The 115,343-nt window shown below is 33.9% G+C and carries 101 protein-coding genes and 1 tRNA gene (2 of these 102 only partly in view); 34 read left to right on the top strand and 68 right to left on the bottom strand.

Features of this window, described 5'->3' with window-relative positions; genetic code table 11:
- From JS605_RS10995 to alaS, 4 genes are all read right to left on the bottom strand, one after another.
- On the bottom strand, positions 1-649 hold the 5' portion of the coding sequence (locus JS605_RS10995; protein ID WP_203257771.1) for an outer membrane protein assembly factor BamB family protein. 1,193 nt of this gene lie to the left of the window's left edge; the window shows 649 of its 1,842 coding nt (coding positions 1-649); it begins with the start codon at positions 647-649; the stop codon falls past the left edge of the window.
- A 62-nt stretch (positions 650-711) separates the two neighbouring features.
- Positions 712-1,257 carry a DUF6252 family protein gene (locus tag JS605_RS10990; RefSeq protein WP_203257770.1) on the bottom strand — a complete coding sequence of 182 codons (546 nt, stop codon included), beginning with the start codon at positions 1,255-1,257 and terminating at the stop codon, positions 712-714.
- A gap of 125 nt (positions 1,258-1,382) precedes the next feature.
- The gene (locus JS605_RS10985; RefSeq protein WP_203257769.1) at positions 1,383-2,348 is read right to left on the bottom strand and encodes a GSCFA domain-containing protein; all 966 of its coding nucleotides are present in this window, start codon (positions 2,346-2,348) and stop codon (positions 1,383-1,385) included.
- Positions 2,349-2,389: 41 nt separating this feature from the next.
- Positions 2,390-5,002: an alanine--tRNA ligase gene (gene alaS / locus JS605_RS10980; RefSeq protein WP_203257768.1), complete on the bottom strand. Its 2,613-nt coding sequence runs from the start codon at positions 5,000-5,002 to the stop codon at positions 2,390-2,392.
- A 220-nt stretch (positions 5,003-5,222) separates the two neighbouring features.
- Here alaS and JS605_RS10975 point away from each other — a divergent pair, with 220 nt between their 5' ends.
- From JS605_RS10975 to JS605_RS10955, 5 genes are all read left to right on the top strand, one after another.
- The gene (locus JS605_RS10975) at positions 5,223-6,194 is read left to right on the top strand and encodes a M23 family metallopeptidase (RefSeq protein ID WP_203257767.1); all 972 of its coding nucleotides are present in this window, start codon (positions 5,223-5,225) and stop codon (positions 6,192-6,194) included.
- Positions 6,194-6,523, top strand: a complete 330-nt coding sequence (locus JS605_RS10970; protein ID WP_203257766.1) for a MerR family transcriptional regulator — start codon at positions 6,194-6,196, stop codon at positions 6,521-6,523. Before JS605_RS10975 ends, JS605_RS10970 begins: the two co-directional genes overlap by 1 nt.
- 119 nt (positions 6,524-6,642) lie before the next feature.
- Positions 6,643-7,230, top strand: a complete 588-nt coding sequence (locus JS605_RS10965; protein WP_203257765.1) for a LemA family protein — start codon at positions 6,643-6,645, stop codon at positions 7,228-7,230.
- Positions 7,231-7,257: 27 nt separating this feature from the next.
- Positions 7,258-7,695 carry a TPM domain-containing protein gene (locus JS605_RS10960; protein WP_203257764.1) on the top strand — a complete coding sequence of 146 codons (438 nt, stop codon included), beginning with the start codon at positions 7,258-7,260 and terminating at the stop codon, positions 7,693-7,695.
- 7 nt (positions 7,696-7,702) lie between these two features.
- On the top strand, positions 7,703-8,563 hold the full coding sequence (locus tag JS605_RS10955; protein WP_203257763.1) for a TPM domain-containing protein: 861 nt from the start codon (positions 7,703-7,705) through the stop codon (positions 8,561-8,563).
- An 82-nt stretch (positions 8,564-8,645) separates the two neighbouring features.
- On the opposite strand, the gene JS605_RS10950 is transcribed toward JS605_RS10955, so the two are convergent.
- Both JS605_RS10950 and der read right to left on the bottom strand, forming a co-directional pair.
- Entirely contained in the window at positions 8,646-9,650 is a 1,005-nt protein-coding gene (locus tag JS605_RS10950; protein WP_203257762.1) for a sugar kinase, read from the bottom strand.
- A gap of 60 nt (positions 9,651-9,710) precedes the next feature.
- Complete coding sequence (gene der, locus JS605_RS10945) at positions 9,711-11,015, bottom strand: ribosome biogenesis GTPase Der (protein ID WP_203257761.1); 1,305 nt, start codon at positions 11,013-11,015, stop codon at positions 9,711-9,713.
- A gap of 76 nt (positions 11,016-11,091) precedes the next feature.
- Between der and JS605_RS10940 the strand changes: the two genes are divergently transcribed.
- Positions 11,092-11,598 (top strand): GTP-binding protein, encoded by a 507-nt coding sequence (locus tag JS605_RS10940; RefSeq protein ID WP_203257760.1) that lies wholly within the window; start codon positions 11,092-11,094, stop codon positions 11,596-11,598.
- 148 nt (positions 11,599-11,746) lie between these two features.
- Here the strand turns inward: JS605_RS10940 and JS605_RS10935 are convergent, their stop codons facing one another.
- The 4 genes from JS605_RS10935 to JS605_RS10920 form a co-directional block, all read right to left on the bottom strand.
- Positions 11,747-13,315 (bottom strand): choice-of-anchor I family protein, encoded by a 1,569-nt coding sequence (locus JS605_RS10935; RefSeq protein WP_239000325.1) that lies wholly within the window; start codon positions 13,313-13,315, stop codon positions 11,747-11,749.
- Between the two features lie 83 nt (positions 13,316-13,398).
- Positions 13,399-14,283 carry a GTPase Era gene (gene era / locus JS605_RS10930; protein WP_203257759.1) on the bottom strand — a complete coding sequence of 295 codons (885 nt, stop codon included), beginning with the start codon at positions 14,281-14,283 and terminating at the stop codon, positions 13,399-13,401.
- A 116-nt stretch (positions 14,284-14,399) separates the two neighbouring features.
- Positions 14,400-15,134: an FKBP-type peptidyl-prolyl cis-trans isomerase gene (locus JS605_RS10925; RefSeq protein ID WP_203257758.1), complete on the bottom strand. Its 735-nt coding sequence runs from the start codon at positions 15,132-15,134 to the stop codon at positions 14,400-14,402.
- A 118-nt stretch (positions 15,135-15,252) separates the two neighbouring features.
- Complete coding sequence (locus tag JS605_RS10920) at positions 15,253-18,135, bottom strand: DUF5060 domain-containing protein (RefSeq protein WP_203257757.1); 2,883 nt, start codon at positions 18,133-18,135, stop codon at positions 15,253-15,255.
- 68 nt (positions 18,136-18,203) lie between these two features.
- Here JS605_RS10920 and JS605_RS10915 point away from each other — a divergent pair, with 68 nt between their 5' ends.
- Positions 18,204-19,496: a Kelch repeat-containing protein gene (locus JS605_RS10915; protein WP_203257756.1), complete on the top strand. Its 1,293-nt coding sequence runs from the start codon at positions 18,204-18,206 to the stop codon at positions 19,494-19,496.
- Positions 19,497-19,533: 37 nt separating this feature from the next.
- On the opposite strand, the gene JS605_RS10910 is transcribed toward JS605_RS10915, so the two are convergent.
- From JS605_RS10910 to JS605_RS10880, 7 genes are all read right to left on the bottom strand, one after another.
- The gene (locus JS605_RS10910) at positions 19,534-20,955 is read right to left on the bottom strand and encodes a TolC family protein (protein WP_203257755.1); all 1,422 of its coding nucleotides are present in this window, start codon (positions 20,953-20,955) and stop codon (positions 19,534-19,536) included.
- Between the two features lie 11 nt (positions 20,956-20,966).
- Positions 20,967-21,644: an ABC transporter ATP-binding protein gene (locus tag JS605_RS10905; RefSeq protein ID WP_203257754.1), complete on the bottom strand. Its 678-nt coding sequence runs from the start codon at positions 21,642-21,644 to the stop codon at positions 20,967-20,969.
- Positions 21,645-21,824: 180 nt separating this feature from the next.
- Positions 21,825-24,236: an ABC transporter permease gene (locus tag JS605_RS10900; RefSeq protein ID WP_203257753.1), complete on the bottom strand. Its 2,412-nt coding sequence runs from the start codon at positions 24,234-24,236 to the stop codon at positions 21,825-21,827.
- Positions 24,237-24,271: 35 nt separating this feature from the next.
- Positions 24,272-26,698 (bottom strand): ABC transporter permease, encoded by a 2,427-nt coding sequence (locus tag JS605_RS10895; RefSeq protein ID WP_203257752.1) that lies wholly within the window; start codon positions 26,696-26,698, stop codon positions 24,272-24,274.
- A 25-nt stretch (positions 26,699-26,723) separates the two neighbouring features.
- Positions 26,724-29,126: an ABC transporter permease gene (locus JS605_RS10890; protein WP_203257751.1), complete on the bottom strand. Its 2,403-nt coding sequence runs from the start codon at positions 29,124-29,126 to the stop codon at positions 26,724-26,726.
- A gap of 150 nt (positions 29,127-29,276) precedes the next feature.
- A complete protein-coding gene (locus JS605_RS10885) occupies positions 29,277-29,954 on the bottom strand; it encodes an ABC transporter ATP-binding protein (RefSeq protein ID WP_130937466.1) in 678 nt (225 codons plus the stop codon).
- Between the two features lie 106 nt (positions 29,955-30,060).
- The gene (locus JS605_RS10880) at positions 30,061-31,311 is read right to left on the bottom strand and encodes an efflux RND transporter periplasmic adaptor subunit (protein WP_203257750.1); all 1,251 of its coding nucleotides are present in this window, start codon (positions 31,309-31,311) and stop codon (positions 30,061-30,063) included.
- 204 nt (positions 31,312-31,515) lie between these two features.
- On the opposite strand from JS605_RS10880, the gene JS605_RS10875 reads away from it, so the two are divergent.
- A complete protein-coding gene (locus JS605_RS10875; protein WP_203257749.1) occupies positions 31,516-32,868 on the top strand; it encodes a sigma-54-dependent transcriptional regulator in 1,353 nt (450 codons plus the stop codon).
- Positions 32,858-34,201: a sensor histidine kinase gene (locus JS605_RS10870; RefSeq protein WP_203257748.1), complete on the top strand. Its 1,344-nt coding sequence runs from the start codon at positions 32,858-32,860 to the stop codon at positions 34,199-34,201. The genes JS605_RS10875 and JS605_RS10870 overlap by 11 nt, the downstream gene beginning before the upstream one ends.
- Before the next feature lie 116 nt (positions 34,202-34,317).
- On the opposite strand, the gene JS605_RS10865 is transcribed toward JS605_RS10870, so the two are convergent.
- On the bottom strand, positions 34,318-37,977 hold the full coding sequence (locus tag JS605_RS10865) for a YobI family P-loop NTPase (protein ID WP_203257747.1): 3,660 nt from the start codon (positions 37,975-37,977) through the stop codon (positions 34,318-34,320).
- 171 nt (positions 37,978-38,148) lie between these two features.
- Here JS605_RS10865 and JS605_RS10860 point away from each other — a divergent pair, with 171 nt between their 5' ends.
- Both JS605_RS10860 and JS605_RS10855 read left to right on the top strand, forming a co-directional pair.
- Entirely contained in the window at positions 38,149-38,397 is a 249-nt protein-coding gene (locus tag JS605_RS10860) for a recombinase family protein (protein ID WP_203257746.1), read from the top strand.
- Positions 38,391-38,612 (top strand): hypothetical protein, encoded by a 222-nt coding sequence (locus tag JS605_RS10855; RefSeq protein ID WP_203257745.1) that lies wholly within the window; start codon positions 38,391-38,393, stop codon positions 38,610-38,612. The genes JS605_RS10860 and JS605_RS10855 overlap by 7 nt, the downstream gene beginning before the upstream one ends.
- On the opposite strand, the gene JS605_RS10850 is transcribed toward JS605_RS10855, so the two are convergent.
- From JS605_RS10850 to JS605_RS10825, 6 genes are all read right to left on the bottom strand, one after another.
- Complete coding sequence (locus tag JS605_RS10850; protein WP_203257744.1) at positions 38,596-39,387, bottom strand: nucleotidyl transferase AbiEii/AbiGii toxin family protein; 792 nt, start codon at positions 39,385-39,387, stop codon at positions 38,596-38,598. The two genes, JS605_RS10855 and JS605_RS10850, sit on opposite strands and share 17 nt — an antisense overlap.
- Positions 39,384-40,178 carry a type IV toxin-antitoxin system AbiEi family antitoxin domain-containing protein gene (locus JS605_RS10845; protein WP_203257743.1) on the bottom strand — a complete coding sequence of 265 codons (795 nt, stop codon included), beginning with the start codon at positions 40,176-40,178 and terminating at the stop codon, positions 39,384-39,386. The genes JS605_RS10850 and JS605_RS10845 overlap by 4 nt, the downstream gene beginning before the upstream one ends.
- Positions 40,179-40,452: 274 nt before the next feature.
- Positions 40,453-40,525 (bottom strand) — tRNA-Met (locus tag JS605_RS10840).
- A gap of 59 nt (positions 40,526-40,584) precedes the next feature.
- Positions 40,585-40,767 carry a CPXCG motif-containing cysteine-rich protein gene (locus JS605_RS10835; protein WP_203257742.1) on the bottom strand — a complete coding sequence of 61 codons (183 nt, stop codon included), beginning with the start codon at positions 40,765-40,767 and terminating at the stop codon, positions 40,585-40,587.
- 65 nt (positions 40,768-40,832) lie between these two features.
- Positions 40,833-41,654, bottom strand: a complete 822-nt coding sequence (locus tag JS605_RS10830; protein ID WP_203257741.1) for a leucine-rich repeat domain-containing protein — start codon at positions 41,652-41,654, stop codon at positions 40,833-40,835.
- A gap of 102 nt (positions 41,655-41,756) precedes the next feature.
- Positions 41,757-43,664 carry an ABC-F family ATP-binding cassette domain-containing protein gene (locus JS605_RS10825; RefSeq protein ID WP_203257740.1) on the bottom strand — a complete coding sequence of 636 codons (1,908 nt, stop codon included), beginning with the start codon at positions 43,662-43,664 and terminating at the stop codon, positions 41,757-41,759.
- A gap of 85 nt (positions 43,665-43,749) precedes the next feature.
- Between JS605_RS10825 and JS605_RS10820 the strand changes: the two genes are divergently transcribed.
- On the top strand, positions 43,750-44,148 hold the full coding sequence (locus JS605_RS10820) for a DUF983 domain-containing protein (RefSeq protein WP_203257739.1): 399 nt from the start codon (positions 43,750-43,752) through the stop codon (positions 44,146-44,148).
- Here the strand turns inward: JS605_RS10820 and JS605_RS10815 are convergent.
- From JS605_RS10815 to JS605_RS10755, 13 genes are all read right to left on the bottom strand, one after another.
- Positions 44,141-45,181 (bottom strand): NAD(P)/FAD-dependent oxidoreductase, encoded by a 1,041-nt coding sequence (locus JS605_RS10815; protein WP_203257738.1) that lies wholly within the window; start codon positions 45,179-45,181, stop codon positions 44,141-44,143. The genes JS605_RS10820 and JS605_RS10815 overlap by 8 nt on opposite strands.
- A gap of 98 nt (positions 45,182-45,279) precedes the next feature.
- Positions 45,280-46,170: a type IX secretion system ring subunit PorN/GldN gene (gene porN / locus JS605_RS10810; protein WP_203257737.1), complete on the bottom strand. Its 891-nt coding sequence runs from the start codon at positions 46,168-46,170 to the stop codon at positions 45,280-45,282.
- Positions 46,171-46,224: 54 nt separating this feature from the next.
- Positions 46,225-47,787 (bottom strand): type IX secretion system motor protein PorM/GldM, encoded by a 1,563-nt coding sequence (porM, locus tag JS605_RS10805; protein ID WP_203257736.1) that lies wholly within the window; start codon positions 47,785-47,787, stop codon positions 46,225-46,227.
- Between the two features lie 39 nt (positions 47,788-47,826).
- Entirely contained in the window at positions 47,827-48,456 is a 630-nt protein-coding gene (gene porL, locus JS605_RS10800; protein ID WP_203257735.1) for a type IX secretion system motor protein PorL/GldL, read from the bottom strand.
- 85 nt (positions 48,457-48,541) lie between these two features.
- A complete protein-coding gene (gene porK / locus JS605_RS10795) occupies positions 48,542-49,906 on the bottom strand; it encodes a T9SS ring complex lipoprotein PorK/GldK (protein ID WP_203257734.1) in 1,365 nt (454 codons plus the stop codon).
- A gap of 163 nt (positions 49,907-50,069) precedes the next feature.
- The gene (locus JS605_RS10790) at positions 50,070-51,236 is read right to left on the bottom strand and encodes a formimidoylglutamase (RefSeq protein WP_203257733.1); all 1,167 of its coding nucleotides are present in this window, start codon (positions 51,234-51,236) and stop codon (positions 50,070-50,072) included.
- A gap of 12 nt (positions 51,237-51,248) precedes the next feature.
- Positions 51,249-53,750, bottom strand: coding sequence for a type I DNA topoisomerase (gene topA, locus JS605_RS10785; protein WP_203257732.1), 2,502 nt, complete (start codon positions 53,748-53,750; stop codon positions 51,249-51,251).
- A 110-nt stretch (positions 53,751-53,860) separates the two neighbouring features.
- On the bottom strand, positions 53,861-54,781 hold the full coding sequence (locus JS605_RS10780; protein WP_203257731.1) for a lipid A-modifier LpxR family protein: 921 nt from the start codon (positions 54,779-54,781) through the stop codon (positions 53,861-53,863).
- Positions 54,782-54,907: 126 nt separating this feature from the next.
- On the bottom strand, positions 54,908-55,672 hold the full coding sequence (locus JS605_RS10775) for a hypothetical protein (protein ID WP_203257730.1): 765 nt from the start codon (positions 55,670-55,672) through the stop codon (positions 54,908-54,910).
- Between the two features lie 12 nt (positions 55,673-55,684).
- Entirely contained in the window at positions 55,685-56,461 is a 777-nt protein-coding gene (locus JS605_RS10770) for a hypothetical protein (protein ID WP_203257729.1), read from the bottom strand.
- Between the two features lie 92 nt (positions 56,462-56,553).
- On the bottom strand, positions 56,554-57,783 hold the full coding sequence (locus JS605_RS10765; RefSeq protein WP_203257728.1) for an LVIVD repeat-containing protein: 1,230 nt from the start codon (positions 57,781-57,783) through the stop codon (positions 56,554-56,556).
- Positions 57,784-57,819: 36 nt separating this feature from the next.
- Positions 57,820-58,254 carry a hypothetical protein gene (locus JS605_RS10760; protein ID WP_203257727.1) on the bottom strand — a complete coding sequence of 145 codons (435 nt, stop codon included), beginning with the start codon at positions 58,252-58,254 and terminating at the stop codon, positions 57,820-57,822.
- Between the two features lie 13 nt (positions 58,255-58,267).
- Positions 58,268-58,966, bottom strand: coding sequence for a hypothetical protein (locus JS605_RS10755; protein WP_203257726.1), 699 nt, complete (start codon positions 58,964-58,966; stop codon positions 58,268-58,270).
- 291 nt (positions 58,967-59,257) lie between these two features.
- Here JS605_RS10755 and miaB point away from each other — a divergent pair, with 291 nt between their 5' ends.
- The 8 genes from miaB to groL all read left to right on the top strand — a co-directional run bounded on the left by miaB (position 59,258) and on the right by groL (position 66,437).
- Positions 59,258-60,706: a tRNA (N6-isopentenyl adenosine(37)-C2)-methylthiotransferase MiaB gene (gene miaB / locus JS605_RS10750; protein WP_203257725.1), complete on the top strand. Its 1,449-nt coding sequence runs from the start codon at positions 59,258-59,260 to the stop codon at positions 60,704-60,706.
- 7 nt (positions 60,707-60,713) lie between these two features.
- Positions 60,714-61,055 (top strand): hypothetical protein, encoded by a 342-nt coding sequence (locus JS605_RS10745; protein WP_203257724.1) that lies wholly within the window; start codon positions 60,714-60,716, stop codon positions 61,053-61,055.
- Between the two features lies 1 nt (position 61,056).
- Positions 61,057-62,328 (top strand): sigma-54 interaction domain-containing protein, encoded by a 1,272-nt coding sequence (locus JS605_RS10740; RefSeq protein WP_203257723.1) that lies wholly within the window; start codon positions 61,057-61,059, stop codon positions 62,326-62,328.
- Between the two features lie 63 nt (positions 62,329-62,391).
- The gene (gene lptE, locus JS605_RS10735) at positions 62,392-62,898 is read left to right on the top strand and encodes an LPS assembly lipoprotein LptE (protein WP_203257722.1); all 507 of its coding nucleotides are present in this window, start codon (positions 62,392-62,394) and stop codon (positions 62,896-62,898) included.
- Positions 62,876-63,850: a hypothetical protein gene (locus JS605_RS10730; protein WP_239000324.1), complete on the top strand. Its 975-nt coding sequence runs from the start codon at positions 62,876-62,878 to the stop codon at positions 63,848-63,850. Before lptE ends, JS605_RS10730 begins: the two co-directional genes overlap by 23 nt.
- 6 nt (positions 63,851-63,856) lie before the next feature.
- On the top strand, positions 63,857-64,231 hold the full coding sequence (gene secG, locus JS605_RS10725) for a preprotein translocase subunit SecG (RefSeq protein ID WP_203257721.1): 375 nt from the start codon (positions 63,857-63,859) through the stop codon (positions 64,229-64,231).
- A gap of 178 nt (positions 64,232-64,409) precedes the next feature.
- Positions 64,410-64,685 carry a co-chaperone GroES gene (locus JS605_RS10720; RefSeq protein WP_203257720.1) on the top strand — a complete coding sequence of 92 codons (276 nt, stop codon included), beginning with the start codon at positions 64,410-64,412 and terminating at the stop codon, positions 64,683-64,685.
- Positions 64,686-64,805: 120 nt separating this feature from the next.
- On the top strand, positions 64,806-66,437 hold the full coding sequence (groL, locus tag JS605_RS10715; protein ID WP_203257719.1) for a chaperonin GroEL: 1,632 nt from the start codon (positions 64,806-64,808) through the stop codon (positions 66,435-66,437).
- A gap of 93 nt (positions 66,438-66,530) precedes the next feature.
- Here the strand turns inward: groL and JS605_RS10710 are convergent, their stop codons facing one another.
- The 8 genes from JS605_RS10710 to xrtF all read right to left on the bottom strand — a co-directional run bounded on the left by JS605_RS10710 (position 66,531) and on the right by xrtF (position 72,405).
- Complete coding sequence (locus JS605_RS10710) at positions 66,531-66,896, bottom strand: DUF2200 domain-containing protein (protein WP_203257718.1); 366 nt, start codon at positions 66,894-66,896, stop codon at positions 66,531-66,533.
- Between the two features lie 21 nt (positions 66,897-66,917).
- Positions 66,918-67,268 (bottom strand): ribose-5-phosphate isomerase, encoded by a 351-nt coding sequence (locus tag JS605_RS10705; protein ID WP_203257717.1) that lies wholly within the window; start codon positions 67,266-67,268, stop codon positions 66,918-66,920.
- Between the two features lie 21 nt (positions 67,269-67,289).
- The gene (locus JS605_RS10700) at positions 67,290-67,655 is read right to left on the bottom strand and encodes a heavy-metal-associated domain-containing protein (RefSeq protein WP_203257716.1); all 366 of its coding nucleotides are present in this window, start codon (positions 67,653-67,655) and stop codon (positions 67,290-67,292) included.
- A gap of 97 nt (positions 67,656-67,752) precedes the next feature.
- Positions 67,753-69,993: a TonB-dependent receptor gene (locus JS605_RS10695; protein WP_203257715.1), complete on the bottom strand. Its 2,241-nt coding sequence runs from the start codon at positions 69,991-69,993 to the stop codon at positions 67,753-67,755.
- Positions 69,994-70,716 (bottom strand): heavy-metal-associated domain-containing protein, encoded by a 723-nt coding sequence (locus JS605_RS10690; protein WP_203257714.1) that lies wholly within the window; start codon positions 70,714-70,716, stop codon positions 69,994-69,996. It lies immediately after the preceding gene.
- Between the two features lie 106 nt (positions 70,717-70,822).
- A complete protein-coding gene (locus JS605_RS10685; RefSeq protein ID WP_317194149.1) occupies positions 70,823-71,224 on the bottom strand; it encodes an HYC_CC_PP family protein in 402 nt (133 codons plus the stop codon).
- Between the two features lie 205 nt (positions 71,225-71,429).
- Positions 71,430-71,861: an exosortase F system-associated membrane protein gene (locus JS605_RS10680; RefSeq protein WP_203257713.1), complete on the bottom strand. Its 432-nt coding sequence runs from the start codon at positions 71,859-71,861 to the stop codon at positions 71,430-71,432.
- Positions 71,854-72,405, bottom strand: coding sequence for an exosortase family protein XrtF (xrtF, locus tag JS605_RS10675; protein WP_203257712.1), 552 nt, complete (start codon positions 72,403-72,405; stop codon positions 71,854-71,856). Before xrtF ends, JS605_RS10680 begins: the two co-directional genes overlap by 8 nt.
- Before the next feature lie 65 nt (positions 72,406-72,470).
- Between xrtF and JS605_RS10670 the strand changes: the two genes are divergently transcribed.
- The gene (locus JS605_RS10670; protein ID WP_203257711.1) at positions 72,471-72,929 is read left to right on the top strand and encodes a GAF domain-containing protein; all 459 of its coding nucleotides are present in this window, start codon (positions 72,471-72,473) and stop codon (positions 72,927-72,929) included.
- A gap of 241 nt (positions 72,930-73,170) precedes the next feature.
- Complete coding sequence (gene purH, locus JS605_RS10665; RefSeq protein ID WP_203257710.1) at positions 73,171-74,703, top strand: bifunctional phosphoribosylaminoimidazolecarboxamide formyltransferase/IMP cyclohydrolase; 1,533 nt, start codon at positions 73,171-73,173, stop codon at positions 74,701-74,703.
- 492 nt (positions 74,704-75,195) lie between these two features.
- On the opposite strand, the gene JS605_RS10660 is transcribed toward purH, so the two are convergent.
- The 4 genes from JS605_RS10660 to JS605_RS10645 form a co-directional block, all read right to left on the bottom strand.
- Positions 75,196-75,942, bottom strand: coding sequence for a LytR/AlgR family response regulator transcription factor (locus JS605_RS10660; RefSeq protein ID WP_203257709.1), 747 nt, complete (start codon positions 75,940-75,942; stop codon positions 75,196-75,198).
- The gene (locus tag JS605_RS10655) at positions 75,935-77,683 is read right to left on the bottom strand and encodes a tetratricopeptide repeat-containing sensor histidine kinase (protein ID WP_203257708.1); all 1,749 of its coding nucleotides are present in this window, start codon (positions 77,681-77,683) and stop codon (positions 75,935-75,937) included. The genes JS605_RS10660 and JS605_RS10655 overlap by 8 nt, the downstream gene beginning before the upstream one ends.
- 82 nt (positions 77,684-77,765) lie before the next feature.
- Complete coding sequence (locus tag JS605_RS10650) at positions 77,766-78,206, bottom strand: hypothetical protein (RefSeq protein WP_203257707.1); 441 nt, start codon at positions 78,204-78,206, stop codon at positions 77,766-77,768.
- Positions 78,207-78,374: 168 nt separating this feature from the next.
- Positions 78,375-81,959: a T9SS type A sorting domain-containing protein gene (locus tag JS605_RS10645; RefSeq protein ID WP_203257706.1), complete on the bottom strand. Its 3,585-nt coding sequence runs from the start codon at positions 81,957-81,959 to the stop codon at positions 78,375-78,377.
- Between the two features lie 268 nt (positions 81,960-82,227).
- Here JS605_RS10645 and JS605_RS10640 point away from each other — a divergent pair, with 268 nt between their 5' ends.
- The 7 genes from JS605_RS10640 to def all read left to right on the top strand — a co-directional run bounded on the left by JS605_RS10640 (position 82,228) and on the right by def (position 88,622).
- Positions 82,228-83,256, top strand: coding sequence for a rod shape-determining protein (locus JS605_RS10640; protein ID WP_130937587.1), 1,029 nt, complete (start codon positions 82,228-82,230; stop codon positions 83,254-83,256).
- A gap of 23 nt (positions 83,257-83,279) precedes the next feature.
- Positions 83,280-83,435: a hypothetical protein gene (locus JS605_RS10635; RefSeq protein WP_203257705.1), complete on the top strand. Its 156-nt coding sequence runs from the start codon at positions 83,280-83,282 to the stop codon at positions 83,433-83,435.
- An 11-nt stretch (positions 83,436-83,446) separates the two neighbouring features.
- Positions 83,447-84,262: a rod shape-determining protein MreC gene (gene mreC / locus JS605_RS10630; RefSeq protein WP_203257704.1), complete on the top strand. Its 816-nt coding sequence runs from the start codon at positions 83,447-83,449 to the stop codon at positions 84,260-84,262.
- 169 nt (positions 84,263-84,431) lie between these two features.
- Positions 84,432-84,758 (top strand): hypothetical protein, encoded by a 327-nt coding sequence (locus JS605_RS17680; RefSeq protein WP_317194148.1) that lies wholly within the window; start codon positions 84,432-84,434, stop codon positions 84,756-84,758.
- Positions 84,758-86,695 (top strand): penicillin-binding protein 2, encoded by a 1,938-nt coding sequence (gene mrdA, locus JS605_RS10620; RefSeq protein WP_203257702.1) that lies wholly within the window; start codon positions 84,758-84,760, stop codon positions 86,693-86,695. Before JS605_RS17680 ends, mrdA begins: the two co-directional genes overlap by 1 nt.
- Positions 86,695-87,972 carry a rod shape-determining protein RodA gene (gene rodA / locus JS605_RS10615; RefSeq protein WP_203257701.1) on the top strand — a complete coding sequence of 426 codons (1,278 nt, stop codon included), beginning with the start codon at positions 86,695-86,697 and terminating at the stop codon, positions 87,970-87,972. Before mrdA ends, rodA begins: the two co-directional genes overlap by 1 nt.
- A gap of 32 nt (positions 87,973-88,004) precedes the next feature.
- Positions 88,005-88,622 (top strand): peptide deformylase, encoded by a 618-nt coding sequence (def, locus tag JS605_RS10610; protein ID WP_203257700.1) that lies wholly within the window; start codon positions 88,005-88,007, stop codon positions 88,620-88,622.
- A 16-nt stretch (positions 88,623-88,638) separates the two neighbouring features.
- Here the strand turns inward: def and JS605_RS10605 are convergent, their stop codons facing one another.
- The 10 genes from JS605_RS10605 to JS605_RS10560 form a co-directional block, all read right to left on the bottom strand.
- On the bottom strand, positions 88,639-89,616 hold the full coding sequence (locus JS605_RS10605; RefSeq protein ID WP_203257699.1) for a polyprenyl synthetase family protein: 978 nt from the start codon (positions 89,614-89,616) through the stop codon (positions 88,639-88,641).
- Between the two features lie 23 nt (positions 89,617-89,639).
- Positions 89,640-90,680, bottom strand: a complete 1,041-nt coding sequence (rlmN, locus tag JS605_RS10600; protein ID WP_203257698.1) for a 23S rRNA (adenine(2503)-C(2))-methyltransferase RlmN — start codon at positions 90,678-90,680, stop codon at positions 89,640-89,642.
- A 172-nt stretch (positions 90,681-90,852) separates the two neighbouring features.
- Positions 90,853-91,902 carry a tRNA preQ1(34) S-adenosylmethionine ribosyltransferase-isomerase QueA gene (gene queA / locus JS605_RS10595; protein WP_203257697.1) on the bottom strand — a complete coding sequence of 350 codons (1,050 nt, stop codon included), beginning with the start codon at positions 91,900-91,902 and terminating at the stop codon, positions 90,853-90,855.
- An 80-nt stretch (positions 91,903-91,982) separates the two neighbouring features.
- The gene (locus tag JS605_RS10590; protein ID WP_203257696.1) at positions 91,983-93,200 is read right to left on the bottom strand and encodes a 3-phosphoshikimate 1-carboxyvinyltransferase; all 1,218 of its coding nucleotides are present in this window, start codon (positions 93,198-93,200) and stop codon (positions 91,983-91,985) included.
- A gap of 44 nt (positions 93,201-93,244) precedes the next feature.
- Complete coding sequence (locus tag JS605_RS10585; protein WP_203257695.1) at positions 93,245-93,571, bottom strand: nucleotide pyrophosphohydrolase; 327 nt, start codon at positions 93,569-93,571, stop codon at positions 93,245-93,247.
- Positions 93,571-95,493, bottom strand: a complete 1,923-nt coding sequence (locus JS605_RS10580; protein ID WP_203257694.1) for a DUF3857 domain-containing protein — start codon at positions 95,491-95,493, stop codon at positions 93,571-93,573. The genes JS605_RS10585 and JS605_RS10580 overlap by 1 nt, the downstream gene beginning before the upstream one ends.
- Positions 95,494-95,495: 2 nt before the next feature.
- Positions 95,496-97,409: a DUF3857 domain-containing protein gene (locus JS605_RS10575; protein WP_203257693.1), complete on the bottom strand. Its 1,914-nt coding sequence runs from the start codon at positions 97,407-97,409 to the stop codon at positions 95,496-95,498.
- 134 nt (positions 97,410-97,543) lie between these two features.
- Complete coding sequence (gene dtd, locus JS605_RS10570; RefSeq protein WP_203257692.1) at positions 97,544-97,996, bottom strand: D-aminoacyl-tRNA deacylase; 453 nt, start codon at positions 97,994-97,996, stop codon at positions 97,544-97,546.
- Entirely contained in the window at positions 97,993-98,943 is a 951-nt protein-coding gene (gene rsgA, locus JS605_RS10565; protein ID WP_203257691.1) for a ribosome small subunit-dependent GTPase A, read from the bottom strand. The genes dtd and rsgA overlap by 4 nt, the downstream gene beginning before the upstream one ends.
- A 44-nt stretch (positions 98,944-98,987) precedes the next feature.
- The gene (locus JS605_RS10560) at positions 98,988-99,620 is read right to left on the bottom strand and encodes a carboxypeptidase-like regulatory domain-containing protein (protein ID WP_203257690.1); all 633 of its coding nucleotides are present in this window, start codon (positions 99,618-99,620) and stop codon (positions 98,988-98,990) included.
- A gap of 191 nt (positions 99,621-99,811) precedes the next feature.
- Here JS605_RS10560 and JS605_RS10555 point away from each other — a divergent pair, with 191 nt between their 5' ends.
- Positions 99,812-100,258: a hypothetical protein gene (locus JS605_RS10555; protein ID WP_203257689.1), complete on the top strand. Its 447-nt coding sequence runs from the start codon at positions 99,812-99,814 to the stop codon at positions 100,256-100,258.
- 146 nt (positions 100,259-100,404) lie between these two features.
- Positions 100,405-100,929, top strand: coding sequence for a hypothetical protein (locus JS605_RS10550; protein ID WP_203257688.1), 525 nt, complete (start codon positions 100,405-100,407; stop codon positions 100,927-100,929).
- Positions 100,930-101,001: 72 nt separating this feature from the next.
- On the opposite strand, the gene JS605_RS10545 is transcribed toward JS605_RS10550, so the two are convergent.
- From JS605_RS10545 to JS605_RS10530, 4 genes are all read right to left on the bottom strand, one after another.
- On the bottom strand, positions 101,002-102,084 hold the full coding sequence (locus tag JS605_RS10545; RefSeq protein WP_203257687.1) for a bifunctional 3-deoxy-7-phosphoheptulonate synthase/chorismate mutase type II: 1,083 nt from the start codon (positions 102,082-102,084) through the stop codon (positions 101,002-101,004).
- A 160-nt stretch (positions 102,085-102,244) separates the two neighbouring features.
- Entirely contained in the window at positions 102,245-103,096 is an 852-nt protein-coding gene (locus JS605_RS10540; RefSeq protein WP_203257686.1) for a prephenate dehydrogenase, read from the bottom strand.
- Positions 103,097-103,197: 101 nt separating this feature from the next.
- Positions 103,198-104,343, bottom strand: coding sequence for a pyridoxal phosphate-dependent aminotransferase (locus JS605_RS10535; RefSeq protein WP_203257685.1), 1,146 nt, complete (start codon positions 104,341-104,343; stop codon positions 103,198-103,200).
- Positions 104,340-105,167, bottom strand: coding sequence for a prephenate dehydratase (locus JS605_RS10530; RefSeq protein WP_203257684.1), 828 nt, complete (start codon positions 105,165-105,167; stop codon positions 104,340-104,342). Before JS605_RS10530 ends, JS605_RS10535 begins: the two co-directional genes overlap by 4 nt.
- Before the next feature lie 282 nt (positions 105,168-105,449).
- Here JS605_RS10530 and gldA point away from each other — a divergent pair, with 282 nt between their 5' ends.
- The 3 genes from gldA to JS605_RS10515 all read left to right on the top strand — a co-directional run bounded on the left by gldA (position 105,450) and on the right by JS605_RS10515 (position 109,794).
- The gene (gldA, locus tag JS605_RS10525; protein WP_203257683.1) at positions 105,450-106,343 is read left to right on the top strand and encodes a gliding motility-associated ABC transporter ATP-binding subunit GldA; all 894 of its coding nucleotides are present in this window, start codon (positions 105,450-105,452) and stop codon (positions 106,341-106,343) included.
- 167 nt (positions 106,344-106,510) lie between these two features.
- A complete protein-coding gene (gene pta, locus JS605_RS10520) occupies positions 106,511-108,604 on the top strand; it encodes a phosphate acetyltransferase (RefSeq protein WP_203257682.1) in 2,094 nt (697 codons plus the stop codon).
- A 2-nt stretch (positions 108,605-108,606) separates the two neighbouring features.
- Complete coding sequence (locus tag JS605_RS10515; protein ID WP_203257681.1) at positions 108,607-109,794, top strand: acetate/propionate family kinase; 1,188 nt, start codon at positions 108,607-108,609, stop codon at positions 109,792-109,794.
- Here JS605_RS10515 and JS605_RS10510 read toward each other — a convergent pair.
- The 5 genes from JS605_RS10510 to metH form a co-directional block, all read right to left on the bottom strand.
- Positions 109,780-110,529 carry a head GIN domain-containing protein gene (locus JS605_RS10510; RefSeq protein WP_203257680.1) on the bottom strand — a complete coding sequence of 250 codons (750 nt, stop codon included), beginning with the start codon at positions 110,527-110,529 and terminating at the stop codon, positions 109,780-109,782. The genes JS605_RS10515 and JS605_RS10510 overlap by 15 nt on opposite strands.
- 3 nt (positions 110,530-110,532) lie before the next feature.
- On the bottom strand, positions 110,533-110,958 hold the full coding sequence (locus JS605_RS10505; RefSeq protein ID WP_203257679.1) for a VOC family protein: 426 nt from the start codon (positions 110,956-110,958) through the stop codon (positions 110,533-110,535).
- Positions 110,959-110,968: 10 nt separating this feature from the next.
- Positions 110,969-112,069 (bottom strand): acyloxyacyl hydrolase, encoded by a 1,101-nt coding sequence (locus JS605_RS10500; RefSeq protein ID WP_203257678.1) that lies wholly within the window; start codon positions 112,067-112,069, stop codon positions 110,969-110,971.
- A gap of 31 nt (positions 112,070-112,100) precedes the next feature.
- Positions 112,101-113,057: a methylenetetrahydrofolate reductase [NAD(P)H] gene (gene metF, locus JS605_RS10495; RefSeq protein ID WP_203257677.1), complete on the bottom strand. Its 957-nt coding sequence runs from the start codon at positions 113,055-113,057 to the stop codon at positions 112,101-112,103.
- 181 nt (positions 113,058-113,238) lie between these two features.
- Positions 113,239-115,343, bottom strand: the 3' portion of a protein-coding gene (gene metH / locus JS605_RS10490) for a methionine synthase (RefSeq protein WP_203257676.1). It continues 568 nt past the right edge of the window; the window shows 2,105 of its 2,673 coding nt (coding positions 569-2,673); the start codon falls outside the window, past its right edge; the stop codon is at positions 113,239-113,241.

The following is a 115,343-nucleotide window of genomic DNA, read 5'->3' as shown; positions in this document are numbered from 1 at the left end:
GAATAACATATGCTACATTTTTTAAGTCTACCACCCAGCTCTCTGCGCCAGTATTCATATCTATTCTGTAAACACCTTTGTAAGTTGGTAGTATGACGCCTCCATTAATAATACTTGGTTGCCCTGTTAATGAATTTGAGCCTTTGAGTTTAAAAAGTTTTACCTCATTACCAGTGCCCATATCATAAATACCCACAGCTTGTGTATATTTTTCTTTAGCAGTTCTTTGTCCAGAAACTATCAATTTATTTTCTGGCATTAACAATGTTGGTCTACCTGCAGCTTTCCAGCCATTAGCTTTTGTATCAAACAAGCGCTTCCCAGAAACTACATCAATAACGCTTTGCTTTGCAGATATACCTCCAAAACCTGCTTGTCCAACCATAACGTATGGTGTGTTCGGGACTATATAAATTTCTTCTTGCTTTACTTTCCCATAATCATCAAAATTAAATACCAATCCTTCCTGTCCCGGTTTAATTCCAGCCAAACCTTTACCATGCGTTATAAGCATAACTCCAGAGCTGGTTAATGTCATCTGATCAATTTTACCACCTAAATCATATGTAAAACTTGGTGTCTCAGCTTTTTGTGCGTTTAACATTAGCGTACCTGCCAATAGAAAAACAATTAATTTTAAATTTCTCATTGTTGATATATTTTGTTAGAAAATCACATCAGAATTTGTGATTTCTAATTATGACTTTATTGTTATGTAGTTTGCTTAGATAAATTGAACGATCCTTCTGTAATACTTTTTACAGATCCATCTCCATTAACATTTTTGCCAGAAAAATTGAATGATCCTTTGACATTTGAAGCTGTTTCCTCAGAAATAATAACCTCTCCTGCCTTAGTACTATCATAAGGCGCTTGCCAAAGTTCTGTTGTTGAAGCTGTGGGGTTAGATAGATTAACATCTGTTTCTGTATATGACGCTGTATTGGTAACAGCTGCATTAGCCCCTGTTAATTCATAAGTACCAGGCCCATCATAACCAAAAATAGTTATGGCAAATCCATTACCATCGCTATTTGTTGCTATAATGATTAAATTTTTTAAACCTCCTCCAGCGTTCGTTACTGTTGCTGAGGAAGAGATATCTAAAGACTGAAAATTGGTTCCATCTACTTTGGCTACTAGGGTTCCATTACCAGCAGCAATTGGGCCTCCATCACTATCGTCACTATTAGAACATGATGTGAGCATTAGTAATGAACTTACCATTACTAATAAAATGTGTTTTAAAGTTCTCATTGTTGATTTTTTTATTGGTTAATAACACAACAAAACTGCAACAATACAGAAAGGGAGTCAATACGATGAATTACGTATATTTTATGTACGACGTATGATTTTTGATTTAAAAACCACAGGAATTATTAGAATGTAATATGTGGGAATGCGCTATTAATCTGCTTTTTTTGAATTTCTAAATTTTGAAGAAATTTTTGGTGCGCTTCAGAATTGGGGTTGAATGGCTTGTGCTGTAATCCTTTTTGAATAGTATCAACCTGCTCCATAACTTTATAACTATCTTCTGAAACCCATACCTTTTTAAATGTTTCCCAAATATAATTGATGGCCGTTTGGTTTGGATGTATCATATCCTCAGTATAGAAACGATAGTCTCGTAACTCGTCCATCATGATTTCATAAGATGGAAAATAGAACGATTTATGATTTTTGATTGATGATTTTTGATTTAAAAAATGATGAATCCCAGCAATCAAATGCGATTTGCTCAGTGTGTTTTCAACAAACCCATCTTTTAGATGTCTTACAGGAGACACGGTAAAAATAATTGAAGCCTTTGGATTTATGCTTCGCAGTGATGATGTAATATTTTCTAAAGATTGATGCACGTCTTCAACTAACAATAATTCTTTTCCAAACTCTCTTTGAGGTACTTTGTGACAATTTGCTACAATGCTATTTGATTCTAAAAAACGATATACCCAAGCTGTACCTAATGCGATAATTACATGTGTTGTGTTTTGTATAGATTTCCCAAAACTCTTTAATTGAGAATTTAGTTTGGAAAGTAATTTGTCTTTAGATGTATCGCTCAACCCTGAATGTGCATCAAAACAATGCCAGCGCTCGTTGTGAAAAAAAATATCACTCTCAGAATATATTTTTTCGTTTACAGCTCTAAACAAAAGGGTTTCAATCGCCTTAGAATGAAATAAAACACCAAAAGGGTTTTGCGAATTTAGAAATTTAAAATACTCCAGTTTATTTCCAATGTTTTCTGAAAAACAAGAGCCTAACAATACAAGTTTGGAGTTGTAATCTATTAGATTATCAGACTGCTTGGATAGTGGTATTTTAGTTTGAAGGTTCATTATCTTCTATCAAAAAGGCGCCTTAGCGAGACTTTGCAAGATTAACTTATATAGTCTTTTGCTTTGCTGAGAGCCTCATCAATACCTGCAGGATTCTTACCACCTGCCGTGGCAAAGAATGGTTGTCCTCCACCGCCACCTTGTATGTATTTACCAAGTTCTCGTACCACTTGCCCTGCATTCAAATCTTTGTTAGCCACCAATTCTCTTGAAATGTAACAAGACAATAAGGCTTTTTCGTTATGCTCAGTCGCCAACAGCAAGAATAAATTATCAAACTGACTACCTAACTCGAATGCTACATCTTTTAAACCACCTGCATCTAAATCTAACTTTTTAGCTAAAAATTGTACACCATTTATATCCTCAAGTTCATTTTTAAGTTCTCCCTTAATACTTTTAGCCTTATCTTTTAATAATAGTTCAATTTGCTTTTTTAAACTCGCGTTTTCTTCTTGTAGATTTTGAAGTGCTTTAACAGGTTCTTTTGCATTATTAAGCAAATCTTTCATCTCAAAATATGTTCTATTATTTTCAAAATAAAAGTCTTTTACGGCATCACTTGTTATGGCTTCAATACGTCTAATCCCTGAAGCCACCGCACCTTCTGATACTATTTTAAAATGCCAGATATCTGCAGTGTTCTTTACATGTGTACCTCCACAAAGCTCTATAGATTTCCCAAAACGAATAGAACGCACTGTGTCTCCATACTTTTCACCAAATAAACTCATAGCACCATCTGCAATAGCATCCTCTTTTGGTACGTTACGTTTCTCTTCTAAAGGCAATTTCCCTTCTATTCTTCGGTTAACAAAATTTTCTACTTCACGTAACTCTTCAACCGTTAATTTTGAAAAATGCGAAAAATCAAAACGTAAATATTTAGAATGTACTGCACTTCCTTTTTGTTCTACATGTGTTCCTAAAATTTCACGTAATGCTTGATGTAACAAATGTGTCGCTGTATGGTTACATTCTGTTCTGTGCCTTTGTTTACTATCAACTACGGCTTTAAACGTTTCGTTTAAATGCTTTGGTAAATTTTTTGTAAAATGGATGATAACGTTGTTCTCCTTCTTTGTGTCTAAAATATAAACCACATCGCCGTGAGCATCTTCCAAATAGCCTTTATCGCCAACCTGTCCTCCCCCTTCTGGGTAAAATGGTGTTAAATTAAACACCAACTGGTACATATCACCTTCTTTCTTAGAAGACACCTTTCTGTAACGGGTTAACTTTACGTTAGCTTCTAGCGTATCATACCCTACAAATTCTTCTTGTGTATCATTAACCAAAACCGTCCAATCGTCTGTAGACATTTCGCTTGCGGCCCTAGAACGGTCTTTTTGTTTTTGTAATTCTTTTTCAAAGCCTTTCTCATCAAGCTTTAACCCTTTTTCAGAAAGAATTAATGCTGTTAAATCAATAGGAAACCCATACGTATCGTAAAGCTCAAAAGCTTTTTCTCCAGAGACGGTATCTCCCTTTGTTCCTTCTACAATTCCATCAAGCAATACTAAGCCTTGCTCTAACGTCCTTAAAAAAGATTGTTCTTCTTCCTTAATTACATTTTCAATCAATTGTTTTTGAGCTTTTAATTCTGGAAATGCTCCACCCATTTGTTTACTCAAAACATCTGTTAACCTGTAAATAAAAGGCTCTTTTTTATCTAAGAACGTAAAACCGTAGCGCACTGCACGTCGTAAAATTCTGCGAATTACATATCCAGCCCCGGTGTTACTTGGTAATTGACCATCTGCAATAGAAAATGCTACGGCCCTAACATGATCTGCTATAACGCGTATGGCAATGTCAACTTTATCATCTTTACCATATTTTTTGTTGGTAATGGTTTCTATTTCCCTAATTATAGGCGTAAACACATCAGTATCATAATTAGATTGTACACCTTGCAATACCATACACAAGCGTTCAAAGCCCATTCCCGTGTCAATATGTTTATTTGGTAAGGTTTCAAGCGAGCCATTGGCCTTTCGGTTATATTGCATAAAAACCAGATTCCATATCTCTACCACTTGTGGATGATCCATATTTACTAAATCCTTTCCAGATATTTTAGCTTTCTCTTCCGCAGAGCGAATATCTACATGAATCTCACTACAGGGACCACATGGACCTTGGTCTCCCATTTCCCAAAAGTTATCCTTCTTATCGCCTTTTAAAATGCGGTCTTCAGAAATGTGTGCTTTCCAAAAATCATATGCTTCTGCATCCATTTCCGTTCCATCTTTTGCATCGCCTTCAAAAACTGTAACGTAAAGTATATCTTTATCTATACCATAAACTTCAGTAAGCAATTCCCAAGCCCAGGCAATAGCTTCTTTCTTAAAATAATCGCCAAAGCTCCAATTACCCAACATTTCAAAAAGGGTATGATGATAGGTATCATAACCTACTTCTTCTAAATCGTTGTGCTTCCCAGAAACACGTAAACATTTTTGGGTATCGGCCAATCTATTGTTTTTTGGCTCGGCATTTCCTAAAAAATATTCCTTAAAAGGAGCCATTCCAGAGTTTACGAACATCAGGGAGGGATCGTCTTTTAAAACCATGGGGGCAGATGGGACGATACTGTGTTTTTTACCTTCAAAAAAACTTAAAAATTTAGACCTAACTTCTTGAGATTTCATCTATGTAATTGCGCTATTTCCAGTCAAATTATAGTATTTATAAAACAATTTTTATCTTTACTCGCCAACACAAATTTTAATTTTTGTGTTTATGAACCTATTTTTAGTAATTATCAATTTACATTAATAACAATACTTTAGTAGGTTTAGTCGTTTAGCTATAAAATTTAACAGGCTGTTATTCTCTTTAATTAGCTGCAAAAATAGCATAATTTAAGTAATGGGTAAGGTAAAATATTATTACGATCCAGAATCGCTTTCTTACAGGAAAATTGAGCGCAAAAAACGCAATACTTTTAAGTTTATCATGCTCTTTTTGTTGGCTGCTGCTCTTTTTGCTTTTCTATTTGTATTTATTGCTGGTCATTATTTTGAATCCCCTAAAGAAAAAGCTCTTAAACGTGAATTGACAAATATGCAATTGCAGTTTGATTTGCTGAATAAAAAAATGAGTGAAGCTGAAGCTGTTTTAGCTAATATCGAGGATAGGGATAATAATATTTATCGTGTTTATTTTGAGGCAAATCCTATTCCCGAAGAACAACGACATGCTGGTTTTGGCGGTATAAACCGTTATAGAAATTTAGAAGGTTATGATAATTCTTCGCTTATTATTGAAACCAGTAAAAGACTAGACATTTTGCAAAAACAAATTGTGGTACAGTCTAAATCCTTAGATGAAATTGCAGTGCTAGCCAAGGAAAAAGAAAAACTGTTAGCCGCCATTCCCGCAATACAACCTGTTAGTAACAAGGATTTAACTAGAATGGCTTCTGGGTATGGTATGCGCTCTGACCCATTTACCAAAGTGCGTAAGATGCATAAAGGCATGGATTTTACTGCTCCAAGAGGCACTCCTGTTTATGCGAGTGGCGATGGCACCGTAATTCGTGCGGACTCTGGCTCAAGTGGCTACGGCAAGCATATTAGGATAAATCATGGTTTTGGCTATGTAAGCCTGTATGCGCATTTATACAAATATAACGTGCGGAAAAACCAGAAGGTTAAACGAGGGGATCTTATAGGTTTTGTTGGTAGCACAGGACGTTCTCAAGCACCACATTTGCATTACGAAATTCGTAAAGATGGTGTTAACATTAATCCTATAAACTTTTATTACGGTAGTTTAACCGCTGAGGAATTTAACAAGCTCCTTGAGCATGCCTCGCTAGAAAATCAATCTTTAGACTAATGCATATAAATTTACCCGAAAAACGATATTACGGTATTGGCGAAGTAGCCAAGGCATTTGGGGTAAACACCTCTTTAATTCGATTTTGGGAAAAAGAGTTCGACATCCTTAAACCTAAAAAAAATGCCAAGGGTAATCGTAAATTTACACCAGAGGACATAAAAAATCTTAAGTTTATCTACCATTTGGTTAAAGAGCGAGGGTTTACTTTAGAGGGTGCAAAAATTCATTTAAAAGAAGAAAAAAAGCAAGCGTTAAGTAACTTTGAAATTGTAAGCAAGCTTGAAGATATCAAGGATCAGTTGATTAAAATTAAAAATCATCTTTAGCATATTGCCTCTGAAACGATCCAAATAAACTTTTCTTAGTTTTTATTAAATACTAAAGTAACTTTTCAATCAATTTTGAGTCTAACTAAAAAATAACTAACACTAATTATATTTTTATTATGAAAAAATGGATCTTACCCGTTGTAATTATCTTAATTTTTGCTTTACTAGGGATTAAAGCTTATAACTCCTTGATTGGACTAGATGAAAATGTAAATGAAGCTTGGGGAAAAGTAGAAAGCTCGTACCAAAGACGGGCTGATTTAATTGGCAATCTTGTTAAAACAGTTCAAGGTGCTGCAGACTTTGAAAGAGGTACTTTAAAAGATGTAATTGAAGCGAGGGCTAAAGCAACATCCATGAATATAGACCCTTCTAATTTAACACCAGAGCAAATTGCTAAATTCAGTGAAGTGCAAAGTGGTTTAGCTGGTGCTTTGAAGAGCCTTTTGGTTACCGTAGAACGTTACCCTGAACTTAAAGCAAACAAAAACTTTTTAGAGTTACAAGCTCAATTAGAAGGTACTGAAAACAGAATTAATGTAGTAAGAGATAGGTTTAATGAGGCTGTTAAACCTTACAATGAGACTATAAGATCTTTCCCAAACAACCTTTTTGCAGGGTTTATGGGGTTTGATAAAAAGGCTTATTTTGAATCAGAGGCTGGAGCCGATAAAGCACCAGATGTAAACTTTGATTTTAAGTAAAAAATTCAAATAGAAAATTTTTAGTTTATGTCCAAAATTGAAGCCTTTCTTACTGCTGATGAAGAACAAGATATTGTTGAAGCCATTAGACAGGCAGAATTAAATACTTCTGGAGAAATTCGTGTACATATAGAAAAAACATCCAAAGGCGATGCCTCGCATCGTGCTTTGGAGTTGTTTCATGTATTAAAAATGGACAATACCAAGCTTCAAAATGCCGTACTAATCTACGTCGCTGTTGAGGATAAAACCTTTGTAATTTACGGAGATAAAGGTATCAATGATGTTGTGAAACAGGGGTTTTGGGATAGTACCAAAGATATTATTCAATCTCATTTTAAAAAAGGAAACTTTAAGCAAGGCTTAATAGAGGGTATTTTAAAATCTGGTGAACAACTAAAAACCTACTTTCCATATATGGATGATGACACCAACGAATTGACCAACGAAATTTCTAAAGGATAGGGATTATATGCAGTATCCAGTATTCAGTTCTCAGTCTCAATCTCAGTTAAAACTCAAGACTATTGGTTTGTTTTTAGTTTTTATCCTTAGCTTTTTTTGCACAGCTTTTGGACAATATGAAATTCCAGAAAAACCAAAATTTCAAACGAGTATTTATGATTATTACAACCTTTTAAGTGCCTCGCAAAAAAGTAGTTTAGAAAAAAAGCTCATAAAATATGCTGACACCACCTCAACTCAAATTGTAATTGCCATTATAGCTTCTACTAAAGGAGAAAACATTAATTATCTGGGTGCCCAGTGGGGACAAAAATGGGGTATTGGTGGTAGTAAAGAAAAAGATAATGGGATTTTTATTCTACTCGCCAGAGACGATAGACGCATTGGTATAAACACAGGATACGGTGTAGAACATTTATTAACTGATGCTTTATCTAAACGTATCATTGAACGGGACATTATCCCTTATTTTAAACAAAACGATTATTACGGTGGACTAAATAGAGGAACCGATGCCATTTTTGAGGTCATGAATGGCGAGTATAAAGGGAAACGAAAATCTAATAACAGTAATGGATTTCCCATAGGCTTAATTTTTGTACTCTTCTTCATCTTTATCATTATTTTAATTTCTATCTCGAAGAATAAACGTGGTGGTGGTAACATCGGTGGACGCACAGGAGGTGTTGATGGCCGGGATATTCTAGAAGCCATCATTTTAAGCAACATGGGACGCGGCAATTACAGAAGAGGCTCATCTGGCTGGGGTGGCAGTTCTAGTGGCGGTGGTTGGTCTTCGGGCGGCGGCTTTGGTGGAGGCTTCGGCGGAGGTGGTTTTGGCGGTGGCGGTGCTTCTGGGGGTTGGTAGATTTTTAAATAAACTGTGCCTGACATTGTACCTAGATCCTGCTCTGCATACATTAAAACAAATTGGAAATAAAATTAACTGATTACCTGTTAAAGCGCCCTGAAATATCTCCATCCAATATGCGCGTGACTTCATCTATAGTAGCATAATTCACATCTCCAACATAAGTATGTTTTAAAGCACATGCTGCACTTGCAAATTGCATTGCCTTATAATCATCGAAATATTGTAATCCATAAATTAATCCTGCAGCAAAAGCATCTCCTGTACCTATTCTATCTACAATATGTGTAATATCAAAATCTTCTGTTTCTCTAAATTCTTCTTTATTCCACATTCTGGCTCTTATCTTATGCCACGAAGAATTAATTGATGTTCTTATCTTGTCGAATACTTTTTCTATTGATGTATATTTCGCAACAAGCAACTTACTTGCTTCTATAAACTCTTGGTTTGAATAACCAAAGTTGGTACCTAGCACTTCATTCATTTCGTTTATACCGCCGATAAATACAGTAGAATAGTTTAATAATTCCGAAAGTGCCTTTTTAGGTTCTAAGCCATAATTCCATAACCCACTACGATATGTTGGATCTGCCGAAACCGGAATACCTTTAGTTCTGGCTAATTTTAATCCTGCTTTTAATGTATCAAAACTCCCTTGGGTTAGAGCTGGGGTAATACCCGTCCAATGAAACCAACTTCCATTTTTTAAGGATTTTTGCCAATCTACCATATCTGGTTTAATTTCAGAAAAGGCAGAATGAGAGCGATTATAGGAAATAGAACTGGGCCTCATAACGGCTCCAACCTCTAGAAAATATACGCCCAGAGGTCTGTCGGTTCTAATAACAGCAGTAGTATCTAAATCAAATTTATTAAGATAAGCTATTGCGGTATCACCTATAAAATCTTTAGAGATGCAAGTGATATGTTTAACACTAGCACCAAAATTGGCAATGGATAAACCTACATTTACCTCAGTACCTCCAAAATAAAACTCTAAGGTATTGGCTTGAATAAATTTTTTGTTTCCAAACGGAGACAAGCGCATTAACACTTCTCCAAAAGTTATGATTTGGCCCATATTACAGGTTTATTATCTAAATATAAGTAATACGGCTAAAAGTAGTTTTATTTTGCTGAACTATTTTTTTCGCATGTAAACACTAATGGGCACACCATTAAACCCAAAATTCTCACGAAGTTTATTCTCTAAAAAGCGTTTGTAGGGATCCTTGACGTACTGTGGAAGGTTACAGAAAAATGCAAATTGCGGTTGCGGAGTTGGCAATTGCATAATGTACTTAATCTTTACAAATTTACCTTTATATGCTGGTGGTGGATAGTGTTCTATTATTGGCAGTAACACATCGTTGAGCTCACTCGTTTTAATTTTTTTAGAACGATTTTTATATACCTCCACTGCTGTTTCTATAGCTTTATAGATACGCTGCTTTGTTAACGCTGAAATAAAAACAATGGGCACATCTGTAAAAGGTTCCATTTGCTTTCTTATGGTTTTTTCGTATTCTTTTACAGATTTATGATCTTTCTCTACTAAGTCCCATTTGTTAACTAAAACTACAATGCCTTTTCTATTGCGTTCGGCCAACCAAAAAATGTTTTGCACCTGCCCATCAAAACCCCTATTTGCATCTAATACCAATAAGCAAACATCGGCATGTTCTATGGCTCGCACACTTCGCATTACGGAGTAAAACTCTAAATCTTCTTTTACTTTAGATTTGCGACGTATCCCAGCGGTATCTACCAAATTAAATTCAAAACCAAAACGATTATATTTAGTGTCTATAGAGTCTCTGGTTGTTCCCGCTATATCGGTAACGATATATCTATCTTCCCCTATTAGGGCATTTATAAATGATGACTTTCCTGCGTTTGGTCTCCCCACCACGGCAAAACGTGGTAATTCTTCTTCTACACGCTCTTCTTTTTCTGGTAAAGTTTCAACAAGTGCATCTAAAAGCTCTCCTGTACCGCTTCCATTTATACTCGCTACGGTGTAATAGTCGCCTAAGCCAAGTGCATAGAATTCTACGGCATCTTCAGCTCTCTTACCGTTATCTACTTTGTTAACCACCAAAAACACTGGTTTTTTTACCTTTCGTAATAAGCGTGCCACATCTTCATCCATTCCTGTAACACCTGTTTCTACATCCACCATAAAGATGATGGCATCTGCCTCATCTATTGCCAGTTCTACTTGCTTATCTATTTCGGCTTCAAAAATATCATCGCTACCAACTACATAACCACCAGTATCTATTAATGAAAACTCTCTACCATTCCAATCTGTCTTTCCGTAATGTCTATCTCTAGTTACACCACTTACGGCATCAACTATTGCTTCTCGTTTTTGAATTAAACGATTAAAAAAAGTTGATTTCCCAACATTAGGTCGTCCTACTATCGCAACTATATTTCCCATAGATATTTTATTGGGCACAAAGGTAGTATATAAAATTGAAGAAAAAATAGTAATTTACAAGTGCAAACCACTTTATATGCCAGCTAAAAACGATATTGTTTTAAGACCTCGATTTAAAAGAGAACTACAAGAAAACAATCAGTTTATTTTGGAGCGCTTCGAATATTTAAAATCTTCTCAAACCGCTTTTACGGTAACCCGAATTGACAACCATGTATTTATTAAATACCCTAAAAAGGATCAGCATTTTTGGTCCCCTCAACTACACTTGGAAATAGATGAGGTTGATGCCAACTCTTGCTTACTACATGGTTTATTTGGACCTAACCCTACCATTTGGACCTTATTTATGTTTTTACATTTTGTAGTAGCTTCTCTTTTTATTGCTTTTGCTATTTGGGCTTACACAAATTGGAATCTCGAAAAAGATTTCACGTTACAGGTTAGCTTAATGGTTATGATGATAATTATTTGGTTTGCTCTTTATTTCGCTGGCCGGATTGGAAGAGATTCTAGTAAACAAGAAATGTATGACCTATACACTTTCATGGAAACCGTGCTAAACGAAAAAAGCCTTAGTTGAAAGAGGATACAACCAAAGCTTTTAATAAACTAACTAACTCAAAGTTAACCAAACTAAATTTTGAGACGTACAAATATTAGTTTTTAAGATTACCTAAAAGTTACCTAATTAAGAAGTTATCATTAGGTTTTCTATTACAGGAGATACTTTATTTTGAATAGATATTTAATGTAGCATCATTAGGAAACTCATTAGAGACTACCAAAACTGTTTTTCCATTTGGACTATCTTCAGCATTTATGATTAACAAACCTTCTGGAGAGGTATTTCTAAGTCTTTGTACAAAAAACGGATTATAGATATCGTTAATATTATAAATAAGAACATCGCCACTTCTTTCCAAACCTATTACAGCAAATGTATTATCGCCTTCTGTAAAAGTTGTTACAGCTTCTGGCTCTGTGCCTTTGTCATCAGATCTGTTTTCAGGGTAATTTCCAAAATCATATAGACTCATTAGTGTAAACTCATTGCCAGAATCGAACAGTAATTTACCCTGAGTATCCCAAATTGAAAATGAACGCCCTCCGTAACCATATATTTGATCAATATCTCCATCACCATCGGTATCTCCATTGGCAGTAGTTACTTTTAAGCGTCCTAAATTTTCTTCTAGTTGAAGTGTTGCCGCATCTGGATAGGCTGTCGGATCTAAGGTTAGATCATCTCCCCGTTCTTCTTCAGAATACCCATCGTAATCTCTTGCGTCTCCTTCATTTGCGGTAATGATGTAGCCTGCCCCTCCAATTTCAAAATAGTCAATGGCATCTGGTTGATAAAAACTTAATACGGGCCAAAAATCAAGATTTCCAATAATGCCATCTTCATTACTTACATCAAAAGCTACTTCTGAAAAATCTTTTGTACCTAACGGATATATATCTGTAATGGTTTTAGTTTCAATATCCAACTTCGCAATTCCATTGTTTTCTTGTAAGGCGACAAAAGCCGTTTTAGAATCTGCTGAAACTGTAATATATTCTGGCTCTACATCTGTGCTTAAATCTGCTCCGGGGCCAAACACCCTAAATCCTTCTGCTTCCAGAGCAGCTTCCTTATCATTAAAAGCATCAAAATATACTTGTGTAGCTGTTTTGGTTTCTACATTAATTATAGTAATAGAACCTTTTGGGTCTACATCATAATCATCATTCGGTTCTCCTTCATTGGCTGATAGCACATATTTCCCATCTGGGGTAAATGTTACCATATCTGGTAATGCGCCAGCTGTAATGTTAGCATACGGTGTAGTTAAATTAGTTGTTTCAAAAATAACTACTTTACCATTATCAGTTGCTTCTTCTGCTTCAATAGCTATTGCTAAAAATCCATTTTTGCTGGCTACGGAATTTACATTACCTCCGTACTGGGTAACATCTATAGGCGTTTTTACTTCTGGACTATCAATATCTGAAATATCAGTAACCTCAACTTCTTTGGCTTCAGAATTTGTTGAAAAAATTGTTTTAGTTCCTGGATCGTATGCAGAAATCTCTGGAACTCCATCTCCAAAATTAATTTTAGCCTTTGTTGCAAAGTATGTTACATCCATTCCATCTTGGCCATCAGTACCGTCTTGGCCGTTAGCACCATCTTGACCATTGACTCCATCTTGACCATCTTGACCATCCATTCCATCTTCTGCACAGGAAGTGAAGGATAAAAAGGTGCCTAAAAGCACTATACTAAATACTTTAATTACGTTGTTATGTTTCATGATTTAAATTGATTAATTAATCAACAAATATGAAACTCGTTATTAAAACTAATGTTAAGGATTTTAAAAGTTACCGTTAGTATTTACTTGCTATTGTAACCAAAACGTTTCAGTTGGTTTTGATTGCTTCGCCAATTCTTGTTTACTTTTACGTATAATTCTAAATGAATCTGTTTACCGAAGAAAATTTCAAGATCTTTCCTAGCCTCTACCCCTACACGTTTTAAGGCACTTCCCTTATGCCCAATTATAATGCCTTTTTGGGTTTCGCGTTCCACCATAATTACAGACCTAACCCGAATAATGCTCTCCTCCTCAAAAAACTCTTCGGTTTCTATTTCTACGGCATAGGGTATTTCCTTTTTGTAATGAAGCAATATTTTCTCTCTTATTTTCTCATTAATAAAAAAACGCTCTGGCTTATCTGTTAATTGATCTTTAGGATAAAATGGAGGAGATTCTGGTAATACATCTAGAATACGATTAAAGACTTCTTTTACATTAAAACCTTCTAAAGCCGAAATTGGAAATATTTCTGCATTTGGTACTTTTTCAGCCCACAACTGTACTTGGCTCTCTAACTGCTCTTGATTTGAGATATCAATCTTATTTAATAAAAGTAATACGGGAATTTTGGAGTTAGTAATCTTTTTAAAAAATGCTTCATCTTTTAAATTTTGCTCTCCTATCTCAACCATGTAAATCAAGATATCTGCATCTTCGAAAGCCGACTTTACAAAGTCCATCATTGATGCTTGTAATTCGTAAGCTGGTTTAATAATTCCTGGCGTATCACTTAATACCACTTGAAAATCATCGCCATTTACAATGCCAAGAATCCTATGACGTGTTGTTTGTGCTTTTGATGTGATGATGGATAATTTCTCTCCCACAAAGGCATTCATCAATGTAGATTTCCCAACATTGGGATTACCAATAATATTTACAAAACCTGCTTTATGCGCCATTGTTTTAACTGTTTATTACAAATTTACAATCTAAAGTAATACAAGATATTCTATATAAAAAAACAGGAAGCAAATTTACTTCCTGTTTTTCATGTTATAATATGAGTATGTGTATCTTATTTTTCTAGAATCTCTATTAACTCTACTTCAAAAATTAATGCAGAGAATGGTTTAATTGCTCCTCCTGGTCTTGGGTTAGCTCCATAAGCTAATTCTTGAGGAATAAAAAACTTATATTTTGCACCTTCGCTCATCAATTGTAAACCTTCTATCCAACCTGGTATTACTTGAGTCACTCCAAATTCTGCAGGTTCTCCTCTATCAACAGAACTATCAAATACAGTTCCATCGATTAATGTCCCATGGTAATGTACTCTTACTCTATCAGAATCTGCTGGCTTCTCTCCACTTCCTTCTTTAAGCACTATATATTGTAAACCACTATCTGTAGTTAATACACCTTCATTAGCTACATTCTCTTTTAAGAACTTCTCCCCTGCCTCTTTATTGGCTGCATATTTCTTTTCAGTTTCTTTAGCAGCACGCTCTTGCTGTCTTTTCATGATTTTTTCGCGATTCTTTTCAAAATAAGACTGTATTAAGCCTTGCGCCATCGTCTTGTCTATAAGAACATCAGCAGAATCGAGAACATTTAAGTATCCCGCCATGAATAAATCATTATTAATACCTTCAAAACTAGATAAAACATTTTTTCCAACATCCATTCCTATGGCATAGCTTACAGAGTCTATTTCTGTTTTTAATGCATCTTTTGTTATTGCTCCTGGGTTGTTTTGACAGGAAGCAACACTTACAACAATTGCTAAAATTGATAATTTAATTAATCTCATAGTCTGTTCTTGTTTTTAATTGTCGCCAAATGTAACGAAATTAAGTACAGAAAAAAAAACTATTAACGTTCTATTTGGAAGATCGCTTTAGTTAAAAAATAGATTTTTACAATCTCATTTAAAGTGGTTTAAATTGGACATCTTTAGTTAAGATAAACTTATCTAACTCAAAACCGTCTTCTCTCATTGAAAACATTATTACATGATCTCCTGCTTCTTTTACGTCTAGATAAATCGTATTAGGTAAACCACAGTGGTTGTTTGGGACACGCTGTGCCGAAGACCACGCCCATGTATGTTTATCTTTACACAATTGAATTCTTTGTCCGCTTTCTGGCCAATGTCCATCCAACCCTACATGAACACCATTATCCTCTGACCCACTAGAAAAAGCTTTTACCCAAACATAATATCTTCCAGGCGTTTTAATATTTACTTTGTAGCCCACTATACCTCCAGTTCCCGGAATAGGATAAAAATTTTCTCCTCTAATCAGTTCTTCTTTATGTGTTATCCGAGTATCTGGTAACGCTTCTATGTAGGCCTTACCTGAGGCTTCTGCTGTATGATTGTCTATATTTAAGAATGGGGCATGCATTTCTTCATGTCTTACATACCATTTTCTGGGACTGTGATTGTTTGTATTAAGATGAAAATCTTCTGCCTCAATTTCAATGCTACCATTTGTTTCTTCTAAAGCATCCGCATTTTGTAAATCTTGATGGTTTAGTATTTTATTTTGCGATAAGGATATACTATTCCATCTTCCTCTAGACCACGCTGTACCTTCTTTTTCTGGTAGCTTTCCATTTGAATTTGCATTAGATGAAATTGTTAAAGTATCTCCCTTACTTAAATATAACACACCTAAATTAAGCTGTACTTTTTTAAAAGATTCTGATACTTGAGGGTTTTGTATCGTTTTTACTTTGATATTGTTCAACATAACGGCATAACTGGATTCTCCATCTTGTTCAGCCATGGCATCTAAGATTATATTATACATCCCTGTACTTCCAGTAAATACAATTTTTGCACTTGCAAACCCTTGCCTTTGATCTTCTTTTGAAGCTTTTATTGCCAACGCATTATTTTTCTTATCCTTGTAATACGTTACCTTATCTTCAACAATCTGAAAATCGGTTAACGCATTTAAAACCAGTGGCTGTTCTACAATCTTAGTCTTGGTAATTTCATTTGATACCTTCTTTATTAGAGCAACCCAATCGCCTTCTATACTTGGTGGTAAACCAACTGTAACCAATGCTCCTCCTTTAACAGATCTTATTTTACCTTTTCTTAGACCACCACCAACTCTTGGATTGTACCATCGCACCGAAAATTTACCAAAATCCTTTGTTAAATCTAATTGCAATTCTTCTGCTTTAGGTTGGTAAATAGCATACACCTCTCCTTTTTTTGCTAAAACAAAATCTGTATTACTTTGAGTTAAATCGTCTACAACCATCATATCTCTATATGGCAGATACATTTTAAAAAAATCTAAAGCATGTTTGGTTTGTTCCCAAAGCTTATCCCTAGAACGCCAATCTTCACACTTTAAATCGTTGTCAGAAAATTTGTAACCAAAGTACCATTCAACACCTGCTCCCCCTGCCATTAAATTGCCCCATAAAACATTGGTTCTCATATCATCATGATTTACATCATCAGCATCTGGTTTTGCACCTGTATGCGCTGGCCCTATTTCATCTAAAAATGCTATCCAAGGTTTGTTGAAATTTTTAGACGTTTCTATCCATTTTTTAGTGGTATAATGTACATCTTCAGGTTTTTTTATTTGCATGGATACGCCATCTATATACGGATATCCCAATAACGGATTTAATATATGATCTTGAGCATGCTCTGCTGCATGGGTATGGATTACCACAAGGTTTTTATACGGGTCGTTGGTTTTTAAATAGCGTGCCATAGCTTTTCTATCAGTGTCACTTTGTGCTTTTGGCGACCAACTTTGCCATCCATTTTCCTCGCCCAAATTCCATATTACTCCTAAATGATGAGAAAATCTAGCTATTAGCTCTCTGTAATACAATTTCCGTTGTGTTTTAAGCTCTCCAATATCCAACAACAATTCGTTCTCTGTTTCTTGGGTAATTATATGCAGTACCATACCTAAATTGTCCATATGATCAAAAACGATTTCCCATTGATCTAGTTTACTACAATCAAAACGGTATCGTTCGTGTTTGTTCGTCCATGGCCAAACATCATCACCATCTCCTTGAACGTTCATTGTTAGGAAATACACAGAGTTCATACCCTTTGAAGCTAGATAATTTAAAGCACCTATAATAGATTTTCCTTTCCCTTTTTTCCAAGTAGGGTTACCGGTTTTCCAATCTTTTGTGTGTGTTGTGTATTTATGGGACGGTTGTGTTTGATCGAATTCGTAATAAGCTAAAAAATTCTCTGGACTTCCTGCGCCTCCTTTTAAAAACACATCATTAGTACCAGCATGTTTTGGGTAGGATGTACCATCATAAAGAAGCCTCCCTTTTCGTCTAAAAACAGAACTTTCTTCGGGTGTATCGCTTACTGTAAATGTTCCTTTAACACCATTAAAGCCAATAGGATTACCTTCATAAATATTATCACTTATCGCAATATTTTTACCTTGCCTAAAAAACACCTCATATTCCCATTCCCCCACTGCATCAGGCACAAACCTAACCTTCCAAATATTTCCTGATGTGGCACTAGTCTCAGCTGCATTTCCATCTGCTGCAAAAAAACCAGGAACAGTAAACATCCTACCATTATTTTTAAATATTACATTTAGCCTGTAATTTAAAAACGGATTGTCCTCATCGTGCTCACCCAAAGTTTCCCCCTCAAAACTTAAAGTAAGTTTATGCCATTTTTTTAGATTACCCTCAAGCGTCACAGCGGAATCTTGAGCCATTAAAACACCCCAGTTAACAATTAGTAAAAAGATAAGCAAACAATTAGTGTGGAGTGTAAAAAAGCGTTTCATTGGTTTAGTTTTTATTGGACAACCAAATTAAAGGAATAAATTGTATTTTGTATTCAAAATCTCATTAAATGATACGAGATAAACTTTTACCAATTGTTATTTCTATTGGTTGGTTTGGATTAGGGTTTAACCAAAATGATACATGGATTGACAAAAATGAAAGTGAGGACTATGTTGCTAGGCACGAATGTTCTTTTGTACAAGCTGGGAACAAGTTCTTTATGTTTGGAGGTCGGGAACAAGCACAACAACTTGATGTTTACGATTTTAAAACTAACACTTGGAGTATTGGAGGTTTTGCTCCTAAAGAATTTAATCATTTCCAAGCTACGTTTTACGAGGGTTTTATTTGGGTTATTGGTAGTTTTAAAACCAATACATTCCCTAACGAAATACCTGCTGATCATATTTGGCTATACTTCCCTCCAACAAAAACATGGATAAAAGGGCCTGAAATCCCACAAGAAAGACGGCGTGGTGGTGCTGGCTTAGCTGCATATAACGATAAATTTTATTTGGTTGGTGGTAATACTAAAGGACACAATGGTGGTTATGTAAATTGGTTTGATGTTTACGATCCTATAACCAATAGCTGGACTGTTCTTGAAAACGCCCCAAATGCCAGAGACCATTTTAGTTGCATTATCGCTGACAATAAACTGTATACTCTAGGAGGAAGACATTCTGGTGGCGAAGGTGGTGTTTTTGCTCCCTTAATCGCACCTGTTGATGTTTATGATTTTAGCATCAACAAATGGACGAACTTAAACCATCCTTTACCAACACCTAGGGCTGCACCAAGTGTAGCTTTATTTAACAATGAATTGTTTGTAATGGGTGGAGAAGGCGAACAAAAAGGTCCTGCCTATAAGTTAGTTGAAGCTTATAATATTAAAACAAAAGTATGGTATAAAAAAGCTGACATGCATTATCCCAGACACGGTACGCAAGCTATTGTTTCAGGAGAAGGCATTTATATTGCTGGTGGTTCTCCAAAAAGAGGAGGTGGTCGCCAACACAACATGGAAGTTTATAATGATGACAATCCTAAAGGCAAAAAAATTATTGCTAGTACACTGAAACATCCTAAAGCAAAGTGTATTACTGCAGGAACAGAAGAATTGATTAAAATTAAAAGTACGGGTGGTAATTCAGGAATATTCATCAACTCTATAGTTATTAAAGGGAAACATAGCGATAGATTTGAGCTTCAAAATAGCTATGATCTAAAACTAGTTAAAAACAAACAAGACTTTCTAATTAAGGTAAAACACCTTCACAATACTAAAAATGATACTGCTGAAATCATTATAACCTATAATGGAGGTTTAAAAACAAGCATTTTGCTAAAGTCTACATAGTAATTATTTACCCTATTTCTTTTTAGAAAAAATGAAACTATATTGACTTCCCCCTGTAATACTCTAAAACCATAACACGTAAAATATATTCGTACTTTGCATTGGCTAAATTAACTTTAGAGTTATCTAAATTGTTTTTACTGGTTATGTAATTCAAAAAATTAGAAACACCATTGTTGAAACGTATCTCATTAATACGATAAGATTCCGTATATGCTTCCACCTGTTTTTGGATACTTTTATAGCGATTATAAACTGCCTCCATATCAAAATGAACTTGTGATATCGTATTCTTTATATCAAGATGTGTACGCTCCAATTCTAATATAGATTCTTGCACTCTAATTTTTTCTAAAGCTACATTGTTTTTTGCCCTAAACCCATTAAACAAAGGCACTCTTACCGCTACTCCCATTACAGTATTTAAATTATTATCTAATTGATCGTTGTAACTTATGCTCTCTGCCACAAACTGGGTTTGTTCTGTCATTACGGGAAAATCTTGTCCGTTTATTGATACAAAATCTCCTGTTTCAACAATACGCGTTCCTGAATTAGAAAAAATTTCTGCAGCACTCGAATAATTAGTATTAACTCCACCAAAAACAGATACCAAAGGCGTAAATTGGGCTTTAGTTGCACTAACGCCTTTCTTAGCTGCCTCAATACGCAAGGTATTAGCTTTAAATGTTACTAGATTCTCTAAAGCTTGTTGGTATACTTGGTCTGCTGAAAGTTCATATTTTTCTAAATCTAATAGAATACCCTCTGTATCAACATTAGTTGTATTTTTTATATTCATTAACCTCAGAAGGTTAAGTTTTGCATTATTTAGGTTAGATTCCGATTGTAGAACGCTAGTTTCATCATTGGCTATTTGTCCTAAAATATCGGCATAATCCGCTGGATTTCCAGACTCGTTTTCATAGAATTCTTTTTGAATTTCTAATTGCTTTTTTGTGGCTTGATATCGCTGTTGTGTTAGCTCTAAAATTGCTTTACTATTTAAAACTTGTAAATAAGCCAAAGTAACATTCAACACTAAATCTTGTTTAGCTGCTTCAATTTCAAATTCAGAAGCCTCCCTATTTAATTGGTTTTGTTTTGCAGTATTTAATAATCTAAATCCATTAAAAACTGTCATATTTAAACTTAACCCCATGTTAGAGAACGTTAATTCTTGATTGATAAAGTCATTCGTAAAGGGATCTATACTTCTTCCATCATTTACCCCTAAATTAAAATTACCATTAACATTTGGCAACAAGTTAGCTTTGGACTGTTGATGATCTATTTTTGCAGAATTAGCTCGTAAATTAGTAGACTTTAAATCTAAATTATTCTCTAATGCTACGTTGATACATTCATCTAAGGCATATACTTTTGTAGTTAAGTCTTGAGGGAAACTTGCCCAATTTATCAAAACTATAAATACTATTATTAACTGCTTTTGCTTCATGACTTTTTTTATTACTCTGAGACTATTTTCCCATCTAGTAGATTTATAATTCTGGAACCATAAGAGGCGTTTTTCTCTGAGTGGGTAGCTTGTATAATAGTAACCCCTTCTTTATTCAATTCTGAAAACAACTCCATAATTTCCATGCTTTGCTTTGAGTTGAGATTGCCTGTGGGTTCATCAGCTAAAATCAACTTTGGCTTTCCAATTAATGCTCTTGCTATGCCAACCAATTGCTGCTGGCCTCCGCTTAGTTGCATAGGAAATAAATCCTTTTTACCAACGATATTAAAACGATCTAGCATATCGGCCACTAAAGCTTTACGTTCAGCTGATTTTATATTTTTATACAGAAGTGGTGTTTCAATATTTTCCCAAACATTGAGCTCATCAATAAGATGATAGGCTTGAAATACAAAACCAATATATTCTTTATATAATTTAGATCTATTTCGTTCTTTCATACTATGTACAGGTTCTCCAAGAAAGACATAACCACCTCCTGTAAAATTATCTAACATCCCTATACAATTTAACAAGGTAGATTTACCAGAACCTGATGGCCCCATTAGAGATATAAATTCGCCTTCTTTAACTTCCATATTAATGGTATCTAATAAGGCTATTTTATTACTACCAGAATTAACTTCTCTTGTAGCTTGACTTAATTTTAGTATTGTATTTGCCATTAAAAATATTTTAGAAATTACGATTAACTATAATTTTAAACTTTTTGTACAATGTTTATATGGTAAAGATGATGCCAAAAAACCAAACAACTAATAATCAGATGTTTAAAATTAATTCCACATATAAAAGTGTTCGTTTACGATACACATCTTGTTCATAAACGAACACAAAGGTTGCGTTTATTCAGAGCGCAAAGCATTAACTGGTTTAGCCATTACTGTTTTTAAAATCAAAACGGCTATTAATAAAGTTGTTATGAAAAAAAGAATAAATGTAGACACAATAAATGGCTGTGGAGATATATCCACTTTATACTCAAAATTATTCAACCATTGCTTTGTAAAGTAAAACGCCAATGGTATGGCTATCGCTGAAGCAATTATAATTGTACCGCTAAACTCTTTTAGAAACAAGACTATTATACTAATTTTAGACGCCCCCAATACTTTTCTAACCCCTATTTCTTTTACTCTCTTATGCGCACTTAATGATACCAAACCAACTATACCTAGAAGTATAATAATTAACGATAATAATGAAGCGTAATACACCGTTTTTTTAAACCTAATTTCAGAAGCATATAAATTCTGTAGGGTATCGTCCATAAATTGATAATCAAAAACAGCATCCGGCAGCAGAGCATTCCATTTCTCACGAATATTGGCAACCGCAACCTCTAGATTACCCTGCTTTACCTTAAGACTTAAATAGCGGTATCGAGGAACCGTTTTTAGATTAAAAAACACTAGTGGCCCTATTTTTTTGTTCATGGTATCAAAGTGAAAATCGCTAACAACATTTTGTATCATATAATCGTAAGCATCTTCTCTAATTTTTATGCGCTTTCCAATAGCATCAGCTGGATTTTCCCAACCAAATTTTTTGGCAGCACTCTCATTAATGCTTACCACAAAATTGTTTTCTGGAGATAGTTTTAAATGTTCTTTTACAGCAATTTCGTAAGTACTAAAAAAATGATGATCAACGACCAACGACTTTATTGGAATAGCATTGTTTTCTGGCGCACCTACACGTTGCATAGAAAAGCTGCCCCCAAAATTCCCATTTGGAATTTCATAGGACACAGATGCTTTATTTATTTGGGGCATACTCTCAAATTCATGCCGAATAGATTCCATTTTATTTACTCCTTTTTCAGACCAATCTCTTGGTGTTTGTATGGTTAGGATATAATCTTTACTATAGCCTAAATCTTTTTCAAAAAAGTAATTTACCTGTTTAGTTATTATAAAAGCACAAATTAGAATTAACAAAGAAATAGCAAACTGGAACCCTACTAATGATTTTTGTTGCGTTGTGTTTTTTATCTGTAGTTTTCCTTTTAAAACTTGTATGGTTTTTAGTGATGATAATATAAACGCAGGATAAAAACCAGCTAGTAAACTTATTACTACAACAAAACCAATAATGATAAAAATTGCAACATGCGAAAACGTATTTAAAGTTGGGATTTCAGCGTTTAGAAGTTCAACAAACATTGGCCTCATAACAACATAAGCACCTAGTGCTATTACTGTAGCAAATAAAACCAAGACAAAAGATTCTATTAAAAATTGAAATATTAGCTGTTTACGCTCTCCTCCTAACACTTTACGCATCCCTATTTCTTTTATTCTACTTCCAGACATACTTAAAGAGATATTTATAAAATTGATAATAGCCATTAATAGTATAAACAAACCTATTATAGAGAGCGTATATAGCATACGTTTTACCCTTCTATTATCTTTTTCTAAATAAAAATCAGTAAGCAACACAGGACTCACGCTTAGATGCTTCTTAAAATTTTCTGGAGCATGCTGCGCTATTAAATTATTAATAGGCTCTTGTATATCTTTTGGGTTAACCCCTTTATTCAACTCAATAAATGAGGGGATATACTTATTATTCCAATTCTCTAAATCTCCTCTATTAAAAAAATCTCGGTTGCTACGTGGGATAAAAATTTCAGGCATCAAATCTGTCTTAATAGCATTTTCACTATTTAAATCTATAACAGAGTTTTTAGGAAGTGCATCAAAAACACCTGTAATACTAAAATTATGTTTCTCACTATTGTAGTTTTCTAAAGTAATTGTTTCGCCAACAACATTAGTTTTTCCAAAAATGCTAAGTGCTACATTTTTAGTGATAACAACAGAATAAGGATTTGTTAATGCCGTTAGATTATTACCATATAACAACTTAAAGCCATACATGGTAAGTAGTGATGGGTCTGATAAATGTACATACTTTCTAAAACGCTTGTCATCTTTTGAAACTAAAGATGTTATACCATCAAACCTGTAGTAATTTGCAACTAAATGTGGATATTCTTCCTTTAAACGCTTTGCCAATGGAGCCAATGTTGTGAAATCCAATCCCATATCAGGCTTTTCCCAATGACTTAAAAGAATGTATTGCCTATTGGAATTTTTAAGATTATTATTTACCTGTAATTCTCCCCATACATAGGCACTGATTAATAATGTAAAAGCAATACCCGTAAATAGTCCCAATATATTAATGGCACTGTAAAAACGATACTTTCTGAGATTCCGCCAAGCGATTTTAAAATAATTTCGCAGCATAATAATTTGTTCTTTGATTGATTAATTCATAATATTTATTCAGATCTCAAACTATTTACAGGATTCATTAAAGCAGTTTTAACCGTTTTAAAACTTATTGACAATAGCACAAGTAAAAACACTAAAAAAATTGGTAGTACAAACATCCAAATGTTTAAATCAATTTTATAAGCAAAGTTTTTTAACCAATTTTGCAACAACAAATAAGTAATAGGCACGCTGATAATTACTGAAATTAACACAGTTTTTAAGGCATCTTTAGAGAGGAGAATCAAAATTGTTGCAGTACTAGCTCCTACAACTTTTCTAATACCAATTTCTTTCTTTCTTTTAGCCACTGAAAAAGATGCTAGTCCCAACAAACCTAAACATGCAATTAGCATAGAAAACGCAGTAAGAATCATAAACACACTTTTAAAACGATCTTCTGCCTTAAATTGTTTATCGTACTCCTGATCCATAAAAAAATAAGAAAATGGGGCTCCTGGATAAACAGTACTAAATGCTTCCCTAACTTGTTTAAGATTTTCTGTTGGAGAACCTCCTGAAAATTGTACTGTTGCTAAACTTCCAAAATAATTATTAAATATGTGAATCATAGGAAGCATAGGAGATTTTGGGGATTGCTGGTGGTAATTTTTAACCACGCCTTTAATATTCCACTCTGCTCCCCAAAAAGACAATTTTTTACTGATAGCATCTTCTGGATTGGTAATATTCCATTTTTCAAGCGCTTTTTCATTAACAATAACATCCCGTTTTTGAGGTGTTGTACCTTCATCAAAATTAGTACCTGCTGACATCTCTACACCTAACAACGGCACATAATCTTTATCAATAAATGTGAGATAGAAATTATGATATGCATCTGGTGTTGTTCCAGTAATTCGTATATCTGCGGTAGTTGATAAAGCTCCCGAAGGCTGACCAGGCACTGTATGCGATAACGCTACTGTCTTAACATTAGAGTTTGCCAATAAATTTTGTTTAAATGCTGAATAATTTTGAGCTGCATTTTTTGCTGGTGCTTCCACTACTATACTTTGCTCTACATTAACTCCCCGATCTAAAGCTCGTAAAAAATCAATTTGCTCGTTTACTGTAAATGTTTGAATCAATAAAATTGTAGTTATTGCAAATTGAAAAACCACAAGACCTTTTCGCAATAGATTTCCTTTTATTGAATGTGAAAAACTACCTTTTAAAATTGTAGAAGGTTTAAATGATGATAGCACAAGAGCTGGGTATAAACCTGAAAGAATACCTCCAAAAACAATAAACACCAATAACAATAGCCAAAAGGATAAATTTGAAAATAAAATAAAGTTCTCTGGTAATCCAGCCAAAGCCAAAAATTTAGGTTTTACTAAGGCAACTAACCCAATAGCTAAACCTCCAGCTAGAATATTTAACATAATAGATTCTACTAAAAATTGAATTCGTAATTGACTTTTAGTTGATCCTAATACTTTTTTAACACCTACTTCTTTAGCTCTATCGAGTGCTTGAGATGTTGTTAAGTTTATATAATTTACAAAAGCACTTATTATAATTAAAACCGCTACTGCGAAAAGAAAATAAACAGAACTAGCATCCCCATTGGGTTCTGGTTCAAAGGTTTTTTTAGAATACAGATGAATATCTGTTATCTTTTGAGCAACTATAGCTTCACTTTTAATTTTTTCCTCAGCGATTAACTTCTTTGTAAAACCATCCAGTGAGACTACAAAATTATCATAATTGGTACCATCAACTAACTGTGCATACATATAGGAATTATTGTTATCCCAATTATCTTTCTTTTCTCCATGTCTTCTTAGCATTTCAGGATCAGAAAGCATTGTAGGATAAGAGATAAGCATATCATATTTAAGGTGTGTATTTGCTGGACTGTCTGGAGTTACACCAACTATATTATACAGAATATTACCGTTAACTCCAGGAGATTTTATTACCTCTCCAACCACATCGGTTCTATTGAAATACTTTAATGCTATAGATTCAGTTATAACTGCTTCATTAGGCTTTTCAAAAATATTATTTATACTCCCATACGTTAGAGGCGTATTAAATATTTGAAAAAAGTCTGCATCTACTGCATAAAGTTCCTTCATAAGAAATTGTTTTTCCTCAATCTGCATAGGTGAGTTAGGTTCGCCTATAGCATAAACCCTTGTATACTTCCCTACCTCTGGCAGTTCTTTACTTATACGAGGTCCAACAGCTGGGTACATCTCACTATCCTGGGTTGTTACAGTATTTCCTGTTAAGTAATTTAAGGTAAGCCGTACTGTTCTATCAGCATTAGGATGCATCTCCTCGTAACTTCTTTCAAATTGCACATATTGCGCTATAAGTAATGTTATAGCAAAACCTGTTGCTAAACCTAATAGATTAATAAATGTTAAACTCTTATGCCGCAAGAGATTCCTAAATGCTATTTTTATATAGTTTTTTAACATGATTGTTGTGATTAATTGATGAAAGCTATTCTGTTCTAAGCGATTTTACTGGATTTGTCGTAGCGGCTCTTACCGCTTGAAAACTAACAGTAATTAGAGTTATAACTAATGCTCCAATACAAGCAATTGCCAATACCTCCCATCCTACAGATGTTCTATAGGTAAATTTCTGCAACCACTGTCCCATAATATAATACGCTAATGGGGAAGCCACTAAAATTGAAATAATCACAAGAGTTACAAAGTCTTTAGACAGTAGTAGCCAAAGTTGGCTTATTGATGCACCTAAAACCTTTCTAACACCAATTTCCTTAGTGCGTTGCTCTGCTACAAACGAAGCCAAACCAAATAACCCAAGACAACTGATAAAAATTGCCAGAAGTGTAAATACTTTTGCCAAACTCGATATACGCTCTTCTGCCCTAAACTTTTTACCATACTCTTCATCTACAAACTGATATTGAAAAGGAACACTGGGAAAGTTATTTTTAAACGTAGTTTCAATTAAGTTTAAACTCTCACTTACACTTTTATTAGGATTTAAACGCAAGTTATAATAGCTTGCATTTTCATAACCATCAAAAACATACATGGCTTGTTTTACAGGTTCGTATGGAGATCGCACAATCATATCCTTAATTACGCCTATAACTTTTAATGGTGGTGCTGGATCTTCAGTATCAGAATCTTTAATGAGTTTTCCTATCGGATCTTTTAAACCCATATATTTTACAGCGGTTTCATTTAATATTACAGCAGTACTATCCGTAGCAAATTCTCTTGAAAACCCGCGTCCCTCAATAATTTCCAGATCCATAGTTTCCGCAAATTCATAGGATACAGAAGTATAAGCCAAATCCTCTTGAAACCCTTCTGGTTTCCCTTCCCAAGTGTAACCACTTCTATTAGACCAAATTTGAGTTGTAGGACTACTAGAAGTAGACATGTTTGTAATAGCACCAGACTCTAAAAACTGGTTTCTCATAATATCTGCCTTACCTTCAAACTCAGGGCTCATAACAGGAAGCTGTATTAAACCCTTTTTATTATAGCCAACAGGTCTATCCTTACTGTATTGAATTTGATTCATTACAACCATAGTTCCTATAATTAATGCTACAGAAAAAGTAAATTGTATCACTACCAATACCTTACGAGGCAATGCTGAATAACGTCCTGCTTTAAAGGTGCCTTTTAACACGGTAACCGGATTAAAAGAAGACAAATACAATGCTGGGTAACTACCAGACACTAGTGCTGTAAATAAGATAAACAGCAACGATACAAACCAAAAACCAAGGTTAGACCATGGAAATACTATTGATTTACTTGCCAAAGTATTAAACCCATTTAAAAATAATAGAACAATACCAACAGCAAGTATAAATGCAAATATTACTACTAGACAAGACTCACTTAAAAATTGGACGATTAGTTGTTTACGATTAGAACCAATGGATTTTCTAATACCAACTTCAGTAGCCCTTTTTTCTGAGCGTGCCGTGCTTAAATTAATGAAATTGATACAAGCCAAAAGCAATACAAACACACCAATGATACCAAATAACCAGACATTTTCAATACGTCCACCGGTTTGTACACCATCTTCAAAATTACTTCTTAAATGCCAATCTTTCATTGGTAATAGCATGAGTTGAGGATTGAATTCCTCAATATCTTTTCCCGCTACTTTCTTTTTGGCATCTCTAATTACCTCTGAAACAGATGCTATAGTAGTATTATCCTGCACTTGAATAAATAATTGAAATGAATTATTACTCCATTGGTCTTGTGCATTCTGCATCCACTTATATGTTTGCATCATCATCTCCCAATTACCTATATAGTTTAAGTCAGAAAAAGTGTTGTTCTCTGGTATATCTTCATAAATAGCCGTAACCATTAAATCACCTTGATAATTTACCGTTACTGGTTTTCCTATGGGGTCTTCATCTCCAAATAAATCTTTAGCTAAAGTTTCAGAGAGCATTATAGAATTTACCTCTTTCAAAGCACTATGATCGCCTTTAATCATTTTTAAATCTAAAAGGGATGGTGCCTCTTCTTGCATAAAATTCCCTGTTCTGGAAAGGCTTTTATCTCCAACTTGGAGGTAAACGGCATTGGTCCAAGAAGACATCACAATATGCTTAAAATGATCGGCATAGTTTTCACGCAGCTCAAACTCCAAAGGTCTTGGAATTGCTGGATTCGTGCCCGTTTTCCCATTAAACGTTTGACTTTGAATCATTTGCGCAACCTTAGATTTATTAGTAAAATAATCGTTATGGCTTAATTCATCATTTATCCAAAGCCCTATCATAATAGCTACTGCCATTCCTATGGCTAAACCAGATATATTTATGAATGAATACACTTTGTTTTTAAGTAAATTTCTAAACGCTATTTTGAAATAATTTTTAAGCATAATTTCTAAAGAATTACTGTTCGTTTTTTGATTGATGTGATGACAACACCTCGGTATATCTAAAATTGTTTAGTGATTGATGATATTATACCGAAGTGCCTTCATCTGATTGACTAGTTCGATTGATTTGATTGATGAAATTTTTTGATTTTAAGCCAATATATTCTCTGTAACTTTTTGTCCGTCTAACATTCTAATGATACGGTGACTGTACTTAGCATCATGCTCACTATGTGTTACCATGATGATGGTTGTACCTGCTTCATTTAAATCTATAAGTAAATCCATTACCTCATTACCATTGGTACTATCTAAGTTACCAGTAGGCTCATCTGCTAAAATTAGTTTTGGATTATTAACCACCGCACGTGCTACCGCTACACGTTGTTGTTGACCACCTGATAACTGCTGAGGAAAATGATTTCTTCGGTGCATAATTTGCATTTTTTCCAATACTTCCTCTACTTTCTTTTTACGCTCAGCCGGTTTAACACCTGTGTAGATTAATGGTAATTCTACATTCTCAAAAACCGTAAGTTCATCAATAAGGTTAAAACTTTGGAATACAAAACCAATATTATGCTTGCGTAAATTAGAGCGTTTACGCTCGTTATATCCAGAAACTTCTTCTCCATTAAACTTAAAACTTCCTCCATCAGGGTCATCTAATAACCCCAAAATATTAAGCAATGTAGACTTACCACAACCTGAAGGCCCCATAATTGCTACAAACTCCCCTTCCTTTACTTGGAAGGATAATTTATTCAACGCGATAGTTTGAACCTCTTCGGTTTTATAAAACTTCTCTAAATCTGTAATTTGTATCATTGTATTATTATTTGCTTTTAGCTATTAGCCATTGGCTTTTAGCTTAATTGTTTATTATTGGTTTTCTCTTTTTGTCTTGCTTCTTGATCTTGGAATCAATAAATACTTATTTTAAAATGAGTTCTTCAACATCCCCAAATGAGTCATAACTAGACGTTACTACTTTATCCCCTGGATTTAACCCTTCAAGAACTTCAAAATATTCTGTGTTTTGAGTTCCGAGTCTCACATCTACTTTGTAAGCCGTATTTCCATCTTCGCTTATCTTAAACATCCAGTTTCCCCCTGTTTTTTGGAAGAATCCACCCTTAGCAACAAGTAATGCCTCTTTTTCGGCACTAAGCGCCAAACGAATTTGAAGGTTTTGCCCTCTTCGTATACCTTCAGGAGTTTCGTCTTCAAAAGCCATATCCACCTGAAAACGTCCATTAGTAACCTGCGTAAACACCTTTTTAATCACTAAATTGTAGCTCTTATTGTTAAAAGTAAACATCCCTACTTGTCCGTTGTAAATCCTTGAAATATAGTGCTCATCAATATCTACCCTTACTTTGTAACCACTTGTAACATCTACTTGTCCTAGTCTTGTGCCTTTAGTTATAGATTGCCCAATCTCAGCATCCAATGATGTTAATTGGCCATCTATTGGTGCTCTTACCACTAAATCTCCCACTTTTTTTCGCATTAACTGTAACGCACTTTGTGTTCTGGCATAAGAGTCTCGTGCTTGTTTTACCTCAAGTTTTGAGGAAATAGAATCTTCCATCAATACCTGTTTTGCCAACTTCATACGCTCTTGTTGGTAGGCATAATTATTTTTTGAAGACTCATAATCCTGCCTGCCTATAGCATCTTTATCATATAGTTTTTGATTCAATTCAAATACGCGCTTCGCTTCAATAAGACTATTCTCAACATCTGTAAATTGATTTTGGCGATTAATTGTATTTTGGCGTGCTGCATTCTGCGAAATCTGCATCTGTGTTAATAAATTATAAACCGATGTTTCTTGATTGATAAGACTTAATTCTAAATCGGTATTAGATAAGCGAAGTATAGGTTCTCCCTGTTTCATCATTGCGCCATCTTCAACAAATTTTTCTTCTACTCTACCACCTTCCAAAGCATCCAAATAAATTGTAGTTATTGGTAACACAATACCATTTACAGGAATATTTTCTTGAAACACATTTTTTGAAACCGTATAAATTGAAATACGTTCTTTTTCAACATTTAATTTCGCACCTCCAGAGGTTTGTACAACTACATAACCTATAAATGCCAATAGAATTACTACACCTGAGATTAACCAAAGTTTCTGCTTCGAAAATTTTTTCTTTTGAATTGGTACGTCCATTTTTATTTTTTTATGACACTTAACTTATAGTGAAGATGATGCCAAAAACACAAATAATTAAAAATCAATAATTTACATTTTTTACTAAAAATAAAAGTGTTCGTTTTTGATACACTTTGTGTTCGATTGTGTACACATATAAAGCATCTATTTTTTGATTTAAGAGGCTTTAGAAGCTGAAGATAAAATCGTAATATTGTATGAATGGTTATAAAAAAGGCTAACATACTGGTTGTTGACGACGATGCAGACGTACTTACAGCATTACGATTACTACTTAAACCTATGGTAAATGAGGTAGTTACCGAAAAAAACCCAAACAATATTAATTCTCTCATTGATCGCTCCAACTTTGATATTGTTATTTTAGACATGAATTTTAGTGGGTTAGTAAATACGGGGAATGAAGGCATTTTTTGGTTAAATAAAATTAGAAAGCAACAGCCTGAAATAGCTGTTATACTTATGACAGCTTATGCTGATATAGATTTGGCGATTAAAGGTTTAAAGGAAGGTGCAGCTGACTTTTTAATGAAGCCGTGGAAGAATGATAAAATCATTGATACCATTACGTCTATCCTAAGCAATAAAAAATCAAACATTCCAAAAGAGAAAAAACTTAGCTCTAGCAGTGTAGAGATTATTGGAAGTAGTGAGGTAATGGACGATGTTTTTGTAAAACTTAAAAAAGTTGCCCCAACTGATGCTAATGTTTTAATTCTTGGCGAAAACGGTACAGGTAAAGATTTAATTGCAAGAGCACTTCATGATAACTCTAACCGAAAGCACAAACCATTTATAAAGGTTGATGTTGGCGCATTAACCTCTTCTCTGTTTGAAAGCGAATTGTTTGGTTACAAAAAAGGCGCTTTTACTGACGCCAGAGAAGATCGACAAGGGCGTTTTGAAGCCGCAAACGGTGGCACTTTATTTTTAGATGAAATAGGAAATATAACCCTTGGCCAGCAAGTACGGCTCTTAACTGTTTTACAAAACAGGCAAGTAACCCCATTAGGCTCTAATACTGCTATTCCTATTGATATTAGATTAATTTGCGCTACCAACTTAGAACCCAAAGTCCTTGCCGACGAGAAGAAATTCAGAAAAGATTTAATATACAGGATTAACACTGTTGATATTATAGTACCACCTCTTAGAGATCGTGGCACAGACATTACGGAACTTTCTCATTATTTTGTTTCACTTTACGCTGAAAAATACAATAAAAGTACTTTTAGTTTTGATACTGGTTTTATTTCTAAATTAAAACAACATGACTTCCCAGGTAATGTTAGAGAACTGCAATATGTATTAGAGCGCGCAGTTATTATGACAGATGGTAATGTTTTAAAACCAGAAGATTTGGTATTTTCTTCAATTGAGCGCCCTACAACTACAAATAGACTTGAAGCCAACAGCTTAAACCTTGATGAGGTAGAAAAAAATACGATTATTACTGTATTAGAAAAACATAAAGGTAATGTATCTAAATCTGCTAAAGAATTAGGAATTACAAGAGCTGCGCTATACAGAAGATTAGAAAAGTATGAACTATAGGGGTTATATACTTAGATTATTTTTTAGAATTCTACTTTTAGTTGCCGCAATTCTCGGTCTCACATATTTTATTTATACTGCAAAAACCCCCTATATAGTTGTTATCAGTTTAGTTATTTTCTATCTATTTATTGATACCTATAATTTTGTAAAACGCAGATTTGTTGCAATGGACGATTTCTTTCAAGCCGTTAAATATCGTGATTTTTCAAGATGGTTCCCAGAAGATAGAGGGCCAAAAGACATTCGGTTTTTATATACTGGATTCAATGAAATTAACCGAACTATTAAAGAGATTAATGCCAAAAATGAAGCGCAATATGTATATCTAAAAAAGATACTTGAAATGGTGGATATTGGCATTATTGCTTATAATTTAGAAACCGGTAATGTGTTGTGGAGTAATGATTATTTTGGGGAAATACTAGATATACCTTCATTTAAAAACATAAGATTTATAGAAAGTAGAAAGCCTAAACTCTTCAACACTATTTTTGACACCTATCACAGAGAGCCTCATTCTATATCTATTGCTTTGCAAAACGAAAGTATTAAAGTACTAATTTCAGACACAGTTTTTCAAGTTGATGAAGATGCATTTAAGTTAATTGTAGTTCAGGATATTGATACTACATTAAATAAAAATGAATCTGAATCGTGGAAAAAGTTATTGAGTGTGATGACACATGAAATTATGAATTCCATTGCACCAATATCATCTTTAGCAGATACGCTTCAAAAAAGTGTTGAATTAGCTATTGAGCACCCTCAAAAAAACACTTTGGAGTTAGATGATTTAAATGCAGGTATTAAAACAGTAAAAAATAGAAGTGAAGGCCTATTAAAATTTGCAAAAACATATCGTAGCTTAAGTAAAGTTACCAATTTAAATTTGCAAAGAATTATGGTTTCAGAACTGTTTAATAACATACAGTTGCTTATGGAACCCTCTATAAAGGCAAAAAATATTGATATTGAGTTTAAAATATCTGGAGCTAGATTAGAGCTAGATATAGATATTCATTTAATAGAACAGGTTTTGATAAACCTAATACTAAATGCCATTGACGCCTGTATCGAAGAAGATACACCTAAAATAAAAGTACTAGCATCGCAAAATCAAAATAGAGATATTCTCATTAAGGTATACGACAATGGTTTGGGCATACCAGAAGATATTCTAGAAAACATATTTGTACCTTTCTTTACCAGCAAAGCCACTGGAAGTGGTATAGGCTTAAGCCTTTGCAAACAAATTATGTTATTACACAAAGGAAAAATTATGGTAAAAAGTGCCGAGGGTGAAGGTTCTGTGTTTAGTTTGGTGTTTTAAATTAAAAACCTCCAACTATACAAGTTGAAGGTTTTATTTAGTAGCGGGAAAGATTGTAATATCTAACCAGTTTATTCTTGATTTTATAAAACTAAAAAAGTTTTATTGAGTATTATTTAATACTTACCAACCACCTCAATATTTCCCCTCTTAATGCTATATGAAGATATTAGTCTTAACTTCTTGAGGTTATCAATAAATATTCTATTCGAATTAGAGTTTGTAACCCTAGTTCGTTTTCTAGGCATTAAAAATCTAGAAAAAGGGTAAGATAATTTACTAGCCAAACTTTTAGCTTGTTCACGTGTAACATCTTCGTAGTACATATTGAATAGTTCAATTTTATTACTGTTAGAATCATTACTAGCAAAAAGTCCATGAAGTAAATTATAACTTAGTTCTTGTTTAGATGATACTCTTAATATTTCACTTGCTAATCGGCTAATATCATTATTATTGATGACTATGTTTTCATCAAGTTTCATTATTATATTTACCTTTTGGCTTTTCGATACTGTACTTGACAATAACAATTTCACATCTACTTCTTCCAATACATAATCATCGAATTTATTAAGGAAAGTGCTAATATCTTTTTCTAATAATTTAATATGTAAATCTGAAAAATCTTCTTTCAACTTTTCATAATAATCAAGACTTAGACTAATAAAACCTTCTTCAATCATCGATTCAACTTTGTCAAAAGATAACTTATCCAAGCTTAACTTTATCCAACTTGAAAAATGAAGTCGTCTTAACATTTTATGTGCTTCTAATGTTAAATCATCACAATAAATAATTTTTAAAGCAAATTTTCTTTTATCATCTTCATCTAAACTTAGTGGTTTTAAATCTTCTTGAGATAAAACAGCGTAATGACTTTTCTCGTTTAGGAAATCTACTAACTCATTTATTAGATTAATTTCTCCTGACTGTAACCAAATGTTATAAACATTTTCCCATGTTGATAACATACAATCATTTTTTAGTACCAACCTCATTACCTCAAAATCATTTATATCAGATATACTATTGATATCAGGAATAACTTCAGTAATAATACCTTCTTTTTGTTCAATACTTAAATCCTCATTATTTAATAAATGAACAATAGTTTCTTCTTCTTCATTTTGTAATTCATCGTTATTCTGCCATACATCATTAATGTACTCTTCAATATTACTTGATATATAATTTTTTAGTTCCTTAAGTTCTGATTTTAAAATCATGGTATAAGGTGCACCATTATACTTTTTTAAATCTTTTTTATTAATATAAAATCTGCAAATAGTATTTATATTATTAGTATTAATACTGTAATAATTATTATCATAAATCAATTTAAATATCACATCTGATTCTTTAGAAACTTCTGGAAGATTTTTAAATTTAATTTCAAGACTACCTAAAACATCATTTATTTTCTTTAAACTAGTTACAAATATTAAAACCTCAAGAGGTTTCTCTAGCCCATTTATAAACATTCTTAATCGTGATTCTTTAGATAGTATTTTAATATCATTTATACTACAATTATTTATAATAAATAATAAAATCTCAATTTTATCAATAGCAGAAAAGTCACTCTCCTCTTCTATATATTGCCAAAATTTAGGCCAATTTTCAGGTACTAAGTTTATAAAAGAATCTAATTCTTTACCTTCAATATAATATTCGTTTATAAATCTTTTGTTATATGTTTTGTTTTCACTTAAATATTGAATTATTGCATTGGCTTTTGCTCTGTATTTATTTTTATTCTTAAAGAGAAAATCAACTAAGTCAAAATTTAATATACTATCTCTTTTAAAATATTCATGTCCCAATCTATTAACTAAAGTTTCTACTTTATTCAACTTAAAACCAAAATCCATAGGTACTTGACTCTTTACACTTTGTAAAAACTCATTATCCGAACGAGTCATACTTACATTATGGAAATATGATATATAATCATAGTAATCCTCATCTATATGACCGTTTCTAAGTAAAAATATCAAAAGCTTATTATTAGCATATTCTGGCTCAATAAATTGAAGTAAATCTATTTCACTAAACAATCCCCTTAAACGTTTTTTCTCAGTAGTACGCTTCTTCTCTTTTAAAATCAATATTTGATTATTAATACTTTCCATATTATTATTAACCCTATCATTAATAAAAGAAATGCGCTTTTCAAAATTGAATTCCGATTCGATAAACTTTTCTAAATCCTTAAAAGTTTTGCCAGAATTTTCATTCTGTAAACTACGATAGTAGCTATCATAATATTTGAATGTCAAATTTTCTGATTTAAGTAATTTCTCAAATATCTCATCCTTAATTAGCTGTTTCAATGAATATTCCTTTGATTCTAATACAACGGAATGTATGTTCTCATTAGTTAGATTATGTAACGCATTAACATAAACTGCTCTAAGTTCTTTAACCTCTATAATTTTCTCATTTTCTATATTTAAAATAGATTTATTTAAACTTAAAATCTGTTCATCTAATGAATTTATAATACTAGTTATATATTTTTTCTTATCATTTAAAATTGTAAATAATTTTCCTTCTTCGTTATGTAAATCAACAAAATCATCTGGCATCATATTTTTATAAACAATCATTGCCAGAAGTTTGTCTTGAATTAATTTAGAACTTAAATTATTTGAATAAATTATGTATTCATTACATATATTATTTAAAAGCCTCATATCATCTATAAAGAGAGAGATATCATCAATAAAATTGGTAGTGGGTTTATTTTCAAGACTTATGGATTCAAATCTTTCACGTAATTTTTCATTAGAATTTGACTTATTTATGACTGGGATAACAGGTATGATAAAATCAAAAAACTTAGTTCTATCCTTGCCTGTAAAAATATCATCCCGAATAGCATACAGAAATACAACGTCTCCTTTTCTTTGTTCTGAGTTATTGATTAACGTATTTATTTCTCGTAGTTTGGAAAAAATATCTATACTCTCAAACCTATCTAAATCTTCAATTACAACAACATCATAATGATTTCTCTCAAAAAAATAAACTAACTCATCTAGATATTCATTCAAAATAGACTTGTCAATATCCTTACCTAATTCGACCTCTCCTTTTATACTTACCTTACTAATTTTCGAATTATTCAAAAACCTAACAATACCTTTCGCTAAATAGGCTATACCTAAAAAGAAAACTAGAAAAATTATTAATGCGTGATAATCTAAATCCCCAAATTGCCATGACCAATTAGAAGGGTTTAATTTGTCTAAATAATTGAAATTGAATACTACAAATACACTAAAAAGCCAAAATGCAAAAACTAATGAAAAAACAATTAAATACTCGGTAGTTATATTCTTAATTCTCTTAAATCTAGAATCAGGTATTTTATCTGACTTAACATGATAAAAGATTTGCTGAAGTATGCTAAGTTCTAATTGTCTTTCTAAATTATCTCCATTACTACTTCCTTGAAAACTTGCTAATGAAACTTTTAAAAATTTAAATTTATTTTTAGCTACTTCTTCAAACGTCTTAATCAAGCTACTTTTTCCTGCACCATAAGAACCTGTAAGAGCAATGTTGCTAATTTCTTTATTTTTAACGCCCATGTTCAGAGCTTCTAAATAAATCTCTACATCTTCCGGGTTTAATGACTTTGGAGATAATGAATCAAATAAATTATTAGGCTTTATCTCTATATTTTCTTTTTTATCAGAAATTATATGCTTTAAATCTTTAGTAAACAATTTAAGTGCTTTCCACACTCTTTTAGTTTTATCTCCCATTGGTAAATTAGTTTGATTGTAACAAATCAAAAACCTAACCTTTCTAAGAAAATTCAACATTTGTCTTAGAATTGTTGATATTCAATCTTTTATAATGTCATTATGGCAGAAAACACTTATTAAAAAGTGTTAAGCTCAATTTTAAAAAAGGGTTAACATTAATTAATTTAAATGTATCAAATTAAACCATTTGCAATTGCAGTAAAATTTATAAGTAGGTTTTCTCGTGAGGCTGGTGGAGGAATGGAGATATTAAAAAATCTTATTGAAACCTACGGGATTCATTTAATAGAGACCTCATCGGGTTTAGGCACCGAAAACGAAAAAGATAAATTAGAAATCTATACCAGAATTATTGAAGCTAATAAAGAAAATTATACTCGAACAGAAAGAACAAGACCAGTTTTAAAAAAATGTTAGAGAATGGTGGTTGCCCAGGTAAAGCTCCGATTGGATATGATTTATATGGTAAAAAACTTTCCAACCCTAAGTTTTATAGCCCTACAAAGCGTGTGGAAATAAGCGAATTTGGGGAAAAACTAAAACTAGCTTGGAAATGGAAATTGAGTGGAGAACGAGGTTATATCTCTTCAGGTTTTGAGTTTGATATTTTATTTTTTATAGCTTCTCAATAATTTTACTTTTGAGCCACTCAAACGCTTTTTCTTGATTATACGCTATTCCAGTTCTCAATAGAGCCTCCATATCTCCCGTGAAATTTGGGTCTTGTTCTTTTTCTTCAATATTGAGCAAAAACTCTCTTTGACTTGGCGGTCTATTTCCTGTTGAAAATGCTGTGTATTCCTTAAAGCATTTAATTATCTGTTCTACATCCAATTCCATATGTAATCTGGAATAATCCAAATCGAACAAATCCCTGCCTTTACTGCGCTGGTATAATGCCCTTAATTTTGTACCCAGTAACTCATTAATGCTGTAGGTTCTAATTTTAGTACTTCCTGTAAACCAATCACTTTCTACTTGAAAAGGAAACTCAACCCAAGGCAACACATTAAAATGTTCCCTACAATTGATTTCTAATTTTAAGCGCAGTCTAATTTCTTCATATTCTGAAGTGAAGCGGTATAATGCCTTCGCACCGTGTCCTTTTACTTGGGTTTTTCTTGGTTCTTCAAAAAACGTAATAACCTCGTTTAGGCGTTGCATTATTGGTTTTATAGGACCTGGTTTTATTTGAACCAAATCGATATCCTCTGAATAACGTGGTGCAGGGTTTAAATACAACTTATGAAGTGCTGTACCGCCTCTAAATGCTAAGTTTTCTCGTAGAAAATCATCCGAAAAAATTTCTACTAACGTACGACTAATTACAAGGTCTTGTTCTACTTGATAAAACTGTTTCCAAGGTGCTTGCACTTGCCATTTCGCTATATAGGGCTTCGGAATCATAAATCGCTTTCTAATTTTATATTTATATCAACTTTCCAATCATTAAGAACAGCTCCAGGTTTCTCTTTTGATTTTGGACTCAATAATACAGGATAGTATTTGGATGTATTTAAGTACTTCATAACTGGTGTATACAAAGCCTTCTCAACTTGCAGTACTACTTCCAGCAAAAACCCTAAACGTTGTAAGGTGCTTTTATGAGGATACCAACTAATTAGGTCTTCTATATCTTGAACGGTCATTTCCTCTGACAATTCCTCGAGAATTGCTAACATCCTATTGATACCACCCAATTTAGTTTGATGATGAATTAAATCTACAGCCGTCAGTGCTGGACTTGAAATTTTAAAAATGCCTGCATCCGATTTTTTTTTCAAAATGTTTTTTATTGGCCATTTTGATGTTGTAAAAAAATGAATCTCCAGCGACGATTTTTTAATATCAGGGAATGACTTGTCGTCTGCCATAATATATTCCCTTTGCACTTGTTGATGCCCAGCACCGTGAAACTTTGCAGCAGAATAAAAGCTTAAATAATAATTACTATTCAGGTATTTAAAGAGCTTTTCTGCGAATAATTGTACAGGGATTTGTTCTTGTTTTGAATATCTCGGTGGAATTATGAGGTAAAATCCTTTTCTTAAATTCATAATTTCCTTTTTGGCTACCAGTCTAGAAAGCTCCCGCTTTAAAGCAGTTTCGGTTTTATTACAGGCTATCACAAGTTCATCCCAAGAAAACGAGTATTCTTCAAAGGTTTGTAGTTGCTTTATATATTCTGAAATATCCATTATAAAAGTAAATTTTAGAGAAAGATACCACTTTTAGGTAATTATCTCATTATTTTACTATAATTATTTTAATTTAATTGAAACTTCTTCCAATTTTGGAATGCGAATAGTTTATCAACAACAGCTTAAGTACTAAGTAATGGTGTTTACTGGTAAAAAACGCCAATTCTTATCAATTAGAATGAATATGTGAACAACTTTAAATTGTTGTACCTGTGTTGTACCCAAGAATTAAAAAAGGCTTCACATTTCTGTGAAGCCTTGATTTTACTAGTAGCGGGAACTGGACTCGAACCAGTGACCTTCGGGTTATGAGCCCGACGAGCTACCTACTGCTCTATCCCGCGATATTGGACAGCAAATATACAATCCTTTTTAGATTTAGCAATGCTTTATTCTGAAAAATTTATTGCTCTATACTAGTTGCTTGAAAATCTGCGATTTCTGAATTAAAAAAGGTAACCTTTATTTGTATGGGGTTACAACACACTTCACAATCTTCAATATACTCTTGTTGCATTACAGAATCATCTAACAACATTGAGATCTCCTCCCAACAATAGGGGCAAGTAAAATAGTGTTCCTTCATATTTAAATATAAAAAAAAGACACAATTACTTGTGTCTTTTACCATTAACTATTTTTATGGAGAACTTATTCTTTTTCAATGTCCATCGTTGCGGTTGCATTAGTTTCAATTAACATCAATGATGGTGGGTTCTTTCCTGAAACACTTATATACTCTTTATTTAGCTTGTTATCGCTAACCATTATAGTATTTAAATTTTTTAGATTTACAAATTCTATAGGCACGTCTCCCGTAAATTGGTTTGTAGATAACAATAATTCTTCCAATTCTGTTAACTGTGCCATTTCCACTGGAATTTCGCCATCCATTTTATTATCCATCACACTAAATTTCTTCAATTTCTTTAATGCTTGGATTTCACGTGGAATATTACCTGTTAAATAATTGCTTCCTATTAGAAGCTCTTCCAGATTTGTTAATCCCATGATTGACATAGGTATGTTACCAGTAAGCTGGTTACTGTATAATTTTAAAGACTTCAATTTTTTTAATTTGCCTAATTCGGCTGGGATCTCTCCTTCAAACTTATTCATAAACAGCTCTAAAACTTCAAGATTTTGCAAACTGCTTAAAGCTGTAGGCACATTTCCTGTTAAGCCATTAAAACCTAAATTAAGTTTTACCAATCCTGTAAGATTAGCAATCGCTTCAGGTAACTGGCCTCTTAAATTATTAAAAGGTAAGTTAATTTCAACTACTTTATTATTTTCTATTGTAACACCATGCCAAGTATCAATTGGCGATGTTGTATCCCATGTGGAATTCCATTCAGCACCATTAGTACTATTGTACAATGCCAATAATGCTTCCTTTTCGCTATTAGAAATATTAGCAAAGGCTGCAAATGATATTAAAAAAGTTAAAACTGTATACTTTAGGTTTTTCATCTTTAGGTTGATTTGGGACTAATTTCACGTACGAAAATAGCAACTAAATAGACAAAAAACTATTTTTATCGACGAAATACATAAAATTTTAACATTTTTAAGCTAAGTCAAGGTTTCAATTTGAATTTGCACATCTTCCCATTGCTGCATATATCCATCTAAATCTGATTTCTTCTTTTGGTAATCATCAAAAAAATTAGGCTTTGAAGTCACCTCATTATAATTAATCTCCAACTCTAAATCTATGGCTTTAATCTCCTTTTCTAGCTCTGATATTTTAGATTCTATATTACTTAACTTATTGTTTAAAGATTTTAATCGTTTTTGTTCTTCGTAAGATTGATTCTTTTTCTCCTTTGGTGTTTCCTTAACCGTAGTACGTTTTTCAACCTCTCTAAGGTTTTCAACCTGTCGTTCCTCCAAATAGTAATCTATATCCCCAAGATATTCCTTGATTTTATGATCTTTAAACTCGTATACAATATTGGTTAAACCTTGCAGAAAATCTCTATCATGAGATACTAGAATTAACGTCCCTTCAAAACGCTTTAATGCTTCTTTGAGTACATTTTTAGATTTTATATCCAAATGGTTTGTTGGTTCATCCATGATAAGCACATTAAAAGGTTGCAACATCAATTTTGCTAATGCTAAACGGTTTCGCTCTCCTCCTGATAGTACTTTTACATATTTCTCTACCTCATCACCCCTAAATAAAAACGAGCCCAAAATATCACGTACTTTACTTCTGTTGGATTCGTTTGCGGCATCTATCATGGTATCTAAAACCGTTTTATTACCATCTAAATATTCTGCCTGATTTTGTGCAAAATAACCTATTTGCACATTATGCCCTAATTTTAAACTACCACTGTGCTTAATCTCGCCTACTATTATTTTTGCCAGAGTGGATTTGCCTTGCCCATTTTGACCAACAAAGGCGGTTTTACTATCTCGTTCAATTAATAAATCAATTGACTTTAGCACTTGATTGTCTCTATAATTTTTTGATATCTCCTCAGCCTCAACAACTACTTTACCAGGAGTTACAGAAACTGGGAAATTTAAAGTCATTACACTATTATCATCTTCATCAACTTCAATGCGCTCAATTTTATCTAATTTTTTAATGAGCGATTGTGCCATTGTGGCTTTGGATGCTTTGGCCCTAAATTTTTCAATCAGTTTTTCTGTATGTTCAATCTGCTTTTGTTGGTTTTTTTGAGATGCCAGTTGTTGCTCCCTAATCTCTTTTCTAAGTACTAAATATTTTGAATATGGTTTTGGGTAATCATAAATCCTACCCAATGATATCTCAATGGTTCTGTTGGTAACATTATCCAAAAACATTTTATCATGAGATACGATTACTACAGCCCCTGCATACTGCTTAAGAAAACTTTCCAACCAAATAATAGATTCTATATCTAAATGGTTAGTGGGCTCATCCAAAAGCAAAATATCGTTATCCTGAAGCAACAACTTTGCAAGTTCTATACGCATACGCCAACCTCCAGAAAACGTATCGGTTAAGCTATCAAAATCGTCTCTTTTAAAACCTAAGCCTTGTAATATTTTCTCTGTATTACCCTGATAATTGTACCCTCCAAGTATTTCGTACTGATGTTGTAAGTCGTTAATATCTATCATTAACTGATTGTACCCTTCACTTTCGTAATCGGTACGTTCTGCCAGTTGGGTATTTATATGCTCCATGCTAGCCTCTATTGCTTTAATTTCAGTAAAGGCTTGGTAGGCTTCCTCTAAAACGGTTCTTCCAAAAACAAAATCTATATCTTGTTTCAAAAACCCAATTTTTAAGGCTTTATCTGCTGCAATCTGCCCAGAGTCCGGCTCTAGCTCTTTTGATAAAATTTTTAGCATGGTAGACTTACCTGCTCCATTTTTACCAATTAAACCTATTCTATCTCCATTTCCTAGTTTAAACGTAATGTCCTCAAAAAGGTATTCTCCTTGAAATGAAATAGATAAATTGTGAATGTTAAGCATAGAAATGTGACTTTAGTTACAGCTGTTTAAACTATAAAATATACCTTTGTATGGCAGTATTGCACGCAAAAATACATCAAAATTAATGTTTAAAAAAGGAACTAAAGTTTATAGTATTTTAACGGGGTGTTGCCCAAAATGCCATCAAGAATCTATGTACAGCAATAAAAATGCGTATGTATTGTCTGAAACGTTAAAAGTAAACGAGCGTTGTTCTAAGTGTGATACTAAGTATAGAATTGAACCTTCTTTTTTCTACGGTGCAATGTATGTAAGTTATGCCGTTGGTATTGCTTTTGGTGTAGCTGCTTTTGTAATTAGTAACTTAATATTGGGAGCCGATTTAATAATGACATTTATAGCTATAGTTGGCACATTAGTAGTATTTATGCCTATTATTATGAGACTTTCTAGGAATATTTGGATTAATATGTTTATGAGTTACGATGAAACTCTAGTGCATAAAAATGAGAAAACTAATTAAGTCTTGATAAACTAATTTCTCGTTCCAAAGGGGTTTTATTCTCAATATACTCAAAAAGTTGTTTTGCCACATAAGGCCCAATCATTACTCCTCGTGTCCCTAATCCATTTAATAAGTATATGTTTTCATGATTATTATGTCTACCTACCAGTGGTCTCCTATCCCTTACTGTAGGCCTTATGCCTGCCACTTGTTTTATTATTTTAAACTCACAAGTAATCATACTCTTTAATCCCTCTAAAAGCTTTGTTTTTGCTTTTGCCGTGGTATCATGTGTTAAATCATACAATTCGTAGGTTGCTCCAACTACATACAAATCGTTACCTATCGGAATTAAAAACACTGGACCTTTTAGCACAAAATCTATGTTTAATTCTGGTGCATAAATGGTTAATAATTCGCCTTTTGTAGGGCTTAAGGGTAGGTTTGTAAAAAATGGATTTTTTGTAACTCCAAAACCTTCGGAAAACACTATGTGCTTCGCGCTTATATCCTTATAGATTAAGGATTGTTCTTGAGTATTTAAAGCTTCATATATAAACGGTTCTTGTTTTAAAGCATTATGGTAGTTTAGAAACGTTTTATATGATTTAATGAGCTTACTTACATCTATACGCCCTGTGTGCAATACTTTCCCAAAGCCATACTCTGCTTTAATTACCGTATTGGTATTAGGCACTATTTTACCTGAGAGGTATTTGCTTAACTTTGGTTTATCTGATGCTATAAACCAATTATTCTGTTCTTCTACCGAAGCAAACTTTCTATATACTGGAATTTTATAGTCTAAGGTAACTTTTAGCAGCTTTTCTAAATTACTGTAGTGTTGCAATGCTAAGTTTAATTGTATATCGCTTTTCCACACTGAAGTAAAGCGTTTTAAAACTACTGGGTTATACAATCCTCCTGCAACTACTGATGATTTTTGAGAACTATCATCAAATACTACGAATGTTTTATTGTTTGCCCTCAATTGCTCACAAAAACTTATTCCCGCCAAACCTAGGCCAACAACTATATAATCTACTTGCATGTTGCGAAGATAAAAAATGGATGCTTGACTTTACATGAATAACAAAAAAACGCCCACTTTTCAGTAGGCGTTTGTTTCACTATCGTTTTGAAATTGAATTAGTAGGTCCACATATCTAATTCAAAATCTCTAATTTTTGTTTTTATACGCTCTGATTCTAAAAGCTGCATTAATGCATTATCTGAAATATATTCATTTACTTTTCTATCGCCTTGAACATTCTCCTCTCTATAAATATAGCCTTGGAAACGTCTGGAATTTAGCAAATGATCGAATGAATGCGGTATGGCACTATTGGCATTATTGAATGCTTTTGATTCATGCAATACTTCTCTTGCATCTGGGAAAAACACCCAAAATAATGGCACTAAGTCAGGATTCTCATCATCAATAAAATTAACATCTGGAGCTACAGGAGCAATTCCCAAAAGTCTGTACTTCATTTCAGCATGACGCTTATCAAAATACCATAAGCCTTTTACACGATATTCTACAATATCAGCAGCAGTGATGTCGCGTCTATCGATATACTCGTCTGACAACTCTTCACCTGCATTTAATTGCTCAATACCATATTCTGTGGTATCAATTTTAGATAGTGCAGCCTCTATATCCTTTAACGTACGTTTTGTTGTAAAATAAGAATCATCATAAATGTTTTTAATTTTACCATTTTTAATGTTTTTCATCAAAACATCATATAACGAACGTCTGTTGCTACCAATATTGTTGGTGTCGATAGGATAATATAATGGAAAGTTTGCGCGTTCATCTAAACGTACCCTTTCCCATACCATTTTAGAATACAGGATATCTCTATCATCAACATATCCATATTCCAATGGTTTATCGTTATCTATAGCTTTTTGTTCTTCTGTTCTTACACCTATTTCTTCAGGACTTTTGGCATTAAGTATATTAGCTTGAGCAAATACACTTGATACTGTAAAAACAGTTACAACAGTTAATAAAACACTTTTCAAATTCATCTTATTTCTTATTTTATTGTTATTGGGCTAACATAAACCGTTAGCCCAATATTTCTAATTTGTAAGCTCAACAAATACTGGAGATACTTTTTTAAGAATCACACTTACACCATTTGCTTTTGCTTCTATATCAAATATTTGAACACCAGAACCACGCTTAGCTTTACGTAAAGCACTTTTAGCTCTGTCGTTTAATTTATTTCCTCTAACCTCAATAGTAGGTTGTCCTGGAACTTTAAATTTAAAACCACTCACTCTAAGTGGTAATTCAAAATCGAAATCATCAAACTTAGCACCTATAGAAGATTTTTCTAAACTTTGACGCTGCATTTTAACAGCACCATCTTCTCCTCTAACAGTACCAGTAGGTTTTGGTAAATCTTTAATTCTGAATTTAGCATTATCGCTAACTTTTCCACCATCAGGAAGTGTACCAGTTACATTAATGGTAACCTCTCTACCCCTGATAGATGTTGCATCCATAACATATTTGCTACCTCCTGCTCTAGATAATCCTTGAGCACTTGCATTTACTTTGTTATCAGGGATACCAGCAAATGAAATTGTCATAGGGTTTTTAACACCTCTGTATACTACATTCATTTTATCTGCTGAAATTGTAGCAGCATTTGGCTTGGCAACAGTTGCAAAAGATGATTTTACAGGAACTTCAATTTCCTCACCACCTTCTCCAAAAATCAATTTACCTTCAATTTTGTGCTCTCCTACGCCACCTGTACCTATTTTAAGCTTTACTTTACCATCTTCGATAGCGTATTGGTTTTCTGAAAGTTTTCTACCATCTAAAGTCAATTCAACTCTCTTTGGCTTAGTAGTAGCATCTTTACGACCTAATACAATTTGACCATCAAATTGTTCTCCATTGAAATACGCTGATTTCGAAGTCTCCATTAATGTTGTATAGTTCGTCATAGATAACTGAGCTGCTTGAGTACCCTGTAGCATCGTAGATAAAATTTGAGACTCAGTAGTTTTGATATCAGCTTGTAATTGTGTCATTTTAGTTAATGAAGCCACTAAAGGAAAACCTTTGTAATGATAGTCTAGCCAATCTACTTTAATACCATCTCTATTTTTTACAGGATCAGTATTAAATTTCTCATTAACTTCTTTTATTACTGGTGCCATTGCAGGATTGTCTCCTAGTACTTTTGCAACACCTTCTCTAAAAGTTTTCATATGGTTTAAGAAAGCTTGACCTTCTTCTTTTATTTTGTCACCTTTAAAGAAATTCTGGTCTAGATAATCTCCTTTATCCATTACTTCGTAATCAGTAGGGTCATCAATCTTAGCTGTCATTTTTCCTTTTAACTCAGATAAATAAGAATCAAAATCATGCGCCAACTTGTCTATTTGACTCGCTTTAGCCTGTAATGGTTGATACTTCTCTGGTTGATCTGCAGCTTTTTGCTCTAAACTAGCTACAAAGCTTTCATTTCTTGCTTCGGTTGCCTCGTTGGACTCCGTAAGTTTTTCGTTCATTAAACCGAACGCTGATAATACTTCTTTTGACATATTTAACGCTAACATCGCGATGAATATTAAATACATCAAGTTTATCATTTTCTGTCTTGGGGTTTCTTTTCCGCTTGCCATTTAATTAGGTTTTGGTTATTAAATCTGGGTAACCCCTAATTATTTGTTCATTGCAGATAACATTCCACCATACACGCCATTAAGTGACGATAAGTTTGAAGCCAAAGACTCCATTTGCTCTTTTAACTTAGCAGCATTTTCTACAGATTCTTCATTGATAGAAGCTTGTTTGTTAATGCTCTCTAATTGTACTTTATATAAGCTATTTAAAGACTCCATTTGCGCTGCTGCCAATGATAACTCTTCTCCATATTTTTGAGTAGCTTGAATAGAATCTACAGTTGGAGAGATACCTTTAGCTGCACCTTCGAAGTTTTTAATGCTTTCGCCTAAGCTAGCCATTAACTCTCCGTCAATCTTAGCTTCTTTAAGTAATTCATCTAATTTTTGAGATAATACACCTTTAGGGTTTTGATCTCTTTCAGCTGTAGCTCCTCCAGCTAATTCTGGATATACTAAAGACCAATCTAATTCATCATCAACAGGTTCGAAGGCTGATAATGCGAAAATAATTGCTTCTGTTACCAGACCGATGGTTAACATAACGTTACCTGTTAGGAATCCTATTTCGAAATGTATGATTTTAAATAATGCTCCAACGATTACAATTGATGCCCCTAATCCGTAGGCCATATTCATAAATTTCTTGCTTGCTTTTGACTTTGCCATAATTTTTGGTTTTTAATTTTAAGTAGACAAACTACTTAAGTAGGTTAAATTAATAGTTATTATTATTGATTTGATATAATACGATTTATTTGCCGTTCTTAGTTACGTTTGTCCCCATGTAATCTTGAACGGTTCTGAAACCTATATAACTTCTTGCAGAATCTGCATATTCGTAATCTCTAGAACTTACTTGTAAAAAGTAAGCCACATCCTTCCAAGAACCACCACGGATAACCTTACGTGTATTGTCCGGATCGTTAACACTTGGATTTATTGTTGATGAATACTCATAAGATGCAGGATCGTATGATGCATTTACCCATTCTGAAACATTACCAGCCATATTGTACAGATTATAATCGTTTGGCTCATAAGACTTTGCTTCTACAGTGTATAATGCTTGATCTGCTGCATAATCGCCACGTACGGGCTTAAAGTTTGCCATAAAACAACCCCTATCACTTTTGGTGTAAGGTCCTCCCCATGGATATGTTGCTGCTTGCAATCCTCCCCTTGCGGCGTATTCCCATTCTGCTTCTGATGGTAATCTAAATCTGTTTACCATAGCTGCACCTTTTCTACTCTTTTGGTATGTGTTTTTGTTTATGGTTCTCCATTCACAAAATGCTTTTGCCTGCTTCCAGGTAACACCTACAACTGGATAATCTCCGTATGCTTCATGCCAGAAATAATCGTTGTGCATTGGCTCGTTATACGAATATTGGAAATCTCTAATCCATACGGTTGTATCGGGATAAATTTCCACCTCTTCTTTTTTAATAACTTTGCTACGTTTTACCCCCCTGTTTCTGGCTGCTTCTTGGATATCCATGTAGCTAAACTGAAACTTGAATTTTTTAACATCCCAAGTGCGTTGTCCATTATAGGATTCTTCCATTGGAAGATACATTGTATCCATTACCTCTGCGTAGTACTCGTCTAAATACTCTGAAGTATCAAAAATCAACTCTGTATCTTTATTAATTTTTCTACCAGAGTACATATCATCTCCTAAACCTGTATAGTTATCATACATGTATTTTTCGTAAACCGACATATTTTCTGGATCTGCGTCCTTAAATGCATATTCTCCAATTGTACCTTCATCTGCTTGGGTTAAACCAACCTCATCAGCTAAAATTGCCAATTTCATTCTAAGAACAGAATCTCTTACCCAATGTACAAATTGGCGATACTCGCTATTTGTAATTTCGGTAGCATCCATATAAAAGGCTCTTACTGTTACGGTTTTACCAGGAGCATCATTTACCCCAGCAAGATCGTCATCGGCCTTACCCATTATAAATGCACCTCCTGGAACAAGCTCCATACCATAAGGTTTTTCTGGATGCCATTTTTTTCCTTGAACTCCTACCAGCTCTCCTCTATCCTTAGAGCCACAACTAGCTAGTAAAGTCAATACTGCGGTTAATAAAATAAACTTCTTCATATTCATAGAAAACTCGAGGTTAATTATTATAGCTTCATTTTTGAGAGCGTAAACATATTTATATATTTCCTAAAAAACAACTTTTTATCTAAAAAAATAACATTTCATCGTGAAAATTTGGCATTTCAACGATAAAATTGACCTTTTGACCATGCTTTGTCTATTACACAGAATTCTTCTGAAATGCTTTAAACCAGCGGTTTGGCACTATATCGTTACATGCATCTAAGTAATCTTGATGCGTGCATGGTAATAACGTATGTCTTTTTAATTTATTATTTACTTCGGCTAAAAAAGGGATCTCTACCCACCAGCGCCCTGTTTTTGTACTCTTGTAAAATACTAGCTCGTGAGACTCTACCATAGTATGAAACTTTTGATAGCTTCTTTCATCTGTAAAATCATCATCCTTTACCCTACAATTAACACCCTCGATGAAATACCATATAATTTGTGCCATAAGCATAGACGTTATTTCATCATTATTCGATGATTTATACTCGTATATACCAAAAGAGCTTACCTTATTGCTTATACCTGCATATCTGGATATGGCACAAATCTCTTTTCCATCTAACCCGTTGGGAGAAAACTTTTGCTTTAAACTTACTTCTGCTCCTTTTACCGCTTTTAAATCTATACTCACAATGTTAGCATCCCTAAGTACTGGTTCAACTAAGGTGATATCTTTATTAACTTGTCCTAAACGGTAAGATTCAAAATATAAGCGTTCCATTAAATCTATTTCTTCTTGCGAATTAAAATAGGTTTGATAGCCTATATTTGAATAGTTGAATAAATTATAGGGTTCATCTAATATAATTTTCCCAACGTAGCTGTTATTTTTTATAGGCTTTGCAGAATCCCCTAAATCGAATTTACAATCTACATTTACCAAATTAACCATTGGCATCAAAGCATCATAAGCACGGTAATTGGCATAGGTTAAATCTTGACTCCCTCCCAATAACACAGGAATTATATGTTTTTTTATGAGAATCTCTATAGTTTCCCTTAGCGCAAAATAAGTATCTTCTACACTCTCCCCTGCATTTATATCTCCTAAATCCGCTATGGATGTGTTCCAGCTCCCGGGATATAAAGCATAAAGTGATTTTCTTATTTCATCCAGTTGAAATGTTTCGCCAATGTAATCCGCATCATTTCTATTCTCGATGACTCCTAACAACGCAATTTGCACACCATCTAACTCTGGGATACCATTTTGGTTAGAATGTATTTGAAGCTTTCTTCCCAGGGCTTGCATCGACAGTAGTTCGTTATGCGCTAAAACTTTGTCTGATACTGGGGAAAGAAAATTAAAATTCATGTGTGTATTATTTTATTTTTTTGCTGCTGTTTTCTTTTTAGTGGTACGTTTTCTGGTTGCTTTTTTCTTTGGTGCTTTTGTTTCGATATGCGCTTTAGCTTCTTCTAAAGTCATATCAGTCACATCAATTGTTTTTGGCAACTCTACTTTTACTTTGCCTTTTATAACATTGTGTCGTCCCCATCTTGCTTTTTCTACACGAATACCTTCTTCTTCCCAATGGTGGATAAGCTTATCTTTTTCTTTTTGAATTTTATCTTCTATTAATTCTACAATATCTGTATCTGATAAATTATCCCAGTCGTACTTCTTGTTTACGTTTATAAACATATTGTTCCACTTGATAAATGGCCCAAAACGCCCTTTACCTTTTTGCACAGGTAAATCTTGATACATATATATAGGTGCATCGGCTTTTTGCTTTTCTTTTATTAAAACAATAGCGTCCTCCAACTCTACACTTAAAGGATCTTGCCCTTTTGGAAGCGACACAAATGCTTTACCATATTTTACATACGGCCCATAGCGTCCATTATTTACCGAAACTTCTGCGCCTTCATAAGATCCTAATGTTTTTGGCAACTGGAACAAATCCATTGCTTCTTCAAAAGTTATGGTATTTAATTGCTGATCTGGACTTAGGCTTGCGAACATTGGTTTCTCTTCATCATCTACAGTACCTATTTGTACCATAGGTCCAAACTTACCTAAACGCACGCTTACTTGTCTTCCCGTTTTTGGATCGGTTCCCAGAATACGTTCTCCAGACTCTCTATCTGCATTTTCCTTTACATCTTCCACCACAGGATGGAATTTCTTGTAAAACGATTGCATCATTTCTGTCCAATCCTCTTTTCCTTCTGCTATTTCATCAAAATCCTCTTCAACTTTAGCTGTAAAGTTGTAATCTAAAATGGCTTCAAAATGATTTACTAAAAAGTCTGTGACAATCATTCCAATATCGGTTGGCACCAACTTTCCTTTATCAGAACCTACTTTTTCCGTTAAAGTCGCATCTGTAACTTCTCCATTTTGAAGTTTTAATTGTGTGTACTTACGTTCCACACCCTCCACTGTACCTTTTTCAACATAATTTCTATTCTGGATTGTTGAGATTGTTGGTGCATAGGTTGACGGACGCCCAATACCTAACTCTTCTAATTTTTTAACCAAAGAAGCTTCGGTATATCTGGCAGGTGGCCTTGTGTAACGCTCTGTTGCGGAAATAAAACTATTTAACAAGGTTTCATTTACTTTAAGAGCCGGCAACATACCTTCTTGCTCTACATTTTCATCGTCGGTACCCTCAAGGTATACTTTTAAAAACCCATCAAATGTAATAACCTCTCCATTGGCAGTAAAGGTTTCATTGTGTGAAGAGGCGTCTATTTTAACATTGGTACGCTCTAGTTGCGCATCACTCATTTGAGACGCTATAGCACGCTTCCAAATTAAATCGTACAAACGTGCCTGATCTCTATCTATATCTACTGTGTGTCTTGAAAAATCTGTAGGACGAATAGCTTCGTGTGCTTCTTGCGCACCTTTAGATTTTCCTTTATAGTTTCTAGGGTTGCTATAGCTATCGCCATACGCCTTTTCAATTTCAGCTTGTGCACCTTGTCTTGCTTCATCAGATAAGTTTACACTATCTGTCCTCATGTAAGTAATTAAACCAGCTTCATAAAGGCGTTGTGCCATGGTCATGGTTTTACTTACTGAAAAGTATAACTTTCTTGAGGCTTCCTGTTGAAGTGTTGATGTTGTAAATGGTGCTGCTGGTGATTTTTTGGCGGGTTTCTTTTGAAGATCTGCAACCTTAAAATCGGCCGAGGCATTACTTTCTAAAAACTTGTACGCCTCCGCTTTAGTTTTAAAATTCTTTGGGAGTTTTGCTTTAAAAGCTTGTCCATCTTCGTTGGAAAACTCAGCATCAATCCTGAAAGATGCTTCTGGTGTAAACCCCTGAATTTCTCGTTCTTTTTCAACGATTAACCTAACGGAAACAGATTGCACCCTACCTGCGGATAAACCTCCTTTTACTTTTCGCCAGAGCACGGGCGATAGTTCGTAACCCACAATTCTATCTAACACCCTGCGTGCTTGTTGCGCATCTACCAAATCATAATCTATCCCACGAGGGTTTTCAATCGCCTTTTTTATGGCTGCTTTAGTAATCTCATGAAAAACAATGCGTTTTGTTTTTTCTTTATCTAGTTTTAAAGTTTCGGCTAAATGCCATGCTATGGCCTCTCCTTCTCGATCTTCATCACTTGCCAACCAAACCATTTCGGCTTTCTTTGCAAGATCCTTTAACTTCTTTACAACGTCTTTTTTATCTTTTGAAACTTGATATTTTGGTTTGAAATCTCCCTCTACATCAACTCCAAGTTCCTTGGAAGGGAGATCGGCAATATGCCCAAAACTAGATTCTACCTTAAAATCTTTACCTAAAAATTTTTCTATAGTTTTCGCCTTAGCAGGTGACTCTACTATTACTAAATTCTTCGCCATACATCCTTTTTTGAAGCTACAAATGTATATGAAAAAAAGTTTATCTGCCTAATTAATCGATATTTTACCAAATCTTAACATGAAAAATAATACTTAATTCCCTCAGCCATTTAAAAACTAAAACCAAATACCAACATGCCATAAACATGAGATGTAGACAACGGCGTTTCTCTTGAATTATAATTGAACTCCAATTTAAAAACATGGTGCTTGGTTCTCAGAGCGGTTCCTGCTACCATATTAAAAACATGACTTTCAGCTATCGATGTAAAGGGATCTCTATCTTTAAATGGGCTACCTTGTATCAAGGTATTTAATATAACATACCTATAACCCCCACCAAAAAAACCAAAAAACTCAGATTTATTAGTAGCACCTACTGCTTGAATGCGATACGAATTTTGAAAATCATTAAACTTCCCAAAAAACAACAATACGTTGTTCTGCAGATACGTATCCTTGCTCCCTAAACTTGCACTAGTTAAATTCTGAATATTAAAGTGCTGCGATAGCCGAAAGTTAAATACCTTTTTTGCCTTTACATTAAAGAGCCACTTAAAGGCTATTTCATCCTGCCAAGTTGGTTTTTCTATATTTAATAAATCATGAAACGCATTTTGCAGTTTTCCTGCTAATGAAGGGCCTCCAGTTATACCTGTTTCTATTTCTAAAAACACCGCTGAATTTAATTTGATTTTAGCTAATTCTACACTTCCAAACATCCACCCAGCGTACGGACGATCAAAATCATTAGTATTAAATGAAAACAGATTACTAGGAGTATAGGTCTCGTTGCCTATCTGTATATTGGTTTGCAATGTTTCATCTTTGCCTTTTTTAAAAAGGATACTCCGCTCTAGCCCTTTTCTATAAGTTATATGCAAACCATTGGTATAGTATTTATCTTGAAGGACTAGTTTATCGTTACTTATACTTATTTCTAATTGTTTGTTTTGGGATACTACAACATTACTCCCTAAGAACCAAAGGATTAAAAAGCTTCTAATTTTTAAAATTTGTGAGGTATACAATAGCAACATTTAAAATTAAACACCAACATATAGTCGTATTACCGGATTAAAGTCTTACGATATGCACTGCAATAAAAAAACCAAACTCTACAAGCTTGGTTTTTTAAAGCTATATCTTAAAAATACTTAGTCTTCAATACCTATTTGCTCTATCTCGCTTTTATCATCGAAACCTACAGATTCTTTATAGATCATGTACAAAGGAATATAGGAAAAAGAAGAGGTAACAAATACGCCAATAAAACACATTAGCATACCCACTATTCCTGCTAAAAAGCCAGCTACAATAATTAAACCAAAGGTTATCAACCATTTTTTATTACCTAATTTAAACCCAGCCTTAACTATTTCTGAAACAGATAAATCTGGATTAAACGCATAAACAACGTTTATTATAGACATGGGCACAACTGCATATATTACAGGAAAAAAACATAAAAGGTACGATACCATTATAATTAAAAATGAAGCTCCTCCAACTTTAATTGTTTTGACTAAATATGGTTTTTTAAAAAAATAGAAGTAATCGTCATTTACAACTTCATTTGCGTCTTTATGCTTGCATATTTTAAAAAAAGCTGCTTTTAGACCAACACCAATTATCGTCGCAAAAAATGCAAAAACAATCATCATACCATAGAATGGCAACATGATAGCAAAGTTTGGTTCTCCTCCATTATTAAAAGCTTCTGGATCCATAATTCCCATTCCAATAAGTGGCACATACATCAACAAGTAAAATGGAAGCATGAACAGCATGCTTAAGAGTAAAATTACCAACCCCTGTACCCAAACTTTTTTAAATAATTCAATAGAATCATTAAATATGGTACCGAAATCTAAATCTTTAGCACTTTCTATTTTTTCTAATAAAGTTACAATGGTATTCATCTTTATGTTATTTTAAAATGAGTCTTCTCTAATATCGTTTGTCCCAATTAAATCAATTTCGTTACGGTCATCAAAACCAATTGCATCTTTATAAATTAAAAACACTGGCAAATAGGCTATACTAAACGTAAACACAATTCCTATTATACATGCTATTGCTCCTAACATGGCTAAGATACCACACACAAACATGGTCCCGAAAGTAATTAACCACTTCTTGTTACCAAGTGCAAAGCTTAGCTTAAAAATTTCTGTTTCACTTAGGTCGGGATTGTTGGCAAATACAATAGAAAAATAAGACAAGGGCACCAGGACGTATATATATGGTATTAAAAATAGGGTTTGGGCTAATGCCTGTATTATTGCATACACAATACCAAGCATTAATGCCTTAGAAAAATAGGCCTTTTTAAAGTAGTAGAAATAATCATCCTGTTGATTTTCTCCCTGCACCGTTTGCTTGCATATTCTGTAAAACCCAGCTAACATAACAATCATCAATGTACTAGCCAAAATAGTTTGCGGTAAGCTATACAGGGCATTTTGAGAATAAAATTTTACCAAGCTATCTATAGTTACGCCTTCCATTAATATTGAAGGATCTACAGCTAATCCAATAGCCTGAAAGATAAAATTCAAACACACACCAACTATTAGTATAATAAGGATTACTAAAAACCCTTTTAACCATACTTTTTTGAATAATTCAATGGCATCATTTAAAATATCTCCAAAATTTAAATCTGGTGCATTTCTTATTTTATCCCTTAAAACATCGTATGAATTCATTTAAAGAAATGTTTGGTTAGTTGTATCTCTATACAATTATACATAAAAAAATCTGCCCGAAAGCAGATTTTTCCAACAACATTAGTTTCAGTTTAGTTTAATGAATATGCACTAATAAGTGCCACGTTGTTAACTTTATATTCGTATTGATACAGTGTATTTTTACCAATCATGATTAAGGTATTTTCTAACGGAATCACATCAGTTGCTTGCTCCTCTTTTAGGGTGTTTACCAAATCTAAATCCACAGGGGTGTTACGCTTAAATAATTTTAAACCTGCCACTCCATCACAAACATAGAGCATATCACCTTTTACACCCAGTCCGTAGGGATTCTCTAAAGTGTAACGTTCTGCCAAAGTAGGACTAAACTTATCTGATATATCAATAATTTCAAGAACACTTTCTTGTTGCCCACACAGGTTACCACCCCTTAAAGTCAAATATGCATAATTACCATCTACAACCACGGGGTCACATCCTTCCCAATGTGTGAATTCTGATACGTATTCTGGTGCTGAGGGTGTTTTTAAATCATAAATATACATCCCATTTGTACTGCCTAAATACAGGTAATTATCAGCAGCAAACATCGTTTCTATATTCCATCCAGCACTTTGTGTGGTCTCTAGCACAGGATTGGATAAATTTTGAATATTAAAAATAGACATGCTGTATTGTCCAACAGTATACAAATAGTTATTTACTATTTGAAACCTTGCTAAAGACCCTCCTTTACCAACCGCTGCTTCAGCAGTTGTATCACTGAAAGCGATATCGTCAATTAATACTCGATCAAAATCTTCTCTTCGTTCCTGTTTTAGATTCCAACCAACAATAACTTGAGTTTCATAATTAAAACCTTCAAAGTCAGAAAACTTAGCTTCTTCAGGAATTTGATAATTGTATATCTCAAAGACATCTTCCAAACGTTCTACCTGCTTCACATCATTTATATTGGAAATATCAAATACTACCAAATCTGTGGCACTATCTGCATACAGATAGTTGTTTTTTACAGAAATATCTTCGTTTCCCGGAATTTCAATATAATTTAAAGGTTGAGGCGATGTTGGATTTGTATTATCTATAATATGCACACCTCTATTAACATCATTTACAAAAATGTAATTGGCATAAACATATATTTTTCCTGGCTCTACTATAGGTTGAGACGCCTTAATTTTTACCGATTTACGAAAATCAGATTTACTCATTACCTGTGGTGTAGCCACAAGTACCAATTCTGAATCGCTATCCTTATCACAAGAAAAAAGTGTGATAACTAACAATAGACTTAAAAAAAATGAAGTTGATTTCACAGCGAGTAGTTTGTTTGTTATTAGCTTGTTTATATTTTAATACGAATAGTTTAATGGAGGTTCCCAACCGTTGAGATTTAAAATAATCTCATTACTTCCATTAATTTGTAAGGATGCTATGTTAAAAGAAATAGTACGTTCAAAAAAAGCTGTACACACTTCTGGATTAAGAAACTCTAATTTTAAAAAGCGCTGTTCTGGGGACGATTCGGCCACGGCACCAGAATCTACCAACCCGTAAGACCAAGAATTACCATCACAACCAGAGGCACCTATTGTAACATGTAAACAATCTCCCTCAATAACAACATCAACAAACTGAAAACTATCTGATTGAATGTTATCAAAAGCTATATCGTCAACCACAACTACATCATCACATGTATTATCAATATCTAATACAATATCATCTTCACATTGTGTGCTTAAAAAACAACACATCACGAGAATTAGAAAACTTATTTTTTTCATTGGTAGGTTATAACTAATATATTAATACTGGCAATCCATTTTCACAAACTACAGCAGTAGGTTGCGGGGTTAAGTCACAGGTTGAAAATACACTCCATTTAATATTATAATCTTGTTCTGCTTGTGTATAAACCTCTAACTTTTGTAAAAACAACTCGACATCAATTGACTTTGGATAAGCGATATAGCCTTGTGGCCCACCACAAGCTTTAGAACCATAGGGCGCATAAGCCCACTCCTCTACATTTTCGCATGCTATTCCATCCATTAATTGGGTTGCATCATCAAACAAATCCATCAATGCTCTATAATCTTGCTCCTGTTCAGTAAGTTTTTTTGTGACTACAAGTTCTGTTTCTGTAACTGACAAAATACGCCAGACATAAGTATTAGGAAAATGATCTTGTGTTATCGTTATTACATCATCAGTGAGTTCCCAAGCACCATCATAATCTGAAAAATGAAGCGGCGGCGTACCACACCACCCAGACGAGCGCTCTATTAAGTCCCCTTTAGCTTTAAATGAAATCCCATAAGCATCTTCTGGTAAAGTATTGTATCTTTTAAAGGTAATATTTTCGTCAGTATACTGGGCATCAGACCAGTTCCCTAACAATAAATTTGAAGTATCTAATACACTGTCTTCATTGGGTTCACACTTCATATTAATACAACAAATTAATATAGTAACAGCAAAAGCTAATTTTCTCATAAGTTTCTCTTGGGTTTGATTTGAAGTTCAAATATTAGATACAAAACTAGACAAATGGTTGCGTGAAAATACCTCTATGTTTTTTTCAAAACGACCAAAACACAAACTTTAGTATTAAGATTCCCGCTTTTACAGAAATAACAATTTTAAGAATACCCAGCGCTTAACTATTCGGAATTCATTTTAAATTTAATATGACACTTTGTCATAAAAACACATATTAATTGTATCTTTGCAGCTGCCTTACTATAGACAGGCACGAATATTGACCCACTGTGGATTCAAGATATTATGGAAAAGATTATAGACGAAAACAAACAAGGCCAATCCTTAATTTTAGATAAAAAAGAAGGTAACACACGTAAGCTTTTTATTGAAAGTTATGGTTGCCAGATGAATTTTAGCGATAGTGAAATTGTAGCCTCCATTCTAAATGAGCAAGGTTACAATACGACGCAAAATTTAGAAGAGGCCGATTTAGTTTTGGTAAACACCTGCTCTATTCGGGACAAGGCAGAACAAACCGTAAGAAAGCGTTTAGAAAAATACAATGCTGTAAAGCAAAACCAAAACCCTACGATGAAAGTTGGTGTTTTGGGCTGTATGGCAGAACGTTTAAAAAGTAAGTTTCTCGAAGAAGAAAAAATTGTGGATTTGGTTGTTGGTCCAGATGCTTACAAAGATTTACCTAATCTTTTAGCAGAAGTTGAAGACGGAAGAGATGCTATTAATGTTATTTTATCTAAAGAAGAAACCTATGGCGATATCTCTCCTGTACGTTTAAATACAAATGGTGTCACTGCTTTTGTATCTATTACTAGAGGCTGCGATAACATGTGTACGTTTTGTGTAGTACCTTTTACCCGTGGACGCGAACGCAGTAGAGACCCACAAAGCATCATAGAAGAGGTTAATGATTTGTGGAATAAAGGCTATAAAGAAGTTACGCTTCTGGGACAGAATGTTGATAGTTACCTGTGGTATGGTGGCGGATTAAAAAAAGATTTTGATAAAGCCAGCGACATACAAAAAGCTACGGCTGTAAATTTTGCCATGCTTCTGGATATGTGTGCTGTAGCTCAACCCAAAATGCGTTTCCGTTTCTCAACATCTAACCCCCAAGATTTTACCTTAGATGTGATTGAAACCATGGCAAAACATAGAAACATTTGCAATTATATACACTTACCTGTACAAAGTGGAAGTGACCGAATGCTTAAAGCAATGAATCGTTTACACACACGGCAAGAGTATTTTGAATTGATTGATAACATAAAGCGATTGATTCCTGATTGTGCCATTAGCCAAGATATGATTGCTGGTTTCCCAACAGAGACAGAAGAAGACCATCAAGATACATTAAGTTTAATGGAATACGTAAAATACGATTTTGGTTTTATGTTCGCTTATTCCGAAAGACCCGGTACACTAGCAGAGCGTAAAATGGAAGACGATATCCCTGAAGACACCAAGAAAAGGCGTTTAAATGAAATTATTGCTTTGCAACAAAAGCATAGTTTATTGCGCACAAAAGCACATGTTGGAAAAACTGAGGAGGTATTAATTGAAAAGCCATCTAAACGTTCTGATGCACATTGGTCTGGTAGAAACACTCAAAATACTGTGGTTGTTTTTCCAAAAGGCAAATATAATATTGGAGATTTTGTAAATGTGAAAATCACAGATTGTACCAGTGCTACCCTAATTGGAGAAGCTGTTGGGTATTCAGATAATAATTAAGCCAAGCATGCCTGAGTTCAATTTTAACAATAAAATATTTTCATTAATTGACAACTCTGAAAACGGACAAGTTAATTCTGAAACATTGTTTAAATATAAGCAAGACGGCAACCTAATTACTGCTGATTATTCTGGTGGAAGTGTTATTTACGGAAAAATAGTTGGCAAGCTAAACAAAGATAAAATAGAGATGCTTTACCAATGTTTAACTCTAGAAGAAGAGTTAAAAGCAGGAAAAGCAATTGCAACGATTAGTTTAACAAAAGACAATAAAATTAAGCTGAAGTTACATTGGCAATGGCTAAATGATACGAACGAAAAAGGAACTTCAGAATACATAGAAAACTAAAATGGAATCTGTACAAGCCATAAAACAACGTTTTGGTATTATTGGTAACACACCATCCCTTAACCGAGCATTAGAAAAAGCTATTCGTGTAGCACCAACTGATATTTCGGTTTTAGTTACAGGAGAAAGTGGTGTTGGTAAAGAAAGTATTCCAAAAATAATACACCAGCTTTCCCACAGAAAGCATAATAAATATATTGCTGTGAACTGTGGTGCCATTCCAGAGGGTACCATAGACAGTGAGCTTTTTGGGCATGAAAAAGGTGCTTTTACTGGTGCAACATCTACCCGTAGTGGGTATTTTGAAGTAGCCGATGGTGGTACCATATTTTTAGATGAAGTTGGAGAATTACCCCTAACCACCCAAGTACGCTTATTACGTGTGTTAGAAAATGGCGAATTTATCAAGGTAGGTTCCAGTAAAGTACAAAAAACCAATGTACGTATTGTTGCTGCAACAAACGTTAATATGTTCGAGGCTATTGAAAAGGAAAAGTTTCGTGAAGATTTATATTATCGTTTAAGCACAGTGGAAATTAACTTGCCTCCGCTTCGTGAACGCCAAGATGACATCCATTTATTATTTAGGAAATTTGCCAGTGATTTTGCCTTAAAATATAAAATGCCAACGGTAAAACTTACCGATAATGCTATTCAATTACTTTTAAAGCACAGGTGGAGCGGCAATATTAGACAGTTACGTAACGTTGCCGAACAAATCTCTGTTCTTGAACAAAACCGTACCGTTTCAGCAGAAATTTTAAGAGGTTATTTGCCCGCATCAGGCTCAACAAACTTGCCTGCAGTTGTAAAGTCATCTAAAAACGACAGCGAATTTAGCAACGAAAGAGAGATTCTTTATAAAGTGCTTTTTGATATGAAGAGCGATTTAAACGATTTAAAGAAACTCACGATGGAGCTTATGAAAAATGGGAACTCCAAAGATGTTGAAAAAGAAAACGAGCATCTAATCCAAAAGATTTATGGCAATGACAATGAAGACAGCAGGGATTTTGATTTTGAGGAAGAAAACATTGTAGAAAACCCAGAAGTATTATCTATTCCTGAGCATGTAAATGAACCTGTTTCAACAGATAAATACCATTTTGCAGAAGAAATTGAAGAAGAAGAAACATTATCCTTACAAGACAAAGAGTTAGAATTAATAAAAAAATCATTGGAGCGGCATAACGGAAAACGTAAATTAGCCGCTGCTGAATTAGGTATAAGCGAACGAACACTCTACCGAAAAATTAAGCAATATGACCTTTAAAAAGCAGCTTGTTAAAACATCTTTAATCAGCAACAATGTTAAAAATTCTACGTTAGAAACTAAATGAAACACATAAAACATATATCCTTATTGCTCTCGCTAGTTTTAGTGTCTAGTTGTGGATTTTATTCGTTTACGGGGGCTTCAATATCCCCAGACACCAAAACATTTCAAGTAAACCGTTTTGAGAACAATTCGCTTTTAGTAGAACCTGGTTTAGAGGTTACTTTTAGAAATACCATGATTGCTATCTTGGAAAACCAAACCAACCTAAACAATGTTAATTCCAATGGAGATATAGTGTACGAAGGCGAGATTACCGAATACCGTATCTCCCCTACCACCGCAACAGCCCAAAATACTGCTGCACAGAACAGATTAACTATTAGCGTAAAAGTCCATTTTTATGATAAAAACGATCCTGAAGCGGAATTTGAACAAAGATTTTCTTTTTTTCATGATTACGAAGGTACCGCGCAATTATCAGGATCGGTTAAGGACACCGCTATAGAAGAAATTTTTGAACGCATAACACAAGATATTTTTAATGCCTCTTTGGCAAAATGGTAACCATACTTTGAATAGTCACGATTTTACATCCTTATTACAAAACCCTCAAAATATAAACCCTCAAAAAACTGAGGCACTTAGGGCTATTATTCAACAGTATCCTTATTTTCAATCTGCCAAAGCACTGCAACTTAAAGGCTTAAAACAGCAAGAAAGTACAGAGTATAACCAAGCCTTAAAAACAACAGCTGCCTACACAACGGATAGAAGTATACTTTTTGATTTTATAACATCTGATGTTTTTATTCAAAACGAAATATCAAAAATCATAAAACGAAACACCATTTACATGAATGATATAAATGTAAATGCAGATGATATTTCTTTAGATAAAAGCCAACAAATTGCTCACAACCTAAATCAACAACTTAAAGCAACTTCAGGTGTTTTAGATCCTGAATTATTCCAACCAAAAGATCCATCAGAGGTAAGAACCATGAACTTTAAGTTGGACGAATCAGAGTCTATTGAAAATACAACGGAGAATACCAATTCACAAGAAGCCTCAGCCGAAGACATTCTAAAATTAGGGAAGCCACTTCAATTTGATAAGAGAGAAACACACTCTTTTAATGAATGGTTGAAATTAACGCACATAAAGCCAATAAAGAGAGATCTCAACTCTGAGGAGAATACAACTGCAACAGAAAGCGAATCTATCCAAGCGGAAAATAAATCAAAACGAAGTGAAATTATAGATAGGTTTATCTCAGAAAATCCAAAAATAACACCTGTTAAAGGTTCAGGATCAAAAGAAAACCTAGCCAAGGCTAGAACAAAACAACCTGAAACCTTAATGACAGAGACGTTAGCACGTATTTATCTAGAGCAAAAAAACTATAAAAAGGCGATTCAATCCTACAAAATTTTAAGTTTGAAATATCCAGAAAAAAGTAGTTTCTTTGCAAACCAAATTAAGGCGATACAACAATTACAAGAATATAATAAATAAGAAATAATGGGTACGTTTACAATATTTTTAATCCTTATCGTAGTTGTAGCATTTTTGCTTATAGTAGTGATTATGGTACAAAATCCTAAGGGCGGCGGCTTATCTTCATCTTTTGGTGGCGGTGGCACACAGCAACTTGGTGGCGTTAAAAAAACCACAGACTTTTTAGATAAAAGCACTTGGACTCTAGCAACATTACTTTTAGTATTGATACTAGTATCTAATGTTGCTATTGGAACTGGGGAAGCATCTTCTGAGTCAAAAGCTTTTGATTCTGATGCGCAGACTACGCAGCCATTGCCAAACACACAAGCTTTACCAACGCCCAATGATGGTGAAGGAAGTAGCGATGCAACAAAAGATGACAATGCTACACCATAAGCAATAAAAGATATATACGTTAAAAAAATGCCAACTTAAAAGTTGGCATTTTTTATTGGAGATCACTTGCATCAGCTAACAGATACTGCAAGTTTGTCAGTTTCTGTGCCATGGCACATTTTTAGCTTAACGCTTAAGCGTTAATTAATAACCTAAATAAATAAAAATATAAAACAAAATGGGAGTAAACATTAAACCATTAGCAGACAGAGTGCTTATTGAACCTGCTGCAGCTGAAACAAAAACAGCATCAGGAATCATTATTCCAGACAACGCTAAAGAAAAACCTCAAAAAGGGAAAGTAGTAGCTGCCGGACCTGGCACAAAAGACGAGCCTATTACGGTTAAAGTTGGCGATACCGTTTTATATGGAAAATACGCTGGAACAGAATTAAAACTTGAAGGCACAGATTATTTAATCATGCGTGAGAGTGATATTCTTGCAATTGTTTAACTACAAATTCCAAAAACCAAAAAAATAAATTCCAAAAAATCTCATTTTGCTAAACTCCTCCGCTTGGAATTTAGAGTTTGAACATTGAGGTTTTAAAATTTTAAATAAAATTTTTAAAAGATGGCAAAAGACATAAAATTTGATATTGAAGCACGCGACGGATTAAAACGTGGTGTAGATGCATTAGCAAATGCAGTAAAAGTAACTTTAGGTCCTAAAGGACGTAATGTAATTATTTCTAAAAGCTTTGGTGGCCCCTCTGTAACTAAAGATGGAGTTTCTGTAGCTAAAGAAATTGAATTGGAAGATGCTCATGAAAACATGGGAGCTCAAATGGTAAAAGAAGTAGCTTCTAAAACTAACGATTTGGCTGGAGATGGTACTACAACGGCTACCGTTTTAGCGCAAGCGATTGTAAAAGAAGGCCTTAAAAATGTAGCTTCTGGTGCTAACCCAATGGATTTAAAACGTGGTATTGACAAAGCTGTTGAAGCCATTACTGCTGACCTAGAAAAGCAAGCAAAAAAAGTAGGAAATTCTTCTGAAAAAATAAAGCAAGTAGCTGCTATTTCTGCCAATAATGATGATACTATTGGAGAGCTAATTGCGCAAGCTTTTGGTAAAGTTGGTAAAGAAGGAGTAATTACTGTTGAAGAAGCTAAAGGTATGGATACTTATGTTGATGTTGTTGAGGGTATGCAGTTTGACAGAGGATATTTATCTCCTTACTTCGTTACAGATTCTGATAAAATGATTGCAGATTTAGAAAATCCATACATTTTATTATTTGATAAGAAGATTTCTAACTTACAGGAAATTCTTCCAATATTAGAGCCTGTAGCACAATCTGGTCGTCCTTTATTAATTATTGCAGAAGATGTAGACGGACAGGCTTTAGCTACTTTAGTTGTAAACAAACTACGTGGTGGTTTAAAAATCGCTGCTGTTAAAGCACCTGGTTTTGGAGACAGACGTAAAGCAATGCTTGAAGATATAGCTATTTTAACTGGTGGTACTGTAATCTCTGAAGAAAGAGGATTTACTTTAGAAAATGCAGATTTAAGTATGCTAGGTACTGCTGAGACAGTAACAGTTGACAAAGACAACACAACAATAGTTAATGGATCTGGAAAAGCTGGAGACATCAAAGCAAGAGTAAACCAAATTAAAGCTCAGATTGAAACTACTACTTCTGATTATGATAGAGAGAAGTTACAAGAACGTTTGGCTAAACTCGCTGGTGGTGTTGCGGTACTATATGTTGGTGCAGCGTCTGAAGTAGAAATGAAAGAAAAGAAAGATCGTGTTGATGATGCATTACATGCTACAAGAGCCGCTGTAGAAGAAGGTATCGTTGCTGGTGGTGGTGTTGCTTTAGTTAGAGCAAAATCTGTTTTAACTAAAATTACTACTGACAATTTAGATGAAACTACAGGTGTACAAATCGTAAACAAAGCTATTGAAGCACCTTTAAGAACTATTGTTGAAAATGCTGGTGGAGAAGGTTCTGTAGTTATCAATAAAGTGTTAGAAGGCAAGAAAGATTTTGGTTATGATGCTAAATCTGAGGAATATGTAGATATGCTTAAAACAGGAATTATAGATCCTAAAAAAGTAACACGTATTGCTTTAGAAAATGCTGCCTCTGTTGCTGGTATGATTTTAACTACTGAGTGTGCTTTAATTGATATTAAAGAAGATGCTCCTGCTATGCCTCCAATGGGTGGCGGTGGAATGCCCGGAATGATGTAATGTAAATTGTTACAGTTAAATAAAAAAAACGCTTCCAGCTTGGAAGCGTTTTTTATTTATCACGTGTTTCTCTTTATATCTTTTTCTTCTAAACTAACTTCCCCTTAAAATTTTCTCCATTTTTCGACCCTTAGCCAATTCATCTATCAGTTTATCTAAATATCTACATTGCTTTGTCAAAATATTATCGATTTCTTCAATACGATAACCACAAATAACACCCTTGATTAATTCAGCATTAGGATTAACTTCTGCTTCGTTAAAGAACTCTTCAAAAGTTACTTTTCGGTCTATCATATCTTTAATTTTTGCATCATCAAAACCTGTCAACCATGTAATTACCGTATGTAACTCTTCTTTTGTCCTGCCTTTTTTCTCAACTTTATTAACATAGTGGGGATAGACTGAAAAAAATTTCATTGTCCTAACGCGTTCGTTGTGCTCTGGTGTAGTTTTCATATTTTAAAGTATTAGCAAGATTTAATTATACCATACCGCATAGCCTTTTCGTCTTAATTCCAAGGCTAGGGTTTCCTCCTTTTTTAAGGCTTCAACCCTTGAAAGAATAGGATTTATATGATTATATAAACTTGGTCTTAAATAAGACCCATATTTTTCAACAATACTAGCCGATATTTTATACCCTTTTTTATTCCTGTACCCTGTTTTATGTTGTAGAAATCGCTCTTTAGGTGTTTTACTGGTCATACCAACATATAAACATTCCAATACGCCATTAAATTGAGGGTTAGCAGCTCTAAATTTAGCATTTTCTGAAAAAACACGTTTCTTTAGTTCTATAACATAAATACAATATTCGGTCTTAGGCATATTTAAAAACTGTCACTATAATTAAGATTTAGTGTTTTCTTTATGGGCTTCTTTAATATCCTCATCTCTATACTTACAACATGGGTGTACCGTTGCATAGGCTTCATCTGTTGCTTTTTGATCCTTAACGTCATGCCCCACCGCTAACACTTGCTTTTTTATAGCTGTTGTATCTGTTTTACGTTCATCAAAAATTAATTTTAACTCATGTGTATCCACATCCCATTGCGCATATTTTACACCTTTTGTATTTAAACACGCCTTTTCTATTCTAGCTTTGCACATACCACACACACCATCTACCTCTATGGAAGCTTTGGCGTTTTTGTTTTGAGCATAGGTTGTTGTTGCTATTAGTAGTATTACTATTGTTATAATATTTTTCATTTTTTTGTCTTTTTTATGATTCCTACGAAGGCAGGAATCTTATTTTACATTTAACTTTATCTTTAATGAATTCCCTCCTTCGCGGGAATAACACATTCTATTTTATTCTATATCTTAACCCCGCATAATACATACTTCCAAAAATTGGACCATACACAAAAGTGGAATCAAAATTCTCACTAAAAGGATCATCTGCTGCTAAAATTGGGTTGGACTGTCTTACATTAGTAATATTTTCTCCTCCTAAATACACTTCAAATCTAGAAGAGAATACTTTCGTAATTTGCGCGTTAAGAGTAGCTAACGTAGGGGTTCGATCTGGCAATTGATATTGCAAAGGGTTACTTGATGTTGATGTATAACGTTGATCGCTCAACCAATTATAAGTAACATCAAATTTCCAACGACTGCTTGCTCCTTCTTCACGGTTTGTTACATACCCTAAATTAGCAAATACACGATGTTTTGGGGTTAATGATCTTTCTAATCGTCCTGTACTATAGTCTGTTTGTACATCATAAAACTTGTAAGCTGTTCTAAAATCTAAACCTTCAAAGGCATTATAATTTAATTCTACCTGAAAACTATTAGCAAAACTTTTCCCTTCTAAATTATAAAAATTAACTTCCTGAGGGTTTTCCCAATCTACAACAACTTGATTTGTGAAATCTGTTTTATAAAAATCTAAAGTAATATCAGCTTTTCTTCCAAAAAGATTAAATCCTTGTAAATAGGACAAGCCATAATTCCAGGCAATTTCGGGATCTAAACCATAGATATTACCCCTAGAGTTTAAAATATTGATCTGTCGCGATGTTGAGAATAATTGTTGATTTTCGGTAAAAATATTAGCACTTCGCTTACCTCTTCCAAAAGATGCTCTAAATGCAGATTTACTCCATGGCGAATATCTTAGGTGTAAACGAGGCGTGATGAATGTACCCAACAAATTATGATGATCAATACGAACTCCTGCCGTAAGATTCAGTAGCTCTAAATTATCGTAACTATATTCAAAAAATGCTCCAACTGAGTTTTCGGTTCTTTCATAATCTATAGTATTTACCAATTCGTCATAGTGATCATACGTATAGCTTAGCCCTGTTTTTATTTTATTTCTGGAATCGCTAATTATAGAGTTGTACATGGCATTTGCATATAGACTATTATGCTGAATATTATAAATATTTAACCCAAAATAAGAATCTTGTTTATGGCTACTAAATGCTGTTTGCACTCCTAAACTTTGCCATGGTACCTCTGGATTTACATAACCAAATTTAGCCGAAACCTCGTAACGCTTAGTTTTAATTTCACTACCCCAAGCGTTAGTAGTTAATTTATCTGTTTCTGGATTAAAATCTAACTGACCCGATTGTTTCTCATCATCTAAATATTTCAAATTAATAAAACTCACAAAACCTTTTTGAGTATCGGTATATTGCCAACGGTTCATAAAATTAATTTGGTTAAATAATGGCATATCTAAAAACCCATCATCATTTACATCATGCTTCTTTTGGTGTGTATTACCATGAATATATAATCCAGTATGCCATCTATCACTCACTTTTGCATTGATATGGGTATTTAGTTCTAAACGTTCACTTGTTGCCCCATATAAATTCACAAATAATTTATCATCAATTGAAGGTTTCACTAACTCGGTATTAATTTGCCCTGCAATGCTTTCAAACCCATTAACCACACTCCCTGTGCCTTTGGTAATTTGAATACTCTCTACCCAAGTTCCAGGAATAAAACTTAGTCCATAAGCTTGGGATGCCCCTCTTACAGATGGAATATTTTCCGTTGCAATTAAAATATACGGACTTGTTAATCCCAACATCTTAATTTGCCTAGTCCCTGAAATGGCATCGGCAAAATTTACATCAATAGAGGGATTGGTTTCAAAACTTTCTGATAAATTACAGCATGCTGCTTTTAACAACTCTTCACTGCTTACCGTAATAACATTTTGAGATTTTAAATACGATTTTGCTGTGGTTTGTTTTCTTGAAGTTACAACTACTTCATCTAAATCGTCTGTAGATTTTAACCAGTGTTGTATAAATTTTGGTGTATTAATTGTGAGTGTATCTGTTTTAAAACCAACATAACTAATCACTAGTTTTTTATAGAATGGTTTATACGAAATTGTAAAATTTCCATCAATATCAGTAACTGTTCCAACTTCTGTGTTTAACCAAAACACATTAGCTCCTGCTAAACCTATGTTTGTATTAGCATTGTTTGCTTCCATAACCATTCCGCTTATCTTGTCTTGCGAAAAACAAACAACTGGAAGCATCATCAATATATATATAATGCTTCTCATTTATCCATTTATTTGAATTAACATGATAATTGCCATGACAATCATGATACTATTCTCGATAAATGTGGCTTTAGTCATAGGCAATTTTAATGCGGTTCCCAGGCACGCACATTGAATTGACTTTTTATCCAATAGCGTTTTTGTTACCCCAATAGTAGTGATTCCTAAAATTACCAACGTGATAACCAAAGCTATAAGGATTTCAATTCGCATTAAAAATAGTAGACCAAGTGTCACCTCTATAAAAGGGTATAGCCATGCGTATATTGGCACTACTTTAGCCAAAGGATCATACATCCTGAATGATTTGGGAAAGCCTTGTAAATCTAATAGCTTAAAAAAGCTAAAAACAATGTAGAATAGCCCCATAAAATCTAACATAAAGCCATTAGTATCCCATGGATTTCTATTAAGTAATACAGAAGCTATTGTGATATAACCAAAAATTAAAAACAATGGAAATAATTGTTTTAATTCTGATGTATCTTCTGTTTTAATAGCAGAAGAATTTGCAAAACTATTTTGCTCAGAAATTGTATATTTATTAGGAAGTACTTCTTGTAATTGCTGAATTGAAATGTGTTTAGACATTTGAATAATTGCCTCTGCAGATTCTAAATTTACCATAGCATTTTCAACTTCTGAAATTGCATTTAGCTTTTCTTCTACAGAGGTTCTGCATCCATTACAGGTCATTCCTGTAACTGTATATTTATATTTCATTTTGAATGTAATTTGATAATTTTAATCCTCAATGGTATTCCAAAGTTTGGAAATACACATTTTGCTCATACTAAATAAATGAGCTTCCTGCTTCCGCAGATGATTATCAAATTAAAAACACCTCATCTAAAACTTGAATATCGTAGATGAGATTTGGAGGAGAATAGTCTTTATGGGGAATGGTTTCTTTGGGTATACTTTTAAAACCATTGAAATATGCGTATGTAAAGGCTACCAAGAATTGCTGCTGCTCAATATCTAATTCTTCAAAGGATGCTTGTTTTAATTCATCTTGCCCTTCAACTACATCAATCTCATCATCACAGCAAGACTTTTGCTGCATTACATCTGCACTTTCCATACCACAAGATTTTGCTTCAGAAAAAACCGCAACATCTATTAGAGTATCTCCACAATAGTGCTTTTCAATAGTAAAGGAAACTGTAGAAAACAGCACTAACATTGCTAGGGTAACAGAAAATATTTTATGTAACAATTGATGTATCACATTACAAAATTACAAAAATTGAATTTTAAGTAATTAGTATTTATCAAATGATTAACAAACAGAATGTTGTTGCAGGACATAATGTTTGCAGGTAATGTGTTAGGGATTGTCCCGCACGTGCGGGATGAAATCCCTGAGGCTGGAAAGATTGAGTAGTGAAAGCAGGCAGGCCCGACCCCGCTTTTCCGTAGGAATGCACTAAAAATTAACTTTCTTTTATTTTATGGTAATAAAAGGCTGGAACTAATAGAATTAAAATTATAGGTTGAATTAAAAACCTACGGATATTAAAAAACAGATAATAGTCTTCTTGTTTTGGGTTGGATACAAAAAACAGAAAGAGCAACATTAAAACAACATAGGCAATACCAAAAATAATACTTGAAAACTTTAGGACACTCACATCTCTAAATATAACAAACAGTATTCCTAAAGATATAATGCTATTTAAAACATACCTTAATGTTGTAAACGCTACCAATTTAAACACCTCGCGTCTTGGACTATCTAAATACAAATAGTCGTTTTGAAAAAACGTAAGATAAGGATCGTAAAAAAGCGTGTCTTCGAAAAACCGAATTAAAATCAACAATGCAAACAACACTATTAACAATATGTATTTTAAAGGTTTAGACATTGTTTTGCTTTAATTTAGAAAACCTATTTACCCAAAACACCCATAATAAAAATACCATACCATAAATTATTGCAGGAAATACTACACTGTGCAATATGTCTTCATACTTTGGATAATGATATAAACCCATAGTTAAAAGCACAATTCTTAACAGGTTTACACTATAAATAAGCACACTTCCTGAGAGAATATAAAAGAATGTTGTTTTTAAATTTCCTGAGAATGCTACAATAAAAGATAAAAACAAAATAATTACACTTACCGCATTACAACCCTCAATAACACGTGCCAAGTATTTACCATTTATTAGTAATTTCATGGAAGCTTCGTCAGGGTGTGGCAAAATTTTAGCATCATACCCTAGGGCATCTAAAATTGCATCGCTTTGTCTTGCTACCAAATTGGTTAAACAATCGGGGTAATAAAGTGAGCCATCAGAAAATTGCAAATAAAATTTATAACACACTGAAAGTATAGCATATACCAACAAAAATGTGAGAATAAATTTTATAACCGCCTTGTATTTTACAAATAGTGCTTTCAAGTAATTATTAATATGAACACCGAAATTACACCTTTTTAGATACTTTTGCCAAAACTTTTGAAATCATGCCTTTTAAAAATCTAAAACCACAAGTTGAGACTATTATTTCTAATACTGAAAAAACTGTTGATGAACGTTTACTAAGTATTTGCGAATTACTGGAAACCAATATTGATTACTACAACTGGGTGGGGTTTTATTTTAGAAACGGCGATAAGGAAGAATTAAAATTAGGACCTTATGTTGGGGCTCCTACAGACCATACAATTATTCCCTTTGGAAAAGGTATTTGCGGACAAGTAGCCGTAAGTAATGAAAACTTTGTTGTGCCTGATGTATCTGCCCAAGACAATTACATTGCATGTAGTATTACTGTAAAGTCTGAAATTGTAATTCCCATTTTTGTAAATGGAGAAAATGTTGGGCAGATTGATATTGATTCTAACACTCCTGATCCTTTCTCTGAAACTGATGAACGATTTTTGGAGTTTGTTTGTAAGAAAGTCTCTGAAATACTTTCTTAAAATTCCAATTTTCAAAAACTAAATTCCAAAATTATTAGAGTGCTGTTTTGTGATTTTTGCTCTCTGTTAACAACTTCTCGTTTTCGTTAAAAAAACGCCCTCTTTTTCAAACAAATAGAGATTGCATTTCTTAAGGAAATAGCTACTTTTGCATTTTGATTTAAAATATAAACTTTTTAACCAAACCACAACAGTACTGTTCTCTTTTTCAAAGAAATAGAACTTTAAGAATCTCTAAGCAATGAGCAACGAAAAAACAATTAAATCTGCATTAATCTCGGTTTTTAGTAAAGACGGATTAGCACCAATCGTAAAAGAGTTAGACAAACAAGGTGTTACTATTTATTCTACTGGAGGTACAGAAACTTTTATTAACGATTTAGGAATTAATGTAGTACCCGTAGAGGATGTTACTTCTTATCCTTCTATTTTGGGTGGTCGTGTAAAAACATTACACCCAAAAGTATTTGGAGGTATTTTAAATCGCCAAAACCATGATGGAGATGTTGCAGAATTGGCTGAATATGAAATTCCACAAATTGATGTTGTAATTGTTGATTTATATCCTTTTGAAAAAACTGTTGCTTCAGGCGCTAGTAATCAAGACATCATTGAAAAAATAGATATTGGAGGCATTTCCTTAATACGTGCGGCAGCAAAAAATTATGCTGACGTTATTTGTGTATCATCCGTTGATGATTACAATGAGTTTTTAGAATTAATTTCTACTAACAACGGTACTATCTCTGAAGAAGACAGAAAACGTTTTGCTGCAAAAGCTTTTAATGTGTCTTCACATTACGATACAGCTATCTTTAATTATTTTAATCAAAATAACGAAGAGACTGTTTTAAAGTTAAGTGAAACTAAAGGCAAAGTTTTACGCTATGGTGAAAATCCACATCAAAAAGGATTTTTCTTTGGAGATTTTGACGAACTATTTACAAAACTTCACGGTAAAGAATTGAGTTATAATAACCTTTTAGATGTTGATGCTGCAGTAAACTTAATGTTAGAATTTAAAAACGATGCGCCTACATTTGCCATCTTAAAACATAATAATGCTTGCGGTTTAGCCCAACGTGATACACTTCATGAGGCGTATGTTGATGCTTTAGCCGGAGATCCTGTTTCAGCTTTTGGTGGTGTATTAATTAGCAATACTGAAATTGATGTAGCTACTGCTGAAGAAATCCATAAACTATTCTGCGAAGTAGTAATAGCACCTTCTTTTTCTCCTGAAGCTTTAGAAATACTTAAAGGAAAAAAGAATCGTATTTTATTACAAATTCATGATATAGACATGCCAAAAACAAACGTTCGTAGTTGTTTAAATGGTGTGTTGGTTCAAGATAGAAATACTATTACTGATACTGCTAAAGACTTAAAAACTGTTACTAATATTGCGCCTACTAATGCACAAATAGACGATTTATTATTCGCTTCAAAAATTTGTAAGCATACCAAATCCAATACTATTGTTTTAGCCAAAAACAAGCAATTGTGCGCAAGTGGTACAGGGCAAACTAGTCGTGTAGATGCTTTACAACAGGCTATTCATAAAGCTGGCTCTTTTAATTTTGATTTGAATGGTGCGGTAATGGCTAGTGATGCATTTTTCCCTTTCCCTGATTGTGTAGAAATTGCCGATAATGCAGGAATAAATGCTGTGATTCAGCCTGGTGGCTCAATTAAAGACCAGTTAAGTATTGATTATTGCAACGATAATGATATAGCTATGGTAATGACGGGTACGCGTCATTTTAAGCATTAAAAAAATATAATTAATTCTTATTTAAAAAGAGCACTCAATATGAGTGCTCTTTTTTTTCGAACCTATACTAAATAAACTTATCCCTTAATTAAGTTTATCAATAAAAGACAATTATAAAATGGGTATATATCAGAATGCCTCAACCGAATATAGCTCGAACTGTGATTAAACAGAGGTTAATATAACTAGTCTATAAATCAAAATGCTTAACTGTATAACTACAGCTATCATTAAAAAACATAGTAAATAGTTTATTTTTGTTTTTTCTGCTCTTTCCATATTGTTTGTATCTTTCTTTCTATGCTTCTCTTTTGAACACATATATTTCTTAATCCCTTGCCTATTCTGGGATAAATATAAATGTGATACTTAAGCATTCTGGAAAAAATGGCATGAAACAGGAAATCTATTCCATGAAACAGTAAAAGTTTGTAATGAAACTTTTCTTTAATTGTAAAAGAAGAAGATTATGTTGTTCTACGCAAAACGATGTTACCTAAGCGTTGTTAGTCTTTTTAAAAGGTCCTTGTAGGTTTCGCTTAAAGTTACTTTGTGGTTTCCTGAAAGTAAAATAAGGTTATCAGCAGGTATTATTTCTTCAATTTTATTAATATTCACAATGAAATTACGGTGCGTTCTACAGAACACATTATTATCTAACAACTTAAGGAGTTTTGTTAGTGAAATTAAGATGACAAACTTATCTTGCTCCGATATGATATTACAATACCTTTCTTCCACTTCAATACAAATAATATCTTTTGTATACACTTTTTTAAGTGATTTTCCTTTTTTTATGAAGAGATATTCGTCACTTATGATGGTATCTTCAGCCTCACTTAAAAACACATCTGGCTGTTTATAAAATTTTTCTACTGCCATTTCTAAAGCATATAAAATCTCTAGCTCATTAAAAGGCTTCATTAAAAAACTAAAAGGCTGTGTAAGTTTAGCACGTTCAAATATAGCCCTATCAGTACTGCTCGTCAAAAACACAAAAGGTATTGATGCATTTGGTGTGGCATTAATTGTTTCTGCAAATGTGATACCCTCAGGATTTCCATTTAAAAAAATATCTACAACCGCTATATCTACAGGGTTACTATGAAATAATTGTAATGCATCCGAAAATGTGGTTGCCACCCCAACAATATTATAATTATAGACTTTTAAGGTTGTAACAAGCGCATTACTTTCGTCAGGTGTATCTTCAATTATTAAGACATTTACCTTATGCATTTGGTGTAGTTTTTGGTAAAGATACGACCATTTTAGTTCCTTTTCCTAATGTGCTCTCTATTGTAAACTTACCATTGTTCTTTTTGATGTAAGATTTACAGAGTTGTATACCTAAACCTGTACCAATAGTATCTTCATGCTCTTTTTTAGCAAATGTCCTTGTATCCTTTTGTAAGGCTTCGAGTGTGGTTTTACTCATACCTAAACCACTATCTTCAACTATTAAATTGCAATAGGTATCATTTGGATGTTCTGTGTAAACTTTGATGCTATCGTTAGCCTCAGAAAATTTTATAGCATTATCCAGTAAGTTTCGCAATACTATTTTAAGTGATTCTTGGTCTGCAAACACTTTATCGGTTTTTAAAATTGACGTAGAAAAATCAATACCTTTATCTTCCATTATAGCTTTGTAATTATATGCTACTTGCTCTACTATAAAAAACAAGCGTAATGGTTCAATATGGAAATAGGATTGTTTAGTTTGCAATAGTGCCCAATGCAATAAATTATCTAACAAGTTATAGGCACCGTTTACAATACTACTATTGTTTTGCAGAGCTCCTTTAATAGTATTGAGGTCTTTGGTTTCAATATTATCTAGCAACTTAGTATTACTCATTTTTAAAGCATTTACCGAGGATCTTAAATCGTGACTTACAATGGAAAACAATTTATCTTTTGCGGCATTAAGTTCGTCTAGACGCGCTTTTTGGGCAAGAATAATTTTATTAGTTTTATTTTTTTCCTTGTAAAAGTAAAAGGTTACGCCTAACAAAATTAAAAGTGTTACTACAGAATATAGCAAACTATTGCGTTCCTTGACTTTTGCTTTATTTTCTGCCTCTAATAAGTTCACTTCCTGTTGTTTTTGCTTAACTGCAAATTCCTTTTCAATTTGGGCTACTTCATATATTTTATTTTGATCATTTAAAGAATCTTTCCATTGTTCGTATTCTTTTCTATAAACTAGAGCTTTTTGAAAGTTTTTTCGATTTTCCTCAACTACTGCCATATTCATGGATGTCAACAGTTTTTCATTAAAAGCTTTAATATTTTTAGAAAGACGGTATGCCTTTTCAAAATATGGAATCGCCATGTCGTCTTTATATTGCTCGTAATATAAATTAGCAATATTACCATATGTTAGTATTAAAGCCAAAGTATCTTTTTTTAGCTCCCTGTCTTTTGCACTTTGTAACAAATAAGGCTCTGCTTTATTAAAGTTTTTTAGGTGCAAATAGCATAATCCAATATTTTCGAGTATATCCCCCTTTCTTATAAAAAAATTATTACCGTCCTTGGGAGATTCTATTAATTCCTTAAAATAAGATATTGCTTTTTCAAACTCATGCTGCTCCAAAGCAATCTGCCCCAAACGCATTTTAACTAATGGATAATACTCAAATTCAGGAGATATTAGTTTAAATTCTCTCTCAGCTTCTTGATATATGCTTTTGCTTTGAAAACTAAATCCTCTAAAGTAATGGCTATAATTAGTCAAATCAATATTTTGCTTAACTGTATTAAGATAGCGCATGGCGTATACCAATGTGGAGTCCCATTCCTCTTCTACAAAAAAAGATGCGGACTTATAAAAGTCTACATCAGATTTATGTTGATTTGCCTTTTTTAGAATTTCAGAACGAAATACATCATTTTGGGTTGCTTCTTGAGAAGACAAATAAAATCTAAAAAGTAGAAATAAAAGTAATATGCTAAACTTTATGATTCTTTTCATATTGAGAGAGCAAAAAACAAATATATTCAAAAAAAAACCGCAAGGTTCACTTGCGGTTTTTGTTTCTTTAATGATGAGAATCTTATTTTCCTTGTACTCCCGTAACTGTACCTCTAGATGTAACCGGATCACTATCCCATAAAAAGGTTTCTATTTGTACTAAATCAGACGGAGGATTTTCAACTACAAAATCAACACGATAAGCATTAAAAGTTTGACAGCTCTGCTCTGGCGCATCATAAATAATGAAAAAGTCCAATTGTGTTTCGCCAGAATCAGAAATAACAGATTCTTGATTTACAGCAGATAAGTTTGGTGTTTCAGAAGACGCTACAAATACTACTGCACTTACTTGTAAATTTCCCTCTGCACTAAAACTTACTTGCACAAGCGGTGGCAAGGGTTTTATACTTGATGAATTGTAATCAAATTCGATTTGAGAATTTAAATTTGTGATGTTTACCAAGGTTTGGTCTATAGGTACTCCTGGTGGAGTAGTTACACTTAAAATTGATGTACTCATGATAAATTTGGGGTTTTAGATTAATGATTGTAATTATTTTTTATTTTAAAATCATCCAATAGTATAAAATATATCGATTAAATGCAAATAAATAGGTTAAAACGTATTTTTAGACATAAAAAAAGAGCATTCGTAAATGCTCTTTTAAATTGTATAATTATGACTATTTTAATTTTTAACTACTCTTTTCGTTATACTACTTCCAGAATCCTCATCGGTAATATTTAAAAAATATGTACCGTTAGAAAGCTGACTTAAATCTAACGTCATTCTATTACTTGTAGATGTAGAAGTCTGAATATGTTGTTTTCCTAAAATATCAAAAACTTTAATATTTAAATTCAGACTATTGTTTCCTTTATAACTAATGGTAACAGAGGAATGAGTAGGGTTTGGATATAACGACACATTAAAATTAGTTTCAAAATCGTTTGTTGATAGTGAGCTACAATCCGTTCCTGTTAATCGTGTTACAGAAATAGCATTTGAAAGATCAAAACATCCACTCAAATCAGACACATAAGTCGCACTTCCTAAACCAATATCTCCTGTGTATCTTAAATACCAGATATCACAAACACCCGCTGGGGCACCCTCTAAACTAAAACCGCCTGCTGGTTGTGTAGCTGGAGCACCTAAAATCTCTCCTGTGGCTTGATCAGTGATTACCCATGTGGCACTATCACCTGAACGTGCTACCGAATCTTCAAACTCTACAGCTATTAAATCATCGGTGCCTTCGCCCACGCAAATCTCTGCTGTGGTATCTGTAGTGCCTGCAATTTGTATCGCTCCACCATTTACTGCATTTCTTGATACTGAGATTGGGTTAGACAGATCGAAACAGCCACTTAAGTCTGCAACATTCGTTGCGCTACCTAGGCCTATATCGCCTGTGTATCTCAAGTACCAGATGTCACAGATTCCTGTTGGTGCACCCTCTAAACTAAAACCGCCTGCTGGTTGGGTTGCTGGCGCTCCTAAAATATCTCCTGTGGCTTGATCCGTGATTACCCATGTAGCATTATCGCCTGAACGTGCTACCGAATCGTCAAACTCTACGGCTATCAAATCATCGGTACCCTCGCCTACGCATATCTCTGTCGTAGTATCTGTAGTACCTGCGATTTGAATCGCTCCACCATTTACTGCATTTCTTGATACTGAGATTGGGTTAGATAGGTCGAAACAGCCACTTAAGTCTGCAACATTCGTTGCGCTACCTAGGCCTATATCGCCTGTATATCTTAAATACCAGATGTCACAGATTCCTGATGGGGCACCTTCTAAACTAAAACCGCCTGCTGGTTGCGTGGCTGGGGCTCCCAAAATATCTCCTGTAGCTTGATCCGTGATTACCCATGTAGATGAATCGCCACTCAATACGCCTGCATCTACAAATTCTACTTCTATCCCATCTACTACCCCTTCTCCTACACATATCTCCGCTGTAGTATCTGTTGTACCTGCGATTTGGATGGCTCCGCCTTGAGTATCGCAAATATTATCACAGTCTGTCCCTGTTAATCTCGTTACTGAAATAGCATTTGAAAGATCAAAACATCCACTTAAATCTGACACATAAGTCGCACTACCTAAACCTATATCTCCTGTATATCTTAAATACCAAATATCACAGATACCTGCTGGGGCAGCTTCTAAACTAAACCCGCCTACTGGTTGTGTGGCTGGAGCACCTAAAATCTCTCCCGTGGCTTGATCCGTGATTACCCATGTGGCACTATCGCCTGAACGTGCTATGGAATCGTCAAACTCTACGGCTATTAAATCATCTGTGCCTTCCCCTACGCAGATCTCTGCCGTGGTATCTGTAGTACCTGCGATTTGGATAGCCCCACCGTTAACTGCATTTCTCGACACTGATATTGGGTTGGATAGATCGAAACAGCCGCTTAAGTCTGCAACATTCGTTGCGCTGCCTAAGCCTATATCGCCTGTATATCTTAAATACCAGATATCACATATACCTGTTGGTGCGCCCTCTAAACTAAACCCGCCTACTGGTTGCGTGGCTGGGGCTCCTAAAATATCGCCTGTGGCCTGGTCTGTGATTACCCATGTGGCACTATCGCCTGAACGGGCCACAGAATCGTCAAACTCTACTGCTATCAAATCATCGGTACCTTCTCCCACGCAGATCTCTGCTGTGGTATCTGTAGTACCTGCAATTCGGATTGCACCTCCATTTACTGCATTTCTTGACACTGATATTGGATTCGATAAATCGAAACATCCACTCAAATCTGATACGTTGGTTGCTGTTGCTAAACCTATATCGCCTGTGTATCTTAAATACCAGATGTCACAGATACCTGTTGGGGCGCCCTCTAAACTAAACCCGCCTACTGGTTGGGTTGCTGGGGCTCCCAAAATATCGCCAGTTGCTTGATCCGTGATTACCCATGTGGCACTATCGCCTGAACGTGCTATGGAATCGTCAAACTCTACGGCTATTAAATCATCTGTGCCTTCCCCTACGCAGATCTCTGTCGTGGTATCTGTAGTACCTGCAATTTGGATAGCCCCACCGTTAACTGCATTTCTCGACACTGATATTGGGTTGGATAGATCGAAACAGCCACTTAAATCTGCAACATTCGTTGCGCTGCCTAAGCCTATATCGCCTGTATATCTCAAGTACCAAATATCACATACACCCGTTGGTGCTCCCTCTAAACTAAACCCGCCTGCTGGTTGCGTGGCTGGGGCTCCTAATATAGTACCTGTGGCTTGATCCGTGATTACCCATGTAGCATTATCTCCTGAACGGGCCACAGAATCGTCAAACTCTACTGCTATTAAATCATCGGTACCTTCCCCTACGCAGATCTCTGCCGTGGTATCTGTAGTACCTGCAATTCGGATTGCACCTCCATTTACTGCATTTCTCGACACTGATATCGGGTTGGATAGATCAAAACACCCACTTAAATCTGCAACATTCGTTGCGCTACCTAAGCCTATATCGCCTGTATATCTTAAATACCAGATATCACATATACCTGTTGGTGCGCCCTCTAAACTAAACCCGCCTGCTGGTTGGGTGGCTGGCGCTCCTAAAATATCGCCTGTGGCTTGATCGGTTATTACCCATGTTGATGAATCACCGCTCAATACGCCTGCATCTACAAATTCTACTTCTATTCCATCTACTACCCCTTCGCCTACACAGATCTCTGCTGTAGTGTCTGTAGTTCCTGATATTTGGATGGCTCCGCCTTCCGCATTACAAGCACTCCATGAAGTAGCAGAACCGCCTGTTGTAGTTGTGTAAGGCGCATTTCCTGAAACAAAATTACTAGTACTATCCCATCTTCCCGCTGTTACCGCTTGCGACACACGAGGCTGACTACCAGCCCCCCATTGTACATAATCAATTAAATCAGTAGGATTTGATGATCCAAAGCTACTATTACTAAATAAACTTAAACCATCCATGGCATCGTCCATAGTGTATGATAAAGTTACATTTGCCCCAGCTGACAGCATAATACTACCACTTATTGGTGTGAGCGACCCTATTTGCACATATGTACCTGGACCTAAACATAACTGGTAATCTGTTAAATTTACTAACGTCATCCCAGGATTTGTAATGGTTAAAACATCTGATGTTGGATCTACATGAGTAAACCTAACGTCTGTTGCATTTGCATGAAATAATACTCCTAAGAAGCATATCATCAAAAAACACTTTTTCATAAAATTCCACGTGGGTAATTCTTTTTTCATTTTGATTTTTCTATTTGTTAATTATTGATTGATAAAACTAACAACCAACAATGATTCAAAATGTTAGCTATCTTACATTTTGAAAAAACAAATGTTAAAATTGACTTTTCTCAGTAAAAAGAGTAATGTATCACTTAGACAAAGCGTATCAAATAGGGAGATATTTTCGATTTTAAATATTTTGATATACTATTAAACTTAAATATTTATGAACTTTTATTACTTTTACGGGATTCGTTTTTAAACCACTTTAAACTTCTTACATCATATGGGATTTTTTGACTTCCTAACCGAAGACATAGCTATTGATTTAGGTACTGCTAATACCTTGATTATTCACAACGATAAAGTTGTTGTGGACGCTCCTTCTATCGTAGCCAGAGACAGGGTTAACAATAAAATTATTGCTGTAGGACAGGAAGCGAGTTTAATGCAAGGAAAAACCCATGAAAACATTAAAACCATTCGTCCTTTGAAAGATGGAGTGATTGCTGATTTTGATGCTTCTGAGCAAATGATAAGTATGTTTATCAAAAACATTCCTGCATTAAAAAAGAAGTTTTTCACTCCTGCTCTTAGAATGGTTATTTGTATTCCTTCTGGTATTACCGAAGTAGAAATGCGTGCTGTAAAAGAAAGTGCAGAACGCGTTAACGGAAAGGAAGTATACTTAATACACGAACCTATGGCTGCTGCAATAGGTATTGGTGTTGATATCATGCAACCAAAAGGAAATATGGTTGTAGATATAGGTGGCGGTACTACTGAAATTGCCGTGATAGCCCTTGGGGGTATTGTTTGTGACAAATCTGTTAAAATCGCAGGAGATGTGTTTACCAACGATATTGTGTATTATATGCGCACCCAACATAACTTATACGTTGGAGAGCGTACTGCTGAAAAAATTAAAATACAAATTGGTGCTGCAACTGAAGATTTAGAATTACCTCCAGAAGATATGAGTGTTCAAGGACGCGACCTATTGACTGGAAAACCAAAACAAGTTTCAATTTCTTTTAGAGAAATTGCAAAAGCACTTGATAAATCAATTTTGAGAATTGAAGATGCAGTAATGGAAACGTTAGGACAAACACCTCCTGAATTAGCCGCAGACATATACAATACAGGTATTTATTTAGCTGGTGGAGGATCCATGCTGCGCGGTTTAGACAAACGATTATCGCAAAAAACAGATTTACCTGTTTATATTGCCGAAGACCCTTTAAGAGCTGTTGTTAGAGGTACAGGTATTACACTTAAAAACTTACCTAAATATAAAAGTGTATTGATAAAGTAAACCCTTTTTAAAAACGCTGTGATATGTTTAAGGACGTTATTTTAAAATCCACAAATGCATCTTATGCGTTAGGGATTGCAACGGCATCCTTTTTTGCATTTTGTAGCAAAAAAGATATAGTGGAAAGCCCGACCACGCCAAAGCGTGGTAACGCCCAAAATACAACCATTAACAATTAGGCTGATAAACTATGCAACAGATTATAAACTTTATAATAAGGAACAAAAATTTTTTATTGTTCCTATTGCTTTTTGGTATTGGTCTTATTTTTACCATCCAATCCCACTCTTATCACAAAAGCAAGTTTGTTAGTTCTGCTAATTTTTTAAGTGGTGGTGTTTACAATTCAGTTAATAATATTAACGCTTATTTTGACTTAAAATCTCAAAATCAACTATTGGCGGAGGAAAACAGACGTCTAAATGAATTATTATTCAACAGCAAAACGGATGATTCTATTACCAATGATGAGTTTGCACCAATAAATTATAAATACACTTCGGCCAATGTTATTCGTAATAGCTACAATTTAACCAATAATTTTTTATTGATAAATAGAGGCAAGAACGATAGTATTAAAGAAGATTTTGGTGTTATTTCTTCTTTAGGCATTGTGGGTATTATAGACGATGTTTCTAATAATTACGCCAAGGTAATTTCCATTTTAAATTCTAAAAGCAGCATAAGTGCTACGCTTAAAAAATCTGGGCATATAGGTTCGTTAACTTGGAATACGAATGCTCCAAATATTATTCAACTAATTGATGTAGAAAAAATAGCTCCTGTTTCTAAAGGTGATACCATTGTTACCTCTGGGCAATCTTTAATTTTCCCTAAAAACATACCTGTTGGCACTGTACTAAATTTCAAACTAGACGCTACTGAAAATTTCTACGAAATTGATGTACAATTGTTTAATGACATGACAAATATTGAACATGTTTACATCATTGAAAACACTAACAAACAAGAAATTGAATCTTTACTAGAAAACACGAATGAATAGTATTATAACTGGACAAAGTATTAGGTTTATTTTGCTTGTATTATTTCAGGTAATACTGTTTAACCATATCAATTTTTTGGGTTATATCAATCCTTACGTATACATCATTTTTATTATTTTCTTTCCCATAAAAAATAACCGCCTTTTATTTTTAGTTCTTGCTTTTTTTATGGGTTTAGCGATTGATATGTTTTCTGATTCAGGTGGGATCCATACATGTGCCTCAGTTTTTATTGCCTATGCAAGACCTGTTTTTTTAAAGTTTGCCTTTGGTACCATGTACGAGCATAATAATGTAAAGTTTGATAATACCGACTTTGGAGCAAAACTGATTTATATAGCTTTGTTAACTTTATTACATCATATTATTTTATTTTCCCTAGAAATATTTAGTATTTCAAGAATACTAATGGTGTTTCAAAAAACGTTATTCTCAAGTATATTTACTATTGTAATGATTACATTGATTTCAATCATTTTTAGTCGAAAACACTAATGAGGCAATTTTTACTTTTTTTATTGGTAATTTTATGTGGTATTACCTTTATTGGCAGACTATTTTATCTCCAAATTTACAAAGGAAGGTCAAATAGTTTACATGACGACAATGCTATACGAAAAGTTTGGGATTACCCAAAACGCGGTTTTGTGTATGACAGAAATGGAAAACTTTTAGTAGGCAACCAACCTTCTTATGATGTTATGGTAATTCCGCGAGAAGTTGGCAATTTTGATGTTGATGAGTTTTGTAAGCTTTTAAAAATATCACGAGAAACTTACGATAAAAAACTAGAGCGTGCCACGAGATACTCACCTAGGTTAGCCTCCCCCTTTGTTCCCCAACTTTCAAAAGAAGATTACGCAGTACTTCAAGAAAAAATGCGGAAGTTTGAAGGTTTCTACATTCAAAAAAGACCTTTAAGAAAATATGAAACCACTATTGGAGCTAACGTACTAGGAGATATTGGAGAAGTAAACAACAGAGATATAAAGAACGATCCTTACTACCAAATGGGAGATTTAAAAGGAAAAAATGGAGTAGAAGCTTCTTACGAAAAAACCTTGAGAGGCGTTAAAGGTATTAAGCGTATTTTAAGAGACAGATTTAACAAAGATATTGGTCCATACAAAGATGGTAAGTTTGATTCCCTTCCTGAACAAGGCAAAGATATAACCATAACCATTGATGCAAACTTACAAGCTTATGGCGAACTGCTCATGGAAAACAAACGTGGTGGTGTAATTGCCCTTGAGCCCTCTTCCGGAGAAATTTTAGCCATGGTGGCTGCACCTACTTACGATCCTAATATCCTGGTGGGTAGGGAGCGTTCAAAAAACTTTACCAAGTTACTACGTGACAAAATTGCTAATCCATTATTTAATAGAAGTATTCAGGGTGTTTACGCACCGGGTTCGCCTTTTAAACTTATGAATGCTTTAATTGGTTTACAAGAAGATGTTATTACACCTGATGAAAAAATCACTTGTTATGCTGGTTATAAATATGGCAACCGCTTTATGAAATGTCACTGTTATAGAGGAAGGCGCAATAATATGATTACCGGCATACAAGAATCTTGTAATGCTTATTTTGCTACTACATATAGACGTATTTTAGATAAATCTGGTAATGCATCTGAAGGAATTGATGCTTGGAGCAAACATGCACAAAGTTTTGGGCTTGGTAACTTTTTAAATAATGATTTGCATGTAGGTCAAAAAGGACGTATGCCAGATAGAGCGTATTATAAACATGCGTATCCTAAAACATTCTATTCAACGTATACCATCTCTAATGCGATAGGTCAAGGAGAGGTAGCTACTACACCTATACAACTAGCTAATATGACCTGTGCTATTGCCAACAGAGGGTATTATTACACACCACATATTATTAAAAATATTGAGGATGAGACACTGCCAGATAATTTTACAAAGCCAAAATATACTACGATAGACAAAGCTCATTTTGAACCCGTAATTGAAGGGATGCATGCTGTTTACAAAAACGGAACAGCAAAATTCTTAAACATTAAAGGGATTGACATTTGTGGTAAGACTGGCACCGTAGAAAACTTTGCGATTATTGATAGTGTAAGAACACAACTAACAGACCATTCTATTTTTGTAGCATTTGCTCCTAAATACGACCCCAAGATTGCTATAGCGGTTTTTGTTGAAAATGGGTATTGGGGTAGTCGTTTTGCCGGGAAAGTAGCAAGTTTAATGATTGAAAAGCACATTAAAGGGCATATTACCAGAACAGACTTGGAAGAATGGCTTTTAAAGCACTCCTTAGAAAACGAATATGCCAAACCTTATTCAGGAGTTCCTTTTAATATTAATGGTAAAACGCAATTACAAATTGTTGAAGAGCCAGAATACTACCGTTTAAAACGAAAGTTAAACCAACTTAACGCAGCTGCTAACTAATGGTTAGAGAATCAAATAGATATTTTAAATTCGATTGGGCTACCATTGTTCTTTTTCTACTTTTGGTAGGTTTTGGTTGGCTTAATATTTTATCTGCCTCACACTCAGGAACTAATATTAACTATTTCGATTTCACGCAACCCTTTGGGAAACAACTGGCTTTTATCTGCTTAACTCTAATACTTATAGTATTACTTTTAGCTATTGATGCCAAGTTCTATGAACGCTTTGCAAGTATTTTTTATATTATTTCAATGCTATCCCTTATAGGGCTTTTCCTTTTTGGAAAAAATGTGAATGGTGCTACCTCATGGTACGCCATAGGAAGTTTTACCCTTCAACCTAGTGAATTTGCCAAAGCCGCTACCGCTCTAGCTATTGCTAAGTATATAAGTGATTTGAACACGGATATAAACACACTAAAAGACCAGTTTCGTACGTTCCTTATTATACTTATTCCTGCCATTTTAGTTTTATTACAAAATGATACTGGGAGTACTGTTGTTTATGGTGCTTTCTTTTTTGTGTTATACCGTGAAGGCTTACCAAAAGCATATCTTATCATTGGTGGTTTGATAGTACTACTCTCTATACTTGCACTCAAATTTGGTGCAATAGTTACTACTGTTATAGCTACTTTAGTAGTGCTATTTCTATTCTTTTTTAGCAAACGTAAAGCTTCTAAATTCCAAAGTGTGTTTGCAATTATTATAAGTGCTTCCTTAAGTTTTGGTATACAATTTTTTTACAAAAGTATACTAAAACCGCATCAGCAAGACCGTATCAGCTTATGGTTAGGCCTAGAAAAAGACCCCGAAAAACTAGAGGCTATGAAACGTACGTTTGCCTATAACCTCAACGAATCTGAAAAAGCAATAAGTTCTGGAGGTTTTACAGGAAAAGGCTTCATGGAAGGCACCCGTACTACTGGCAAGTTTGTACCAGAGCAACATACCGATTATATTTTTAGTACCGTAGGAGAGGAATGGGGATTTATGGGCACCACTTTTGTTGTTGTACTATATGTATTACTCATACTTAGAATTTTACATTTAGCCGAACTTCAAAAATCACAGTTCAGTCGTATATATGGCTATGGCGTGGCCTCAATTATTTTTATTCACTTCATGGTTAATATTGGCATGGTAATGGGTTTAATCCCTACAATTGGTATTCCTCTACCAATGTTTAGTTATGGTGGGTCTGGTTTATGGGCATTCACTATTTTACTGTTTATTTTTATTAAATTGGATTCTAACCGTATTAATGAATGGTAAGTTGATTATCGGTTATTAATTATATAATCCTTATGAAAAAAGTTGTTGTTTTTGTGTTTGGTATACTTTTAGTTTATGGTTGCTCTGGCGCTAAACATATAAAAACGTCTTCCTTTTCATCAGATGAAAAGGAACGTATCACAAATAAGGACAGTTTAACCCCTATGCGTGTATACAAAATCTCTAATAAAGCCGATTCTTTACTTTTACGAGCCAAGAGTACTTACATAAAACCAAACCCAAACGATATTATATTAAAAACATTTGTTAAGCGTTTGTACGCTACAGTAACAGATAGTATGTCTCTAGGTGTTGGTATCGCTGCACCGCAAGTAGGTATTTTAAAAAATATAATTTGGGTACAACGTTTAGATAAAGACAACCTACCTTTTGAAGTATATCTCAATCCAAAAATTGACACCTATTCTCAACAAAAACAAACTGTTCGCGAAGGTTGCCTATCTATTCCAAACAGAAGTGAAACTTTGAATAGTCGTGCTCAAGAGATTATTATAACATATGATACTATGGATGGGGTGCAAAAAACTGAAACTGTAGTGGGGTTTACCGCAGTAATTTTTCAGCATGAAATAGATCATCTTAACGGCATTTTATATTTAGATCACTTAGAAAAAGAATTAAAAAACTAAATTAATCTATAAATAGTTACTTCTTCCTATCAATTACATAATTTACCATCAATTCTAGTGAATTTTTGTATTCTGAATCTGGATAATCTTCTAACAGTTTAAGTGCTTGCTCTTGGAAAGACTTCATTTTTTTGACAGCATAATCTAAACCTCCATTATCTTTAACAAAGGCAATCACTTCTTTTACTCTTTTTTTGTCTTTATTGTAATTTTTAATGGAGTTAATCAACCATTTTTTATCCCTTTTATTAGCATGATTTATAGCATAAATTAAGGGTAATGTCATTTTTTGTTCCTTAATATCTATTCCCGTAGGTTTACCTATTTGGGTTTCCCCATAATCAAACAAATCGTCTTTTATCTGAAACGCCATCCCTATTAGCTCTCCAAACTTACGCATAGTGTCTACATGTTTAGATTTCGGCTTTACCGAAGCAGCTCCTAAACTACAGCAAGCAGCAATTAAAGTTGCTGTTTTTTGACGAATTATTTCGTAATATACATCTTCGGTTATATCTAATTTTCTGGCTTTTTCAATTTGTAACAATTCGCCTTCACTCATTTCACGAACAGCAATTGATATGATTTTCAATAAATCAAAATCGTTATTATCAATGGATAGCAATAATCCTTTTGATAGCAGATAATCTCCAATTAAAACAGCAATTTTATTTTTCCAAAGTGCATTTACTGAGAAAAACCCTCTCCTACGGTTACTATCATCTACAACATCATCATGTACCAAAGTAGCTGTGTGAATTAGTTCTATTACTGAAGCACCTCGGTAGGTACGTTCGCTTACCTCGCCTTCGGATACCATTTTTGCTACCAAAAACACAAACATAGGGCGCATTTGCTTCCCTTTTCGATTTACTATGTAATGCGTAATCCTATTAAGCAGAGCCACTTTACTTGACATGGAGAGTTGAAACTTTTGTTCAAAAAGTTCCATTTCGTAAGCTATGGGTTGTTTTATTTGCTCTACTATCTTCATCGAGTTTGCAAATATACCATTTGTTAAGATTTATTTGCTAATTGCCCACAGGCAGCATCAATATCTTTTCCTCTACTTCTACGAATAGTTACTGTGATATTGTTGGCTTCTAATACGTTTTGATACATATCAATAGCTCTGGAATCTGCCTGTTGAAATTCGCCATCATCTATGGGATTGTATTCAATTAAATTTACTTTACTGGGGGCAAACTTGCAAAACTGCACTAATGCATCTACATCTTTTCTTTTATCGTTTATACCTTTCCAAACTACATATTCGTAAGTAATTCTATTTTTGGTTTTAGCATACCAATACTCTAAAGCCTCCCTTAGATCTGCTAGAGGAAAGGTTTCATTAAATGGCATAATAGAGGTTCGCACCTCGTCTATTGCAGAATGTAGGGACACCGCAAGCTTAAACTTTACGCCGTCATCTGCTATTTTCTTTATCATTTTTGGAACTCCTGATGTAGAAACTACTATACGCTTTGGTGACATTCCTAGTCCTTCATCTGAGGTAATCTTATCTATGGCTTTTAACACATTATTGTAATTCATCAAGGGCTCACCCATACCCATAAATACAATATTACTTAATGGTCGATTATGGTATAACCTACTCTCTTTATCAATAGCTACTACTTGATCGTAAATTTCATCTGGGTTAAGATTACGCATACGTTTTAGACGTGCTGTTGCACAAAACCGACAGTCTAAACTACATCCTACTTGGCTGGACACACATGCTGTTGTTCTTGTAGCTGTTGGTATTAAAACAGATTCTACCACCAAGCCATCGTGGAGTTTTACAGCATTTTTAATAGTGCCATCACTACTGCGCTGCATGGTATCTACACGAATGTGATTTATTACAAAGTTATCTTCCAACATTTGTCGTGTTTCTTTAGAAATGTTTGTCATTTCCTCAAAACTATGCGCCGATTTTTGCCACAACCATTCGTAAACTTGATTGCCTCGAAAAGCTTTATCCCCTTGATTTATAAAGAAATCTCTAAGCTGTTCTTTTGTTAATGCACGTATGTCTTTTTTTAAAGTACTCATTTGCAATTACAAAAATAGTGAAAGGTTTTACGAATTAATTGGGTTTGAACTACGAATTACAATTGTGACGCTAGAGAGAGTCGTAAAGATTTTGAGCTTTTTAAATGATTAAATAGCATCTTATGTATTCAAGCACATAAAGAAAAAGTCCTGCTTTTTGCAGGACTCTTTTTTATAAAATTAACATGGCATCGCCATAACTGTAAAATTTGTATTTCTCTTTGATGGCTTCGTGATACGCTTCCATTACAAAATCATGCCCTGCAAATGCTGAAATCATCATTAGTAATGTAGATTTTGGTGTATGAAAATTGGTTACCATGCAGTTTGCTATGCTAAAATCGTATGGTGGGAATATAAATTTGTTAGTCCAACCATCCATTTCATTTAGCATTCCACTAGATGACACTGCACTTTCTATAGTACGCATTGCTGTTGTACCTACTGCACACACACGTTTTTTATTTGTTATACCAGTGTTTATGATATCTACCGCTTGAGGACCTATTTTTATCTCCTCGCTGTCCATTTTGTGCTTAGATAAATCTTCCACCTCTACTGGATTAAATGTACCTAAACCTACATGTAAAGTAACTTCGGCAAAATTTATCCCTTTAATTTCAAGACGTTTTAATAAGTGCTTAGAGAAATGTAATCCTGCTGTTGGTGCAGCTACTGCTCCTTCATTTTTGGCATATATGGTTTGGTAGCGCTCTTCATCGTCTGGTTCTACATCCCTTTTTATATACTTTGGTAATGGTGTTTCCCCAAGCTCCCTAAGTTTTATTCTAAATTCTTTGTATGAGCCATCATATAAAAAACGTAATGTACGTCCTCTGGATGTAGTATTGTCTATTACCTCAGCCACCAAGCTTTCATCATCCCCAAAATATAGTTTATTACCAATTCTTATTTTTCTTGCTGGATCTACCAATACGTCCCAAAGACGTTGTTCTTCATTTAATTCCCTCAATAAAAACACCTCTATCCTAGCTCCTGTTTTTTCCTTATTTCCATATAAACGCGCTGGAAATACTTTGGTATTGTTGAGAATCATCACATCATCTTCATCAAAATAGTTAATGAGATCCTTAAACTGCTTGTGTTCTATCGTTTGTTCTTTTCTATTTAAGACCATTAAACGAGATTCATCTCTATTTTCTGAAGGGTACTCTGCTAATAATTCTGCTGGCAAATCAAAACCGAAGTTCGATAATTTCATGGATTATGTGTTTAAGTAATTTTTACAAAGTTGCAAATATACAACCTGAGTATAGGGGTTGTCAAGTAAATGACTGATTATTATTCTGAAATTTTAAAACCAATAGTTTTTAAATCTTCCCAAAATGTGGGATAACTTTTTGAAACCACACCTGCGTCTTCAATAACAATGTCTTGTTTAAGAGCTACTGGTGCAAAAGCCATTGCCATTCTATGATCGTTGTATGTGGCAACTTTTACCATAGGCTTTATGTTTGTGGATGCTTTTAGATGTAACGACTTATCTGTAATTTCAACTGCTCCGCCTAGTTTTTCAATCTCTGTTTTTAAAGCTACTAGCCTATCCGTTTCTTTAATTTTTAAGGTGTGTAACCCTGTTAAATCACATGGAATTCCTAACACAAAACAGGTAACCGTAATAGTTTGCGCTATATCCGGAGCGTTTTTTAAATCTAATGTTAAAGACTCAATGTTTTTAGCTGTCTTTTGCAGTGTAATAACGTTGTCGTTAAACGTTGATGTTACTCCAAAATGCTTGTAAATGTCAACCAAACAAGAATCGCCTTGTAATGAGTTCTTTTTGTAGGAGGAAAGTTGTATTCGTGTCCCTACAGGACTAAGGGCAGCAATACTGAAATAATAGGAGGCCGAAGACCAATCAGATTCTACTACTAATGGTTTTGGCTGTGCTTTTGATGGATATACTTTTATAAGGTTGTCTTTAAAAGAGGTTTTAACCCCTATTTCATTTAGTAGACTTAACGTCATATTGATGTACGGCACGGAGGTAATATCGCCATCCAAAGTCAATTCAATACCTTTCTCTAATTTAGAAGCGATCAATACTAAAGCAGATATATATTGACTGCTCACATTGGCTTTTAGAGTTACTTGGTGCTTTAAAAGCTTCTTTCCTATTATTTGTATTGGAGGAAAACCATCATTTTCAACATACTGTATTTCAGCCCCTAGTTCTCTTAGAGCATCTACCAAAATTTTAATGGGGCGCTCTTTCATGCGTTTAGACCCGGTAAGTATGGTTTTTCTACCTTCTTGAACCGCAAAATATGCAGTTAAAAAACGCATTGCCGTACCTGCATGGTGGATATCTACTACTTCTTCCTTTGAAGCTAGTGCCTTAGCCATTAAATTACTATCATCAGAGTTAGACACATTTTTTAATTCGATTTTCGGAAAAAGTGCCTGCAATAAAAGTAATCGGTTAGACTCACTTTTAGAGCCTGTTATCTCTATAGAGGATTGCTTTTGTATTGTTGATTTTTGTAGAGTAATATCCATTAAAAAACGCTTCTAAAATTAGAAGCGTCAAATATAATTATAAATTATCGCAATTTCTGGTTATTATGATGCCTATCATGGTCTCGCTTTGCTTTTTTATCCATCCTTTTATCAAAGGCTTTTTGCAAATCTACCCCTGTTTGGTTAGCAAGACATAACACTACAAAAAGTACATCTGCCAATTCCTCACCTAAGTCCTTGTCCTTATCACTCTCTTTCTCACTTTGTTCTCCATAACGTCTCGCTATGATTCTGGCAACCTCGCCTACTTCTTCTGTAAGTTGTGCCATGTTGGTAAGCTCACTAAAGTAACGTACCCCATGTTGCTTTATCCAATCATCAACTATTTTTTGAGCGTTTTTTATATCCATTATGCTTTTGTTAGTACTACTTGTTCTGCCTCTTTAATAATCATTTGGTGGAATAATTGTTTTAAAAATGGATAATCTATTGTAGTAATCATGGCTTGATTTATTTCAAAATTAACCAACAATTGTAAGCTATTCCCAACTGGTCTCATTCTGTAGACAAATTTACCCAAATCTTTTGGCATTTTCATAGCAACTGGTTCTGGTTGGGACTCAATAGTATACCCTTCGGGAAGTTGTATTTTTATGATATAATTCTGGCTGAAAGGTGCTCCAAAATCAATGGGGTATTCTCTTTTATCTTCTTTAAAAGGGTTTTCTTCCATCTTAAAGAACATAAAAGGATTAAAGAATAATTTATTACCTGCAACATCCACCCCATTTTCATAATAAAAATCGAAAGATTCATTTACAAATCCTTCATAATGGTCTGCATTTTCTAATTTATATTCTGAAACCTCTATGTTATCCAGTGCCGATTCCCTTTCAGCTATAAAAGCATCCAAATCCCTATCCTTGAATTTTTTTCTTATTTTTAAGGCACTGTGTTTAGAACACCTTGAACTTAAATGACCTTCAATACTACCATCTTCATTTATCTTGGTGTCTACCATATATTGCTCTTTTGACTGCTCTGGTTGCTTGATATCTATAAGATTCCATTTTCTGTTTTCGTTATCAATATATATACCTTTCCAATTATAATCCTTTATTGGAAGCACATTAATATCACTAAACTCATCTGTAGCATCTAAAAAATAAGCTTCTTCCCCTATTCTGGCATAGGCTATTACATAATTTAGCCTATCTACAGTAGGAAAAAAAGGAATAATATTATCTTTTGTGCTTAAAACTACTGGGTTTGCATTGATACCCGCATACCTTAACATAGCCACAAGTGTAAGGTTTATATCTGCCACATTACCTTTTTTCTCTTTTAAGGCTTTTTTTATACCGTGATAAAAATATTTTCCATCAATACCATTCCATGTTATATTATCCTTTACATATTTGAAAAGAATCTTCATTTTTTCTTCAGGCAAGCTTGCATCTTTAAGTATGACATCTAAATCGTCATCAAAAGATCTTGTTTTATCAAGCTGATTTTCATAATCCTCAGTGTTACCAATTGTTTTAGCAACATCAGACCAAGTGGTTGCATAGGTACGGGGTGTTTGCCCAGGTATGATGATAGAGACCAGCTCAAACATTACACCTGATCGGTAATTATTGATATTGTCTACATAATTTTCCTTTTTTAAGGCAGGAACGTTTATCATAGCATATTTAACGGTTTTCATATCATTAAAAGAGTAGCCTCTTTCAGAGTGCACATACAAAAACCCTTTTTGTGTTGCCTTAAAATTAAACCCATCTGGAGTTCTTAGTTCTGCGTCTAACCTTTTTACGGGTATATCATACTGAAACCTAAACTCATCTATGTTCCAAACAAAAGGGGAGGTAATTGTATATTTAAACTCTATAACAGAACCTTCCTTTATGTTAGGCATTGTAAAGCTAACACCTTTATAGTTATAACTTATTTCTTCTTCAAAAATCTGATCTTTATCTAGTTTCGTTTTTACAACTTCGCCATTTTCAAGATTATAAGTATAAGCTTTTAATTTACCTACTGTTTCCCTGCTAGAGCGAGACTTAAAGAGACTGATTTGCTTTGTAGCAAAATCAAAACCCTCTTTGTTATAAATTTTTATGCGCTCATGTACCTCTGTAATTAAGTCATAATTAAACGAAAAATATGTTAACCTATGCTTATAGAGCACCACCGCATTGGCTGATTTGTCCTGTACATATTCTTTTTCTAACAACTCTTCTTTTGTAATTTCTCCAAACTTTATCTCAGATTGGGCTGACAAAAAATGAAAACAACCCATTAAAAAAATTATAGCGTATACTCTTTTCATCTTTAAATACTTTTCTTTAATATTATTTTTAAATTATCATTATTTGACACAGATTTTCTGAACATTCTATATGCCTTATATTCCGTTTTTGGATATGTTCCTTTTTTTATTAATAATTTTCTTTTGACCACAATGCTCTTATCTTCATTTTTAACAAAACTCAACTGATACTCTCCATATTTATTAACTATGCTGATATTTTCTGGGAGTCCTTCTATAATGTATCCCGCTGGAATTTTAATTGTAAAATTATCTTCATCAAGATAGCCTCTTTGGATTTGTAGAGGTAAGGTTCTATTCCTATATCTATCGGGGACAAAACCATTTCTATTGAAAACATTGGCATGAAAAATAATTCTATCTCCTACTTTTGAAGCAAAGTTTCTGGCGTATACTGTAACATCTTCTAAAAATTCAACGTCTTCTTTGTTATTTTTAAATTTGTAGGTTTCAATATTCAAACCATTAACGTACCCCCACGACTCTTTATAATATTCTAGTATATCCTTTTCAGATTGATTTTCAAGGAAAAATCTATTATCATATTGAATACCTTTAGTTTTTATTTCTATGGATGCACTTATACTTGCATCTTCTTTTAGGTCTATTTCTGCATGCATTGATTGATGATTTTGAGCATCTGAATAATTCACAGTTTTAACAATTTCACTATTGTCCTCTTTAACGACCAATACAGCTCTATCGTCTGTAAAATCACCTATAAAACCAAATGGATGTATTTGACTTGTACAATCTAACCATATCATGTCCTCTTCCTTAGGAATACACAATATAATATGGTTTCCTTGTGCTAGAGAAGCAAAATCGTTTTCAAAATCTACTATTTCCTTACCTGCCTCCACTATGGAGTAATGAGACTCCACTCCTGCTATATCTAAAAGTGCTTGCGTATAATTTGTAAGACCTTTACAATCTCCATATTTAAGCTCGTCTACTTCACTAGCAGCAATAGGCTGGATTCCTCCTATACCGACCTGTACACTTATATATCTGGTGTTATTCTGTACATAATCATATACCAGCTCTGCCTTTTTTATGGGGTTCTCAACACCTTCAACTAAATTTAGAATACTGTTTTTGGTCTCTTCAGACACTTTATTTCTACCATCAAGCAAATCATACTTTATCCAATTCCCCATTTCTTTCCAATCGCTTGCATTTCCATTTATACCATTATAGTGAAATGTTTCTACTGCCACCAATGCCTTGGGCGTTATATGTCCCAAAGACGGACTTAAATCTTCTGGCCTCAATGCTGTTACATTTTCAATACTATACTTCAATGTATTCGCACTGGCTTCGCTTTTAATTGTGTTATACGTTTCAAAGTTTTTCTCTTTGAATCTTAAACCTAAACCAGCATTATCAGTTACCTCATAAGTATTTTTTTCTGTACTAACATAATATCCGTTTATAGGATTCCAATTAGGAATAGCTGCCGTATTAGGTGTTTTAACCTCACAAATAAACTCAACAGTGTAGGGATAGTTTATAGGTGTATACCCCATAAATAAAACTCTTGAGTCTGAATATAAAGTACCTCCATCAACTGCACTATGATCTATAAAATCCTTTTTCTTAAACTTTTTAATTTGCTTACCCGTGGCATCATACACAATAGCTTCTATACCTTTAACCTTTAAATAATTATCGTATCCAGTGCCTGCTTCCACAAACTTATTCCCTGCTTTATTTAAAACCGTAACTATACGTCTAATAGTTACGGTCATATTATCTCTGGAATCAATGACAATAGTAGTTTTATTTAACCTAACCACGGCATTTGCATGTGCTTTTAAGTGATCTGGTATTGATAAGCTTGAATAAGAAAAGTCTTGAGAAATGCCTTTAAAGGAAAACAAAAAGCATACTAAAAGCGCCATGTTTTTTAACATAGTGTAAGTGTTTTTGCGATGTAAATGTAAAGAAATGCTAATAGCTAATTAGTGATAAATATCATATTTCAAACGTTCAAATTAACTAAAAATCGTACAGACCAAATAATTAAACACTTGAAAATCGATAAAAGTTACTCTTTATACTTTGAATCAATAATAATAGTAACAGGACCGTCATTAATTAAGGCTACCTGCATATCGGCTCCAAATCTACCTGTCTGTACAGGTTTTCCAATACTACGTTCTAGTGTTTTTACAAAGGATTCGTATAATGGTACTGCTATGTCTGGTTTAGCAGCTTTAATGTAACTGGGTCTATTGCCTTTTTTTGTAGATGCATGAAGTGTAAATTGACTCACTACGATAGCATCTCCATCAATATGTAACAGAGAAGTATTCATGACACCTTTTTCGTCCCCAAATATTCTTAGGTTGGCAATTTTATTACATAACCAATCGATATCCTCTTGAGTATCTTCTTCTACAATACCCAGAAGCACTAATAACCCTTTTTGTATTGAAGCTACTTTTACATTCTCAATACTAACACTGGCTGATAAAACCCTTTGAACTACTATTTTCATTCCTTATCCCAATTATCGGTTCTGTAATTTTCATCTTCCCCTTCTAATATTTGCACATAGCTTCGATATCTAGAATATGCTATTTCATCATTTTCTAACGCTTTTTTTACAGCACATTTAGGTTCTTTTAAATGCAAGCAATTATTAAATTTACAATACTGCTTTAGGGCAAAAATCTCAGGGAAATAATCTCCAACCTCTTCTTTATCCATATCTACCACGCCAAAACCTTTAATCCCAGGGGTATCTATAATTTTAGCACCAAAACTGGTATCAAACATTTCTGCAAAAGTAGTAGTATGCTGCCCTTGCATATGCTGACTGGAAATTTCCTTGGTTTTTAGGTTTAAATCTGGTTCTATTGCATTAACCAATGTAGATTTCCCTACTCCTGAATGCCCCGAAAACATGCTTACTTTATCTCTCATTAGATGTTTAACCTTATCGACATTTTTTCCTGTTTTGGCTGAAATACCTATACATTCGTAACCTATTTTTCTGTAAACATGTGCTAAATATTTTACTTCCAAGAGTGTTTCCTCATCGTAGGCATCTATTTTATTAAACAATAAAATTGTTTTAATGGAATAGGCTTCAGCTGTAACTAAAAACCGATCTATAAAACTCGTAAATGTTGGGGGATTATCTATAGTTATCATTAAAAACACTTGATCTATATTCGCAGATATAATATGGGTTTGTTTGGATAGGTTTACCGACTTTCTTACTATATAATTTGTTCTGTCATGGATATTATGAATAATACCTGAAATGGCATCGTTTTTCGTTTCTAAATCAAAATCAACTACATCCCCAACAGCAATTGGGTTTGTGCTTTTTATACCTTTAATTCGAAACTTACCTTTTATACGACATTGATATACCTCCCCAAGTTGAGTTTTTACTGTATACCAGCTTCCTGTAGATTTATAAACGCGTCCTGTCATGCATGTTTTTCTAACACAAAATAACAATATTTAAATTTAATTCATCAATCAATAATTGCTTTTTTAGTGGCCAGAAGTTTTCCGTTAGCCTCTATGCTAAGAATATATATTCCTGACGTTAAATTACTCAAGTCTACATGTAAAATATTATTGAAAAGTTTTGCTTTCATAGATTTTACCAACTGTCCTGAGATATTAAAGGCTTGTATATTTATAGTTTTATAATCTTCTAAAAGTTTCAATTGAAACCGTCCGGTCCTTGAGGGGTTTGGGTAGAGTTTTTCGGCAACTGTCTTTGGATTGAACCCTTTATGATAACACTCTATTACCCCTACACAACATATTGTTCTACTACATCTATAACTACCGTAAGCAACAATTTCAACTGCATCTAAAGCTATGTTACCATCTAAAACAACCTTTATCTCTTTTTGGTTTTCAACAACAACTTCTTTTGAGTTATAGCCCAAATAAGACATAAGAAGTGTATCTCTTTTATTCACGTTTATTTCAAAATTCCCATCAAAATCTGTGATAGTCCCTTTATTTGAGTTTTTAATTATAATGTTAGCCCCGACAAGAGGTTGCTCTTCTGCAACGATGTTTCCACTAATTGTAGTCTGCGAAAATGCCTTTATCCACATCAAAAATAAAAGCATTGTAATTGTTGTTTTCATCTTTTTTGGTTTTTTAGTTTTACATACCAAACCTACTATGAATTCAAAATCTTAAAAAAGATAAATGAGTGAATGCAACCTTTTAACTCGTAAACTGTCTATAATAAAAAATACTTCAAGCTAAAATCACTTTTACATTGTAGTATTTTTATATTAGCTTTTTTTTAACCTTATTATTAAAATTCAACAACATGAAAAAATTAGTATTAGTATTGGCTGTTTGCGCCTTTAGTTTTCTTGACACTCAAGCACAAGTAGAGTTTAAAGTGATAACAAGTGTAGAATCTATTGTTCCTAACGGATTAGGACGTTCTAGAATTATTAGCGCCAACGAAGAGAAAGACTATAAAGACTTTACAACCACACAAACCGAAGAAGACAATTCACGTAATAAATCTAAGCGTGATGAAATTAGAGTAAAGGGATTTGATGAAACCAAACTTTTAAATTTCTTTAACATAGGAGGTATTCGTTTTCAAAATATTGCTGCTAATGATGCCTTAATTACTTCTAAAATAAATACAATGATAGAAGAAGGTTGGGATCTTGCTTTTGTAACTAGTGCTGTTGAAAGCGCTGGTAAAGGCGATAACCAAGGTATATTTATTACCCGATATATCTTTAAAAGAACTAAATAGAATAAACTTTATTTTACACAGAGCCTCCAAATGGAGGCTTTTTTTATACCCCTTGATAAAGAAACTATTCATTAGTTATACATAAATCTTTAAAAGATTGATGACATTGTTACTCCTTTTACGATGAGAGATAAAATAACAGTACAATGAAAAAATATAACATTTTCTTTATCCTTACGGTTTTATTAGTTACCGTAGCTTGTGGTAGTGATTCTGAAAACATGAACAACTTACCTAGAAATGATGTAAGAAGCATGAGCGTCAATGGAGGTTCATTAATTGAAATCGATACCATACAAGGTCAATTTATAAAAGATTATGAAGTAAGTAACACAATAGAAGGTAGTTTTTCTGCTACCAATTTCACAACAGGTGATCAAATATTACTCTTTTTATACGATGACGATGAGAGTAGTTTCCCTTTTATCAATACTGGAGTTTTTCCTATTAATAACAATCCTATTCGAGCAACAGTACGCTACGATAACTTTAGAGAAAGTTTAACAATTAAAGCAAATTCAGGCTCTGTAACTATAACGGAATATGATCGTATCGAAGAAAACAATAGGGTTTTTATTAAAATCTCTGGTAATCTTAATATTTCAGATGACTCTGAAAACCTAACAGCAACATTCAATAACATACGTTTGCAATGTTTAGAATGCGAATAGGATTCTAATAATAAAGCCTGTTCAAAATAATTGAAACAGGCTTTATTATTAATTGATATAATGATAATCTATCTAACCATTTATTATCTTCTCTTGATGGTTAATAGATTCTTGATGAACGGCTTTAAACATTCTTAAAATAAACTCTTCACTTAAACCATGTTGCTCTCCCTCTAAAACCATTTTACCTAAAATCTCATTCCATCGTTTAGATTGTAATACAGCTACATTCTTTTTCTTTTTTAATGCACCTATACCATCTGAGGCTTTCATGCGTTGGCCTAGCAACTCTATAATTTGATTGTCAACAACATCTATTTGCGCTCTTAAATTATTTAGTGCACTATTGTATTCCTCTTCTTCATTAGATTCTTTTCTAATTTTCAAATCTTTCATGATTTGGACTAAAGTCTTAGGTGTTACTTGTTGTGCAGCATCACTCCAAGCATTATCCGGATCGTAATGTGTTTCTATCATCAACCCATCAAAATTTAAATCCAATGCAGTTTGAGATACGTCAAATACCATATCTCTCTTTCCTGTAATATGCGAAGGATCGTTAATCAAAGGAATATCAGGGAATCTGTTTTGAAACTCAATAGCCATCTGCCATTCTGGTATGTTTCTGTATTTTGTTTTCTGGTATGTTGAAAACCCTCTGTGGATGGCTCCAATATTTTTCACGCCAGAACTATAAATTCTTTCAATACCACCTAACCACAATGACAAGTCTGGATTCACTGGGTTTTTAATTAAAACTGGTTTATCTGTACCTTGTAAAGCATCTGCAATCTCTTGCATAATAAATGGAGAAACTGTAGATCGTGCACCAATCCAAAGTAAATCTATATCATGCTCTAATGCTAATTTCACGTGTGCAGCATTGGCAACCTCAGTACATACTTTCATTCCTGTTTCTGCCTTAACCTTTTGCAACCACTTTAAACCTAAAGCCCCAACACCTTCAAAATTACCTGGACGTGTTCTTGGTTTCCAAATACCAGCTCTAAAATAACTCACATCCGTATCTTTTAACTCATGTGCTATTTTTAAAACTTGTTCTTCTGTTTCAGCACTACAAGGACCTGCAATTACTAATGGATGATCTAATCCTAAATCATCTAACCAGGTTCTCATTTCTTTCTTGTTTTCCATTTTTACTTAATATTTGAAGCCTCCCCTAGCCCCTCCAAAGGAGGGGAAACCCACTGTTATGTATTTACTTATTTATATTAAAATGATTAAAAACTTTTTATTTACTTTAAATGTAGCCTTATCCTTATCTGAGTATTTGAGTTCCTCCGCCTTGGGGAGGTTAGGTGGGGCTGTCTATTATATCTTTTATACGATTAGTACTCTTCATTTCATCATAAATTGCTGCAAAATCATCAGCTACCATCAACTCTTTAAAATGAGTAAGGTTATTTATATATTCTTCTAATGTTTCAATAACATTAGTTTTATTCTGTTTAAAAATAGGTGTCCACATTTCAGGTGAACTTTTTGCTAAACGTACTGTAGAGGCAAATCCACTACCAGCCATATCAAAAATATCACGCTCGTTTTTTTCTTTTTCAATCACAGTTTTCCCTAACATAAAAGCACTAATATGTGATAAATGTGATACATAAGCAATATGCTTGTCATGATCCTTAGGATTCATATATCTAATCCGCATACCTATATCAGTAAACAGCTTTAGTGCTTTTTCTTGAAGTTTAAATGTTGTTTTTTCAACCTCACAAACAATGTTTGTTTTTCCTTTAAACAACCCCTCAATAGCTGCTGTTGGTCCAGAATGTTCAGTACCAGCAATAGGATGCATCGCTAAAAAATTTCGGCGCTTTGGATGGTTTTCAACTACTTTACAAATATCTTCCTTTGTAGATCCTGCATCAACTACCAAACCAGTATCAGATATGTTATCCAAAATGGTTGGCAATAATTTTACAGTGGCATCTACGGGGATAGAAACAATAACTAAATCAGCATTTCCTAAATCATCTAAAGTTGCCTTTTTATCAATCAACCCAAGCTCCAAAGCAGTATTTAAGGTTGTGTCTTTTCTACTAATACCATGAATAATCACATCTGGATTATGTTTTTTTATATCAATAGCAAGACTACCTCCTATTAAACCTACTCCTATGGCATAAATATTTTTCATAAGGCCTCTCCTAGCCCTCTCCATTGAAGAGGGAACTATTACGAATTTTTATTTTTTCTTTATTACTTCCAATTTTATCTAAACTACTGATTACTGAAAACTTATTTCACTCTTGAAATTGCTTCTTCCAGAACCTCAGTTGATGCACACAATGAAAAACGAATATAACCTTCGCCTTGACTACCAAAAATAGTTCCAGGGGTAATAAATATATGGTTGTTTTTCAATACTAAATCAATAAATTCTTCAGATTTTAAGTATGGCGGTAACTTTGCCCACACAAACATTCCTGTAGCATTCTTATCATAGGTACAGTTTAAAGCTTCGGCTAATTGCCATACCAAATCACGTCGCCGTTTATAAACACTATTTAAAGTAACAAACCACATTTCTGAGCATTTTAAAGCCTCAATCGCTCCCTTCTGAATGCCATAAAACATCCCTGAGTCCATGTTACTCTTTACTTTTAAAATATTGCTAATGTGCTCGCTATTTCCTATAACCATTCCCACACGCCATCCTGCCATATTAAAGGTTTTACTTAAAGAATTTAGCTCTAAACATACATCCTTGGCTCCTTCAATACTTAAAATACTTCTTGGATTATCATTTAGTACAAAACTGTACGGGTTATCATTTACAATTAAAATATTATGGCGTTTAGCAAAACTTACCAATTCCTCGAAAACTGTATCTGTAGGTGTAGCTCCAGTTGGCATGTGTGGATAATTAACCCACATTAGCTTTACTTTACTTAAATCCTTCTGCTCTAAATCCTTAATATTTGGCATCCAATTGTTAGAGGCGTCTAAATCATAAGTCACAATTTTAGCACCTACCAACTTTGTAACAGATTGATACGTAGGATATCCAGGATTTGGTATTAATACTTCATCTCCCTCATTCAAATATGCCATAGAAATGTGCATAATCCCTTCCTTACTTCCCATTAAAGGCAATATCTCATTGGTAGCATTTACTTTAACACCAAAATGATCTTTATAAAACGCAGCCATGGCTTCACGCAATTCTGGCAAGCCTTGATAACTTTGGTATTTATGGGCTGTGGCATCCATTAAGCTATTCGAAATAGCATCAATCACTTTTTGTGGTGGTTGTAAATCCGGACTACCAATTCCTAAATTAATGATAGGTTTCCCACTTGCAATAAGCAACCCAACTTCTCTTAGTTTTTTAGAGAAATAGTATTCTTCAACTGTATGTAATCGCTTAGCAACTTCTATCATGACTTTGCGTTTTTATAGGTTCCCAACAATTTAAAACTGGGGCTCATAATTTCAATTAAAGATTTCGCTTTTTCAAAATCTGCATAAGCTTCAAAAGTAACATCAACAAAAAACGCATACTTCCATGGCGTTTTAATAATTGGCAGTGATTGTATCTTAGTTAAATTCAAATTACAATCGCTCATTACGTTTAAAATAGTCGCTAAACTACCTCGTTTATGATCTGCTTCAAACTTAACAGAAGCCTTATTAATTTCACTCTCAGAAACCTCAGAATTTGTACGTTTCACAATAGCAAACCGGGTTTCATTATGCTTTATGGTTTGAATACTATGCGCCAGAATATCCAACTCAAAAATCTCTGCAGCTAAAACACTAGCAATAGCACCAACTTGTTTTAAACCTTGTTTTTGAATACGTTCTGCAACCTCAGCAGTATCTTTATCTTCAACCAGTTTAATATGCGGGTAATTCTTAAAAAAATCTTTACACTGTAGTAAGGCCATAGGATGCGAATACACCTCCTTAATATCTTCAATACTTTGATTTGGTAAAGCCATCAAATTATGTTGAATATCCAAATAATGTTCTCCTACAATATGCAGTTCATAATCATCTATTAAGGCATAATTAGGAATGATTGAACCTGCAATAGAATTCTCAAGAGCCATAATAGCAGCATCACACTCTTTGTTAATTAGTGCGTTTACTACACGATCAAAAGTCATACACTCAATAACACCAACAGAATTCTCAAAAAACTCCTTTGATACTATATCGTGAAAACTCCCTTTAACTCCTTGTATGGCTACCGTATTAATCATAAAAAAAAGTCTCGATTTTCATCGAGACTTGTAGTATTATATATTATTGCTTGATTATACACACAACGTCTCGATTTCTCTATTAAAAAAGAAATAAAAAAAGTTAAAATATGTATAATACGTTGTTGTTCTCATAATTACGGTGGCTAAAGTAATTATTATTTTAAGAAATCAAAATAGAATAAATCCTTTTTTTCTCGATTTTCAAAAAGATTTAAAGAATTTCCAACAAAATTCAAAATACATTACATAATCGTTATTTTTGATAAAAATTTTTAGAATATGTCTATCGAAGTGAATGATGTTTCCAAGTTATACGGTGAACAGAAAGCCTTAAATAACATTTCCTTTACTATAGAACGACCAGAAATCGTAGGGTTTTTGGGTCCTAACGGTGCCGGTAAGTCTACCATGATGAAAATATTAACGACTTACATTACATCTTCTTCTGGAACTATTAAAGTAAATGGACATGATACTGGAGAGCTTCATCATATTCAACAAAGCGTGGGATATTTGCCAGAGCATAACCCTTTATATCTAGATATGTACATTAAAGAGTATTTAAATTTTAATGCTGGTGTTTATAATGTTGAGTCATCCAGAATTAACGAGGTTATTGAAATGACAGGCTTAACCCCAGAAGTTCACAAAAAAATAGGACAACTCTCTAAAGGGTATCGCCAACGTGTGGGTTTAGCTACAGCGTTATTACATGATCCAGAAGTTTTAATTTTAGATGAGCCCACCACAGGTTTGGATCCAAACCAATTAATTGATATTCGCAACCTGATTAAATCTATTGGCAAAACCAAAACTGTTTTTCTCTCTACTCATATCATGCAAGAGGTAGAGGCAATGTGCGATCGTGTTATCATTATAAACAAAGGGGAAATTGTTGCCGACAAAAAACTGAAAGATTTAAGAGATGAAAAGGAACAAACGGTAATTGTAGAATTTGATTATCGTGTTGAGGATGCCTTTTTACTAAAACTCCCTAAGGTTGAAAAGGTAGTAAATACCTATGATTTTGTGTACGAAATCACGTTTAAGACCTCTGAAGATATGCGCTCTTATGTTTTTGATTTTGCACATGATAATCAATTGAAGATTTTGCAACTTAACCAAAAGAATACAAGTTTGGAAAGTCTTTTTAGGGATTTAACAAGCAACTAAATTTACAGTAAAATTAAAGTATCGTAAATAATTACTATACTTTATATAATTCATGACAATTATCATCTTTAAAAGGATAATCTCAAACTAATTTTGTCTCATAATAGTTTTATAAAACTACTTTATTACCTGACTTTTAAAGTATCTTTATAACAAAATAACAAGGAATGAGCAAAGGAATTTATGTTGCCACTATAGAGCCTAATAGTGGTAAATCTGTAGTGGTTTTGGGGTTAATGCGAATGCTTTTAGGAAAAACTGCGAAGGTAGGTTATTTTCGTCCAATCATAGAAGACACCAAAGATGATGAACCTGATAACCATATCAATACTGTTGTTTCTTATTTTGAATTAGATATAAATTACAAGAAATCCTTTGCATATAAAAGAAGTGAGGTTTTAGAACTATACAACAAAGGAAAGTCTGGAGATGTTATAGACCACATCATAAAAAAATACAAATACCTAGAAGAACGCTTTGATATAGTGCTTGTTGAAGGCACGGATTTTTCCCATGAAAACTCAAGTTTAGAATTAGACATAAATATGTTAATCTCCAAAAACCTTGGATTACCTGTTATTATTGTATCTCGAGGTGATGGTGGTATCGATATTTCTGAAGTTGTAGACAATGTACAATTAGCACATGATACGTTTAAGGGAGAGGTTGATGTATTATCTGTAATGACTAATAAGGCCAACCCAGAAGATGTTTCCAAACTAAAAACATTATTAAATGAGCGCATTCAATGCGGTACAGATATTACCGTAATCCCAAAAATTAAGAGTCTCGCCAGCCCTACGGTAAAGGAAATTGTAAAAAAATTGGAAGGTAGTATCTTATTTGGTGCAGATATGGTAAATAACCAGGTAGACAATTTTAACGTTGCTACCATGCAGCTACGCAATTATCTCAATCAACTAAAAGAAGATTGTTTAGTAATTACTGCAGGAGACAGAGCAGACATTATTCTAGGTGCTTTACAAGCCAGTGTTTCTAAAAACTATCCGAAGATTTCTGGAATAATACTTACTGGTGGTCTACTTCCAGAAGATTCCATTTTAAAACTCATAGAAGGACTCTCCAGCATTGTTCCTATTATAAGTGTAAAGGGAGGTACTTTTGCGGTTGCAAACCAAGTAGGTAAAATAAAATCTAGAATTTATGCCGAAAATATAGAAAAGATAGAAACCTCTATTGCTACTTTTGAAAAACATGTAAACACTGATAAATTAGCCAACGACCTTATCACGTTCGAGTCTGAAATATTCACTCCAAGAATGTTTCAATACAATCTACTACAACGTGCTCTAAAACAGAAAAAGCATATAGTATTACCTGAAGGTTATGACGAACGCGTACTTCGTGCAGCAGCCAGATTAATTGATGTACAAGTTGTAGATTTAACGCTAATAGGCGAGGCCAATACAATTAAGGAACATATTGAAAAGCTAGATATCCCTTTAAACATTGATGACATAAGCATTGTTTCTCCACAGAAGTCTCCTTATTTTGAAGATTATGTAAACACATTTTATCAATTGAGAAAACATAAAGGTGTGAATATAGATATGGCAAGGGATGCTATGTCTGACGTTTCTTATTTTGGAACTATGATGATACATAAAGGACATGCAGATGGTATGGTTTCAGGAGCTGTTCATACTACGGCGCACACCCTACGCCCTGCACTACAGTTTATTAAAACCAAACCAGATACATCCATTGTGTCTTCTGTGTTCTTTATGTGCTTAGAAGATCGTGTCTCTGTTTTTGGCGACTGTGCCATTAACCCTAACCCTAATGCAGAACAACTCGCTGAAATTGCGATTTCTTCTGCTGAGTCTGCAAAAAACTTTGGTATAGAACCTAAAGTTGCAATGCTCTCTTACTCTTCGGGTTCATCAGGTAAAGGAGAAGATGTAGAACGTGTTAGAGAAGCAACCGAAATTGTGAAAGCAAAGGTTCCTGATCTTAAAATTGAAGGGCCTATTCAATATGATGCCGCAGTAGATATGCGTATAGGTAAAAGTAAATTACCTGATTCTGAAGTTGCAGGACAAGCAAGTGTTTTAATTTTTCCAGACCTAAACACCGGCAACAATACCTATAAAGCGGTACAGAGAGAAACTGGAGCCTTAGCTATTGGTCCTATGCTACAGGGCTTAAACAAACCTGTAAACGATTTAAGTAGAGGCTGTACTGCTGATGATATTTACAGTACCGTAATAATAACAGCTATTCAGGCACAAGACCAATAACCATGCAAGTACTTGTACTAAACTCAGGAAGCTCATCTTTAAAGTTTCAATTATTTTCTATGCCCAAAGAAACTATCCTATGTTCTGGATTAATTGAACGTATTGGCTTTGAAGATGCCAAATTTAAGTTTAAAACCCAAAGCGATACTATTGAGGTTGTAACACCTATTCTTAATCATAATGAAGCTTTAGCATTGTTATCAAAACAACTTTTAGATACTAAAACTAGTATTATTACATCTACTGAAGATATTAGTATTGTAGGTCATCGTGTAGTACATGGTGGTAAACACTTTGGAAACACTACAGAAATCACATCAGATGTTAAGGATAAAATTAAAGCGCTATCGTCTTTAGCACCTTTACATAATCCAGCAAACTTAGAAGGAATTATAGTCGCAGAAACCACGTTTCCCAACGCAAAACAAGTTGCTGTTTTTGATACCGCATTCCATCAAAGCATTCCAGAATATGCATACAAATATGCAATACCAAAGAAATATTCTGAAGAAGATAATATCAGATTATACGGGTTCCATGGCACAAGTCATAAATATGTTTCGCAACAGGCTATTTCATATCTTGGCAAAACACACTCTAAAATTATTACCATTCATTTAGGTAATGGATGTAGCATGACAGCTATCAAAGACGGAAAAAGTATTGACCATTCTCTAGGATTTTCCCCTGTGAACGGGTTAATTATGGGGACGCGTTCTGGAGATATAGATCAATCTATAATTTTTCACTTGGCCAAAAAACACGGATATGAACTGGAAGATATAAACACCATGCTTCAGAAAAAAAGTGGCATGTTAGGACTTACGGGATACAGCGATTTAAGAGAAATCCTTGGTGAGGCCGAAAAAGGGAACAAAGACTGCATTTTAGCACTAGAAATGAGTGCCTACCGCATCAAAAAATATATTGGGAGCTATACTGCTGCTATGAACGGACTAGATGCTATTGTTTTTACAGCTGGCATAGGAGAAAACTCACCTTTTATCCGAGCTCAAGTATGCGAGGATTTAGAATATTTAGGTATTGTTATTGATACTAAAAAAAATAATGTGAGACCTAAGGATCTAACCGATGTAAGTGCTACAGATTCTAAAGTAAAAGTATTGATCATACCAACAAACGAAGAGTTGGAAATTGCAAAACAATCGGTAGCTTTATTCAAAAATTAAGCGACCATTAAATAATGTTTCAACATCTATGATTGGTGGTGTATTTATAGAAATAACATTACCTGTACTAACGATTTTACCTTTTATACTCTGTCGTGGATTTACAATAATATCATTAGAGCTTCTATGAAAAATGGTAATGTTTTGAGCTTCTAAAGCTCTAGCCTCAAAACGAGAATCCCCACCTGCAAAATTCACATTTAAACTATTTGTAGCACCCGAAATGTATGCAATAGACAAACCATTAAACACCGCTTGAAAACTATCGTTATTTATTTCTAAAATAAAATCGCCTACGGAGAATGTATCCGTAGCAATAAAATCTTCAGATAAAATAGTAATTGATGGGTATGTTAAAACGCCATCAGATCTAATATCATATTGCGTAGAACTTCTTATTTCGGTAATATTTGGCGAGGTTACATATACTTTTGTAATGTCGTAATCGCGAACATAATTGCAGTGATTATTATCGGTTAATACTAATTGTCCATTGTCTACAATAGCGGTAACATCGTTTAATAAATTTTCTCCTGTTTCAATAACAACTTTTTGCTCAGACCCCTCTTTTAATATTAGCTCTACTTCTCTATTCACTAAAATTTTTTCAAAAACCTCAACAACAACTTCTTGTTGAACAATGTTACCCGTTTTTTGAAAACAGTCATTTGCATTTTCACTATCACAAGCAAAAACGAAAAACAGTATCAATATGGAAACTATTCTTTTTACCATAAACTATTCCTCTGAAACATTTCCTTTTTCGTCTAATTCTAAAAACGGATTAAACGCTATCTCCCACAAATTATCATCTAAATCAGATACATAACCACTATAGCCTCCCCAAAACACTTCTTCAGGTTGTTTTACAATAGTTACACCTTTTTGTTTCAACTCAGAAAACAGTTGATCTACCTCAGCTCTAGATCTTAAATTATGTGCCAAAGTAAATCCTTTAAATCCATTCCCTTCATGCGGTACTTGCGCATCTTCTGCTAACTTTTCTCTGAGATACAAAGACAACAAAATGCCATTCAATTGAAAAAATGTAATCGTATCAGTACTTGAATCAGCTTTTTCCCAGCCAAATTTCTCTTCGTAAAACGCAGTAGCCTTCTTTAAATCACTAACCCCCAGTCCTACAATAGTTAATCTCTGCTCCATAATTTCAAAATTATAATCTTAAGCCAATTCCAAACTCAACAGCCTCTGCCCTAAAACCATGTGATTTTAAGGTTACTGCTCCAAACCATTTCTTACCAAAATAACGTTTTAGTCCTGCTCTTATATACACACGCCCTTCAAACTCAAAAGGGTAATACACATAATATCCTATTTGTGATAATAAACTTGTTTTATTTACAAACAATTCATGACCTACAAATACACCAACACGTTTAAAATCTTCATCTCCTGAAAGCCCTTCATTAGGGAAGGCTACACTTCTAAATCGAATTAACTCTTTTAAAAAGTTTGAAAAAAACACATCAGTACCCACCTGTAATGCACTCTTTCTATTGATACGTTTATCTGCATATCCAGAAAAAATATAAAATGGGTATTGTCCACTTCCAATTAAATCACTCTGGTTAATCCCACTTCTAAATACAACGTTATATCTTATGGGTTCTGTAAATTTTCTATCGGCTTTTTTATCTAAAGTTTTTTGATATTCTGGTACTTCTTCATCTAAATTATAAGTTACTCCTAAATTAAAAGCAATGGTATTTGTACCATTATTAGGGGCTTTTACATTGGCATTAGAATAATGAATTAACGAAACCCCTGCTTGTAAGCCAAACCTATCAAAAATGCGTTCTTTTTTGTAATTAATCATTGCATAAGTGCTACTCATTAAAGTAGAACCAAAGGCTACATTTTTAAAGTTAGTTTCTCTATCATAAGGATTAGAATTATGAGCCAAACCTTGCCCTATACGAAACATTACATTCCTATTTAAAAAATAGAAATTGTAATGCGCATAAATAGACACGTTATTACCTAAAACAGGATTATTAAAATTTTGGTACGCTAGCGAGAAGCCATAATCTGGATAGTTAAAGCGTTGTTCCCAATCTTCAAAGCCAAAGGTTTTCTTATTCCAGCTAAGAATAACACCACTGGGGTGTTCCTGTATTAAGTGCAGAATCTCATTATTGTGAAGGCCAATATAACCACCAAAATAATTCGCATCAACGTAAGAAGTATGTGTTTTGTCTTGCGCAATAGCACTAAAACAACATAAGATTAAAAAGTAGGTATAAAATAACTTCATATTTGGGTTTCAACCACCGCAAATGTACTATTTAAAATAATGCTTTAGCAATAGCATGAACATTATCACTCTTACCCATAGAGTAGTAATGCAATACGGGAACCCCAAAATCTAATAGTTCCTTAGATTGTTGAATTGCAAATTCTATCCCAACTTGCCTAACAGCTTTATTGTCCTTACAATCCTCTACAGCATCAATTAAATCCTGCGGTAAATCAATTTTAAATACTTGCGGTAGGAGTTGTAAATGACGTTTTACAGCTATTGGCTTAATTCCCGGAATAATCGGCACATCAATACCCATTTCTCGAGCTTTTTCAACAAATTCAAAATACTTTTGATTGTCAAAAAACATCTGCGTTACTACATAATCAGCACCAGCATCTACCTTAGCTTTCAAACGTTTTAAATCTGTTAATAAAGAAGGAGCTTCCATGTGCTTTTCAGGGTATCCAGCTACACCAATACAAAAATCAGAATTATGTTCTACCTCAACATCGTCATGTAAATACTTACCACGATTCAAATTCGCAATTTGTTGTACTAAGTCACTAGCAAAGGCATTGCCGCCTTTAATTGGCTTAAAATAGGGTTCATCTTTCATAGAGTCACCTCGTAACGCCATAACATTATCCAAACCTAAATAATGACAATCTACCAACACATATTCCGTTTCTTCTTTGGTAAAACCACCACACAATAAATGCGGAATAGCATCCACCTGATACTTATGCATAATAGACGCACAAATCCCCACCGTACCAGGACGCATACGTGTAATACGCTTATCTAAAAGTCCGTTACCCTTATCAATATAAACGTACTCCTCTCGAGACGTTGTTACATCAATAAACGGTGGCTTAAACTCCATTAATGGATCTATATTATTATATAAATCCTGAATATTTTTGCCTTTTTTAGGCGGTATTACCTCAAACGAAAACAATGTTTTTCCGTTAGCGTTCTTAATATGGTCTGTTACTTTCATAACTTGGTTTTGTCATTCCCGCGTAGGTGGGAGTTTCTTCATTAATATTTTTATTTTTTGGGCGTTACCTTCCGCTCATACCTACAAGGTTAAAAAAACCTTGCAGGATCGCTACAGGTCGGGCTTTCACTACTTGCTCTCTGCGAGGAGCTCAAACATACCGTTCAATCCCTAACGCGGGCTATCCTGCTAAATTAGGGTGTAACCATTTTCTAGCTACCTCTTTGGCAATACCTTTTCTTTCAGCATAATCAGTTACTTGGTCATCCGTAATTTTACCCAAACCAAAATATTTTGCCTCTTTGTTTGCAAAATAATATCCAGATACTGCTGCTGCAGGCCACATAGCCAAACTTTCGGTTAATGTTACCCCAATCAATTTTTCAACATCCAATAATTCCCAAATAGTTTCCTTTTCCAAATGGTCAGGACATGCAGGATAACCTGGCGCAGGACGAATACCCTTATAACTTTCTTTAATCAAATCATCATTACTCAAATCCTCATCTGCTGCATAACCCCAATGTTTGGTACGTATCTGTTTGTGCAAATATTCGGCAAAAGCCTCAGCAAATCTATCTGCTATCGCTTGCGCCATAATCGCATTATAATCGTCATCTTTTGCTTTATAAGTTTCTGCTAGCTCTTGAGCTCCAAAAATACTCACACAAAACGCACCGATATAGTCTGTTTTATTAGTTGCTTCTGGTGCAATAAAATCTGCTAAAGCATGATTTGGAACTCCTTCTCGCTTTTTCAATTGCTGACGCAAGGTTCTAAATACCGCTATTTCTTCTCCCTTTTTCTTTACAGAAATATCATCATCATTAATCGTATTTGCTTCAAACAAACCAAAAACTGCTTTTGGTTTCAACAATTGCTTTGATACAATTTGTTGTATCATCTCTTGAGCATCTTCAAATAATTGCGTTGCTTGTTCGCCAACAACATCATCTTTTAAAATATCAGGATATTTTCCATGTAAATCCCAGCTTCTAAAAAATGGACTCCAATCTATAAAAGGCAGCAACTCTTTTAAGCTTAATTGTTTCAAAATTTGCACACCCATTTCTTTAGGTTTTACAATTTCAGAAGTCTCCCAATCAATCTTATACTTTTTGTTACGTGCTTCCTCAATAGAAATATATGATTTCTCTTTACCTCGTTTTAAAAACTTAGTACGGAATTCATCATAATCCTTCTTAAGTTTCGCCACATAAGCGTTAGACGTTTTCTTGTTTAATAAATCGCCAACCACTGTTACGGCTCTTGACGCATCATTTACATGAACCACAGCATTCTCATACTGCGTATCAATCTTCACTGCTGTATGTGCTTTTGATGTTGTAGCACCACCAATTAAAAGCGGTACTTCAAAGTTTTTGTTTTGCATCTCTTTAGCTAAATACACCATTTCATCCAAAGATGGCGTAATTAACCCAGACAATCCAATGGCATCTACGCGTTCTTCAATAGCGGTTTGTATTATTTTTTCTGGTGGTACCATGACGCCTAAATCAACAATTTCGTAATTGTTACATGCTAATACTACACTCACTATATTTTTACCAATATCATGTACATCGCCTTTTACGGTGGCCATTAATATTTTTCCAACAGGCTCTGAGGTATCTGATTTTTCAGCTTCTATAAATGGGTTCAAATAACCCACTGCCTTTTTCATTACACGCGCAGATTTTACCACCTGCGGCAAAAACATTTTACCGGCACCAAATAAATCGCCTACCACATTCATACCTGTCATTAAGTTACCTTCAATAACTTCAATAGGTTTATTTGCGGCTAATCGTGCTTCCTCAACATCTTCAATAATAAAAATATCAAGCCCTTTTACTAAAGCATGAGTAATTCGTTCTTGTAAGGGGTTTTCTCGCCACGATAAATCAACAGTTTTTACTTTTGCTGAACCTTTAACAGTTTCGGCAAAATCTAAAAGACGTTCGGTAGCATCATCACGTCTGTCTAAAATAACATCTTCAACGTGCTCTAATAAATCCTTTGGGATATCATCATAAACCTCCAACATCGCAGGGTTAACAATACCCATATTCATTCCATTTTGAATGGCATAATATAAAAACACCGAGTGCATCGCCTCTCTAACTATGTTATTTCCTCGAAAAGAGAATGACACATTACTTACACCTCCACTAACAGAAACATTTTCTAAATTTTCTCTAACCCAACGTGTGGCTTCTATAAAATCAATAGCATTTTTACGATGCTCTTCCATTCCTGTAGCCACAGGAAATATATTTAGGTCGA

It is taken from the genome of Hyunsoonleella ulvae (assembly GCF_016827605.1).
Taxonomy (GTDB): domain Bacteria; phylum Bacteroidota; class Bacteroidia; order Flavobacteriales; family Flavobacteriaceae; genus Jejuia; species Jejuia ulvae.
Note: the sequence above shows the minus strand (reverse complement) of the source record. Positions and strands in the feature narration are given on the sequence as shown.

Bases quoted from the DNA above. Each gene is read 5' to 3' on its own strand.
- JS605_RS10935 (WP_239000325.1), bottom strand. From the start codon at position 13,315: ATGAAACATAACAACGTAATTAAAGTATTTAGTATAGTGCTTTTAGGC.
- JS605_RS10720 (WP_203257720.1), top strand. From the start codon at position 64,410: ATGGGAGTAAACATTAAACCATTAGCAGACAGAGTGCTTATTGAACCT.
- lptE (WP_203257722.1), top strand. From the start codon at position 62,392: ATGAAACACATAAAACATATATCCTTATTGCTCTCGCTAGTTTTAGTG.
- JS605_RS10925 (WP_203257758.1), bottom strand. From the start codon at position 15,134: ATGAGATTAATTAAATTATCAATTTTAGCAATTGTTGTAAGTGTTGCT.
- JS605_RS10605 (WP_203257699.1), bottom strand. From the start codon at position 89,616: ATGAAGATAGTAGAGCAAATAAAACAACCCATAGCTTACGAAATGGAA.
- JS605_RS10790 (WP_203257733.1), bottom strand. From the start codon at position 51,236: ATGAATTTTAATTTTCTTTCCCCAGTATCAGACAAAGTTTTAGCGCAT.
- JS605_RS10890 (WP_203257751.1), bottom strand. From the start codon at position 29,126: ATGCTTAAAAATTATTTCAAAATAGCGTTTAGAAATTTACTTAAAAAC.
- JS605_RS10825 (WP_203257740.1), bottom strand. From the start codon at position 43,664: ATGCTTAACATTCACAATTTATCTATTTCATTTCAAGGAGAATACCTT.
- metF (WP_203257677.1), bottom strand. From the start codon at position 113,057: ATGAAAGTAACAGACCATATTAAGAACGCTAACGGAAAAACATTGTTT.
- JS605_RS10885 (WP_130937466.1), bottom strand. From the start codon at position 29,954: ATGATACAAATTACAGATTTAGAGAAGTTTTATAAAACCGAAGAGGTT.
- JS605_RS10965 (WP_203257765.1), top strand. From the start codon at position 6,643: ATGAAAAAATGGATCTTACCCGTTGTAATTATCTTAATTTTTGCTTTA.
- JS605_RS10575 (WP_203257693.1), bottom strand. From the start codon at position 97,409: ATGTTAAAAAACATGGCGCTTTTAGTATGCTTTTTGTTTTCCTTTAAA.
- JS605_RS10695 (WP_203257715.1), bottom strand. From the start codon at position 69,993: ATGAGAAGCATTATATATATATTGATGATGCTTCCAGTTGTTTGTTTT.
- def (WP_203257700.1), top strand. From the start codon at position 88,005: ATGAAAAAAGTTGTTGTTTTTGTGTTTGGTATACTTTTAGTTTATGGT.
- miaB (WP_203257725.1), top strand. From the start codon at position 59,258: ATGGAAAAGATTATAGACGAAAACAAACAAGGCCAATCCTTAATTTTA.
- JS605_RS10960 (WP_203257764.1), top strand. From the start codon at position 7,258: ATGTCCAAAATTGAAGCCTTTCTTACTGCTGATGAAGAACAAGATATT.
- JS605_RS10835 (WP_203257742.1), bottom strand. From the start codon at position 40,767: ATGAAGGAACACTATTTTACTTGCCCCTATTGTTGGGAGGAGATCTCA.
- JS605_RS10500 (WP_203257678.1), bottom strand. From the start codon at position 112,069: ATGAAGTTATTTTATACCTACTTTTTAATCTTATGTTGTTTTAGTGCT.
- JS605_RS10855 (WP_203257745.1), top strand. From the start codon at position 38,391: ATGTTAGAGAATGGTGGTTGCCCAGGTAAAGCTCCGATTGGATATGAT.
- JS605_RS10640 (WP_130937587.1), top strand. From the start codon at position 82,228: ATGGGATTTTTTGACTTCCTAACCGAAGACATAGCTATTGATTTAGGT.
- JS605_RS10590 (WP_203257696.1), bottom strand. From the start codon at position 93,200: ATGGATATTACTCTACAAAAATCAACAATACAAAAGCAATCCTCTATA.
- JS605_RS10635 (WP_203257705.1), top strand. From the start codon at position 83,280: ATGTTTAAGGACGTTATTTTAAAATCCACAAATGCATCTTATGCGTTA.
- JS605_RS10900 (WP_203257753.1), bottom strand. From the start codon at position 24,236: ATGCTGCGAAATTATTTTAAAATCGCTTGGCGGAATCTCAGAAAGTAT.
- pta (WP_203257682.1), top strand. From the start codon at position 106,511: ATGAGCAAAGGAATTTATGTTGCCACTATAGAGCCTAATAGTGGTAAA.
- gldA (WP_203257683.1), top strand. From the start codon at position 105,450: ATGTCTATCGAAGTGAATGATGTTTCCAAGTTATACGGTGAACAGAAA.
- JS605_RS10705 (WP_203257717.1), bottom strand. From the start codon at position 67,268: ATGCCTAAGACCGAATATTGTATTTATGTTATAGAACTAAAGAAACGT.
- JS605_RS10940 (WP_203257760.1), top strand. From the start codon at position 11,092: ATGCCAGCTAAAAACGATATTGTTTTAAGACCTCGATTTAAAAGAGAA.
- JS605_RS10535 (WP_203257685.1), bottom strand. From the start codon at position 104,343: ATGATAGAAGTTGCTAAGCGATTACATACAGTTGAAGAATACTATTTC.
- JS605_RS10830 (WP_203257741.1), bottom strand. From the start codon at position 41,654: ATGAAAAACCTAAAGTATACAGTTTTAACTTTTTTAATATCATTTGCA.
- JS605_RS10875 (WP_203257749.1), top strand. From the start codon at position 31,516: ATGGTTATAAAAAAGGCTAACATACTGGTTGTTGACGACGATGCAGAC.
- JS605_RS17680 (WP_317194148.1), top strand. From the start codon at position 84,432: ATGGGTTTAGCGATTGATATGTTTTCTGATTCAGGTGGGATCCATACA.
- JS605_RS10860 (WP_203257746.1), top strand. From the start codon at position 38,149: ATGTATCAAATTAAACCATTTGCAATTGCAGTAAAATTTATAAGTAGG.
- porM (WP_203257736.1), bottom strand. From the start codon at position 47,787: ATGGCAAGCGGAAAAGAAACCCCAAGACAGAAAATGATAAACTTGATG.
- JS605_RS10755 (WP_203257726.1), bottom strand. From the start codon at position 58,966: ATGAGAAAATTAGCTTTTGCTGTTACTATATTAATTTGTTGTATTAAT.
- JS605_RS10660 (WP_203257709.1), bottom strand. From the start codon at position 75,942: ATGCATAAGGTAAATGTCTTAATAATTGAAGATACACCTGACGAAAGT.
- JS605_RS10895 (WP_203257752.1), bottom strand. From the start codon at position 26,698: ATGTTAAAAAACTATATAAAAATAGCATTTAGGAATCTCTTGCGGCAT.
- JS605_RS10540 (WP_203257686.1), bottom strand. From the start codon at position 103,096: ATGAAAAATATTTATGCCATAGGAGTAGGTTTAATAGGAGGTAGTCTT.
- JS605_RS10845 (WP_203257743.1), bottom strand. From the start codon at position 40,178: ATGGATATTTCAGAATATATAAAGCAACTACAAACCTTTGAAGAATAC.
- JS605_RS10680 (WP_203257713.1), bottom strand. From the start codon at position 71,861: ATGTCTAAACCTTTAAAATACATATTGTTAATAGTGTTGTTTGCATTG.
- JS605_RS10820 (WP_203257739.1), top strand. From the start codon at position 43,750: ATGTTTAAAAAAGGAACTAAAGTTTATAGTATTTTAACGGGGTGTTGC.
- mrdA (WP_203257702.1), top strand. From the start codon at position 84,758: ATGAGGCAATTTTTACTTTTTTTATTGGTAATTTTATGTGGTATTACC.
- JS605_RS10745 (WP_203257724.1), top strand. From the start codon at position 60,714: ATGCCTGAGTTCAATTTTAACAATAAAATATTTTCATTAATTGACAAC.
- rodA (WP_203257701.1), top strand. From the start codon at position 86,695: ATGGTTAGAGAATCAAATAGATATTTTAAATTCGATTGGGCTACCATT.
- porL (WP_203257735.1), bottom strand. From the start codon at position 48,456: ATGGCAAAGTCAAAAGCAAGCAAGAAATTTATGAATATGGCCTACGGA.
- JS605_RS10670 (WP_203257711.1), top strand. From the start codon at position 72,471: ATGCCTTTTAAAAATCTAAAACCACAAGTTGAGACTATTATTTCTAAT.
- JS605_RS10915 (WP_203257756.1), top strand. From the start codon at position 18,204: ATGATACGAGATAAACTTTTACCAATTGTTATTTCTATTGGTTGGTTT.
- JS605_RS10510 (WP_203257680.1), bottom strand. From the start codon at position 110,529: ATGGTAAAAAGAATAGTTTCCATATTGATACTGTTTTTCGTTTTTGCT.
- JS605_RS10710 (WP_203257718.1), bottom strand. From the start codon at position 66,896: ATGAAAACTACACCAGAGCACAACGAACGCGTTAGGACAATGAAATTT.
- JS605_RS10905 (WP_203257754.1), bottom strand. From the start codon at position 21,644: ATGGCAAATACAATACTAAAATTAAGTCAAGCTACAAGAGAAGTTAAT.
- JS605_RS10730 (WP_239000324.1), top strand. From the start codon at position 62,876: ATGCCTCTTTGGCAAAATGGTAACCATACTTTGAATAGTCACGATTTT.
- rlmN (WP_203257698.1), bottom strand. From the start codon at position 90,680: ATGAGTACTTTAAAAAAAGACATACGTGCATTAACAAAAGAACAGCTT.
- JS605_RS10530 (WP_203257684.1), bottom strand. From the start codon at position 105,167: ATGATTAATACGGTAGCCATACAAGGAGTTAAAGGGAGTTTTCACGAT.
- JS605_RS10690 (WP_203257714.1), bottom strand. From the start codon at position 70,716: ATGAAATATAAATATACAGTTACAGGAATGACCTGTAATGGATGCAGA.
- porK (WP_203257734.1), bottom strand. From the start codon at position 49,906: ATGAAGAAGTTTATTTTATTAACCGCAGTATTGACTTTACTAGCTAGT.
- JS605_RS10850 (WP_203257744.1), bottom strand. From the start codon at position 39,387: ATGATTCCGAAGCCCTATATAGCGAAATGGCAAGTGCAAGCACCTTGG.
- JS605_RS10645 (WP_203257706.1), bottom strand. From the start codon at position 81,959: ATGAAAAAAGAATTACCCACGTGGAATTTTATGAAAAAGTGTTTTTTG.
- JS605_RS10580 (WP_203257694.1), bottom strand. From the start codon at position 95,493: ATGAAAAGAGTATACGCTATAATTTTTTTAATGGGTTGTTTTCATTTT.
- JS605_RS10910 (WP_203257755.1), bottom strand. From the start codon at position 20,955: ATGAAGCAAAAGCAGTTAATAATAGTATTTATAGTTTTGATAAATTGG.
- alaS (WP_203257768.1), bottom strand. From the start codon at position 5,002: ATGAAATCTCAAGAAGTTAGGTCTAAATTTTTAAGTTTTTTTGAAGGT.
- JS605_RS10955 (WP_203257763.1), top strand. From the start codon at position 7,703: ATGCAGTATCCAGTATTCAGTTCTCAGTCTCAATCTCAGTTAAAACTC.
- JS605_RS10700 (WP_203257716.1), bottom strand. From the start codon at position 67,655: ATGAAAAATATTATAACAATAGTAATACTACTAATAGCAACAACAACC.
- JS605_RS10920 (WP_203257757.1), bottom strand. From the start codon at position 18,135: ATGAAACGCTTTTTTACACTCCACACTAATTGTTTGCTTATCTTTTTA.
- queA (WP_203257697.1), bottom strand. From the start codon at position 91,902: ATGAAATTATCGAACTTCGGTTTTGATTTGCCAGCAGAATTATTAGCA.
- secG (WP_203257721.1), top strand. From the start codon at position 63,857: ATGGGTACGTTTACAATATTTTTAATCCTTATCGTAGTTGTAGCATTT.
- era (WP_203257759.1), bottom strand. From the start codon at position 14,283: ATGGCGCATAAAGCAGGTTTTGTAAATATTATTGGTAATCCCAATGTT.
- JS605_RS10650 (WP_203257707.1), bottom strand. From the start codon at position 78,206: ATGAGTACATCAATTTTAAGTGTAACTACTCCACCAGGAGTACCTATA.
- JS605_RS10865 (WP_203257747.1), bottom strand. From the start codon at position 37,977: ATGGGAGATAAAACTAAAAGAGTGTGGAAAGCACTTAAATTGTTTACT.
- JS605_RS10740 (WP_203257723.1), top strand. From the start codon at position 61,057: ATGGAATCTGTACAAGCCATAAAACAACGTTTTGGTATTATTGGTAAC.
- topA (WP_203257732.1), bottom strand. From the start codon at position 53,750: ATGGCGAAGAATTTAGTAATAGTAGAGTCACCTGCTAAGGCGAAAACT.
- groL (WP_203257719.1), top strand. From the start codon at position 64,806: ATGGCAAAAGACATAAAATTTGATATTGAAGCACGCGACGGATTAAAA.
- JS605_RS10815 (WP_203257738.1), bottom strand. From the start codon at position 45,181: ATGCAAGTAGATTATATAGTTGTTGGCCTAGGTTTGGCGGGAATAAGT.
- JS605_RS10760 (WP_203257727.1), bottom strand. From the start codon at position 58,254: ATGAAAAAAATAAGTTTTCTAATTCTCGTGATGTGTTGTTTTTTAAGC.
- JS605_RS10880 (WP_203257750.1), bottom strand. From the start codon at position 31,311: ATGGACGTACCAATTCAAAAGAAAAAATTTTCGAAGCAGAAACTTTGG.
- JS605_RS10555 (WP_203257689.1), top strand. From the start codon at position 99,812: ATGAAAAAATTAGTATTAGTATTGGCTGTTTGCGCCTTTAGTTTTCTT.
- JS605_RS10550 (WP_203257688.1), top strand. From the start codon at position 100,405: ATGAAAAAATATAACATTTTCTTTATCCTTACGGTTTTATTAGTTACC.
- JS605_RS10515 (WP_203257681.1), top strand. From the start codon at position 108,607: ATGCAAGTACTTGTACTAAACTCAGGAAGCTCATCTTTAAAGTTTCAA.
- JS605_RS10970 (WP_203257766.1), top strand. From the start codon at position 6,194: ATGCATATAAATTTACCCGAAAAACGATATTACGGTATTGGCGAAGTA.
- rsgA (WP_203257691.1), bottom strand. From the start codon at position 98,943: ATGACAGGACGCGTTTATAAATCTACAGGAAGCTGGTATACAGTAAAA.
- JS605_RS10545 (WP_203257687.1), bottom strand. From the start codon at position 102,084: ATGGAAAACAAGAAAGAAATGAGAACCTGGTTAGATGATTTAGGATTA.
- JS605_RS10975 (WP_203257767.1), top strand. From the start codon at position 5,223: ATGGGTAAGGTAAAATATTATTACGATCCAGAATCGCTTTCTTACAGG.
- JS605_RS10505 (WP_203257679.1), bottom strand. From the start codon at position 110,958: ATGGAGCAGAGATTAACTATTGTAGGACTGGGGGTTAGTGATTTAAAG.
- JS605_RS10870 (WP_203257748.1), top strand. From the start codon at position 32,858: ATGAACTATAGGGGTTATATACTTAGATTATTTTTTAGAATTCTACTT.
- JS605_RS10560 (WP_203257690.1), bottom strand. From the start codon at position 99,620: ATGAAAACAACAATTACAATGCTTTTATTTTTGATGTGGATAAAGGCA.
- JS605_RS10775 (WP_203257730.1), bottom strand. From the start codon at position 55,672: ATGAATACCATTGTAACTTTATTAGAAAAAATAGAAAGTGCTAAAGAT.
- JS605_RS10770 (WP_203257729.1), bottom strand. From the start codon at position 56,461: ATGAATTCATACGATGTTTTAAGGGATAAAATAAGAAATGCACCAGAT.
- JS605_RS10585 (WP_203257695.1), bottom strand. From the start codon at position 93,571: ATGGATATAAAAAACGCTCAAAAAATAGTTGATGATTGGATAAAGCAA.
- JS605_RS10655 (WP_203257708.1), bottom strand. From the start codon at position 77,683: ATGAAAAGAATCATAAAGTTTAGCATATTACTTTTATTTCTACTTTTT.
- porN (WP_203257737.1), bottom strand. From the start codon at position 46,170: ATGAATTTGAAAAGTGTTTTATTAACTGTTGTAACTGTTTTTACAGTA.
- mreC (WP_203257704.1), top strand. From the start codon at position 83,447: ATGCAACAGATTATAAACTTTATAATAAGGAACAAAAATTTTTTATTG.
- JS605_RS10950 (WP_203257762.1), bottom strand. From the start codon at position 9,650: ATGGGCCAAATCATAACTTTTGGAGAAGTGTTAATGCGCTTGTCTCCG.
- purH (WP_203257710.1), top strand. From the start codon at position 73,171: ATGAGCAACGAAAAAACAATTAAATCTGCATTAATCTCGGTTTTTAGT.
- JS605_RS10985 (WP_203257769.1), bottom strand. From the start codon at position 2,348: ATGAACCTTCAAACTAAAATACCACTATCCAAGCAGTCTGATAATCTA.
- der (WP_203257761.1), bottom strand. From the start codon at position 11,015: ATGGGAAATATAGTTGCGATAGTAGGACGACCTAATGTTGGGAAATCA.
- dtd (WP_203257692.1), bottom strand. From the start codon at position 97,996: ATGAAAATAGTAGTTCAAAGGGTTTTATCAGCCAGTGTTAGTATTGAG.
- JS605_RS10990 (WP_203257770.1), bottom strand. From the start codon at position 1,257: ATGAGAACTTTAAAACACATTTTATTAGTAATGGTAAGTTCATTACTA.